Source organism: Streptosporangium sp. NPDC002607, from assembly GCF_053592655.1.
In genome coordinates this window covers 114,697-228,170 of the sequence record NZ_JBSFWD010000005.1, presented here as the reverse complement: position 1 = coordinate 228,170, position 113,474 = coordinate 114,697, and the positions used below count along the sequence as shown (strand labels likewise).

Here is a 113,474-nt window from a genome sequence, read left to right as displayed (position 1 = left end):
TCGGCCAGGCCCGGGACCTGGGCTTCGCCGAGGTCAGAGCCACCCTGCTCTCCGACAACGTGCGCATGCGCAGGCTCCTGGTCTCACTTGGCGCGACCCTGAGTTACACCGAGGACCCCGGCGTGGTGGAAGCCAGGCTGGCCGTGGGAGTGATGGCGACGGCATCCCCGAGTTGAACCCATCATTCGGCCTCCCCGTTTCGGGATCGCTCAGGGCTCCCGAAGCGGGGAGGGCCCACTCTCATGCCCTCTCACGAGGGCGGGCTCCCATGCCCTTTCACGAGGGCGGGTGCGGGCGGTTCCCTCTCTGACCCCGCCTAGCGGGCGTGTGCCCTACCCGGTTCTGCGGGAGGGTTCTCAGGGAGCCTGCTCCTTTGGTGGGCCGGGCTCGCGGGGCGCGTCAGCGGCGTCGATGGCGTCCAGCCTGCGCTCGATCCGGTCCAGGCTCTCCTGGATGCGCTCCAGTCTGGCCGAGAGTGACGCGCCCATCACCGGAAAGCCCTCCTCGGTGGTCACCACGCGGTCGGGGCCGCGCTGCCCGAGCAGCGTGATCACCTGGGCGCGTACGGCGTCCAGGTGCGCCCCCTGCCCGGCCAGTACCCGGGCGGCCACGCCCTCGCCCTCGCGGATCAGACCGAGCAGGATGTGCTCGGTGCCGATGTAGGTGTGGTGCAGGCCGAGTGCCTCCCGCAGCGACAGTTCGAGCACCTTCTTGGCGTGCGGGGTGAAGGGGATGTGACTGCCGGGGGTCTCCTCACCCCTGCCGATGATCTCCTCCACGTCGTTCCTGACCCGCTCGCCTTCGATGTCCAGGGCCCGCAGGGCGCGGCCGGCGACGCCGTCCTGCTCAAGGACCAGGCCGAGCAGGATGTGCTCGGTGCCGATGTGGTCGTGGCCGAGTCTCCGGGCCTCCTCCTGGGCCAGGACCACGACACGGCGGGCACGGTCGGTGAAGCGCTCGAACACTGGGAGCCTCCGTGAGGGGTGTCGAGGTGCTTGCCCCCACTATGCGCCAGACGTCCGGTGAGCGGGAGGAAAAGCTCCGGTGAAATTCTCGCGCCGCCCGGCATTCGCCGCCGTAATCGTACATTTTACTGTTAGATTCAGGGTAAATGACTTTTAAACCCGGGTGTGGCGTGCGTAGGGTCGCCCGCATGACGATCGACACGTTCATCGACGCCCTCCCCAAGGTCGAGCTCCACGTCCACCTGATCGGCTCCGCCTCGCCCGCCACCGTGCTGGAACTCGCCCGCCGCCACCCCGGCGGGGGCGTTCCCACGACCGAGGAGGAGTTGCTCGCCTTCTACAAATTCCGTGACTTCCCGCACTTCGCCGAGATCTACCAGGCGATCAACGCCCTGGTCCGGGAGCCCGAGGACGTGGCGACCCTGGTGCTCGGCCTGGCCGCGGACCTGGCCCGGCAGAACGGGCGCTACGTCGAGCTGACCGTCACCCCGTACGCGCACCACGTCATGGGCATGCCGATGCGGGAGGTCACCGAGGCACTCGACCTGGCCGCCCGGCGTGCCCGTGAGGAGCACGGCGTGCGGATGGCGTACGTCTTCGACATCCCCGGCGAGTACGGCGTCGAGGCGGCCCGGTTCACCCTGGACCACGCGCTCGGAGAACCTCCCCAGGAGCTGGTAGGTTTCGGGCTGGCCGGGATCGAACAGGAGCGTCCGAAATATCGCGACGCCTTCCGGGACGCCTTCCGCGCCGCCACCGCCGCCGGGCTGCGCAGCCTGCCGCACGCGGGCGAGATGAGCGGCCCGGAGACCATCTGGGAGGTCCTCGACCACCTGGGCGCCGAGCGGATCGGCCACGGCATCGCCTGCGTGCAGGACCCCCGCCTGGTCGCCCACCTGCGCGAGACACAGATCCCGCTGGAGGTCTGCCCCACCTCCAACGTCTGCACCGGCCAGGTCGCCCGCATCGAGGAGCACCCGCTGCCCCGCATGATCGAGGAGGGCCTGTTCGTCACCCTCAACAGCGACGACCCGCCCATGTTCGCCACCACCCTGAGCGGCGAGTACCGTACCGCCGCCGAACACCTGGGCCTGGACCGCGCCACCCTCGCCGCTCTGGCCCGCAACGCCGTCGAGGCCTCGTCCATGGACCCGGCGGGCAAGAAGGAGATCCTCGACGAGATCGACGCTCTCACCGCCCAGCCCTCCGGGACGGCACCCTGACCGCCCATGACGGCCATCTCGAAGATCACGATCGTCAGGTCATGTCGATTCGCGATAGGCGCGCCGTCGCCGCGCGGCCTCGCGGAGCACGGGCGCCTCGTCCGGCTCGTCGAACTGCTCGGCGGGCATCGGCGTGACGTCGGATGGTTCGGCCACCGTCCCCTCCATTCCGCAGTGTTCGTGCGGCCCCGTCGCGGACCGAGGGCCACCGTAACGGTAATCAGTGAATCGCACACCGTGACCATGATGGTCGACGCGGGCCGGACCAAGGCGAAAGCGAGGGGCCGGGCTCAGGGGGAGGAGATCCGGCCCAGGGAGGAGGGGATCTTGGAGGCGGCGGCCCGGTCCAGCAGGAAGAGGGTTCGCCGGCTGCCTCGGGCACCGGCCGCGGGGACCTGCATCGTTCCCGAGTCCGACAGTGCCAGCCGCACCGCTCTCGCCTTCTCCTCACCGGCGGCGATCACCCACACGTCGCGGGAGCCCTGGATGACCGGCATCGTCAGCGAGATGCGAGTGGGCGGCGGCTTGGGCGAGCCGTGCACCGCCACCACCGGGCGGGTGTCGTACAGGGCGGGCATGCCGGGAAAGAGCGAGGCCACATGGCCGTCCGGGCCCATGCCGAGCATCATGAGGTCGAACGACGGCGCCGGGCCGTGGTCCTCGGGGCGCGAGGCCCGGCGGAGCTCCTCGGCGTAGGCGTCGGCCGACTCCTCGGCGGTCATGCCCGAGTCGGGGCCGCGCATCACGTGCACCCGCTCGGGGTCGAGGTCTATGTGGTCCAGCAGGGCCTTGCGGGCGCCGGTCTCGTTGCGCTCGGCGTCACCGGCCGGCAGGAAACGCTCGTCGCCCCACCAGATGTCCACCTTGCGCCAGTCGACGGCGTCCCTGGCCGGGGAGGCGGCGATCTCGGCGAGGGTGGCGAGGCCGACGGTGCCGCCGGTCAGGACCAGCTGGGCCGAGCCCTTGGCCGCCTGGGCGTCGATGGCACGGATGACCACCCGGGCGGCGACGGCCTTGGCGAGCACGTCGGCGTCGCGATGGATGATCACAGTGGGAACGCTCACGGAACTTCTCTTTCAAGGAAAGGCGCCCCGCGGCAGGCCGCGGGGCGCTCACGGCTCAGGACTTGCGGGTCCGGGCGAGCCGCTGGATCGCGGCCGCGTAGATCTCGTCGGGGTCCAGCCGCCGCAGCTCCTCGGCGAGCAGGTCCGACGTCGGGCGCCGGGCCAGCGCGACCCGGCGGTCCGGCTGGCCGGGACGCGAGAGCATGGCCAGGCGGCCGTCGCCCCGGGTGATGGTGATGTCGCCGTCGCCCGAGACCAGCTTGACGGCGGTCAGGCCGGGGCCGGGAGAGTCGGAGACCTTCACCGGCGCGCCGAGGCGCTCACCGAGCCAGGCCGCCAGCAGCAGGGCGCTGGCATGGCCGGGCACGGCCTCCACGGTGCCCCGCTTGACCTTGGCCACCGGCTGGTCGAACGCGGCGGCCAGCAGGCTCCGCCACGTCGTCAGCCGGGTCCAGGCCAGGTCGGTGTCGCCGGGCACGTACCCGCGGGCCCGGCCGGCGATCGCCTTGACCGAGTCGGGTGCGGACCGCGCGTCGACGATGCGGCGCTGGGCCAGCATGCCGATCGGATCCGCGGCCGGGACCTCGGGGCAGTCGCTGGGCCACCAGGCGACCACCGGGGTGTCGGTGAGCAGCAGCGGGCTGACCACCGAGTCGGCGTGCCTGGTCAGCTCCCCGTACAGACGGAGCAGTATCACCTCGCCCGGGGTCGACTCGCCGAACCGGATCTCGGCGTCGAGCCGGTTGGGCTCGTTCGGGTCGCGAGGAATGACGACCAGTATCCGGGAGGGGTGCTCCCTGGCCGCCTCGGTCGCCGCCCGGACCGCGTCGTACTGGTCGCTCTCGCCACAGACCACCACCAGGGTCAGCACCATGCCGACGGCCGGGGTGCCCATCTGGTGGCGCAGGTGGGTGAGCTGGGAGGAGATCTTCGAGGCGGTCGTGCCGCTGAGCATGAAGCTGGTCATCTAAAGCCGCCTCCAGACGCGCCCGTCACGGGCCATCATCTCGTCGGCCGAGGCCGGCCCCCAGGTGCCCGCGGGATACTCCTCCGGCGGGCCCTGGGTGCTCCAGAAGTCCTCGATCGGGTCGAGGATCTTCCAGGACAGCTCGACCTCGCGCTGGTGCGGGAAGAGCGGCGGGTCGCCGATCAGCACGTCGAGCAGCAGCCGCTCGTAGGCCTCGGGGGAGGACTCCATGAACGACTCGCCGTAGGCGAAGTCCATCGAGACGTCCCTGACCTCCATGGCGGTGCCCGGAACCTTGGAACCGAACCGCACAGTGATGCCCTCGTCCGGCTGCACCCGGATGACCAGGGCGTTCTGCCCGAGTATCTCGGTGTCGTCCTTGCTGAACGGAAGGTGCGGCGCGCGCTGGAACACCACGGCCACCTCGGTGACCCGGCGGCTGAGCCTTTTGCCGGTGCGCAGGTAGAACGGCACCCCCGCCCAACGCCGGTTGGCGATCTCCAGCTTGATGGCGGCGTAGGTCTCGGTGATCGAGTCGGGCGGGATGCCCTCCTCCTGCGTGTAGCCGATGACCGGCTCGCCGCCCTGCCAGCCGGCCCCGTAACGGCCGCGCGCGGTGGTCAGCGACAGGTCCGACGGCAGCCGCACCGCCTTGAGGACCTTCTCCTTCTCCCTGCGCAGCGAGTCGGCTCCGAACGACGTCGGATCCTCCATGCCGACCAGGGCCAGCAGCTGCAACAGGTGGTTCTGGATCACGTCGCGCGCCGCGCCGATGCCGTCGTAGTAGCCGGCCCGGCCGCCGATGCCGATGTCCTCGGCCATCGTGATCTGCACGTGGTCGACATAACCCCGGTTCCAGATCGGCTCGAACAGGTTGTTGGCGAACCGCAGCGCCAGGATGTTCTGGACGGTCTCCTTGCCCAGGTAGTGGTCTATGCGGAACACCGAGCTCTCCGGGAAGACCGCGCTGGTGATCGCGTTGAGCTCCTGGGCGCTCCGCAGGTCGTGCCCGAACGGCTTCTCGATCACCACCCGGCGCCAGGAGCCCTTGGGACCGTCCGCCAGGTCGGTCCGCTTCAGCTGCTGGACCACGACGGGGAAGAACTTCGGCGGTACCGACAGGTAGAAGCCGTAGTTGCCGCCGGTGCCCCGGGTCTCGTCGATCTCCTTGAGCATCATCGCCAGCGCGTCGAAGGCGCCGTCGTCGGTGAACTCGCCGCGGCAGAAGAAGATGCCCTCCGACAGCTGCTTCCAGACCTCCTCGCGGAACGGCGTGCGCGCGTGTTCCTTGACGGCGTCGTGGGTCAGCTGCGCGAAGTCCTGGTCCTCCCAGTCCCGGCGGGCGAAGCCGACCAGGGAGAAGCCCGGGGGCAGCAGCCCCCGGTTCGCCAGGTCGTAGATCGCCGGTAGCAGCTTCTTGCGTGCCAGGTCGCCGGTCACGCCGAACAGCACCAGCACGCACGGCCCCGCCACGCGCGGCAGGCGCTTGTCGCGCGGGTCGCGCAGCGGGTTGGACTCGATCAGGGCATCGGTGATGCCGGCGGTCGAGGCGGCGGTGGCCGTGGTGACCGCCCCCTCGTGCGCGGTGCCCGTGGTGGTGAGCTCCTCGGCCCGAGGCCGGTCGGCCTGGGGCTGGGAGTTCTCCTTGCTCATTCGAACCTCCGGCGGCCCATCAGACCTCCCGTGAGGCGGCGAGCAGGTGCGCGACACCGGCGGCACGGTCGGTCAGGTGCAGTCGCACGGCGGGGCGCCCCCGGCTGGCCAGGGCGCCCAGGTCGCCCAGCGCCTGGGCGAGCTGGAGGCGGCCCAGGGTGTAGGGCTTGCCGGGAACCTCCAGGTCGTTCTCGACGGCCCCGGTGATCTGCAGGAACACCCCGTTCTGCGGGCCGCCCTTGTGGTACTGGCCGGTGGAGTGCAGGAAGCGGGGTCCCCACCCGAAGGTGACCGGCCGCTCGGTGCGGACCGCGAGCATCCCGCGGAGCGTGGCCGGGTCGGCCGCGCTCCACACGTCCGTCATCTCCTCGAACGAGGCGCCCTCGGGGTACGGGGCGTCGAAGGCCGCCTCCCTGTCGAGGTAGGCCATCACCGCGAGGTAGCCGTCGGAGGGGATCGCCTCCAGCAGCCCGGTGAGCACGTCGGACAGGCTCTTGGGGGCCTCCACGCCCGGCGGCAGCTCGCCGTAGACCTCCACCGGGCCGTCGACGAGGATCGGGGTGCCGACCGGCAGCTCGCTCTGGTCGAGCAGCTTGGCGGTGTTCTCCTTGGACTCGGCCACGTTCGGCTGGTTGAACGGGTCGATGCCCAGGACGCGCCCGGCGATGGCCGTGGCGTACTCCCAGATGAGGAACTGCGCGCCCAGCGGGCCGGCGACGGTCACCACGCCGTCGGTGTCGATCCCGGCGAGCAGCTCGTCGTCGGCGTCGCCGGGGTCGGCGCCCACGACGGGCAGGATGCCCTTGCCGGACTTGCCGGTGGACTCGGCGACCAGCTGCTCGATCCAGTCGGGCAGGCCGTTGATCTCCGAAAGGCCGTCCTCGATCACGAGCTTGTCGCGCCCGGCGACCGCGGCGGCACCCAGGGCGGCGCCCAGGTCGAGGCCGGGGTTGCCCGCTGAGCGCGACAGCAGCGGCAGCACCTCGGCGGCGTCGTCGAGCAGCCGCTCGACGTCGGCGCCCGCCAGCGCGCTGGGCACCAGCCCGAACGCCGTCAGGGCGCTGTAGCGGCCGCCCACGTTCGGGTCGGCCAGGACCACCCGGTAGCCCGCCTCGCGGGCACTGAGCTCCAGCGGCGAGCCCGGGTCGGTGATGACGACGATCCTTCTGGCCGGGTCGATCCCGGCGTCGCGGAAGGCCTTCTCGTAGATCCGCCGGTGGCTGTCGGTCTCGACGGTGCCGCCGCTCTTGCTGGCGACGACCAGGAGCGTGCTCTCCAGCCGGTCCTCCAGCGCGCGGCGCACCTGGCCGGGGTCGGTGGTGTCGAGGACGGTCAGCGGGACGTCGGCGGAGCCGGTGATGACCTCGGGAGCGAGGGAGGAGCCGCCCATGCCCGCCAGGACCACGTGGTCCAGGCCCTCGGCGCGGGCCCACTCCACCAGCTCGCCGATCTCACCGAGCAGTGGCCTGCTCGTCAGCGGGAGGTTGAGCCAGCCGAGGCGGACGGCCGCCTCGGGCTCGGCCTCCGGGCCCCACAGCGTGGGGTCGCCGGCGGCCAGGGACTGGGGGACCCCCTCGGAGACGAGCCGGCCGGCCGTCTCCGAGGCCTGCTCGGTGAGGTCGTCCTCGCCGAACGTTACGGACACTGACATGTGTTCCCTCATGCCTTCTTCAGCTCGGCGGTGACGGTCGCCAGCAGGTCGGTCCAGGAGGCCTCGAACTTGTCCACGCCGTCCTCCTCCAGGAACCTCACGACGTCGTCGTAGTCGATGCCGATCTCCTTGAGCGCGGCCATGGTGTTCCAGGCCTCCTCGTAGGAGGGGCGGACCGTGTCACCGGTGATCCTGCCATGGTCGGCGGCCGCCTCGAGGGTCTTCTCCGGCATCGTGTTGACGGTGCCGGAGGTGACCAGCCCGTCGACGTAGAGGGTGTCGGGGTAGTCGGGGTTCTTGGTACCGGTGGAGGCCCACAGGGGGCGCTGCGGCCGGGCTCCGGCCAGGGCCAGCGCCTGCCAGCGCGGGGAGGCGACGACCTCCTCGAAGGCGGCGAAGGCCAGCCGGGCGTTGGCGAGCGCGGCCTTGCCCTTCAGCGCCAGGGCCTCGGGGGTGCCGATCTTGTCCAGGCGCTTGTCGATCTCGCCGTCCAGCCGGCTGACGAAGAACGAGGCCACCGACTCGATGTTCGACAGGTCGAGGCCCTTGGCCTTGGCCTGCTCAAGGCCGCTCAGCCAGGCGTTCATCACGGCGCGGTAGCGTTCCAGGGAGAAGATCAGCGTGACGTTGACGCTGATGCCCTCGGAGATCGCCTGGGTGATCGCGGGCAGGCCCTCGACGGTGGCCGGGATCTTGATGAACAGGTTGGGCCGGTCGACCAGCCACCACAGCGCGCGCGCCTCGGCGATGGTCTTCTCCGTCTCCCTGGCCAGGCGCGGGTCGACCTCGATCGACACCCGGCCGTCCACGGTGCCGGTGGCGTCGTAGACGGGGCGCAGCACGTCGGCGGCCCAGCGGATGTCGTAGGTGGTGATGGAGCGCACCGCCTCCTCGACGTCGACGCCGCGGATCTTCAGATCGTGCAGCTGGGTGTCGTAGGCGTCGCCCTTGCTCAGCGCGGAGGCGAAGATCGTCGGGTTGGAGGTGACGCCGACCACCTGCCGGTCGCGGATCAGCGACTGGAGATTGCCGGTGCGCAGACGCTCGCGGCTGATGTCGTCCAGCCAGATGGAGACGCCCTGCTCGGAGAGTTTCCTCAGGATCTCACTCATGATCAGTTTCCTGTCGTCTCGCCCTTGTCGGCTCCGGTCTTGGCGAGGCTCGCCTTGGCTGCGGCGACCACGCGCTCGGCGGTCAGGCCGAACTGCTCATAGAGGGTCTTGTAGGGAGCCGAGGCACCGAAGTGCTCCAGGCTGACCACTTCCCCGTCATCTCCTACGAACTCCCGCCAGCCCAGTGAGATTCCCGCCTCCACCGCCACGCGCGCGCGGACCGAGGAGGGCAGCACCGTCTGCCGGTAGGCCGTGTCCTGGGCGTGGAACCACTCCACACACGGCATCGACACGACCCGGGTGGCGATGCCCTCCGCCTCCAGGATCTCGCGGGCCTCGACGGCCAGCTCGACCTCGGAGCCGGTGCCGATCAGGACCACCGCGGGCTGCCCGTTGGAGGCCTCTCGCAGGATGTAGCCGCCGCGGGCGACCTTCGTCGCGTCGCGGGTGCCCTCGTAGACCGGCAGGTTCTGGCGGGTCAGCGCCAGCGCGGCCGGGCGGTCGTTGTGCTCGAGCACGACCTGCCAGGCGGCGGCGGTCTCGTTGGCGTCGGCGGGGCGGACCACGTCGAGGCCGGGGATGGCGCGCAGCGCCCACAGGTGCTCGACGGGCTGGTGCGTCGGGCCGTCCTCGCCCAGGCCGATGGAGTCGTGCGTCCACACGTAGGTGACCGGCAGCTTCATCAGCGCCGCCAGCCGCACGGCCGGACGCATGTAGTCGCTGAAGACCAGGAACGTGCCACCGTAGGGGCGGGTGCCGTTGTGCAGCGCGATGCCGTTGAGGATCGCCCCCATGCCGTGCTCGCGGATGCCGAAGTGCAGCGTGCGGCCGTAGGGGTTGCCGGGGAAGTCCCTGGTCTGGAACTCCTCGGGGATGAAGGACGGCTCGCCCTTCATCGTGGTGTTGTTGGACTCGGCCAGGTCGGCCGAGCCGCCCCACAACTCGGGCAGCACCGGCGCGAGGCTGTTGAGCACCTCGCCGGAGGCCTTGCGGGTGGCGATGGAGGAGCCGGCCTCGAAGAGCGGCAGCGCCTCGCTCCAGCCGGCGGGGAGCTGCCGCACGGAGATGCGGTCGAACTCGGCGGCGCGCTCGGGGTTGGCCTCGCGCCAGCTCTGGTAGAGCTTGTCCCACTCGGCCCGCGCGGCGCGGCCGCGCTCGACGACCTCGCGGGCGTGCTCGAGGACCTCGGCGGGGACGTCGAAGCTCTTGGTCTCGTCAAGGCCCAGGATCTTCTTGGTGGCGGCGACCTCGTCGGCGCCCAGCGCCGAGCCGTGGATCTTGCCGGTGTTCTTCTTGTTGGGGGCGGGCCAGCCGATGATCGTGCGCAGCCGGATGAACGACGGCCTGCCGGTCTCGGCGCGGGCGGCCTCCAGCGCCTGGTGCAGCGCCTCGACGTCCTCGACGTAGTCGCCGGTCCGCGTCCAGTCGACGGTCTGGGTGTGCCAGCCGTACGCCTCGTAGCGCTTGACGACGTCTTCGCTCAGCGCGATCTGGGTGTCGTCCTCGATCGAGATGTGGTTGCTGTCGAAGACGACGGTCAGGTTGCCCAGCCTCTGGTGGCCCGCGAGGGCGCTGACCTCGTGGCTGATGCCCTCCTCGATGTCCCCCTCGGAGGCGATGCACCAGATGTGGTGGTCGAACGGGCTCGCGCCCTGCGCCGCGTCCGGGTCGAACAGGCCGCGCTCGCGGCGGGCGGCCATGGCCATGCCGACCGCGTTGCCCAGGCCCTGGCCCAGCGGCCCCGTGGTGGTCTCGACGCCGACGGTGTGGCCGTGCTCGGGGTGGCCGGGGGTCAGGCTCTCCCACTGGCGCAGCGCCTTGAGGTCGTCCAGGCTCAGGCCGTAGCCCGACAGGTAGAGCTGGATGTAGAGGGTCAGGCTGGTGTGACCGGCCGAAAGGACGAACCGGTCACGGCCCACCCAGGAGGGGTCTGACGGATCATGCCGCATCACCTGCTGGAACAGCAGGTACGCGGCGGGCGCCAGGCTCATCGCGGTGCCCGGGTGGCCCGAGCCCGCCTTCTCTACCGCATCCATGGCCAGGGCCCGTACGACATCGACCGCGCGGCGGTCCAGGTCGCTCCATTCAAGGGCTGGCACGAGTTCGCTGCTCAACTGCTCGGTCTCCGGATCTAATAGTGTGATGGTGGCGCCGGTCTGGTATTTCCCGCCCACATGGGACCCTAACGGTTTCGGCCGCGCTACCGTGGCGTAGGTCGACCAGGTGCGGGTCCACGGGACTCATGGGCGGTTCCCCGGCGGTTGTCGTCTCGCGCCGCTTCCGCACCCCGTGCCGGGACCGGCCCCCCCTGCAACTACAGTGAGTCCTCAAGGCTGGCTGGTGCCCGCATTCACGGATCCGCTCTAATCAGAGGTTACGCGTTGACCCCGCACGTGCTGGAAGCGCCTTAGATGGTGCTCACCGACAAGCAATCGACGGTCCCGCCCGAGGCGGGCACGGCCGCAGGCGTCGTGCCTCGCTCCTTCGGCGACGTCGTGAAGGCCTACGTCGCCCTCACGAAGCCGCGGATCATCGAGCTGCTGCTGATCACGACGCTGCCGGTGATGTTCCTGGCGGCCAAGGGCCTGCCACCGCTGTGGATCGCCGTCAACACCCTGGTGTTCGGCACCCTGTCGGCGGGCAGCGCGAACGCCCTGAACTGCTACATCGACCGTGACATCGACGCGGCCATGCGCCGTACCCGGCGCCGCCCGCTCGCCCGCGACCTGGTGCCGCCGACCAATGCGCTGATCTTCGGAGTCATTCTCGGGGTGCTGTCGACCCTTGGCCTCGGGTTGACCGTGAACTGGCTCGCCGCCGGCCTGTCGCTGGCCGCGAACCTGTTCTACGTGCTCGTCTACTCGATGATCCTCAAGCGGCGGACCTCGCAGAACGTGGTGTGGGGGGGTATCGCGGGCTGCATGCCGGTGCTGATCGGCTGGGCCGGCGTCACCGGCGGCCTCGACTGGGCCCCCGTGGTGCTCTTCGGCGTGGTGTTCTTCTGGACGCCTCCGCACACCTGGACCCTCGCCATGCGCTACAAGGAGGACTACGCCGCGGCGAAGGTCCCCATGCTCCCGGTGGTTGCCACCGAGCGCCGGGTGGTGCTGGAGAGCATCGTCTACACCTGGGCGACGGTGCTCTGCTCGCTGCTGCTGTGGCCGGTGGCCGGAACCACCCTGCTCTATCCCGCCGTCGCCGCCGTCCTCGGCGCCGCCTGCCTGTGGGAGGTTCACCGCCTCCTCGGCCGGGTCAACGCGGGCAAGACAGGGGTCGATCTGCGCCCGATGCGCTTCTTCCACTGGTCCAACGCCTACCTGGCGCTGCTGTTCCTCGCCGTCGCCATCGACTCGATGTTCGTCTGAGCCCTCTCACCGGTACGCTCTCCTGCCACCTGCCCGTTTCCGCGTCCCGTTCGAGGGGGAGACGTCTCCCGGGTGGGGAACACGTTTTCTTGGCCGGCCCGGGTCGGGCCTGGTCGTGGGGAGGGCAACTCATGGTCGTCGGAAAACCTCGGGAGCCGGATCGCCGCTCCGGTCCCGGGACCGTTCCAGCGCTCGGCATGGTTTGCGTATCCGGGGCGTGCAGGGCCGCCCGCCAGGTGCCGATCGTAGACCTTCACGATGGGATGTCCCGGTTTGATTCGTGGGGTGGAAGCCAACGGTTACGGTTACCTCATGGCCAGCCGTGACCCCCGGTGGGTGCTCAGGGACCGCCCGTCGCTCGCGCTGATCACCGGACTCGTCCTGACGGGACTGTGCGGCCTGGTGTCGCTCTCCTTCGACGTGCTGAACGGCGACCCCGTCTATTTCTTCATCGCCCTGATCCTCGCGCTGGCGCCCGTTCCCGTGCTGCTGGCCGCAGTGCTGGCGCTCGACCGGATCGAGCCCGAGCCGCGAGGCAACCTGATCTTCGCGTTCGCCTGGGGAGCGGGCGTGGCGGTCCTGGTCGCCGGGGTCGTCAACTCCCTCGGCCTCGTCTACATCGAGAACGCCGCCGGGCTCGGCTACGACTACGCGCGCAACATCGCCGCCACGTTCGGCGCCCCGGTGGTCGAGGAGACGATGAAGGGCCTGGTGCTGCTGGGCCTGCTCAGGTTCAGGCGCGCGGAGCTCGACGGGCCCACCGACGGCATCATCTACGCCAGCATGGTCGGCCTCGGCTTCGCCATGAGCGAGAACGTCAGCTACTACGTGGCCGCGCTCGACGACATGGGCGCGCAGGGCCTGGCGGTGACCGTCGTGCTGCGCGGAGTCCTCTCACCGTTCGCCCACCCGTTGTTCACCTCCATGATCGGTGTCGCGGTGGCCTACGCGGCGCAGCGCCGGGGGTCTGGCCGGATCTTCGTCATCGCCGCCGGGTGGATCGGCGCGATGCTGCTGCACGGCATCTGGAACGGCTTCGCCTCCTACGTCGGCTTCGCCGGCCTGGCCATCGCCTACCTGCTGCTGATGATCGTGCTGTTCGTGCTGATCTGGATCATCTTCCGCGACCGCAAGCGGATCATCGGGCTCATCCAGACCTACCTGCCCGCCTACTGGGCGACGGGGCTGGTCTCCTCGTACGACATCGCGATGCTCTCCTCTCTGCCGGGGCGCCGCCACGCCAGGCAGTGGGCCAGGAACAACGGCGGCAGGACGGGACTGCGGGCGATGAGCGACTACCAGCTCGCGGCCACCGAGCTGGGCCTGCTCCACGAGCGGGCCAGGGGGCACGTGATCGACGAGCGTACGTTCAACGAGGAGCAGCGGGCGCTGCTGGAGTGCATGGCCGCCTCCCGCGCCCAGTTCCCCCCGCAGCCGCCACCACCGCCACCGCAGCCCCCCGGCGGCAACGTCCCGCCGGGGTACGGGCCCGGCGCCCGGCCGCCGGGCGGCTCGCCGTATCCGTGGGGCGGTACCCCCGGGACCTCGGGGCACTCCGACGCCGCTCAGTGGCGTCCGCCCCCCGGGCGCGGCGTTCACCCCGACTGAAGCGCGGCCTCCAGGGAGGTCTCGCGCGGCCCGGGGAAGACGGGAGCGGAGTCGAGGACCACGGCGTCGAGGAGGCCCTTCGCGGAGGCGGCGAACTCGCGGGCCGCGTAGGCGTAGGTGGAGGCCCACCGCTGGGAGGAGTCGTCGCCCACGCCGAAGGTCTCCAGGCCCGCCGTACGGCACAGGGTGACGGCCCTGGGCAGGTGGAAGAGCTGGGTGACCACGGTGAGGCGGGTGGCGCCGAACACGGCGCGGGCACGCACGCACGAGTCCCAGGTGTCGAAACCGGCGTAGTCGAGGACGAGCGCCCTGGCCGGTATGCCACGGGCGAGCAGGTAGTCGCGCATCACGGTCGGCTCGTCGTACTCGATCCGCCCGTTGTCGCCCGACAGCAGGATCGCCCTGACCTTGCCGGCCCGGTACAGCTCGGCGGAGATGTCCAGCCGTCTGGCCAGCATCGGGGAAGGGGCGCCCCCGAAGGCGGCCGCCCCCAGCACCAGCGCCACCGGCGCCTCGGGAACCCCGGCGATCCAGCCGGGTGAGGAGTCCGCGATCACCCGGTGGCCGGAGCTGGCCAGCCAGACCCAGGTCAGCGGTGCGACGGCCAGGACGCTCAGCAGCACCGCGCCCTGGTAGGAGAGCCGGAGGAACCTTCGCGACAGCGGCATCCGGCCATTGTCGCGGTCAGGTGACGGCCGAGTCGAACGCGTCCGGGGGGTCAGGATCCTCCGGATCGGTTTCCACGCGGCCGTCGCGGGCCTTTCACGGCAGGAGCGGAGCCGACGGTCAGGCCGGGACCCGGTCGAGTTGGTCCGCGCTCTCGGCGGCCGTCGCGCCCGCCGGGCCGCGTGAGCGCATCGTGAACACCACCCGCAGTGCGCAGACCCAGACCAGGGTCGAGCCGAGCACGTGGAGGTTGACCAGGGCCGCGGGCACGCCCAGGAAGTACTGGACGTATCCGATTCCGCCCTGCGCCACCTCCACGCCGAGCAGCGTCCAGGCGGCCCGCCGGGCGTTCCCGGGCGCGTCGGTGATGTGCAGCGCGAACGCCAGCGCGAAGGTGAGGCCGACCACCACATAGGCGACGTCGGCGTGGATCCTCGCCACGGTCTCGATGTCGAAGTCGAACCGGGAGGCCATCACGTCCCCGGAGTGCGGCCCGGTGCCGGTCACCACCACGCCCACGACGAGCAGGACGAACACCGCGGCGGTGAGCACGAAACCGAGTGTGCGGACGTGCTGGTTGACCAGGCGTCGCGGCGGGCCCGCGCCCTCGCCGGCCCGGGCGTACAGCGCGTACGCCGCGGCGATCATGCCGACGGAGACCAGGAAGTGCACGCCCACGGTGACCGGGTTGAGCGCGGTGCGCACGACCAGGCCGCCCCAGAGTCCCTGCACGGCCACGCCGATCGGCTGCAGCCAGGCCAGCCTGACCAGATCGGGGCGGCGGGGCAGCAGCCGCAGGGCGGCGAGCAGGCAGGCCAGGCCGATGGCCAGCACCAGGAAGGTCAGCAGCCGGTTGCCGAACTCGATCGCCATGTTGATCGGTGAGATGTCGTCGTGGGCCACCGGGATGAAGCTGTCCGGCGTGCACCTGGGCCAGGTGGGGCAGCCCAGGCCGGAGCCGGTGACCCGCACCGCGGCACCCGTCACCGTGATCCCGACGTTGGCCGCCACCGACGCCAGCGCCCAGCGGCGCAGGGTGCGGAAGGTCGGCGGCCCCACGATCCAGGTCAGTTTCGCGGTCCGCAGACGGGTCTGGTCAAGGAGGTGCTTCACGGCTCACATGCTAGGCGGCGAGGAGGGCGGTCCCGCCGTGGCCCCCTGGCGCCGGGGCCGGTACGGAGGCTTTCGCCCCGGCCGGTTCACGCCTGCCGGCATCTCGGGCAGGGGCCGCTCACCTCGGACGGCGTGCCTCACGGGTCCACGGGTAGGGGTGGGCTGAGCCGGTGGCACGCCCGTGACGTCCGGTCCGGTGCATTGATCCATAAAAAGGTATGTGACATATTACTGGCGAGCCCGGGAGCGAGGTGAGTCATGCCGGACGTCGTGGTCGTCGGAGCCGGGGTCGTCGGCGCCGCCTGCGCCTACTACGCCGCCCGCGCGGGGCTGGACGTGGTGGTCGTCGACCGGGGGGCGGTGGCGGGCGGCACGACGGGCGCGGGCGAGGGCAACGTGCTGATCTCCGACAAGGAGCCGGGCCCCGAACTCGACCTGGCGCTGCTCTCCAACCGGCTCTGGCGTGACCTGGCCGCCGACGGGCCCGACGGTGGGTTCGACGGTGGGTTCGAGTTCGAGGCCAAGGGCGGCCTGGTGGTCGCCGAGACGGACGAGGTGCTTGAGGCACTCACCGGCCTGGCGGGCAGGCAGGGCGTCGAGTGCGTCGCCGTCGCCGCCGGAGAGCTCGGCGACTACGAGCCACACCTGGCGAAAGGGCTCGCCGGTGGCGTGTTCTACCCGCACGACGCCCAGGTGCAGCCGATGCTGGCGGCGGCCAGGCTCATCCGGCGGGGCGCGGAACGGTTCGGGCACGGCGCCCTGATGCTGCGCACCGGTGTCACGGTGACCGGCTTCCTCCGGGACGGCGACCGGGTCGCCGGCGTCACCACCTCCTGCGGCGACATCCTCGCCGGAGCCGTCGTCAACGCCGCGGGCACCTGGGGCGGTGAGATCGCCGCGCTGGCCGGGGTGCGCGTACCCATCCTGCCCAGGCGCGGTTTCATCCTGGTCACCGAGCCACTCGCCGGGCCGCTCATCAGGCACAAGGTCTACACCGCCGACTACGTCACCGCGGTGGCCAGCGACTCGGAGGGGCTGGAGACGTCCGCCGTCGTGGAGAGCACCCCGTCGGGGCCGGTGCTCATCGGCGCCAGCCGCGAGCGGGTCGGCTTCGACCGCACGGTCTCCGTTCCGGTGCTCGAACGCCTCGCCCGCCAGGCCGTCGAACTGTTCCCCGTCCTGGCGGCCTACCGGGTGATCCGGGCCTACTGCGGTTTCCGTCCCTACTGCCCCGACCACCTGCCGGTGATCGGCGAGGATCCCCGGGTCCCCGGCCTCTACCACGCCTGTGGCCACGAGGGCGCGGGTATCGGCCTGGCCCCGGCCACCGGCCACCTGATCGCCCGGCTCCTGGCAGGACTCCGCCCCGAGGTGGACCTCGCCCCCTTCCGTCCGGACCGTTTCCCGCTGGAGGCGTCATGACCCAGGGTGTCCGATGAGGGGGCCGTACCGCCTGGTGCGGGCGCGGCCGGAGCCGGAGTTCGAGATCAGCGTGGACGGCGCCCCCGTCGCGGTGATCCCAGGCCAGAGTGTCGGCGCCGCCATGCACGGCGCGGGCATCCGCTCGTGGCGCACCACCAGGTTCGGCGGGCGCCCGCGCGGGCTCTTCTGCGGCATCGGGGTCTGCTTCGACTGCCTGGTCACGGTGAACGGGGTCCCCTCCCTGCGTGCCTGCCTGACCGAGGCCCGCCCAGGAGACCTGGTCACCACCGGAGACGCTCCGGTGCGGGACGTTCCCGGCGCCGGAGGGGAGCGGTGAGCGGCCGATGACCCAGATCCACGACCTGGCCGTCGTCGGCGCGGGTCCCGCCGGGGTCGCGGGCGCGCTCACCGCCGCCCTGGCCGGGCTGGACGTCGTGCTGGTCGACGGGGCCGGACGACCGGGAGGCCAGTACTTCCGGCGCCCCGCCGAGGGGTTCCACGCCGCCAGGCCCGGCGCGCTCCACCACGGCCTGGACAGGTTCACCCGCCAGTGGGAGACGCTCCGCGAGCGCGCCGAGGTACTGCTGAGCACGCGGGTCTGGGCCGTCGAGCGCGCGGACGGGACGATCACCGTGCGCTGCCTGGAGGGAGACCGCGAGGAACGGCCCCGTACGGTGACCGCGCGCGGGCTGCTGGTCGCCACCGGCGCCCACGACAGGCCGCTGCCGTTCCCCGGCTGGGACCTGCCGGGCGTGCTCACCGCGGGCGGTGCGCAGGCACTGCTCAAGGGTGACCTGGTCCTCGCGGGCCGCAGGGTCGTGGTCGCGGGTACCGGCCCCTTCCTGCTCCCGGTCGCCGCGGGCCTGGCGGACGCGGGGGCCCAGGTGCTCGGCGTGCACGAGGCCAACCGCAGGTTCGGGCTCGCCAGGCATCCGCTGCTCGCCGCCGGCCGGGCGGCGGAGGCCCTCGGGTACGTGGCGCGCCTGGCCCGCCACCGGGTTCCCTACCGTGGCCGTGAGGCGGTGATCGCCGCGCACGGTGAGACCGCGCTGACCCACGTCACCGTGGCGAGCCTGGACCCCGCCTGGCGGACGCTCTCGACGAGAACCGTCGCCTGCGACACCCTCGCCTGCGGCTACGGTTTCGTCCCCCGGCTCGACCTGCCCCTCCAGCTGGACTGCGCCACCCGCCGCGACCCCGACGGCGGCCCGGTCGTCGCGGTGGACGCGGGCATGCGCACCAGCGTGCCCGGCGTCTACGCGGCGGGGGAGGCCACCGGTGTCGGCGGGGCCGCGCTCGCCGAGGTGGAGGGCCGGATCGCGGGCCGGGCCGCGGCCGCCGACCTGGGCCGCCCCACGCCGCCCGACCCCGCCCTGTCCCGGCGCAGGGACCGGCTCGCCGCCTTCGCGCGAGCCCTGCAGGGCGCCTACCCGCTACGGCCGGGCTGGCAGGACTGGCTCCGCGACGACACGCTGGTGTGCCGCTGCGAGGAGGTGCCCCTGTCGGCGGTACGCGAGGCCCAGGCCATGGGCGCCGTCGACGCGCGCTCGGTCAAGCTGCTGGCGCGCCCGGGGATGGGGTGGTGCCAGGGCCGGATGTGCGGCTACGCGGTCGCCTGCCTCGTCGGCGAGGATCCCGCGCCGCCCCGGCGCCCGATCGCCCAGCCCGTCAGGCTCGGCGACCTCGCCGCGCGGACCCCGGCCTCCCCGGACCGGCGGGGAACCCTCCCCGACCCGGACGGGCCGGAGCCCCCTGACTTCGTACCGGCTTGAACCCCCCTCGGAAGGATGAAGCATGGCGACCCGCGTGAAACCCTGGCACGGCGTGACGGTGGCCACCGCGCTGCCCCTGCGCGTGGACCTCTCGGTCGATCTGGACGGCTACGCCGAGCACTGCCGGTGGCTGGTCGCCTCCGGCTGTGACGGCGTCGTGCCGAACGGGTCGCTGGGGGAGTACCAGACGCTGACCTCCCAGGAACGGGCCTCGGTGGTGGAGACCGCGGTCGCGGCCGTCGGCGGCGACCGCGTCATGCCGGGTGTCGCGGCCTACGGCGCCCTGGAGGCCCGCCGCTGGGCCGAGCAGGCCGGTGAGGCCGGGTGCCGCGCGGTGATGCTGCTCCCGCCGAACGCCTACCGCGCCGACGACAGGACGGTGCTGGAGCACTACCGCGAGGTGGCCAGGGCCGGTCTGCCGGTGGTGGCCTACAACAACCCCTTCGACACCCGGGTGGACCTCACCCCACGCCTGCTGGCCGCCCTGCACTCCGAGGGCCTGATCGCGGGCGTCAAGGAGTTCAGCGGCGACGTCCGCCGGATCTACGAGATCGCCGAGCTGGCCCCGGGGCTGGACGTGCTGGCCGGAGCCGACGACGTGCTGCTCGAACTGGTCACCGCCGGAGCGGTCGGCTGGGTGGCCGGCTTCCCCAACGCGCTGCCCGCCTCGACGGTCGCCCTCTACCGGGCGGCCGCCGCCGGGGACACGGCCACCGCGCTGCCGCTCTACCGAGCGCTGCACCCGCTGCTCCGCTGGGACTCCAAACCGGTGTTCGTGCAGGCCATCAAGCTCTCCATGGACCTGGCCGGGCGCCACGGCGGCCCGTGCCGCCCGCCCAGGCTCGGGCTCCCCGGCGAGCAGGAGGCCGCGGTCCGCGCGGCCACCGAGAAGGCCCTGGCCGAGGGCCTGCGGTAGGCCGGTCCCGTTTTCCCTTTCTCACGAGGAGAGTCGATGAGGACGAAGAGGGTCTTTCACGCGGTGGACTCCCACACCGAGGGCATGCCCACCCGGGTGATCACCGGGGGAGTGGGGGTCATCCCCGGTGTGACCATGGCCGAGCGGCGCGAGCACTTCCTGGCCGAGATGGACCACCTGCGGACCCTGCTCATGTACGAGCCCCGCGGCCACTCGGCGATGAGCGGGGCCATCCTGCAGCCGCCCACCCGGCCCGACGCCGACTACGGCGTGCTCTACATCGAGGTGTCGGGCTGCCTGCCCATGTGCGGGCACGGCACCATCGGCGTCGCCACGGTCCTCGTCGAGACCGGGATGGTGGAGGTCGCCGAGCCGGTCACCACCATCAGGCTGGACACCCCGGCCGGGCTGGTCGTCGCCGAGGTCAGGGTCGAGGACGGGGCCGCCACCGAGGTGACCATCACCAACGTGCCCTCCTTCAGCGCGGGGCTGGACCGTGTCGTCAAGGTGCCCGGCATCGGTGAGGTCGCCTACGACCTCGCCTACGGCGGCAACTACTACGCGATCCTGCCGATCGAGTCCGTGGGCCTGCCGTTCGAGCGCTCGCACGGCCGGCGAATCCTCGACGCGGGGCTGGCCGTCATGGGGGCGATCAACGAGCAGGACGAGCCGGTGCACCCGCTGGCCCCCGGTATCAGGGGCTGCCATCACGTGCAGTTCACGGCGCCGGGCTCCGACGCCAGGCACTCGCGGCACGCGATGGCGATCCATCCCGGCTGGTTCGACCGCTCGCCCTGCGGCACCGGCACCAGTGCCAGGATGGCCCAGCTGCACGCCAGGGGCGAGCTCCCGATGGACACCGATTTCGTGAACGAGTCGTTCATCGGCACCCGGTTCGTCGGGCGGCTCGTCGGGGAGACGGAGGTGGCGGGCCTGCCCGCGGTGGTCCCCGCCATCACCGGTCGGGCGTGGGTCACCGGCACCGCCCAGTACTTCCTCGACCCCCGCGACCCGTTCCCCGAGGGTTTCCTCCTCTGACCCGCTACCCCGCCGACCTGCTGACATCTGGATTGACCGGGCCTGACCCGCCGCTCTCCGGCCGGTCGGCCCCGGTCGGCCCCCCCGGCTGGCCCGCAGTCGGTCGTACCCGGTCTGACCAGCGGAGACGTCACCGTTCCCGGCTCCGGTGGCGATCCGCGTCCCGGTGGGTCGCAGCTTGCGGAAGAAGCGGTGTCCTAACGCTAACGATCTTGTTTTGGGCCTTGACGCGTCCTTTGAAATGCACGTGCAATGTCACACATCGCCAGATGTGAGGAGCAGCACATGCGTGCCATCCCCCTGAAATCCTTCACGTCGCTGGTCGTTCTCGGCCTCCTGGTCACCGGGTGTGGCCAGGGACTGCTCGGCGGTGGTGACGGCGCCGGGCAGACCGCGGCCGGGAAGGAGGAGCCGATCGTCCTCGGCATGCTGATCCCGCAGTCGGGCAGCGAGGCCGCCATCGGTCCCTACATGAGCAACGCGGCGCAGCTCGCGATCGACGAGATCAACGCCAAGGGCGGCGTGCTCGGCCGCAAGCTGGAACTGAAGACCGCCGACGACGGCTGTGATGCCCAGTCGGCCGCCGCCGGCGCCAACAAGCTGGTCACCGAGGGAATCGACGTCTCGGTGGGCGGCTACTGCTCCGGAGCGACGCTCCCCACCCTGCCGATCTTCGGCAAGGCCGGCATTCCCATGATCATTCCGGCTGCCAACTCCCAGGAGCTGGTCGACCAGAAGCTCAAGCACGTCTTCCTGATCAACGGCACCGGCTCCCAGCAGGCCGCGGCCGCGGAGAAGTGGATCACCAAGCAGGGGTCCAAGAGCGTCGCGCTGATGCACGACAACACCAGCTACTCCAAGGACATCGCGCTGCGCACCCAAGCCCTGCTGGAGGCCCCCGGCGGGGCCGAGGCCGCGGTCACCGAGGCGGTCACCCCGAAGGAGAGCGACTACAGCGCCAACATCACCAACGTGCTGGCCAAGAAGCCCGACTTCGTCTACTGGACCGGTTACTTCCAGGAGGGCGGCCTGATCGCGCGCCAGCTCCGGCAGGCCGGGTACAAGGGGTCCATCATGGTCGGCGACGGCTCGGTCTCTCCCAAGCTGGTCGAGATCGCCGGAGCCGAGGCCGCCGAGGGCCTCTACGCCACGATGACCCAGACCCCCGACACCCTGGAGGGCGCCGAGGGCTGGATCGACGCCTACAAGAAGAAGTACGGCGCCGAGCCGGGCCCGTACTCCAACCAGGCCTACGACGCGGTACGACTGGCCGCGGAGGCGGTCACCAAGGCGGGCGGCACCGACGGAACCAAGGTCATCGCGGCGCTTGAGGCGATCGACGGCTTCCCGATGTTCTCCGGGCCGCTGAAGTTCACCCCCGAACACACCCTGGCCAACGGAGGCTTCCAGATCCTCGTCGTCAAGAGCGACAAATTCGCCCTGCAGGACTCCCTGAAGTGACGCAACTCATCTGGAACGGGCTGTTCGTCGGCTCGTTCTACGCCCTGGTGGCCCTGGGTTACAGCATGGTCTACGGGATCATCAAGCTGCTCAACTTCGCCCACGGCGACCTGTACATGCTCGGCGCGTTCGCCGGCTTCGCCATCCTCGGCGCGGTCGGCGGCGTGTCCTCCGCCATGGCCCTGCCGCTGCTGCTCGCGGTGCTCCTGGCGACCATGGTCGTCACCGGCCTGGCCGGGGTGGCGCTGGAGCGGATCGCCTACCGGCCGCTACGCCGCGCCCCGCGGCTGTCCCTGCTGATCACCGCCGTCGGCGCCTCCTTCGCCCTGGAGTACGGGATGCGCGCGGTGGCCGGGGCCGACCCCCGGGTCTACCCGGTGCGGCTGGGCGGTACCTCGCTGGAGGTCCTCGGCGCCAGGATCACCCCGCAGCAACTCGTCCTGATCGGCGTGGCGGTGCTGCTGATGGCCGGGCTCAACCTGCTGGTCACCCGGACCCGCGAGGGCAGGGCGATGCGGGCCATCGCGCTGGATCCGCGTACCAGCGCGCTGATGGGCATCGACGTCAACGCGGTGATCTCCCGCGCCTTCTTCGTCGGCTCGGCCCTGGCGGGGGCCGCGGGCGTGATGGCGGGGGCCTACTACGGGAAGATCGACTTCATGATGGGCTTCCTGATCGGCCTCAAGGCCTTCACGGCGGCGGTCATCGGCGGCATCGGCAACATCCCCGGCACCATGCTCGGCGGCCTGCTCCTCGGGCTGCTGGAGTCGTTCGGCACGTTCTGGCTGGGCGGCGAGTGGCGGGACGTGTTCGCCTTCGGGGTGCTGATCCTGTTTTTGACGGTGCGGCCCACCGGCCTGCTCGGCGAGCGTGTGACGGAGCGGGTGTGAGCGCGACCAAGGTCCGCCGTCTCGGCACGGACTCACCGCCCAGCAGGGCCTCGAAGCTGCTGCAGAACCGCCGGGCCGGGCTCGCGGGGCTGCTGGTCGCGCTGCTGGCCCCCTTCGTCGACGCCACGCCGTACGCGCTGTCGGTCATGACCAGCGCGGCCATCGCGGTGATGCTCGCCGCCGGGCTGAACATCGTGGTCGGCTACTGCGGCCTGCTCGACCTGGGCTACGTCGCCTTCTTCGCGGTCGGCGCCTACACCAGCGGGGTGCTGGCCACCCGCCTGGAGTTGCCGCTGCTCGCCACGGTGCCCGCCGTGATCGTGGTCACGGTCGTCGCCGGGATCGTCATCGGCGCGCCGACGCTGCGGCTGCGCAGTGACTACCTCGCCATCGTGACGCTCGGCTTCGGTGAGATCATCCGGATCACCGCCAACAACCTGGACGTCACCGGCGGCCCTTCGGGCATCTACGGCATCCCGCACCTGGTCGAAGGTCCGGTGGCCTTCTACTACCTCACCGTGGTCGTCGTCTCGCTGGCCGTCCTCGGCGCGGCCAGGCTGGGCCGCTCCCGCCTGGGCCGGGCCTGGCGCTTCGTCCGGGAGGACGAGGACGCGGCCGAGGCGATGGGCGTGCACACCTACCGGGTCAAGCTCGCCGCCTACGTGGCGGGGGCGGTCTGGGGCGGCCTGGCCGGGGTGCTGTTCGCCGCGCACCTGTCGGCCATCTCGCCGGGCAGCTTCACCTTCCTGTCGTCGGCGCTGGTGCTGATGGCCGTGGTCCTCGGCGGCATGGGCTCGATGCCCGGCGTCGTCGTCGGGGCCGTCGTGATCAGCATCCTGCCGGAGATCCTGCGCGACCTCGCCGACTACCGGTTCTTCCTTTTCGGCGTCCTGCTCATCGCCTTCATGCTGCTGCGCCCGCAGGGGCTCTGGCCGGCCCGTTCCAAGGAGGTCCCTTGAGCCTGTTGAGCGTGGCCGACCTGCGCCTGTCCTTCGGCGGGCTGGTGGCCATCGACGGCCTGTCGTTCTCGGTGGGCGAGGCGGAGATCGTCTCGGTGATCGGGCCCAACGGGGCGGGCAAGACGTCGGCCTTCAACTGCGTCACCGGCTTCTACCGGCCCACCTCGGGCCGGATCACCCTGCGCGGAAGGGACCTGCCCGGACTGCGGCCCTCGGCCATCGCGGGCCTGGGCGTCGCGCGGACCTTCCAGAACCTGCGCCTGTTCGGCGAGCTGTCGGTCCTGGACAACGTGCGTGCCGGATCGCACCTGTGGTTGCGCCAGAGCGTCCTGGACGCCCTGCTGCACACCCCGCGCTACCGGCGCTCCGAGCGCGAGTGCACCGAGCAGGCACACCACTGGCTGGACTTCGTCGGCCTGCGCGGCGACCGGTACGGGCAGGCCAGAGCCCTGCCCTACGGCGAGCAGCGCCGCACCGAGATCGCCCGCGCCCTGGCCCGCCGGCCCGACCTGCTGCTGCTCGACGAGCCCGCGGCCGGGCTCAACCACGGCGAGAAGGCCGAGATGCTCGACCTGATCCGGCGCATCCAGGCACTCGGCGTGGCCATCGTGCTCATCGAACACGACATGGGGCTGGTCATGGAGGTCTCCGAACGCGTGGTCGTGCTCAACTTCGGCAGGGAGATCGCCGACGGCCGCCCCGAGGACGTCCGGCGCGACCCGGCGGTCATCGAGGCATACCTCGGCGGCGATCCCGCCGCCCTGGAGGAGACCGTGCTGGGGGAAACCGTGCCGGAGAAGGACAGCGCGGGGAAGGGCGGTTCGGGGAAAGAGGACTCGGCCGGGAGCGACGCGCATGCTTGACATCGACGGGCTGGACGTCCACTACGGCGGCGTGCACGCCCTGCGCGGCCTGTCCCTCGGCGTCGCCGAGGGCGAGATCGTCGCCCTGCTGGGCAACAACGGCGCGGGCAAGACCACCACGCTGGCCGCGGTCTCGGGGCTGCTGCGCCCCAGCGGCGGCAGGGTGCTCTTCGACGGCCACGAGATCACCGGCCGGAAGCCGCACAGGATCACCGCCCGCGGCCTGGTGCACGTCCCCGAGGGCCGCAGGATCTTCAGCACGCTCAGCGTCCACGAGAATCTCCAGCTGGGCGGCTACCTGGTCCGCGACCAGGCGGAGATCCGCAGGCGGATCGAGCACGTGTACGAGCTGCTGCCCCGCCTGGCCGAGCGGCGCGCCCAGCAGGGGGGCACGCTGTCGGGCGGCGAGCAGCAGATGCTCGCCATCGGCAGGGCACTGGTCACCGGACCCCGGCTGCTGCTGCTGGACGAGCCGTCCATGGGCCTGGCACCGCTGGTCGTCGCCTCGGTCATGAAACTCATCGCGGGCATCAACGCCGAGGGCACCTCGGTGCTGCTCGTCGAGCAGAACGCCGTCGCCGCCCTCGGGATCGCGCACCGTGGTTACGTGATCGAGAACGGCGAGTGCGTCCTCGACGGACCCGCCGCCGAGCTCCGCCGGGACCCCCGGGTGGCCGAGGCCTACCTCGGCGGGGGTTAGGGGAGACGGGGCCGCCGCCGGTGCCGTGCCTTCCGGATGAGGGCACCGGGTGTTCGGGAGCACGCGCATGGCCTGGGAGGATGTGAAGGTGGCGGGCTCGGCCCACCAGGTGTGGACACGAGCGACACGAGAGGGTTGGGTATGGCTCCTAGGGCGGACGGCCGGCCCGACCTGCCGGCTGTGAGTGAGCGGCAGAGCCTGCGGGAGCAGGTGGCGCACGCGCTCAGGGCGGCACTGATCACCGGTGAGATGAGACCCGGCATGGTCTACTCCGCCCCGGCCCTCGCCGCCCAGTTCGGCGTCTCGGCGACCCCGGTGCGCGAGGCGATGCTCGACCTGGCCAAGGAGGGCCTGGTCGAGGCGGTGCGCAACAAGGGCTTCCGGGTCACCGAGCTGTCCGAGCGCGACCTGGACGAGCTGACCGAGCTCCGCAGGCTGATCGAGGTGCCCACGGTGTCGCAACTGGCCGGCAGACCGGCCGGCACCGTGGGCGCGCCGAACTTCGAGGCGCTCCGCCCGCAGGCCCAGGCGATCGTCGACGCGGCCGAGCGCGGCGACCTGCTCGGTTACGTCGACGCCGACATCCGTTTCCACCTGGACCTGCTCGCCCTGGCGGGCAACTCCCACCTCGTGGAGGTGGTCCGCGACCTGCGCAACCGGGCCCGTCTGTACGGCCTGTCCGCCCTGCACCAACGGGGGGGCCTGGTCGACTCCGCCCGCGAGCACCTCACGCTGCTCGACCTGCTCTCGGCGGGAGACGTGAGCGGTACCGAGCGGCTGATGCGCGAGCACATCCGGCACGTACGCGGCATCTGGGCCAGCCGCCCCGAGTAGCGGCGCGGGTCAGCGCGAGCCGCGGGTGGCGCCGACACTGGCGATGACCACGCAGCCGATGGCGGCCCATTCGCGTACCTGGAGCACCTCGCCCAGTACCAGCAGGCCGACCAGCGCGGCCGCCGCGGGCTCCAGGCTCATCAGGATGCCGAAGACCCGCTTGGGCATCCTGCGCAGCGCCTCCAGCTCTATCGAGTAGGGGATGACCGACGACAGCAGGCCCACCCCGACACCGATCAGCAGCAGTTCGGGCCGGAGCAGGTCGGCGCCGCCCGAGGTGATCCCGAAGGGGGCGATCAGCACGAAGGAGATGATCATCGCCAGGGAGAGGCCGGTGGCCCCGGGGAAGCGCCGGCCGACCGAGGCCGCCAGCAGGATGTAGCCGGCCCAGCAGGCCCCCGCGACCAGGGCGAAGGCGATTCCGGCCCAGCTGATCCTGGAGGCCGAGGTGCCCCACGGGGCCAGCAGCACCACGCCGGAGGCGGCGAGCACGACCCAGAGCAGGTCGAGGCGGCGGCGCGAGGCCGCCACCGCGACACCGAGCGGCCCGAGGAACTCGATCGCCACCGCGATGCCCATGGGCAGCCGGGCCAGCGCCTCGTAGAACGACAGGTTCATCAGGCCAAGCGTCAGGCCGAAGGCCGCGCCCGCCGCGAGGTCCGCCCGGGTCAGTCCCTTCAGCCGGGGCCTGGCGATCATCCCCATGATCAGCGCACCCGTCGCGATCCGCAGGAACACCACCGCGCTCGGTGGCAGCTGGGAGAACAGGTCCTTGGCGAAACCCGCGCCCACCTGCACCGACAGGATGGCCAGCAGCACCAGCCCGGAGGGCGGGATGGCGTCGGAGGCGGCCCTCAGCAGCGCTCCCGGTCTGCGGGGCTCGGCGGGCCCAGGCAGGGCTTCGGCGGTCACGACACTCCTTGTGCCAGGCGCAAAATAGTTAATGGCACCTTACTTACCGGGGGCTCCCGTTTTCAGCGACGTCCGCGATGCGAGACGGGCTCAGGAAAGAGGACGGCCGCCATGGGACGGGCCACCGTGAACCGGAGAGGTCACGTCATTCCCAGCGGAAGGTTCGCGAGGTCAGGAAGAGCGACACCGCGGCCCACGCCGCGAGGACCGCCAGCGCGGCGAGAGGCGGTCCCGCCCCCTCGCTCAGGACCGCGCGGAGCCCTCCGCTCAGCGCGGAGATCGGCAGCGACTCCAGCACCGGCCGTACCGACTCGGGGAACCTGGTCAGCGGGAAGGCGATCCCGCCGCAGGCGAGCAGGACCAGGTAGACCAGGTTCGCCGCGGCGAGCGTGGCCTCGGCGCGCAGCGTGCCGGCCATCAGCAGGCCGAGCCCGCTGAACGCGGCGGTGCCCAGCACGACCAGCAGCAGCACCGCGAGCGGCGAGCCCGCCGGACGCCAGCCCAGGGCGAGCGCCACCCCGCAGATGACCGTGACCTGGATGACCTCCACGGCGATCACCGCGAGCGTCTTGGCCAGCATCAGCCCGGTCCGCGACAGCGGGGTCGCGCCCAGCCGCTTCAGCACGCCGTAGCGGCGTTCGAAGCCCGTCGCGATGGCCTGCCCGGTGAAGGCGGTGGACATCACGGCCAGCGCGAGCACTCCGGGGGCCATGAAGTCGATGCGGGAACCGCCGCCCACGTCGATGATCGGGGCGACCGAGAGGCCGACGAGCAGCAGCACCGGGATGATCATCGTGAGCAGCAGCTGCTCGCCGTTGCGGAGCATCGCCTGGATCTCCGCGCCCGTCTGGGCCGCCACCATCCGGCGCAGCGGCGCGGCTCCGGGGGCCGGGGTGAGGTCCAGGGTGGTCAAGCGGCTCTCCTGTGGTCTGGCTCGGGCCGCGCCCGGATCCATGCGTGGTGAGGGGGGTGCCGGGAGCGTCACCGGAGCTCGCGCCCGGTCAGCTCCAGGAAGACGTCTTCCAGGGTACGCCGCTCGATGCTGAGGTCGTCGGTGCTCACGCCCTCGGCGGCGCACCAGGTCGTCACGGTGGCCAGCAGGCCGGGCACGACCTGACCCTCGATGATGTAGTGCCCCGCCGGTGACTCCTTGGCCGAGCTGCCGACGGGCAGCGCGGCGAGCAACTCGTCCAGGCAGAGCCCGGGGCGGGCACGGAAGCGCAGTTGCCGCTCGGCGCCGGTGAGGGAGGAGGGGGTGCCCTCGGCGACCACCCGGCCGCGGTCGATGATCACGATCTGGTCGGAGAGCTTCTCCGCCTCGTCCATGTGGTGGGTGGTGAGCACCACCGAAACCCCGCTCGCGCGCAGCTCGCGTACCAGCTCCCAGCAGGCGTGCCTGGCCTGCGGGTCCAGGCCCGCGGTCGGCTCGTCGAGAAAGACCAGCTCGGGACGGCCGATGACCGCTCCGGCCAGCGACACGCGCTGCTGCTGGCCGCCGGAGAGCCTCCGGTACGGGGTGCGGGCGTGCTCGGTCAGCCCCAGCCGTTCCAGCAGCGCCGCGGGATCGAGCGGGTGGGCGTGGAAGCGGGCCATCAGCCGCAGCCACTGCCCACAGCGGGTCGCCGGGGGAACGCCGCCCGCCTGGAGCATCACCCCGACCCTGGCCCGCAGCTCCGGCGTGGACGGATCGAGTCCGAGCACCTTCACCCTGCCGCCGTCGGCCCGGCGGAATCCCTCGCAGATCTCCAGCGTGGAGGTCTTGCCGGCCCCGTTGGGGCCCAGCACGGCGGTGACCGCGCCTCGGGCGGCGTTGAAGGTCAGGCCGTCGATAGCGGTCGTTCCGCCGTATCTCTTGACCAGGTCGACGATCTCGACGGCTGGGGATTCCATGGCCACGAGTTTAGGGACCGCGGCCGCCGGTCATGTTCCCGGACCACGCGTCCGGGCCGCTCCATACCGGCCAGGAGTTCCGGCCCTGAGGCGCCGGGTGCTTCCAGAGGGCTTTTGCTGGTCAGTGCTTTGAGATTCTTTCTGGGAAATTTCCTAAATCCAGGAATTCGGATGACCTGTTGATGGTTGGGACGCTTCGGCCCCTGCGGGCCCGTCGTGGCCTGCGATCAAAAGGGGAGTACGGATATGACCGCCGTCGTCGGCGAGTCGGACGTGGTGCCGGGCACGCGGCGCAGACTGTTGCTGATCATCCTGGGTGCGCTCTCCGCGATCGGTCCCCTGTCGATCGACATGTATCTGCCGGCCTTCCCGGCCATCGCCGCCGACCTGGGCACCGGGCAGGCACAGGTGCAGCTCACCCTCACCGCCTGCCTCATCGGGGTCTCCGTCGGGCAGGTCGTCGCCGGCCCGCTCAGCGACGTGCGCGGCCGCCGGGGGCCGCTGCTGCTCGGCATCCTCGCCTACGCCGTCGCCTCGCTGCTGTGCGCCTTCTCGCCCTCGGTGTACGGGCTGGTCGGGTTGCGCCTGCTCCAGGGCATCGCGGGCGGCGCCGCGCTGGTGATCGTCCGCGCGGTCGTCCGGGACCTGTACGAGGGGGCGGCCATCGCCCGCATCTTCGCCACCCTCATGCTGGTGACCGGCCTCGCGCCGATCCTGGCCCCGCTCGCGGGCGCGCAGCTGCTCAACCACACCTCCTGGCGGGGCGTCTTCGTCGCGCTGAGCGTCGCCGGCCTGCTGCTGCTGGCCGCCGCGCTGTCCGGGGTGCACGAGACGCTTCCCGCGGACCAGCGTGAGGGCGGGGGGCTGCGGCACACCCTCGTCACCTTCCGGCACCTGTTCGGCGATCGGTCCTTCATGGCCCCCGCCCTGGCCGGAGGGCTGGGCTTCGCGGGCATGTTCGCCTACATCTCCGGATCGCCCTTCGTGCTCCAGGAGGTCTACGAGACCTCGGCGCAGACCTTCTCCCTGGTGTTCGGGCTGAACGCCCTGGGGCTGACCGTCACCGCGCAGATCGGCGGGCGCCTCGCGGGGCGCCGGATCGCCCCGGCCCGGCTGATCCTGATCGGACTGTTCACGAGCGTGGCCGGAGCCGTGACGCTGCTCGCCACGGCGCTGTTCCACCTGCCCCTGCCGGTGCTGGTCGCCGCGCTGTTCGTGATCATGTGTGGTGCGGGCTTCGTCATGCCCGGCAGCGCCGCGCTCGCCCTGGCCGGCCAGCCCCCGCAGATCGCCGGGAGTGCCGCCGCGCTGACGGGTGTGCTGCAGTTCGCGCTCGGCGCGCTCGCCGCACCGCTGGTGGGCCTGGGGGGCGAGGGCTCCGCGCTGCCGATGGCCGTCGTGCTGGCCGGTTTCACCCTCGTCTCGCTCCTGGCCTTCACCGGGCTGCGAGGAGGCACGCGGAATGTTTCCGCAGGTTAGGTAAGCCTTGCCTGCGTGACAAATCGCATTTGAGGCGGCTGAACATTGGTTTGTAACTCGGGAAGCAATTACGGCACACTGATGTTGTGAAATACGTGACCGGGATGCAGGGCACCGAGGGAGCCGCCATCGTGCGGCCCTCCGCCGTGTCCGCCGAGCGCAGCACGCGAGCGCGTGTCGCCCGGCTCATCCTGGAGCACGGGCCCGTCACCGCCGCCGCTCTCGGCGAGCGGCTGGGTCTCACCCCCGCAGCGGTCCGCAGGCACCTGGACGCACTGCTGGCCGAGGGAATGGCCGAGACGCGTACCGCCAGGCCACGAGGCCAGCGCGGGCGTGGCCGGCCTGCCAAGCTGTTCGCCATAACGGACGCCGGCCGGAGCGCCTTCGAGCACGCCTACGACGGTCTCGCCGGGAGCGCGCTGCGTTTCCTGGCCGAGCGCGTGGGCGAGGAGGCCGTCGCGGAGTTCGCCCGATCACAGGTGGCCGGCCTGGTCGCCCGCCTGCGGCCGGAGATGCGCGAGGTCCCCGCCGACCAGCGGGTGCGCGTCCTGGCCGAGGCGCTGTCGGCCGACGGCTACGCCGCCTCGGCGAGCAAGGCCAGCCTCGGCGGTGAACAGCTGTGTCAGCACCACTGCCCGGTGGCGCACGTGGCCGCGGAGTTCCCGCAGCTGTGCGAGGCCGAGACGGAGGCGTTCGCGCGCATCCTCGACACTCCCGTGCAGCGGCTCGCGACCATCGCCCACGGTGACGGCGTGTGCACCACGCATGTGAGTCCCCACCGGGATTCCGGGCCGGGCGCGAGGGAGCGCGCGGCGAACGCCCCGGCATCCACGCCGGTGCGATCACCAGCAACCCACGAAACGATCGACATATCGAGCAAGGAGACCGGAAGGTGACTGTCACCGACCGCCCGGAGCTGGAAGGCCTCGGGAATTACAAGTTCGGCTGGGCCGACTCGGACGCCGCGGGAGCGACGGCCCGGCGCGGCCTGTCCGAAGAGGTCGTCCGCAATATCTCCGCGCTGAAGAACGAGCCGGAGTGGATGCTGGACCTTCGCCTGAAGGGGCTGCGCCTGTTCGGTAAGAAGCCCATGCCGAACTGGGGCTCCGACCTCAGCGGGATCGACTTCGACAACATCAAGTACTTCGTGCGCTCGACCGAGAAGCAGGCCGCCTCATGGGAGGACCTGCCCGACGACATCAAGAGCACCTACGACAAGCTCGGCATCCCCGAGGCGGAGAAGCAGCGCCTGGTCGCCGGCGTCGCCGCCCAGTACGAGTCCGAGGTGGTCTACCACAAGATCCGTGAGGACCTTGAGGAGAAGGGTGTCATCTTCGTCGACACCGACACCGCCCTCAAGGAGCACGAGGAGATCTTCAAGGAGTACTTCGGGACCGTGATCCCCGTCGGCGACAACAAGTTCGCCGCGCTGAACACGGCGACCTGGAGCGGCGGCAGCTTCATCTACGTGCCGCCGAACGTCAACGTGGAGATCCCGCTCCAGGCCTACTTCCGGATCAACACCGAGAACATGGGCCAGTTCGAGCGGACCCTGATCATCGTGGACGAGAACTCCTACGTCCACTACGTCGAGGGCTGCACCGCGCCGATCTACTCCTCGGACTCGCTGCACAGCGCGGTCGTGGAGATCGTCGTGAAGAAGGGCGCGCGCTGCCGCTACACGACCATCCAGAACTGGTCGAACAACGTCTACAACCTGGTCACCAAGCGCGCCGTGGCGTACGAGGGCGCGACCATGGAGTGGATCGACGGCAACATCGGTTCCAAGGTCACCATGAAGTACCCGGCCGTCTACCTCATGGGCGAGCACGCCAAGGGCGAGACCCTCAGCGTCGCCTTCGCCGGTGAGGGCCAGCACCAGGACGCCGGTTCCAAGATGGTGCACCTCGCACCGAACACCAGCTCCTCGGTGATCTCCAAGTCCGTCGCCAGGGGCGGCGGCCGCACCTCCTACCGCGGTCTGGTCCAGATCGAGGAGGGCGCGTACGGCAGTGCCAGCACCGTCAAGTGCGACGCGCTGCTCGTCGACCAGATCAGCCGCTCCGACACCTACCCCTACGTGGACGTGCGCGAGGACGACGTCTCCATGGGGCACGAGGCCACCGTCTCCAAGGTCTCCGACGACCAGCTCTTCTACCTGATGAGCCGCGGCATGGGCGAGGACGAGGCCATGGCGATGATCGTCCGGGGCTTCGTCGAGCCGATCGCCCGCGAGCTCCCGATGGAGTACGCCCTGGAGCTGAACCGCCTGATCGAACTGCAGATGGAAGGAGCCGTCGGCTGATGGGTCTCGACACCGCCAAACCCCTGTCGACGCTCCACGAGAAGGCCTCGTACGACGTGGCGGACTTCGCGGTCCCGACCGGCCGGGAGGAGGAGTGGCGCTTCACCCCGCTCTCCCGGCTCAAGGGCCTGCACGAGGGCGTCGCGGCCTCCGCGAACGTGGTCGTGCACGTCGACGCCGCCCCCGAGGTCACCGTGGAGACCGTCGGCCGTGACGACGCGCGGCTCGGCCGGGCCTACGTGCCCGCCGACCGGGTCAGCGCCCAGGCCTACGCCTCCTTCGAGAAGGCCACCGTGATCACGGTGGCGCGCGAGGCCGTCGCCTCCACCCCGACGGTGGTCACCCTCACCGGGTCCGGCCGGGGCGCCGCCTACGGCCACACGGTCGTGAAGCTGGAGCCGATGGCCGAGGCCGTGGTCGTCCTCGACCATCAGGGCAGCGCGCTCTACGCCGACAACGTCGAGTTCGTCGTGGGCGAGGGCGCCACGCTCAAGGTCATCAGCCTGCAGGACTGGGCGGACGACGCCGTGCACGTCTCCCACCACCACGCCCTGCTCGCCAAGGACGCGACCTTCCGCAGCTTCGTGGTCACCCTCGGAGGCGACCTGGTCCGGCTCTCCCCCTCGGTCTCCTACTCCGGGCCCGGCGGCGACGCCGAGCTGAACGGCCTCTACTTCGTCGACGCCGGCCAGCACCTGGAGCACCGCCTGCTCGTCGACCACTCCCGGCCCGGCTGCCGGAGCAACGTCGACTACCGCGGGGCGCTGCAGGGCCAGGACGCCCACGCGGTCTGGATCGGTGACGTCATCATCCGGGTCGAGGCCGAGGGCACCGACACCTACGAGCTCAACCGCAACCTGCTGCTCACCGACGGCGCCCGCGCCGACTCGGTGCCCAACCTGGAGATCCTCACCGGAGAGGTCACCGGTGCCGGCCACGCCAGCACCTCCGGCCGCCTCGACGACGAGCACCTCTTCTACCTGCAGGCCCGCGGGATCCCCTACGAGGACGCGCGTCGCCTCGTGATCAGGGGCTTCTTCGCGCAGTTGGTGGAGAAGATCGAGGTCTCCGAGCTTCGCGAGCGGGTGCTCGCCCGGGTCGAGGCGGAGCTTGAGAAGTGACGTTCGAGAAGGTCTGCAAGCTCGCCGACATCCCCGACGAGGGCGTGATCGGCATTGAGGTGGGCGAGACCCCCGTCGCCCTGGTCCGCCGGGGCGATGAGGTCTACGCGCTGCACGACGTGTGCTCCCACGCGGAGGTGAAACTCAGCGAGGGTGAGGTCTACGACGGCACCCTGGAGTGCTGGCTGCACGGTTCGTGCTTCGACCTGCGGTCGGGCAAGCCCACCGGTCCGCCCGCCAGCAAGCCCGTCCCCGTCTACCGAGTCAAGATCGACGGCGATGACGTCCTCGTCTCGCTCTCGAAGGAGTCATAAAAGTGTCTGACACGAGCCGAGTTCCCTCGGGTTCCACCCTGGAGATCCGCGACCTGCACGTCAACGTCGCCGACAAGGAGATCCTGCGCGGCGTCAACCTGACCGTGCGGGCCGGCGAGACCCACGCCATCATGGGCCCCAACGGCTCGGGCAAGTCCACGCTCGCATACGCGATCGCCGGTCACCCCAAGTACACGGTCACCGGTGGCCAGGTCCTGCTCGACGGGGTCGACCTGCTGGAGCTGACCGTCGACGAGCGCGCCCGCGCCGGGCTGTTCCTCGCCATGCAGTACCCGGTCGAGGTCCCCGGCGTCAGCGTCTCCAACTTCCTGCGCACCGCGGTCACCTCCGTCCGCGGCGAGGCCCCCAAGCTCCGCCAGTTCGCCAAGGACCTCAAGTCCGGCATGGACGCCCTGTCCATCGACGCGGCCTTCGCCCAGCGCAACGTCAACGAGGGCTTCTCCGGCGGTGAGAAGAAGCGCCACGAGATCCTCCAGCTGGAGCTGCTCAAGCCGAAGATCGCGGTGCTCGACGAGACCGACTCCGGCCTCGACGTCGACGCGCTGCGCGTGGTCTCCGAGGGGATCAACCGCTTCCGCTCGAACGGCGAGACCGGTGTGCTGCTCATCACCCACTACACCCGCATCCTGCGTTATGTGAAGCCGGACTTCGTCCACGTCTTCTCCGCGGGGCGGATCGTGGAGCAGGGCGGCCCCGAGCTCGCCGAGCGGCTTGAGAACGAGGGTTACGAGGCCTACACAAAGGCGTCGGCCTGATGGTGGACACCGGCCTTGACGTGGAGAGGATCAGGAAGGACTTCCCGGTCCTCTCCCGAGAGCTTCCCGGCGGCAGGCCGCTGATCTATCTCGACTCGGGCAACTCCGCGCAGAAGCCGACCCAGGTGGTCGAGGCGATGCGCGAGCACATGGCGATGCACTACGCCAACGTCGGCCGTGCCATGCACGCGCTGGGCGCCGAGTCCACCGAGGCGTACGAGAACGCCAGGGACAAGGTCGCCGCCTTCGTCGGCGCGCCCGACCGCGACGAGATCGTCTTCACCAAGAACGCCTCCGAGGCGCTCAACCTGGTGGCGTACGCCTTCGGTAACCCCATCGGTGAGGACCCGCGCTTCCGGCTCGGCCCCGGAGACGAGATCGTCATCTCCGAGATGGAGCACCACTCCAACATCGTGCCGTGGCAGATGCTCGCGCAGCGCACGGGTGCGACGCTGCGCTGGTTCTCCGTCACCGACTCCGGCCGCCTGGACCTGTCGAACCTCGACGAGCTCGTCACCGAGCGCACGAAGATCGTCTCGATCGTGCACCAGTCGAACGTGCTGGGCACGGTCAACCCGGTCGCCCCGGTGCTCGCCAGGGTCCGCGAGGTCGGCGCGCTGATGATGCTCGACGCCTCGCAGTCGGTGCCTCACCAGCAGGTGGACGTGGCCGCGCTGGGTGTCGACTTCCTGGCCTTCACCGGCCACAAGGTCGTCGGCCCCTCGGGGATCGGCGTGCTGTGGGCCCGCGGTGAGTTGCTTTCGGCCATGCCCCCGTTCCTGGGCGGCGGCGAGATGATCGAGGCGGTCTGGATGGACCGCTCGACCTACGCGCCCGCGCCGCACAAGTTCGAGGCGGGTACGCCGCCGATCGTCGAGGCGGTCGGCCTCGGCGCCGCGGTCGACTACCTGTCCGAGATCGGGATGGACGCCGTCGTCCGGCACGAGCACGAGCTCACCGCCTACGCGCTCGGTGCGCTGGGAGAGGTCCCGGGCCTGAAGGTGATCGGCCCGCTGGACCTCGCCGACCGCGGCGGCACCGTCTCGTTCACGCTGGAGGGGATTCACCCGCACGACGTCGGGCAGATCCTGGATGACAACTTCGGCGTGGCGGTGCGCGTGGGGCACCACTGCGCCCGTCCGCTCCATCTGCGATTCGGGATTCCCGCGACCACGCGGGCGTCCTTCTACCTGTACAACACAACGGCCGAGATCGACGCTCTGGTCCGCGGCCTCCACCACGTGCGGAAGGTGTTCGCCTAGTCATGCCCGAGCAGTCGAGCCGGCGGGCGAGCGAACGGCGGGCGCCACACGCCCACGGCACGGCGTCCGGCGACGCGCGAGCGTACGGCGCAGCGAACGAGAAGGTGAGCACGACCCTATGATCGCCGAGTCCATGTACCAGGAGCTGATCCTGGAGCACTACAAACACCCGCAGGGGAGGGGTCTTCGCGACCCGTACGACGCCGAGGTCCACCATGTGAACCCGACGTGCGGCGACGAGATCACCATGCGGGTGAAACTGGGCGACGGCGGCAAGGTCGAGGACGTCTCCTACGACGGGCAGGGCTGCTCCATCAGCCAGGCCGCGGCCTCGGTGCTGCACGAGCTGGCCACCGGCTCGACCGTCGACGACTCGCTCGGCGTCGTGGAGGAGTTCACCCGGCTCATGCAGGGCAGAGGAAAGATCGAGGCGGACGAGGACCTGCTGGGCGATGCCGTGGCCTTCGCCGGGGTCGCGAAGTTCCCCGCCCGGGTGAAGTGCGCGCTACTGGCCTGGATGGCCTACAAGGACGCGGTCGTGAGGAGCACGAAATGAGCAAGGCTGTTGAGACGCCGACCACGGCGTACGACGGGGACACCACCCATGACGAGGTCATGGAGGCCCTCAAGGATGTCGTGGACCCCGAACTCGGCATCAACGTCGTCGACCTGGGCCTGATCTACGGGCTCCACCTCGACCCCGCGGAGGGGGGCGAGGGGGACGCCCTGCCGGTCGCCACCATCGACATGACGCTGACCAGCGCGGCCTGCCCGCTGACCGACGTCATCGAGGACCAGGCGCACTCGGCCCTGGACGGCATGGTCTCCGACGTGAAGATCAACTGGGTCTGGCTCCCGCCGTGGGGCCCGGACAAGATCACCGATGAGGGCCGCGAGCAGCTCCGGATGCTCGGCTTCAACGTCTGAGACGCGGTCACCGGTACGGCTCGCACCCCCCGGGTTCGGGCCGTACCCAATTGTGTGAGAGGATCACGGAGGCCGGGAAGAAAAGCCCGGCCGGGAGTGTTGGCTCCAATCGACGGACAAGCGACCGGCTCACGCCGGACGCCCCGACCGAACTCGGCACTGCGAACGCCGGGTATGCTTGATCGTGGTTTGACTGCGTGCGGGTAAGCTAGACCCGCCCCGTGCGGTGCGCCTCGACTTGCACCGCACCACCGCCCCCATGTGGGTGTTGATCAAGCGCGGCCTCAGGCCGCGCGTTCCAGGCTCGTCCTTTCGCAGAAGTGACGTGCCCCGTTCTTCTATCGAAAGGCACGAGTCTTCGTGACCATGCTTGACGCTGTTCTGCCCGAAATCACCGAAATCACCGAAATCTCCCAGGCCCCCGCAGGCACGTCCGAGTTCACCCTTCTCGGTCTGCCGAAGCCGCTGGTGACCGGTCTCTCCCGTGCGGGCATCGACAGTCCCTTCCCCATCCAGCGGGCCACGATCCCCGACATCCTCGCCGGCCACGACGTCCTGGGCCGCGGCCAGACCGGCTCGGGCAAGACGCTCGCCTTCGGCCTGCCCATGATGACCCGCATCGCCGGGGCCAAGGCGCGTCCCGGCCACCCGCTGGCCGTCGTGCTGGTGCCGACCCGCGAGCTCGCCATGCAGGTGACCGACGCGCTGGAGCCCCTCGGCCGCGGCCTGTCGCTGCGGATGAAGACCGTCGTCGGCGGCATGTCCATGGGCCGCCAGATCGAGGCGCTGCGCCGCGGTGTCGAGGTCGTCGTGGCCACCCCCGGCCGCTTGACCGACCTCATGCAGCAGGGCGAGTGCATGCTGGACGAGGTCCAGGTGACGATCCTCGACGAGGCCGACCACATGTGCGACCTCGGCTTCTTCCCGGTCGTCAGCGCGATCCTGCAGCAGACCCCGGCCGACAGCCAGCGCCTGCTCTTCTCCGCGACCCTCGACGGTGACGTGGACAAGCTCGTCCGCCGCTTCCTCACCAACCCGGTGACCCACTCCATGGCCCCGGCCGCCTCCTCGGTCGACACCATGGAGCACCACCTGCTGGAGGTGCACCGCGACGACAAGTTCCCGGTGACCGCCGAGATCGCCAACCGTGAGGGCCGGACGATCATCTTCGTGCGCACCCAGCACGGCGTGGACCGGCTGTGCAAGCAGCTCGCCCAGGTCGGCATCAAGGCCGGCGGCCTGCACGGCGGCAAGCGCCAGAACCAGCGCACCCGCATCCTGGCCGAGTTCAAGGAAGGCACGATCAACGTCCTGGTCTGCACGGACGTCGCGGCCCGCGGCATCCACGTCGACAACATCAGCCTCGTGCTGCACGTCGACCCGCCCCAGGACCACAAGAGCTACCTGCACCGCGGCGGCCGCACCGCCCGCGCCGGGGAGAAGGGCACCGTCATGACGCTGGTGCTCCCCAACGAGCGCCGCTCCACCGACGCGATGACCCGCCGCGCGGGCATCAAGCCGTTCCGCGCCAGGGTCACCCCGGGCCACCCGCGCCTGGAGGAGGTCGCCGGTGCGCGTACCCCCAGCGGCGAGCCGATCCCGGTCTGGGAGCCCTCGGCTCCGGCCAGCAGGCAGCGCCAGGGGCGCGGCGGCTTCGGCGGCAACGGTGGCGGGCGTGGCCCGCGTCGTTTCCGCTCCGAGCGTCCCGCCCACGGTGAGGGCCAGCAGCCCCGTGAGCGTTCCTTCGGTGACGACTCCCGTGGCGGCGGCCAGTACCGTTCCGAGCGCCCGGCCGGCGGTGGTTACCGCTCCGAGCGTCCCGCGGGCGGTGGCTACCGCGCCGACCGCGGTGAGCGCCCGGCCGGTGGCGGCTTCCGCTCCGAGCGTCCCGCGGGCGGTGGCTACCGCGGCGGCGAGCGGCGCGAGCCGTTCCGCGCCGACCGTCCGGCCTCGGCCGGTGGTGGTTACCGCTCCGAGCGTCCCGCGGGCGAGCGCGAGCCCTTCCGCGGTGACCGTCAGGGCGGCGGTTTCCGCGGTGGCGAGTTCCGCGCCGACGGCCGCGGCTCCGCCCCGCGCGGCGGCAGCCGCTACGGCCGCTGATCATCTCGTAGCACCCTGAAGGGCCGGTACGGCATTCGCCGTGCCGGCCCTTCGTCTGGAGCGGCCCGACCCGCCGGGACCGCCGCCGCTCCGCGTTCCGGCCCGGCCCCCGGAAGGGCCGCCGTCACCGGACCCGCCCGGGCGGGGGAGCGGTGCTGCCCCTGGGGGTGAGGCGGGCGGCCTCGTCCTGGTAGGGGCCGGGGCTCTCGCCGGAGACGAGGGCGAGGAGATGGCGGGCGGCGTGGGCGCCGTAGGCGGAGATGTCGCGGCTCAGGGCGGTGAGCGGGGGGCGGACGACCCGGGAGAGGGGTGAGTCGTCCCAGGCGACGATGGACAGGTCGCGGGGCACGTCCAGGCACAGGTCCTGGGCGGCGGACAGCCCGGCGACGGCCATGATGTCGTTGTCGTAGACGATCGCGGTGGGCCGGGAGGGCGAGCTCAGCAGGCGCCGGGTGGCGCGGGCGCCCTCCTCACCGGTGTAGTCGGTGTGCACGGTCACGTGCTCGGCGACGCGGTCGCAGGCCTCGGCGAAGGCGTGGTCGCGCAGCGCGGTGTGGGCCAGGCGCGGCAGCCCGGCGACCCTGGCGATCCTGCGGTGGCCGAGCGCGACGAGATACTCCACGGTCTCGTGGACGGCACCGCCGTCGTCGGACCAGATGGGCAGCAGCGACCCGGCCTCCGACGGATGGCCGATCACCACGGCCGGCAGGCCGAGTGACTCGAACTCGGGGATGCGGGGGTCGCCCACGTGCAGGTCGACCAGGATGGCGCCGTCGACGCGGCCCTCACCCCACCAGCGGCGGTAGACCGCGACCTCCTGCCCGTGGTCGGAGACCACCTGCAACATGAGCGCGTACGAGCGGGCCGAGAGCTCGCCCTCGATGCCGCTGATGAGCTCCATGAAGAACGGTTCCACGCCGAGCGTGCGCGCCGGGCGGCACATGGCCAGGCCGACGGTGTGGGACCGCGCGCCGTTCAGGGCGCGGGCCGCGCTGTTGGGGCGCCAGCCGATCTCCTCGGCGATCGCCAGGATCCTGGCCCGGGTGCTCTCCGACACGCCGGGCTGCCCGTTGAGCGCGTACGAGACGGCTCCCTTGGACACCCCGGCCCGTCTGGCGACGTCCGCGATCGTCGGTCGTTTCATGATCTCCTCCGCGATTTCAGCTGAACCGGTCCAGTCGCCTATTGACAGTGCCGACACGTGGACTTTACGGTCACGATACTTATCCGGCTCAGCAAACGCATGCGGTCGCGTTTAGTTGTTTGGGAGCGCTCCCATGTTGGAGAGGGGAACATAGATGCGGATTCGACGAAGGTTCGCGATCCTCGGGGTGGCGGCCTGCATGGTCGCGGCCGGGTGCACGGGAGGGTCGACGACGCCGTCAGCTCCGAGCGAGGCGCCGCAGGGGTCGGGCGCCGCGGCCCCCTCGGCGGGGGCGGGGGCGGCGAACGCCGCGTTCCCCCGCAACGAGACCCTGTACACCAGCGGCACCCAGTGGGGCCCGCCGGCCAACTGGAATCCGCTGCGGACCTGGGACTCGGCCACCGGCACCAAGGGGCTCGTCTACGAGACGCTCTTCCTGTACGACCCCCAGACCGACAAGTTCACGCCCTGGCTGGCCGAGAGCGGCACCTGGACGGACGACAAGACCTACGACCTCAAGCTCAGGCAGGGGGTCACCTGGGCCGACGGCAAGCCCTTCACCGCCGACGACGTGGTCTTCACCGTCGAGCTCGGCAAGATGAAGACCATCCCCTACGCCAACCTGTGGGACTGGCTGGAGAAGGTCGAGGCGGTCGACCCGGGCACCGTCAGGTTCACCTTCTCCAAGGCCAACTACCAGCAGTGGGCCAACTGGGTCTACAGCAACGCGATCGTCCCCAAGCACATCTGGGAAGGTCTCTCCGAGGACGAGGTGCTGAACGGCGTCAACGAGAAGCCGGTCGGCACCGGGCCGTACGCCTACCACAGCCACGACCAGGACCGCATGGCCTGGGTCAAGCGCGACGGCTGGTGGGCCACCGCGGCGCTGGGCAAGGAGGTCAAGCCCAAGTACGTCGTCGACATCGTCAACTCCAGCAATGAGGTGGCGATGGGCCTGCTGCTGCAGAAGGGCCTGGACCTCAGCAACAACTTCCTGCCCGGCGTGGCCAACCTGGTCCAGGGCAACTTCGGTATCAAGACCTACTATCCAGAGCCGCCGTACATGCTCTCGGCCAACACGGCCTTCCTGGTGCCCAACACCGCGAAGAAGCCGCTGGACGACCCCGCCTTCCGCAAGGCGATCGCCAACTCCATCGACACCAAGAAGATCGTCGAGGGTGTCTACGGCAACCTGGTCAAGGCGGCCGGCCCCACCGGGCTGCTGCCCCAGTGGGACAAGTACGTCGACCAGGCCGTGGTGAGCGAGAAGGGCTTCTCCTTCGACACCAAGAAGGCGAAGAAGCTGCTGGCCGACGCCGGATACAAGGACGGCGACGGCGACGGGTTCGTGGAGAACAAGGACGGCTCCAAGGCCTCGCTGAAGATCATCGTTCCGGCCGGCTGGACCGACTGGATGGAGGCGAGCCGGGTCATCGCCGAGGGCGCCAAGGCGGCCGGGATCGACCTCACCCCCGAGTTCCCCGACTACAACGCGCTGGTCGACCAGCGCGGGTCCGGCAAGTTCGACCTGCTGCTCAACAACGAGCGGCAGCTGTCCAACACCCCCTGGATGTACTACGACTACATGTTCCGGCTGCCGATCAACAAGCAGCAGAACACCGTCAACTTCGGCCGCTACGAGAACAAGAAGGTCTGGGACCTGGTTCAGGATCTCGACGGCAAGAAGGCCGACGACGTCGAGGGCATGAAGCAGGTCGCCTCGGAGATCCAGAAGATCCAGCTCGACGATCTGCCGGTGATCCCGCTCTGGTACAACGGCCTGTGGGCACAGACCAGCAACGCGGTCTGGACCAACTGGCCCTCCTCCGACCCCGCGACGCCCAAGAGCCCGCCGACCATGTGGCGTAACTGGCTGGAGCTGGGCGGGGTGCTGACCCTGACCGAGCTGAAGCCCGCCGGCGGCTGATCCCCCGCGACTCTCGCCCCCTCCCCGCGCGCGGCGCGGGGAGGGGCTCATCTCGCCGATTCGGGAGGATCGCGTGCGACGCTATTTCGGCCGGAAGCTGCTCGTGTACGGGCTCACCTTCCTCGTGGCCGTCACGATCAACTGGATGATCCCGCGCTTCATGCCGGGAGACCCGGTCCAGAGCATGCTGGCCAGGGCCAACGTGTCACAGCCCGCCGCCGTTGAGGCGATGCGCGCCCACTACACGAGCCTGTTCGGGCTCGACCTGCCGCTCTGGGAGCAGTACGGCAACTTCTGGGCCGCGCTGTTCCGGGGTGATCTGGGGACCAGCATCTGGCTGTTCCCCACCCCGGTGACCGACATCATCATCCGGGCGGTGCCGTACACGCTGGCACTGCTCATCCCGTCCATCCTGCTCAGCTGGTGGGCGGGCAACAGGTTCGGCGCCTTCGCCGCCAGGCGCAAGTGGCTGGACAACACCGCGCTGCCGATCGGGTACGTGCTCACCGCGACGCCCTACATGTGGCTGGCGATCCTGCTGGCCTGGGGGCTGGGCATCGTGGCGGGGATCTTCCCCGTCTCCGGCGGCTACAGCTTCGCCATGCGGCCCAACTGGTCGTGGGAGTTCGTCGGCAACCTGGCGCTGCACTGGTTCCTGCCGTTCGTCTCGCTCTTCCTCGTCGCGTTCGGGGGCTGGGCGATCGGCATGCGCAACATGATCATCTATGAGCTGGAGGCCGACTACTCCACCTACCTGTCCTCGCTGGGGGCCTCGCGGCGGCTCATCCGGCGCTACGCCTTCAGGAACGCGGTACTGCCGCAGATCACCGGCCTGGCCCTGCAACTCGGCGTGCTCGTGGCCGGAGCCCTGGTCACCGAGATCGTCTTCTCCTATCCGGGGCTCGGCCACCTGATCCTCCAGGCGATCCAGAACCAGGACTTCTTCCTGCTGCAGGGGACCTTCCTGTTCATCGTGGTGGGCGTGCTGGTCGCCAACTTCATCATCGACATCGTCTACGTCCTGGTCGACCCGCGTACCAGGACCGGGATAGGAGGGGAGGCGGCATGACGGCCGTGCCCACCAGGCGCAACGAGGGTCTGTACTTCGCGCTGCGCAACGGGAAGCTGCTGGCCGGACTGGTCGTGCTGGTCCCGCTGCTCGTCCTGGCCGCCGCCGCCCCGCTGATCGCGGGGGGCGACCCGAACGCCTACGTCGCCACCCCGGCCTCGCCGCCCTCGGCCGAGCGCTGGTTCGGCACCACCATGTTCGGCCAGGACATCTTCGCCCAGTTCGTCTACGGCCTGCGCGTCACCTTCATCGTGGGGCTGCTCGGCGGCGGGCTGGCCGCGATCATCGGGATGGCGATCGGCTTCACCGCCGGATACCGGGGCGGCCTGGTCGACGAGGTGCTGAACATGCTCACCAACATCGTCCTGGTCCTGCCCGCGCTGGCGGTGCTGCTGATCGTCAACGCCTACCTCGGGGTCCGCAGCGTCGGCGTGCAGGCGCTCTTCATCGGGCTCACCTCCTGGCCGTGGGCGGCCAGGGCCATCAGGGCCCAGACGTTCTCGCTGCGCTCGCGCGACTTCGTGGACCTGGCCAAGCTCAGCGGCGTGCGCACCTGGAAGATCATCGCCAGGGAGATCGCGCCCAACATGAGCTCGTACCTCTTCATGACCTTCATCCTGCTGTTCGGCGGGTCCATCCTGATCGCCGCCTCGCTGGACTTCATCGGGCTCGGCCCCAGCGAGGGTGTCTCGCTCGGCCTGATGCTCAACAACGCGGCCCGCTGGAGCGCCCTGCACCTGGGCATGTGGTGGTGGTTCATCCCGCCGGGAGCTGGGATCACCGCCATCGTCGGCGCCCTGTACGTGATGAACGTCGGCCTGGACGAGGTCTTCAACCCGAAACTGCGGGAGCTGTAGATGACTCTGCGTGTGGACGACCTCAGGGTCCACTACAGGACTCTGCGCGGCGAGGTGAAGGCGCTGGACGGCGTCAGCTTCGGCGTCGGCGACGGCGAGATCCTCGGCCTGGCCGGCGAGTCCGGCTGCGGCAAGACCACCCTCGGCAAGAGCCTGATCAGGATGGACGGCCGGATGCGGCTGGCCGGGGGCACCGTCTCGCTGGACGGCGAGGAACTGCCCATCGGCGACGACCGGCGGATGAACCCCTTCCGCTTCAAGCGGGTGTCGCTCATCCCGCAGTACTCCATGAGCGCGATGAACCCCACCCGCAGGATCGGCAGGATGATCACCGAGCTGCTCGCCTCCCGGGGCGAGAGCGTGGACACAGCCGAGCTGGAGCGCCGGCTGGACCTGGTGGAGCTGCCCAGGGACATCCTGGGGCGCTACCCGATCGAGCTGTCCGGCGGGATGAAGCAGCGGATGGTGATGGTCATCTCCACGCTGCTCGACCCCTCCCTGCTCATCGCCGACGAGATCACCTCCGCGCTGGACGTGTCGACCCAGAAGGCCGTGGCCAGGACCCTCGTGGAGTTTCGGGACCGGGGCTTCGTGCGCAGCATGATCTTCGTCACCCACGACATCTCGCTGACCTACCAGATCGCCGACACGATCATGGTCATGTACGCGGGGAAGCTGGCCGAGAAGGCCCCCGCGAGCGTGATCGTCAGCGAGCCGCGCCACCCGTACACCCGGATGCTGATCTCCTCGCTGCCCGAGGTCGGGGTCCGCCACGCGGAGCGCAGGCTCTCCGGCATCCCCGGGCGGCCGCCCTCGCTGCTCGATCCGCCGCAGGGCTGCCGGTTCAGGGGCCGCTGCCCGCTGGCCTTCGACAGGTGCGCCGAGGACCCCCCGCCCATCGAGGTCGCCCCCGGCCACCACGTCGCTTGTTGGAAGGCGTAATGCTGAGTCTCGAAGGGGTCACCAAGACCTACCGGGTGGGTGCCTTCGGCACCGCGACCCTCACCGCCGTCGACGACGTGAGCCTCGACCTCGCGCCGGGGGAGGTGGTCTCCCTCATCGGCGAGAGCGGCAGCGGCAAGACGACCCTCGGCAAGACGGTCCTCGGGCTGCTCACCCCGACGCGGGGCAGGATCACCCTCGACGGAGCCCTCGCGCGGCCGGGAAAGGCGTACTACCGGCACGTGCAGGGCGTCTTCCAGGACCCGTTCAGCTGCTACAACCCGGTCTTCAAGGCCGACCGGGTAGTCAAGATGATCAAGGACGAGTACTTTCCCGGCGTCGCGGCCTCCGAGTGGGAGGGCAGGATCGAGAAGTCGCTCAAGGACGTCGGCCTCGACCCCGGGCAGGTCCTGGGCCGGTATCCGCACCAGCTCAGCGGTGGCCAGCTGCAGCGCCTGCTGATCGCCAGGGCGCTGCTGCTCGACCTCAGGTACCTCGTCGCCGACGAGATCACCAGCATGCTCGACGCCTCCACCAGGATCGACGTCCTCAACCTGCTCGCCGACCTGAAGTCGCGCGGCCTCGGGGTGCTGTTCGTCACCCACGACCTGTCGCTGGGCAACTACATCAGCGAGCGGGCCGTGGTCCTGTACCGGGGGCAGGTGGTGGAGTCCGGTCCCACCGCCGCGGTGTTCGGCAACCCCCTCCACCCGTACACGATCAAGCTGCTGTCGTCGGTGCCGAGGCTCACCGCCCGGTGGGACGGCGGCGATCCCGCCGTCCCCGCCGAGGACGTCTCGGCAGGGCCCTCCACGCTGGTGGAGGAGGAACCGGGGCACCTCGTCCGGCGGGGCGACACCACACTGACAAGGAGCGTGAGTTGACGACGGTTAGGGCACTGCACGAAGGCTGGACCCTGCGCCAGGTGGGTGGCGGGATCTCCTGCGTCCCCGCCACGGTGCCGGGGTGCGTGCACACCGATCTGCTGGCCGCCGGGCTCATCGAGGACCCGTACCTGGACGACAACGAGAACCGGCTGACCTGGATAGGCCGCTCGGACTGGGACTACGAGACGGTCTTCACCTGGAGCGCCGACTCCCACGACCGCGCCGACCTGGTCTGCGAGGGCCTGGACACCATCGCCACGGTCGAGCTCAACGGTGTGCGGGTCGCGGCCACGGCCAACCAGCACCGCTCCTACCGCTTCGCGGTGCGGGAGCTGCTGTGCGAGGGCGAGAACACGCTGCGGATCCGGTTCGCCTCCCCGCAGGCCTATGCCGAGGCGCGCCGGGCCGAGCTGGGCGATCGGCCCGGCGCCTATGCGGCGCCCTACCAGTTCATCCGCAAGATGGCCTGCAACTTCGGCTGGGACTGGGGTCCGGCCGTGGTCACCTCCGGCATCTGGCGGCCGATCGGGCTGCACTCCTGGAGCGGGGCCAGACTGGCGTCGGTGCGGCCGCTGGTGAGCGGGGACGGCCGCGTCGAGGTGCACGTCACGCTCGAGCGCGCCACAAACGTCCCGGTGACCGTGACGGCCTCGGTCGCGGGCGTCGAGCGCGAGGTGCGGCTGGCCGCCGGCGAGTGCGAGGCGGTCCTGGAGCTGCGAGTGGACAGCCCCCGGCTGTGGTGGCCGCGCGGCTACGGCGCACAGGACCGCTACGAGCTGGTCGTACGCCTCGGCGAGGAGACCTGGACGGGCCGGATCGGTTTTCGCGACGTGCGCCTGGACCGCACCGGCGAGGGGTTCACCGTCGTCGTCAACGACGTGCCGGTCTTCGTGCGCGGCGTCAACTGGATCCCCGACGACTGCTTCCCGGCCAGGGTCACCCGCGAGCGGCTGGCCGAGCGCTTCGGCCAGGCAGTCGGGGCGGGCGTCAACCTGCTGCGGGTCTGGGGCGGCGGCCTGTACGAAAGCGAGGACTTCTACGACCTGGCCGACGAGCTGGGCCTGCTCATCTGGCAGGACTTCCCGTTCGCCTGCGCCGCCTACCCCGAGGACGAGCCGTTGGCGAGCGAGGTGGAGGCCGAGGCGCGCCAGAACATCACCCGGCTGTCCTGGCGCCCCTCGCTGGTGCTGTGGTGCGGCAACAACGAGAACATCGAGGGCCAGGCCGACTGGGGCTGGCGCGAGGAGCTGGGGGAGAAAAGCTGGGGGGCGGGCTTCTACTACGACCTGCTGCCCTCGCTGCTGGCCGAACTCGACCCCACCCGCCCCTACTGGCCGGGCAGCCCGTACTCCGGTGACCCCGACCTGCCGCCCAACGACCCCGCGCGCGGTACCGTCCACATCTGGGACGTGTGGAACCGCGAGGACTACACCCGCTACGGCGACTATCGCCCCCGCTTCGTGGCCGAGTTCGGCTTCCAGGGACCGCCCGCCCACGCCACGCTGCGCGGGGCGGTCAGCGACGACCCGCTCACCCCCGCCTCGCCCGGCGTGCTGCACCACCAAAAGGCGCACGAGGGCAACGCCAAGCTGCTGCGCGGCCTCGGTGACCACCTGCCCCGGCCGCAGACCTTCGACGACTGGCACTACCTGACCCAGCTCAACCAGGCCAGGGCGGTGGCTTTTGGCATCGAGCGCTTCCGGGCGCTGGCGCCGCACTGCGCGGGCACGATCGTCTGGCAGCTCAACGACTGCTGGCCGGTCACCTCCTGGTCGGCCGTCGACGGCGCCGGGCGGCGCAAGCCCCTGTGGTACGCGCTGCGCCGTGTCTACGCCGACCGCCTGCTCACCGTCTGCGACGGCGTCGTGGCCGTGGTCAACGACGGCCCGCAGCCGTGGTCGGGTGAGCTGGAGTTGTCGCGGCTCGGCCTGGGCGGGGAGGTGTTGGCCACCGAGAGGGTCGCGGTCGAGGTGGCGGCGCGCTCGGTGGCCAGGGTCGGGCTGCCGGACTCGGTGGCCGTCCCCGGGGACCCGTGTGCCGAGCTGCTCTCGGTACGGCTGGGCGAGCACCGCGTGCTCCGCTTCTTCGTCGAGGACCCGCGGGTCGCCTTCCCGGTGGCCGCCTATGACACCGAGGTCGTGCCCGCGGCCGGCGGCCTGGATGTCACCGTCACCGCCCGTACCCTCCTGCGCGAGCTGGCCCTGTTCCCCGACCGCCTCGATCCGGCGTCCTGGGTGGACGACATGCTGCTGACCCTGCTTCCCGGTGAGAGCGTCACCCTGCACGTGACGGGCTCGCCCGATCCGGCCGCTCTCGTCACCCGCCCGGTGCTCCGCTGCGTCAACGACCGAACGTCCCCTGGGCCGCCCCCATGGGCGGCCCGGGCACGGGACGGTCAAATGGAGTGGTGACCTCCGGAGATCACCCGGCGGCTCGCGTCCGGCGAGGGTGGACCCGCACACGCCGGGGTCGGTGAGCCCGTTAGGCTTGACGCGCACATCCGACGACGCCGAGAGAGATCATGAAGACCTTCGAAGAGCTGTACGCCGAGCTGTCCGACAAGGCGCGCACCCGGCCCGCGGGCTCGGGCACCGTGGCCGCGCTGGACGCCGGAGTCCATGCCATCGGCAAGAAGGTCGTGGAGGAGGCCGCCGAGAGCTGGATGGCGGCCGAGCACGAGTCGAAGGAGCGGGCGGCCGAGGAGATCTCCCAGCTCCTCTACCACGTGCAGGTCCTCATGATCGCCAGGGGGATCGGACTGGACGAGGTCTACAAGCATCTGTGAGCCGGTGCGCCCGGCTCCCGGTCTCGTAGGCAGATCCCGTCCACACGTAAGGAACCCAGCCATGCTCCGTCTCGCCGTACCCAACAAGGGCGCCCTCACCGAGGCCGCCCAGACGATACTCAAGGAAGCCGGATACCGCGCCCGCAAGGACAGCAAGGAGCTCGTGGTCGTCGACCCGGAGAACTCCTGCGAGCTGTTCTTCCTGCGGCCCAAGGACATCGCCGTCTACGTCGGCGAGGGCACCCTGGACGCCGGGATCACCGGCCGCGACATGCTGCACGACTCCGGGGCGCAGGTCGAGGAGATCATCCCGCTCGGCTTCGGCCGCTCCACCTTCCGCTTCGCCGCGAATCCGGGGGACTTCGCCTCCGTCGCCGACCTCAAGGGCAAGCGCGTCGCCACCTCCTACGCGGGCCTGCTGGAGTCCTACCTGGCCGAACAGGGCGTCGACGCCCGGGTGATCAAGCTGGACGGCGCCGTCGAGACCGCCATCCGGCTGGGCGTGGCCGACGCCGTGGCCGACGTGGTGGAGACCGGCACCACGCTGCGCAACATCGGCCTGGAGGTGTTCGGCGAGCCGATCGCCCGCTCCGAGGGCGTGCTGATCAAGCGGACCGGCGCCGTGGAGGCCCCGGGCCTGCAGCAGCTCGTCCGCCGCCTGCAGGGCGTGCTGATGGCACGTGACTACGTGATGATGGACTACGACATCCGCGCCGAGCGGATCGAGGAGGCCATCGCCCTCACCCCCGGCATGGAGGGCCCCACGGTCTCTCCGCTGCACCGGGAGGGCTGGGTCGCGGTCCGGGCCATGGTCCCGCGCAAGGGGCACCAGCAGGTCATGGACCAGCTCTGGGAGATCGGCGCCAAGGCCATCCTGGTGACCGCCATCTTCGCCTGCCGGATCTGATCCGCCGTCCGCGCCCCTCCGCGCCACCGGTCCGGCCCGCGGCGGTGTCCGCAGATCTGACAAATGTCATCTCCAAACCCGGAGAAGCGGCACTGAGGATTCCCGCCGGGCGCTCCTAGCGTTGGGGCATGGACGCCATCGCCCTCACAGACGTGAGCAAGAGCTACGGCAACGTGCTCGCCGTCGACGGCCTGAACCTCGCCGTCGAGGCGGGCCGGACCGTCGCCCTGCTCGGCCCCAACGGGGCCGGCAAGTCAACCTCGATCAACATGATGCTCGGCCTGATCCGCCCGAGCGGGGGCCGTGTCGAGATCCTGGGAGGCTCCCCCGAGGCGGCCGTCGCCCGGGGCGAGATCGGGGCCATGCTGCAGAGCGGTGAGCTCATCGGTGAGCTCACGGTCAGGGAACTGGTCGACTTCGTCCGGCGGCTCTACCCGGAGCCACTCGGTCTCGACGAGATCCTGCGGGTGGCCGACCTCACGGAACTGGCGCGGCGGCGCGCCGACAAGCTGTCCGGCGGGCAGGCGCAGCGGGTCAGGTTCGCCCTGGCCATCGCGGGCGCGCCCAAACTGCTGGTGCTGGACGAGCCCACCGCGGCCATGGACGTGGAGTCGCGGCTGCGGTTCTGGAAGAGCATGCGCGACTACGCCGCCGAGGGCCGGACGGTCCTGTTCGCCACCCACTACCTGGAGGAGGCCGACGAGAACTCCGACCGGGTCATCGTGATCACCCGGGGCCGGGTCGTGGCCGACGGCACCGCCGCCCAGATCAAGTCGGGGATCGGCGACCATGTCGTCCGCTTCACCCTGGGCGGGCAGCCGGTCGCGGGGCTGGACGGCCTGCCGGGCGTCTCCGCCGCGGAGATCTCCCAGGGCGTCGCCACGCTGCGCACCGCCGACCCCGACGCCACCGTGGCGGCCCTGTACCGGGGCACCTCGCTGGAGATCCGCGACCTCAGGATCATCGGCGCCGACCTCGAAGACGCCTTCCTCGCCCTCACCCGGGAGTCCTGATGCCGAACTACGTCAAAATCGAGGTCCTGAGGATGCTGCGCAACAAGCGCTACATCATCTTCGTGGTGGGCTTCCCCGTGGTGTTCTACCTGATCTTCTCCGGCATCTGGGGCGCCCAGACGGATTCCGGCGGGGTACGGGCCGCCGTCGTCCTCATGGTCTCCATGGCCGCGTACGGGGCGATCGCGGCCTGTCTGATGAGCACCGCCGTGCCGTGGGCGCAGGAGCGGCAGTCCGGCTGGCTCCGTCAACTCCAGGTCACCCCGCTGCCCGGCTGGGCGATCATCGTCACCAAGCTGATCGCCTCGCTGCTGCTGGTGCTGCCGTCCATGGTGCTGGTCTGCCTGGCCGCGGTCCTCACCCAGGGCGTCCGGCTGCCGGTGGGGGAGTGGCTCGCGCTGATCCCGGCCCTGTGGATCGGCGCCGTGCCGTTCGCCGCGCTCGGCCTGCTCCTCGGTTCGCTGCTGCCCGCGGACGCCGCGCAGTCGGCCGCGATGATCAGCACATTCGGGCTGGCGATCCTGGGCGGGCTGTGGTTCCCTGTGGAGATCATGCCCGAGGCCATGAAGAGCGTCGTGCACGCGATGCCCTCCTTCTCCTACGCCGACATCGGCCAGCACCTCGTCGCCGACGGCGCGGTGCCGACGTCCGCCGTGGTGATCGTCGTGGCCTGGGCCGCGCTGCTCGGCACCGCCGCGGTGTTCGCCTACCGCAGGGCACTCGCGCGCGCATGATGCGCGTCTCCGCGCTCACCTTCGGCGGGACGGGCGAGCGCCCGTCCCGCCTCCGGCGTCTGTCGGGGATCTCCATCGGCCTGGTCTACCTGTGCTTCCCGGTCCTGGAGATCGTCACCGGCGAGGTGTCCGGGGACAGGGCCGTCTGGGGAGGCGCCGGCCTGGCCGCCTTCGTCGCCCTCTACATCGCCACGGTGCTGAGCCCGAGGAACTTCGGCGACCCGACCCGCCTGACGTACTGGCTGCTGGGGATGACCACGCTCCTGGGGGTCGGCCTGGCGGCGGCCTTCGGCGGCGGCTGGCTGACCCTGCCGATCTACCTGGCCGTGATCTACGGCATGGCGCTGCGTCCCCGGTTCTCGGTGGCCGGCGTCCTCGCGATGGGCCTCGCCGTCGCGCTGATCGGCCTGCTGAAGGAGCACGACCCCGGTACCACCCTGGTGCTCGTCTTCCAGGTCATCACGCTCGGCGTCCTGTTCATGGGGGTGCGCAACACACGGATGCTGGTGGCGAGGCTCCGCCAGGCACAGGAGGAGGTGGCGCGGCTGGCCGCGAGCGAGGAGCGGCTGCGCATCGCCAGGGACCTGCACGACCTGCTCGGCCACAGCCTGTCACTGATCGTGCTGAAGAGCGAGCTGGCCGGGCGGCTGGCGGAGAGCGGCTCGGAACGGACCGTGGCGGAGATCCGCGACATCGAGTCGGTGGCCAGGCAGGCGCTGGTCGAGGTGCGCGACGCCGTCACCGGCTACCGCCAGCGTGGCCTCTCCGGCGAGCTGGACGGTGCCCGCGCCGCTCTGGAGGCCGCCGGGACGAGGCTGACGATCCGGCTCGCGGGCACCCCGCTACCGGACGCGCTGGACGAACTGCTGGGCTGGGCGGTGCGGGAGGGCGTCACCAACGTCATCCGGCACGCGCGGGCGACCCGGTGCGAGATCGAGGTGACCATGAACGAGGAGGTCGCGGCCCTGAAGATCGTGGACGACGGGCGCGGCGCGGCCTCGTACGGGCCGGGCAGCGGGCTGACCGGGCTCACCGAGCGGGTGCGGGCGGCCGGCGGCACGGTGTCCGCCGGGCCGCGGCCGACCGGCTTCGCCCTCAGGGTCACGGTGCCGCATGCCGAGACCCTTCGCCCGCCGATGACGAGAGGGGTTCGATGATCCGGGTGCTGCTGGTGGAGGACCAGGCGATGGTGCGGGGCGCCCTGGCCTCGCTCCTCGGCCTGGAGCCCGACATCGAGGTGGTGGGAGAGGCCGCCGACGCCGGGGAGGCGCTCGCCGTGGCCCTGCGGACCCGGCCGGATGTCGCGCTGCTCGACGTCGAGATGCCCGGCGACGACGGCATCACCGCCGCCTCGCGGATCCGCGAGGCACTGCCCGGCTGCCGGATCATGATCCTGACCACCTTCGGCCGCCCCGGCTATCTGCGCAGGGCGATGGAGGTGGGCGCGATGGCCTTCCTGGTCAAGGACAGCCCGGCCAGGGAGCTGGCCGCCGCCGTCCGGCGGGTCCGCGGCGGCGAGCGCGTCATCGACCCGGGCCTGGCCGCCGCCGCGCTCAGTGCCGGCCCCAACCCGTTGTCGCCCCGCGAGCGTGACGTCCTGGTCGCCGCCTCGGGCGGTACCAGCATCGCCGACATCGCCGCGCGCCTGCACCTGTCGGAGGGTACGGTCCGCAACTACCTCTCCTCGGCCATCCGCAAGACGCACGCCCGCAACCGCATCGAGGCCGTCGAGCGCGCCCGCACCCAGGGCTGGCTCTGAGCCGGGTTCACGAGGAGAGCGCCGCGGCCTCCTCGGCCTCGATCTGCTCGTTCCACTCGCGCTTGGTGGAGCGCCAGGCCTCGTCGTCGCGGCCCAGGCGCCAGTAGCCCGAGATGGACAGCTGAGACAGCGGGATGCCGCGCTCGGCGCGCAGGTGGCGCCTGAGCTCGCGGACGAAGCCCGCCTCGCCGTGGACGAAGGCGTGCACGGCGTCGTCGGGGAAGTCCAGCTCGCGGACCGCTTGGACGAGCCGCTCACCGAACGGGCCACCCGTGCGGTGCAGCCAGACGATCTTCACGTCGCCCGGTGAGTCGAGTCGCTGCTCCTCCCCGGCGTCCTCGACCTCGATGAAGGCCCAGGCCCGCGCCCCGGCGGGGAGGCGTTCCAGGGAGGCGGCGATGGCCGGCAGCGCGCTCTCGTCCCCCGCGAACAGGTGCCAGCCGGCCTCCGGGTCGGGGGCGTAGGCCCCGCCCGGGCCGAAGAAACAGATCTCCTCACCCGGCTGGACCCGGTCGGCCCACGGCCCGGCGAGGCCGCTGTCGCCGTGGTGGACGAAGTCGATCGTCAGCTCGCCCGCGTCGGCGTCCCAGCGGCGGACGGTGTAGGTGCGGGTGGTGGGCCACTGCTCGCGGGGCAGGTCGCGGCGGATCGCCTCCAAGTCGAACGGCTGCGGGTAGCTCACCCCCGCCGGGGCGAACAGCAGCTTCACGTAGTGGTCCGTGTACTCGTCCGCGCGGAAACCGGCGAGCTCCGGGCCGCCGAGCACCACCCGGATCATGTGCGGGGTGAGCCGCTCGACCCGCTGGACCCGGCCGCTCGTCACCTTGCGTGCGGCTTTCTCGTCTGCCATATGCCACTCCGGGGGAGTCAAAGTTAGGTGAACCTAACTCGTACCATACGTCACCGAAGCGGAGTGAAGGAGGCCGCCACCCGGTCTGCCCGTTCCGGGGGCGGCGATGATCCCGTGGCCCGCCGTCGCGGAGCCGGTGGCCGCCGTTATGAATCTACACTGTAAAGGCGATGGCGCCGGTACGGAGACCCTCCGGCCTCGGGTGTCCGTGCCTCAGTGCCGCATGGACGCGACCTGGCGGATCAGGTCGGAGACCCGCACGATGCCCATGCAGCGGCCGACCTCGTCGGTGACCACCAGGTCGTCGTAGACGCGCTCGGCGTCGCGGCCCGCGACCTGCATGGCCGCGATGGCGGTGGTCGTCCTGGGGACCGCGCGGGCGGGGTCGGCCAGCCGTCCGGCGGGCTTTTTGCCGTGCAGGGCGTGGCCGAACCGGCCGGAGATCGACAGCAGGAAGCGGCTGCGGTCGAGGCTGCCCTTGGGGCGCTGGTACTCGTCGACGAGGACCACGCTGGTGATGGACGGCTCGCCGCCGAAGGCGTTGATCGCGGCTTCGGCGGTGGCCTCGTAGGGGAGGGTCACCGCGGGCAGCAGGAGCTCCTGGACGCGTGGACCGAGCGTGAAGCGGGACGGCTCCTGTTCGACGACCGGGAGTGGTACGTGCACCCGGCCGGACGGGCCGGGGGCCAGCAGCGGGCCCTGCGCGAGCCGGACCCCCCAGCCGCGGAGCGCGGAGAGCTGTGCCTCGTCGCGCACGCCGGGGGCCAGCACGTGCGCGCCGGCTTCCCGGGCGAGCCGGGCCAGACCCTCGCCGATGGCGGTGCGGCGCGGGTCGCGGGGCACCTGGGCGATCAGGTCCGGGGAGATCACCGCCAGGTACGGCGCCGCGTCGGCGAGAAGGTCCAGCGGGATGTGCCCGGTGCCCAGGTCGCCCACCGCGATGAGGTAGCCGATGGCGCGCAGGCCGTCCAGGCCGACGATCAGGGAGCGGCGCTCGAACTGGGCGAAGTCACCCCGCACGGTGAGGATCACCTCGCGGGGACGCCGCCCGGACGCGCGGAGGGCCTCGTGGAGCGGCGCGAGCGCGGCCGTGCCGCCGATCACCGCGGCCGTCGGCAGGGTCAGCACCAGTGGCAGCAGGGTCTCGCCGGCGGCGGCGTCGTGCACGGTCTGGATCGTGGTGGAGATGTTCCCCCGGCCCGCGCCTCCCGCCTGGAGCGCGATGACGCCTCCGGTGTCGAGGTCGACGACAGGCGTGAGGCCCGCGGGGGCCGCTGTGGGGTCCTGCGGGTTGACGTGCGCTCTGGTCGTCACGTTCAAAAGGATGGGGGTTCCTTTGGCGCCATAGAAGCAACGTGCGGCGATGTTCACTGACATTTCGCTATTCGTTGGATTTGTCCAGCGTGATCGTGTGTTCCGCGAGGTCAGCCGGTAGTGTCGCGTTTCATGACGTCGCGACCGGCCAAGGGGGGAGGCCGCTGGGTCTCGGTGGCGCCCGACCGCCTGAACCGCTGGATCGACGGTTTCGTCGACAGGCACGGGCCGCCGCGGGTGACGGCCTCGGCCTCCGCCGTACGCCTCGACGGCGCGGACGGCGCGGTCGCCGAGTGCCAGGTGCCGTTTCCGCCGCTCGTCCAGGCCGGGGGCGGTCCGCTGGCGCGTCTGGTCACCCACGTGCGCACCGAGCGCAGGGTCGGGGTGCTGCTGGTGCGGCTGGGGGGACACGCGGCGGGGATCTTCCAGGGAGAGGAACTGCTCTCCTCCAAGGTCGGCTCGCGGCCGGTGCACGGGCGCAGCGCGGCGGGCGGCTGGTCACAGCGGCGCTTCGCCCGGCGCAGGGAGAAGCAGGTGGACCAGGCGCACGAGGCGGCGGCCGAGGTGGCGCTGCGCGTCCTGGGGCCGCGGGTGGACGAGCTGGAGGCGGTCGTGCTCGGTGGAGACCGGCGCGCGGTCGACGCATTGCGCTCGGACCGCAGGCTCGCCCCGGTCTTCGCGCTGGAGGCCGAGCCCTTCCTGACGGTTCCCGATCCGAGGCTGGTGGTCCTGCGGGACACCCCCGCCCAGTTCCGCGCGGTCCGCATCAGGGTGAGCGATCCCACCTAATCGAGGAGAGCCGGGCCCTTGCCGCGCCGTACACTGATCGGTATGCGCACTCCCGATTGACCGTCGTCCCGATGAAGGCGAGACGGCCGAGCCGAGAGCCGGGAGACACAGGGCGCGGCGGGTTCGGCCACAGTGAAGTGAGCCTGTGTATTTCCTGCTGGGAGTGTTCTCCAACCATGATCGTAGCTTCTGACATCGAACTGCGGGCCGGGGCCCGCCTGCTCATCGAGGGCGCGTCGTTCCGGGTGAACCCCGGCGACAAGATCGGGCTCGTCGGCCGCAACGGGGCCGGGAAGACCACGCTGACCCGGGTGCTCGCGGGAGAGGGAGCGGCGGCCTCGGGCACGGTCTCCATCAGCGGGGAGGTGGGTTACCTGCCGCAGGACCCGCGCACCGGTGACCTGCACGTGCTCGCCCGCGACCGTATCCTGTCGGCTCGCGGGCTCGACGAGGTGCTGCGTGAGCTGCGCGAGGCCGAGCTGGGCATGTCCTCGGCGGACGATCGCACCAGAGACCGCGCCGTGCGCGCCTACGGGCGCCTGGAGGACCGGCTGCACGTGCTGGGCGGGTACGCCGCCGAGTCGGAGGCCGCCTCCATCGCCTCCAGCCTGGGGCTGCCGGACCGGGTGCTCGGCCAGCCGCTGGAGACGCTCTCCGGCGGGCAGCGCAGGCGGGTGGAGCTGGCTCGAATTCTCTTCAGCGGGGCAGAGACTCTCCTTCTTGACGAGCCGACAAACCACCTAGATGCTGACTCAATCGGGTGGCTTCGTGATTTTTTACGATCTCACCAGGGCGGCTTGATCATTATTAGCCACGACGTGGGGCTTCTTGAAGCGACGGTAAACCGCGTCCTGCACCTCGACGCCAACCGTGCGGTGATCGACACCTACAACGTCGGCTGGAAGGCCTATCTGGCCCAGCGGGAGACCGACGAGAAGCGCAGGAGGCGCGAGCGCGCCAACGCCGAGAAGCAGGCCTCCGCCCTGATGTCGCAGGCCGACAAGATGCGTGCCAAGGCCACCAAGGCCAAGGCCGCGCAGGACATGCAGCGCCGTGCCGAGCGCCTGCTCTCCGGCCTGGAGGTGGAGCGGCGCGGCGACAAGGTCGCCAAGCTGCGCTTCCCCCAGCCGGCTCCGTGCGGGCGTACCCCGATCATGGCGGAGGGGCTGTCGAAGTCGTACGGCTCCCTGGAGGTCTTCACGGACGTCGACGCCGCCGTGGACAGGGGCAGCAGGGTCGTGATCCTGGGTCTGAACGGCGCGGGGAAGACCACCCTGCTGCGCATTCTGGGGGGTGTCGAGGAGCCCGACACCGGGGCGGTCAAGGCCGGCCACGGGCTCAAGCTGGGCTACTACGCGCAGGAGCACGAGACGATCGACCCCGGCCGTAGCGTGCTGGAGAACATGCGCTCGGCCGGGGGAGAGCTCCCCGACGTGGAGTTGCGCAAGGTTCTGGGCTCGTTCCTGTTCACCGGCGACGACGTGGACAAGCCCGCGGGGGTGCTGTCGGGCGGGGAGAAGACGCGGCTGGCGCTGGCCACGCTGGTGCTGTCGGCGGCCAATGTCCTCCTCCTCGACGAGCCCACGAACAACCTCGATCCGGCCAGCCGGGAACAGGTTCTTTCGGCGCTAAAGTCCTATTCTGGGGCGATTGTGCTCGTCACGCATGATGAGGGTGCGGTAGAGGCTCTACGACCCGATAGGGTGATCTTGCTACCTGACGGAGTTGAAGACGCATGGAGCGACGAATTTTCCGATCTTGTGGCACTTGCCTGATCTTAATTTGAGCGGGTACGGATCTTTTCCCGTGGAGTAGGTAGCCGATCTCGCTGAAATGACTGATCATGGCGTGTGTAACGCTGCGGAAGTCTGGCACTACAGGAGGTACTCGTGGCCGAGACTCTCAAGAAGGGCACCCGGGTTACCGGGGCCGACCGTGAAAAACTGGCCTCCGATCTCAAGAAGCGCTACAGCGCGGGTGAAAGCATCCGCGCTCTGGCCGCTTCGACCGGCAGGTCGTACGGGTTCATCCACCGCATCCTGAGCGAGTCCGGTGTGACTCTGCGCGGGCGCGGTGGCGCCACCCGAGGCAAGTCCAAGCGCTGACTCCGCCTCGGAACGCGCGACCGCAGCCGCTCGTCCCCCACACGCCGAAGCCGTTCCCGCCCGAGCCTATAGAACCTCATTCTGGAGAGTCGATAGGCTCGGGCGAGGCGGAAACGGAAGGTGGGAGAACGGGCGATGGTGGAAGTGGCGTTCGGGGGGAGTGCGGAGGAGATCTCTCTGAAGGAGGTCGGTCTGCGCTACGAGGTGGACGGCGAGATCGCGACGATCACGCTGGACCGTCCGGAGAAGCGGAACGCTCAGACGTTCGCTACTTGGTCGGCTCTGGCTCATATCGGTGACAACCTGCCGCAGCAGGTGAGGGTCGTCGTGATCAGAGGTGAGGGGCCGTCCTTCTCGGCGGGGATCGATCTGAGGATGTTCACCCCGGAGGGGGTGCCAGGGCAGGGGGCGTTCACGTCCCTGGCGACACTCGACGAGACGGCTTTCGTCGACCGGGTGGCGGCGGCCCAGCGGGGTTTTCTCTGGCTGAGACGTCCCGACATCGTCTCCGTGGCGGCCGTGCAGGGCCACGCGGTCGGTGCGGGGTTCCAGCTGGCGCTCGCCTGCGACCTGCGGGTCCTGGCGGACGACGCCGAACTGTGCATGAAGGAGCCGGCTCTCGGGCTGGTTCCCGACCTGACCGGCACCAAGCCGCTGGTCGATCTGGTGGGCCTGTCCCGGGCCATCGAGATCTGCCTGACCGCCCGCGTCGTGGGGGCGCAGGAGGCGGCCAGGATCGGCCTGGCCGAACTGGTCGTCGCACCGGGGGAGTTGACGGAGGCCGTGCGCGACCTGACCGCCGCGCTGCTGGCGACCAACCGTGACGCCGCGACGGCGACCAAGCGGCTGCTTCAGGGTGCTTCGGGGCGCACGCTGGAGGAGCAGGCCGCGGCCGAGGCGCGCGAACAGGAGGCGCGTATCAAGGCGGTTTTCGGGTAGGTCATCGAGCTTTCAAACGGTCCGTCATGTTCGGCGAGGAGACCGCCGGGCAGGTGAATCGCCCCCCCGCCACGGCTCCCGGCTGCGAAACGGCCGGGGCCCGTCTCGGCAGGGGAGGCGAGAAGCCGCCCTTCTCCCGGACGAGCCACCGGTGTTCGCCTCAAGCTGACGAGGGAATGAGCGCGCCTCTCCCGGTGCTCGCATCGGGAGAGGAGGCCAGATGGCGATGATGGGTGGGGGCTTCGGCCCCCAGATGATGCGTTCGCTCCGGCGGGACAGCTCGGTGACCAAGGAGCGTCTGACGCCGGGCACGGTCCGGCGCATCGCTCGCTACGCCAGGCCCTTCTCGCGGCATATCGCCGCCTTCCTCGCGCTGGTCGTGGTCGGCTCGGTCATCGTGATCGCCAACCCGCTGCTGATGAAGGCGATCATCGACGACGGCATCGTCGCCAGGCGCCAGGGGGTGGTGATCGCCCTCGCGCTGGTCATCGCGGGCCTGGCGGTCGCGGACGCGGTGCTCACCCTGGCCCAGCGCTGGTTCTCCGCGCGGATCGGCGAGGGTCTCATCTACAACCTGCGCACCGAGGTCTTCGACCACGTCCAGCGCATGCCCGTGGCCTTCTTCACCCGCACCCAGACCGGCGCCCTGGTCTCCCGGCTCAACACCGACGTCATCGGAGCCCAGCGTGCCCTGACCAGCACGCTGTCGTCGGTCGTGGCCAACGTGGTCATGCTGGTGCTGGTTCTCGGCGCCATGCTGGTGCTCTCGTGGCAGATCACCCTCGTCGCCCTCGTGCTGCTGCCGATCTTCGTCCTCCCCGCCAAGTGGGTCGGCAGGAAGATGTCCGGGCTCACCCGTGAGCAGATGGAGCTCGACGCCGAGATGAGCTCCATGATGACCGAGCGGTTCAACGTCGCCGGCGCGATGGTCGCCAAGCTGTACGGCCGCCCGGCCGACGAGGCGGCCGCCTTCGGCGGCAAGGCGGGGCGGGTGCGCGACGTCGGCGTCACCGTGGGCATGTACGGGACGGTCTTCCGGGTCGCGCTCGGCCTGGTGGCGGCGCTGGCCACCGCCCTGGTGTACGGTCTGGGGGGCCTGCTGGCCGTCTCCGGCGTCTTCGAGCTCGGCACCCTGGTGGCCCTCGCCGCCCTCCTGATGCGCCTGTACGGCCCGCTGACGAGCCTGTCGAACGTGCACGTGGACGTGATGACCGCGCTGGTCAGTTTCGACAGGGTCTTCGAGGTGCTCGACCTGCGGCCCATGGTCGCCGAGCGGCCCGACGCCAGGCCCCTTCCCGAGGGGCCGGTCTCCGTGGAGTTCGACGACGTCCGGTTCAGGTACCCCACGGCCTCGGAGGTGTCGCTGGCCTCGCTGGAGGCGGTGGCCCGCCCCGACACCGGGCCGGGCCACGAGGTGCTGCGCGGCGTCACCTTCACCGCCCGTCCCGGCCAGATGGTCGCCCTGGTCGGCCCCTCGGGAGCGGGGAAGACCACCATCACGGGCCTAGTCTCGCGCCTCTACGACGTCAGCGAGGGCGCGGTACGGATCAACGGCCTGGACGTGCGAGACGCCACCCTGGCCTCGCTGCGCGACAGCGTGGGGGTCGTCATGCAGGACGCCCACCTGTTCCACGACACCATCGGGGCCAACCTCCGCTACGCCAGGCCCGAGGCGAGTGAGGAGGAGATCTGGGAGGCGCTGCGGGCCGCCCAGATCGCCGAGTTGGTGCTGGACCTGCCCGAGGGGCTGGAGACCGTGGTGGGCGACCGGGGGCACCGGCTGTCCGGTGGCGAGAAGCAGCGGCTGGCCCTGGCGAGGTTGCTGCTCAAGGCGCCCCGGGTGGTCGTCCTCGACGAGGCCACCGCGCATCTGGACTCCGAGTCCGAGGCCGCCGTCCAGCAGGCGCTGAAGGTCGCGCTGGCCGGGCGCACCTCGCTGGTCATCGCCCACCGGCTGTCCACGATCCGCGAGGCCGACCAGATCCTGGTGGTCCAGGACGGCCGTATCGTCGAGCGGGGCCGGCACGAGGAACTGCTGAGCAGGGGGGCGGTCTACGCCGAGCTCTACCGGACTCAGTTCAGTCAGGCGTCCTGACCGCGTCCACGGTGCCGGCGGCGCGCCTTCGAGTGGCTCTTCCAGCGCGGATGGTGTAGATCATGGGGGCGTGGAAGACCGGCTTAGACGTGATGACCTGACCGACGACGAGTGGACACGGCTGGCGCCGTTACTGCCCGATCACGCCAGGCAGGGGAACCGGTGGGCCGATCACCGCACGATCATCGACGGAGTGTTCTTCCGGACCAGGACCGGCTGCCCCTGGCGGAAGCTGCCCGAGGCCTACGGCAAGTGGAAGACGGTCTACAACCGGCATCGCCGCTGGTGCCGGGACGGCACCTGGGAGGCGATCCTGGACGCGCTGCCGAGCGCTCCCGCCCGGCGGCCGGCCCCGCCCGGGGACATCCGTCCAGGTGCGATGTTCGTGGTCGCCAACTGGTGACCGGTTGACGGAGGGGAACGCGGGCCGGCGTCAGGATGAGGGGACGTAGCCCAGGCGGGTGAGCTCCTCGCGGGCGACCTTGGCCACCAGTTCGGCGTCCTGGCCGCGCAGGCGGGTGCGCCAGACGCCGACCTTCGGCATGTTCCGGCCCAGCAGGGCGATCTTGGGGACCCGCGTCTCCAGAAAGCGGGAGAGCTCGCCCATGGCCTCGGCCGGGGAGGAGACCAGGTCCTCGTAGCGCAGGGTCAGCAACTGCTCGCGGGGCAGCTCCTGGTGGAGCGAGGCCGCGAGCCGGACCGCGCTGCGCCAGCGCAGCGCGCACTTTCCCGCCGTGGGCATCGCCTTCCAGCGTTCGCGGTGCTCGCCGGAGCTGACGCCGAGGAAGGGGTTGGGGAACTCCGTCTCGTCGCTCAGCATGGCCGGCTTGAACCAGGTCAGGGAGGCGGGGTCGGCCAGCATGTCGGCGGCCACGTCCCGGCCGTCCCTGATCAACTGGACGAAACGGGCGTCCGGAAAGGCCTGCAACAGCACCGAGGCGCTGTAGAGCAGGTCGGGGCTGGCGTCGCCGAAGCGGGCCACCGAACCCGAGGCCACGCAGGGGCCCGCTCCGGTCACGCCGCCCGCTTCCCGGCACGGGGCCGGGCACTCCTCGCAGGCGCCGGGGACGATCTGCCAGGACTCGGCCATGGCGTCGCGGAGCACGCGGGTCGCGCCCATGCCCCGCCCCGCGATCGAGGGGCGCCGGGCGAAGGCGTAGACGACGTGTGCCACCGCCGCACGTCCCATGGTGACGTGGAACCCGGGGGAGCGTTTCAGGGCACGGGCCAGCAGGTCCGCGCCAGAGTGCGGGGCGGCGAGCACGAACACCGGGTGGCGGACCTTGATGCCGTTGACCACCAGGATGTGAGGCGGAGGTCGCATATGAAAGCCCAGTGTGGCACCGTTTGGGGAGTGAACGAACCGGCCGGCATACCGGTCCCGCCCTCGCCATGCCCGGGTGACACCGTGGCGGTGGTCGCCCCGTCGGGACCTCCCGATTTCGGAAGGCTGGCGCGTGGCGTCCGCGTCCTGGAGGGGCTCGGCCTGAAGGTCGTCATCGGGGCCCACGTCCTCGACAGGGACCGCTACCTGGCGGGCTCCGACGCCGATCGCGCCCGCGACCTGCAGGACGCCTGGTGCGACCCTGCGGTGAGCGCGGTGTTCTGCGCCCGCGGCGGCTACGGTGCCACCCGGCTCCTCGGCCTGCTGGACTGGGAGGCGATGCGGGCCGCCGATCCCAAGGCGCTCGTCGGCTCCAGCGACGTCACCGCGCTGCACAGCGCGTTCGCCGTGGAGCTGGGCGTCGCCTCCTGGTTCGGGCCGATGTCGGCCTGTTCCACGATCAGCGACCCGGAAGGGCCCGAGCCGCGCACCTTCGAGAACTTCACGGCCGCCCTCGCCGGGACGCCGCCGCCGATCACCGGTGACCGGGTGATCGTTCCCGGTGCGGTCACGGCACCGGTCACCGGCGGTAACCTCAGCCTGCTGGCCGCACTCTGCGGCACGCCGTACGCGCTGTCGGCCCGGGGGCGGATCGTCCTGCTCGAGGACGTCGACGAGGCGCCGTACCGGATCGACAGGATGCTCACCCAGCTGCTGCAGGCGGGGACGCTCGACGGAGCGGCCGGGTTCGTCCTGGGCTCCTGGGTCGACTGCGGTGACCCCTACCCGGTGCTGGAGGAGTTGCTCGCGCCGCTCGGGGTACCCGTCATCGCGGGGCTGCCGGTAGGGCATGGAGCGCCACAATTTTCAGTATTGCTTGGGGCACTTGGTGCTATTGATGCAAAATCGTGCTCTCTGACCTACTCAACAGGGGGCGTCGACAAGGCACTCTAGGTGCGAACCTAGGAGGAAACCGGCAGAGGGGGCGCACGCGTGAGACTGTTCCGGCGGCACCGTGACCGGCGAACCGAGGCGCTACCGCGCCCGATCGAAGAGGTCGATCTCGACTCCTTGCTCGCCCTGGTCGCGGACAGTCTCGGTTATGCCTGCGCCTTCGACCCCGGCGGCGCCGCCCTGACGCTCACCGGCCCGCGCCGGGTCGTGGTGCGACTGGCGGGGCTGCGCGCCGAGGCGCTGAGGCGCTCCCGCGAGGACTGGCCGGTGCTCGTCTCCGAGCACCTGGCCCACGTCCTGGCCACGGCGGACGAGCCGCTCGACGCCTGCGACCTGGAGCAGGTGCGCCCGATGCTGCGGACCCGCATCCAGCTCGACGACGACCTCGACTCGGCCCGCGTGGTCGGCCGTCACCTCACCGCCGACCTGGTCGAGGTGCTCACCATCGGCTACGGCCCCGCCGGTCGCCCGGTCCGCCCCGAGGAGGTCGGCTGCTGGCCGATCACCGCCGCCCAGGCGCTCGATGTGGCCCTGGAGAACGCCCGCCAGGACGAGCGGCTCTCGGTCACGGAGGGCGACCTCGGTGGCGTGGCGGTCCGCAGGCTGACCGGACCCACCGCCGGCGCCGCCGCCCACCTGCGCAGGCTGGGCGACTACCTGCCCGTCCCCTCCGACGGGGTCCTCGTCGCGCTGCCCGACCCGGCGACGCTGATCGTCCATCCGGTCGAGGGCATCGGCGTGGTCCGCGCGATCGAGCGGCTCCGGCTGTTCGCCCAGCGGGAGTTCGATCTGCGTGCCGAGGCGCTCAGCCCGCAGGTCTACTGGTGGCACGGTGACCGCCTCTCCCTGATCAGGGCCGACCTGGTCAGCCAGGACGGACAGACCCGGCTGGTGGTCGCGCCCCCGCCGGACTTCGCGCGCGTCCTGGCGGCGATGGCCGCCCGCCCGGAGAGCCACTCCGACGGCGAGTCCGGCGCCGGCTGATCCGCCGGCCACCCGAAGCCGAGGTGGCGTGAGCACACCTCGGCACCGGGAGCCCCCCACCTTCTTCCGGTACGGGGACGATGTCGACCGCCGACCGTTCGCCATGGCGACCGCGGACGCGAGAGGATGTGTCCCGCCCCTCCACGCCCACCTCGGTGGCCGCCGCTCCCCTTCCAGGATCGGCCGGCGCCCCCGCCCGCGCCCTGGCCGTGGTCGCGAGATGGGGCATGATGAGGTCTGGATCTACGAGGAGTGGGACATGGCGCAGTGGTGCCTCGGTGTCGATCTGGGGACGAGTTTCTCCGCCGGGGTGATAGCGGCCGAAGGGCGCTTCGACGTCCTGGAGGTCGAGGGAGAGCGGCGCATCCCCTCCGCCGTCATGCTGGACGAGCGGGGGACGCTCGTGGCGGGCAGGATCGCCCAGCGGGGCATCGCGATCAGCCCCGAGCGGGTCGAGCGTAACCCCAAGCGCTACGTCGGCCGGGGCCGGATGCTGCTCGGCGGTGTCCCGGTGGACGTGGCCGACACCATGGCGGCGCTACTGGAGCTGTTCGTCAGCGAGGGACGGCGGCGCTTCGACGGCGCCGATCCCGACTGCATCGCGCTGACCCACCCGGTGGCCTGGGACGCCGACCGTAAGGCGGTGCTGCTGGCGGCGGCCAGGAAGGTCGTCAGCGGCGTGCGGATCGTGCTCATCGACGAGCCCGTCGCCTCGGCCCGCTACTTCGCCTCCGCCGGGCGGGCGGACGGCGGGTCGCGGCTGGCCGTCTACGACCTCGGCGGCGGTACGTTCGACGCCGCGGTGCTCACCGTGGACGGCGGTGACTTCGCGGTCGTCGGCGAGCCGGGCGGCAGCGACGAGATCGGCGGCGAGGGGTTCGACGAACAGGTCTTCGCGTTCCTCGGAGCCCAGATCGAGGGGCTCGACGCCGACTGGTGGCAGCAGGTGACCACCAACCCCGAGCGCCGCTACGTCAGCTACGCCGCGGACCTGCTCAAGATGGCCAGGGAGGCCAAGGAGACGCTGTCGAAGTTCGACACCTCCTCGCACTACGTGGTCGGCATCAACGAGGACGTGCACATCACCAGGGCCGACCTGGAGGATCTCATCGGCGAGGAGATCGTCAGGACGGTCGACATCCTGGACGAGACGATCCGCGGCGCGGGGGTCGAGCCCGGCGAACTGGCCGCGGTGTTCATGACCGGCGGCCCCAGCCGGATGCCGCTGGTCCAGAAGGCGGTACGCGAGCGCTTCGGCGACCGGGTGCGGACCTACGACGACCCGAAGATCGTGGTCGCCTACGGCGCCGCGCAGCTGGCCTGGAAGCTCAAGGTCGAGCACCACGAGCCCGGTGCGGGCCGCACCCCCACCGGCGGCCACCGGGTGTCCGCCGGTGCGGCGGGTGTTTCCGGCACGGGACAGGCCCCCAGTGCTCCCAGCGCTCCCAGCGCTCCCGGCGCTCCCGGCGTCGCCGGTACGGGGCAGCGGGCCTTCACCGGCCCGGTGGCGAATCCTCCGGGCCCGGTGGCGGCCGGACCGGCGGTGGGCCACCACACGCCCAGTGTGCCCGGTGCGCCGGTGGCCGTTCCCACCGGTGGACACCGGGCCTTCACCGGTCCCGAGGGCGGTGCCACCGGCGGCCACCGGGTGCTCACCGGTCCCGGCGACGGCGCCACCGGAGGGCACCGGGAGCTCGGCGGCCGGCCCGCGGGCCGAGGGGGCGCGGCGGGCGGGGACGGGCCCAGCGTCCAGGGGATCGAGAAGGTGATGGACGGCGTGCTGGAGGCGCGTATCGAGGCGGGCCAGGTCTTCGTCCACCAGGCCTTCGAGCACGGCCACCTGCTGCGCAGACTCGACGGGATCGAGGGCCGGTACGACCGGGAGCTCGGCTTCGGCAGGCTCGTGGAGTGGGCCGCCTCCAGCGAGGGCGTCGTGGCGGTGGAGCAGGTCGGGCCCGCGCAGGTGCTGGTCCGCGCCCTCACCCGCGACCTCGCCATCCGCGCCACCCACCCGCTGCAGATGTGGGGCAACCCCACCGTGATCGCCCACGGCCGTACGGCGTGGGTCTTCTTCCACTCCCGCCAGGTCGTCGGTGTCGACACCTCGATGGGCCTGCCCTGGGGGGAGACCGGCCAGCTGGCCATGATCGAGCTCGACCTGGGCAGCGGCTTCGCCTTCCAGGCCCCCCAGCCACGCGAGCTGGGCCCCTACGCCCAGTGGTTCCTGAACGAGGACAACAGGCTGCGCCGGCTGCTCGACCAGGAGGCGCCCAGCGGCACCGAGCCGTCCTCCTCGGTGGGCGCGCCGGGCTGCACCGTGGTGCTCGGGCAGTTCAGCAGCAACAAGCCGATGTTCCAGAACCGGCACCAGGACTTTCGGCCATGGCAGGTGCTGTGCCTGGTCGACCCCGGCGGCGTGGTGCGCCCGACGGTGCGCGAGCCGGGGCGCGGCTGGCTGCACCAGGTGGTCCTGCACCGGGGCAGGTGGTTCACCTCCGGCTCGGCGGGGCTGGAGGCCGACACCGCGGACGGCAGGACCAGGCTGGTCATGCCGCGTCCCCGGGGCGGCGCGCTGCGCTGGTTCTCCGCGGGCAACGAGATCTACGCGGTCGGCACCGACCAGGTGAGCCCCGTCAGGGGCTGGTCGGTCGGGATCTTCGACCAGCGTTCCCAGACGCTGGAGTTCCTGATGGGCAAGCAGTCGGCGACCCTGGCCGGCCACCTCACCTCCCGCCACCGCTGGGAGCGGCCGAGGCTGGTCGCCGACGGTGACTCGATGTGGATGACCATGCAGGACGCGGGCCGCAGCAGGCTGCTGCACATCACCCCGGGCGGAGCGCGGGAGGTGCATCGCACGCCGGGGATGTTCGAGCCGGTCGTCCGGGTCGCCACGGGCCTGCTCTGCCTGCACCGCCCCGACGACGCCACCGGCGCCACCCGCGACCGGCCCGCGACCCTGGTGCACCTGCCGCTCTGACCCGTTCTCGTCCCTGGCCTCGGCCAGGGACGAGAACGGCCGTCGTTCCGGCCATGAGGGTGCCGGACTCGGGTGACCGGCGCTGCCGCAGGGGGCGGCCGCCCGGTCAGGTTCCCGCGGGGACCGGCTGCTCGGTGCCCAGGGCGGCCACCGCGCCGGCCAGTTCCTTGCGGAGTTCGTGGCCGCGCGTGGTGAGGGTGCCGATCGCGGCGATCCGGTCCTGGCCCGACTTGCGGGCCTTGAGGCGGTCGGCGGCCGAGCGGGCGGAGGCGGACTTCAGTTCGGCGCGTCTGGTCTCCAGCTCCCTGCGCCGCCGGGCCAGGGTGTCGTCGGCGGCCTGCTCGACGCTCACCCGCCAGGTGGCCACCATCCGCTCCAGGTCGAGTGTCATCTCCCTGGTGACCACGGCGAACTGGTCGCGCAGCGCCCCTCTGATCGCCGCCTGGCTGCGCTGCACCTTCTCCATCGAGCGCCGCCCCATGAAGATGGCCGCGCCGATGGCCGGGGCGACCAGGATGAAGCCCACCGGGCCGAGCAGGGCCGTGGCGAAGCCGCCCAGGGACAGTCCGATCGAGGCCGAGGGCAGCACGTCCCGGATGAGGTCCACGCTTTCCGGGGCCTCGGCGGCCATGTCGCCCCTGACCTGGACCTGCGACAGGTTGGGCATCGCCTGCCTGTCGGCGGTCAGCTCGATCGGGTCGAGGCCGAGATCGCGGGCGAAGGCGTCCAGCGTGGTCCTGGCCAGCTTCTCCACGTCGTAGACGATCTGCGACCAGGCGGCCTCCAGGGAACGCTGGACGCTCACCGGTAGCTCCGCCATGTACTGGTCGATCTGGGCCTGCTTCTTCAGCGTGGCGATCGTGTTCTCGTACGGCTGGCGGATCTCGGCCACCCGCGCGCCCACGATGCCCCCCACCTCGCGTCCGATGAAGGTGTTGGCCACCATGCCCGCCCTGCGCCGCGCGGACAGCTCGGCCAGGCCCGCCAGGTCGGCGTCCACCTCGGCGAGCCGGGCGGTGACGTCGCCGTCGTCGTCGGAGCCCGCGGCGACGTCGTCCTTGGCGCTGGTCGCCAGCGAGCCCAGCACCGACAGGGCGGCGGCGACCACCGTGGCGCCCCGCGCCGACTCCCTGCCCTCGGCGAAGGCGCGCAGGTGCCGCTCCAGCGCGTCCATGCCGCTGCGCGCCCGCAGCGTGTTCGCCCGTTCCTCGCGCCCCTCGCGCCTTTTGGCCTCGGCGGCCTCGGCGAGCTTGGCGCTCACCGGGATCCACGGTGCCTCCAGGAGCGGGGCCAGCGTCGCGGCCCTGGCGGGGTCGGCGGCGATCGCCTCGGTGACGAACGTCCTCAGGCGGGTCCTGTTCTCCTCCTGAAGGTTTCGCCAGTTGGTCGAATCCTCCACCTTGGTCAGCACGAACACGATCGCCTGGACCCGTTCGGCGGCCTCCGCGAGGAACTCCAGCTCGTGCCTGAGCACCGGCTGGTCCTGCGCGCTGAGCGCGAACAGCAGCGCGTCGGCCCGCTGGAGCATGGCCACGGTCACCTGCCGGTGCCCCACCGTCAGGCTGTCCACGCCGGGGGTGTCGAGCAGCCGCAACCCGTCGAGCAGGGGGTTGTCGAGGGTGATGTCCACGCTCACCACGTCGCGGCGCTTGCCCGCGTCACCGCGCATCGAGGCGTAGTCGGGGATCGACTCGATGGTGATCGGTGTCTGCAGCGGCCCCGAGTCGGTGCTGCGGTGGACGACGGCGGCCAGCCGGGGGCCGCGCCGCAGCGACAGAAAGCAGTTGGTGGCGACGTCGGCGTCGACCGGGAGCAGGTCGGGGTGGCCCACCAGCGTGTTGAGCAGCCGGCTCTTGCCGCGCTTCTGTGCCCCGGCGACCACGATGTCGGTGCACTCGTCCTTCCAGCGGCCCGCGCACGCGGCCAGCACCTCCGCGAGGTCCTGCCTGCCGCACTGCCCGGCCAGCGCGTGGACCTCGTTGGCGTAGCGCAGCAGCCTGGCCACGGGGCCGGTCGGGTCGGGGGTCGTCATGATCCTTTTCTCCTGTCGGGGATGGATGGGGATGGGCCGGTGCCGCCTTCCGGCGGTGTCCCGCCTCAGGAACCGTCCGCGTGGTGCGACCAGATGGTCTCGTACGCCTCGCAGAGGGTCTCGGCCGCCCGCCGCTGCCGCAGGGGGAGTGGCCGGTGGGTGAGGGTGCGGAACCGGGCGCTCAGGGCGGCGGCGTAACCGGCGATCTCGGCGCGCGGGGTCCCGGGTGGCGCCCCGAGCTGGGTGGCCAGCTCGGCCCCGGAGAGCAGCAGCTCCAGCGCCCGCCGGTCGTCGGCCGGGACCATGGGGGAGGCCCGCAGCGTCTCGATCGCGGCGGGGTCCACGCGGACCGGCGGGAGCTTCTCGCCGCCCCCGCCGCCGGGGGGTGCCTGCTCCTCCAACGCCGCCGAGACGAGGTCCTCCAGGACGGTCAGCACGTCCCTGGCCCGGTGCCCGCCGGCACGTCCCTCGCTCATCATGGCGAGCGTGCGCCAGCGCATCGACGCCGCGGTGGCGGCGGCGGCGATCTGCTCGGAGGAGGCCTCCGCGGGCAGGCCGAGCTGCTCGGCGGGCTCGTCGTGGCGGGCCAGGCGCAGCAGCTCGGCGGTCATCTCCTCGTTCAGGACCAGCGTTCCGCGGCCGAGCGCCTCGGCGGCGGTGAAGATTCGCAGGCCGCCCAGGGAGGTCGCGATCGGCCGGTTCTCGTCGAGCTGGGCCGCCAGCGCGTCCAGGGTGGCGCGGTCGGCCCCCATCGCCGGCGTCCTGGCGAGTGCGCGGAGCCGGGTCAGCGCGTCGAGTGCCTTCAGCTGGTCGGCGCGGCGGGCGAAGTGGGCGATGCCCGCGGCCACGGAGCCGGTCGCGGCCCGCCCGGCGGAGGAGTAGCCGGAGCGTTCCAGCAGGTGGGAGGTGAGCGCCTCGGGGGAGACGGTGCCGGCCGCGCGCACCGCCTCGACCGCGCTGGTGATGCCGTAGCGGTGCAGCCGCTCCACCAGCCGGTGGCGCACCTCGGCCGGCACGGGTATCTCGGGCGCGGAGCGGAAGTCGTCCAGGTCCAGGAGGTAGTCCTCCAGGTCGTCCTCGTCGAGCCCGGCCAGTGTCTCCAGGGCCGCCACCTCCTCGCCGCCCAGCGGGAGGGCCCGCGCGGTCTCGGCCAGCAGGCCGATCACCGGGACCACGTCGAAGACGGAGGTGCGCAGGTCCTGGTACCCCTTGGCGGCCAGCCGCCTGGCGGTCGGCCACGGGTCGCCCTCGTCGCCGCGCCGGTCGACCTGGCCGAGCACGGCGAGGGTGTTGACGCAGCTCATTCCGCAGGCGTCGGTCAGCCCGCGAAACTCCGCGAGGGTGGTGTCGTCGAATTTCTGGACGTAGCGCAGCACGTAGATCATCGCTTGTGCGCGGTCGTCCTCCTCACCGGAGCCGAACAGCATGCTCCTGGCCGCCCGCTCGTTGGCGGCCGTCACCGTGTTCATGCCGGGGGTGTCGATGATGGTGACGGTGCGCAGCGACGGCAGGTCCAGGGAGACCCGCAGGCGCCGGATCCGGGCCACGTCGACGCCGAGCTCCGAGGGGAGCCGGTGGCCGGGCAACAGCCGGGAGTGGGCCACGCCGCCGTCAAGGAGCTCGATCGTGATGCGGCCGTCGTCCTCGCCGTACTCGTACTGGGTGACGACAAAGGTGCACTCACCGGCGTCCACCGGAGCGACGGGCAGTCCGAGCAGCGCGTTCACCAGCGTCGACTTGCCGCTGCTGACCGCGCCCGCCACGGCGACCCGCAGCGGCGCGTCGAGGCCGGCGCGCACCTGCGCCACCCGCTCGCGCAGCTCCGCGCCGGAAAGCCTGGCCGAGGTGGTGTCGCACAGGTGGCGCAGCAGATCCGCGGGTCCGGTGCTCACGCGTCACCGCCCTGGCCGTCCGGTGCGTTCTCGCGGCCTGCCGCGCGGGCCGGGAGAGGCCGCGGGCCCGCCTGAAGGGCCGGGGTGAACCGGGTGCCCGTCGCGAGGTGCGGCACGCTGCTCTCGCGGGGCGCCGAGCCGCTCACCGCTCCGCCCCGGAGCCCGGTGAGACGTGGCGGTAGACGACGACCTGCGGTACGCGGATCACGTGCCCGCCGTCGGCGTACCCTCGCCTGACGGTCTCGGCGACGATGTCGTGCAGTTCGGGGCTGCCGGCCGGCGCGGTGCCGAACGCCTCGTGCAGGCGCGGGTCGAAGCGCTGCCCGTCCGCGACGATCTCCTGGACGCCGGCCCGGTTCAGCGCCTCCAGCAGTGTCCCGGCCAGCCGGGGGTGGCGTTCCGCGAGCTGGTCCCGGTAGCCCACGCAGGCCCCGACCAGGGCCTCACGGCCGGGGTGGCCCTCGGAGAAGAGCCTCTCCACCTGCTGGGTGAGCGCCGGGCTGATCCCGCTCCCGGAGACCTGGGCCAGTGCCTCGGACAGCGGGTCGTCCGACGGGCCGGCGGGTGGGTCGGCGGGTGGGTCGGTGGTGGGTCGGTCCGGCACCGGGCCCGCCTGGCCCGCGGGGAACGGCGGCGTCCCCTGCGGCTGCGTCCCCTGCCACGGTGTCTCGTACGAGGCCGCCTGCCAGGTGCCCGGCACGGGTGCCTGGGCGGGGCGGCGGTTGCGGTGCCACAGATACAGGCCCGCGGCCGCCGCGGCCAGGGTGCCCGCCGCAACCGCGAGCACCAGGGGCAGCGGGAGGAACCCGATCGGCGTTCCCACCGTGACGGATCCCGCCTCTCCGGGGCGCAGGGAGCCGACACCGTCGCCTCGCAGGGATGCCGCGGGCGTGCCGACGGTCTCCCCTCGGAGTCCCGCCACCGCGCCGCAGCCGGTCAGTGCCGGCCAGGCCAGCAACAGCAGGGGAAGGAACACACGTCGGTTCCTCATCGATCGCCTTTCTCGTCGGCGGCCCTCGTGACCCGGATCCGAGTCCCCCTCCCGGTGAGGTCACGCGGGCTCACGCCGGTTCTTTCCGTCAGGCGGTCGGGAAGGGACCCGAGTACTCGGTGTAGTCGGCGACCCCGTCGCCGTTCAGGTCGACCCGGGTCTCGTCGATGTAGCCGTCGCCGTCGTGGTCGATGTAGACGACATCGGTGACGCCGTCGCCGTCGGTGTCGTAGCGCTCCTCGTCGGCGATGCCGTCACCGTCGGTGTCGATCAGCTGGGCGTCGGTTCCCCCGTCGCCGTCGTAGTCGACCAGGTCCGTGGTGGTCACGTCGAAATCGCTCATTGGTTCGTTCCTTTCCGGTGGTGTTACAGCGGATGAGAGTCACGCTCGCACCGGATTGTTGCAGCCGAATCCCAGATTTCTTGATGATTTTTAAGAAATCTGTCGGCTTGGCCGCTCTATAGGGATTAAAGGGCATAAAACGGTCAGCCGGGTGCCGCCGCCTCAGCTGAGCGCGCGGGCGGTGTGGATCAGCGGCACGTGGCTGAAGGCCTGTGGGAAGTTGCCGACCATCCGGCCGTAGCGGGGGTCGTACTCCTCGGCGAGCAGGCCGACGTCGTTGCGGAGCGACAGTAGGTGCTCGAACAGCTCGACCGCCTCGTCCTTGCGGCCGATCATCGCCAGGACCTCGGCCAGCCAGAAGCTGCACGCCAGGAACGCCCCCTCGCCGCCGGGCAGGCCGTCCACCTCGTTGTCGGCCGAGACCGGGTAGCGCAGCACGAAGCCGTCGACCATCAGCTCGCGCTGGATCGCCTCCACCGTCCCGATCACACGCGGGTCCTCCGGCGGCAGGAAGCCGACGATCGGGATCAGCAGCAGGGCCGCGTCCAGCTCGTTCGAGCCGTAGGACTGGGTGAAGGTGCCGCGTACCGGATCGAAGCCCTTGTCGCAGACCTCGGCGTGGACGCGGTCGCGCAGTTCCCTCCAGCGCGCCAGCGGGCCGGGCTTGCCGAAGGTCTCCATGTGCTTGACGGCCCGGTCGAGTGCGACCCAGCACATGACCTTGGAGTGCACGAAGTGCCGGCGTGGGCCGCGGACCTCCCACAGCCCCTCGTCCGGCTCGTCCCAGTGCTCCTCGACATAGGAGATCAGCTCGAACTGGATGGTCCAGGCCCGATGGTCGGACTCCAGGCCCGAGACGCGAGACAGGTACAGGGAGTTCAGGACCTCGCCGTAGACGTCCAGCTGGAGCTGGTCGACCGCGCCGTTGCCGATCCTGACCGGCCGGGAGTCCTCGTAGCCGGGCAGCCAGTCGAGCTCAAGCTCGGTGAGCCGGCGCTCCCCGGCGACGCCGTACATGATCTGCAGGTCCTGACCGCGGCCCGCGATGGCCCGCAGCAGCCAGGACCGCCACGCGCGGGCCTCGTCCAGGTAGCCGGAGCCGATGAGGGCGTCCAGGGTCATGGTGGCGTCGCGCAGCCAGCAGTAGCGGTAGTCCCAGTTGCGCACGCCGCCGAGGTCCTCGGGCAGTGAGGTGGTGGGGGCGGCGACGATGCCGCCGGTGGGGGCGTAGGTGAGCGCCTTGAGCGTGATGAGCGAGCGGACCACGGCCTCGCGCCACGGGCCCTGGTAGCCGCACCGCTCGACCCACTCGGCCCACAGCTCCTCGGTCGCGGTCAGCTGCTCGTACGGGTCGATCTCCTCGGGCCTGGGCTCGTGCGAGGGGTGCCAGGTGAAGATGAACGCCATGCTGTCGCCCTCGGAGACCTCGAACCTCGCCTTGTGGGCGTAGTCACCGCCCTGGAGCGGGACGGGGGAGTGCAGCCACACGGAGTCGGGTCCGCCGACGGCCTGCAGCAGGCCGTCGCTGCGGCGCACCCAGGGCACGATCCGGCCGTAGTCGAAGCGGATGCGGATCTCGGTGGCCATCTCCACCGTCCCCGACACGCCCTCCACGATCCTCACCAGGTCGGGGTTGGTGTGCCGGGTGGGCATGTAGTCGGTCACCCGGACCGTGCCGCCGGGGGTGTCCCACTCGCTCTCCAGGATGAGGGTCTCGCCCCGGTAGCGGCGCCGGGTGGCGTGGGGCCGCCCGGCGTCCGCGGGGCCGATCCACCACTGGCCGTTCCCGGCGTTGCCGAGCAGTGCCGCGAAGCACGAGGGCGAGTCGAAGCGCGGCAGGCAGAGCCAGTCGATGGAGCCGTCCCTGCCGATCAGGGCCGCTGACTGCATGTCGCCGATGAGAGCGTAGTCCTCGATCCACATGCCTTGAAGCTAACGCTTCGGCGCGCTCCCCGGGGGGCTGGAGCGCAACCGCGCTCCCGGACGGGTCCGCGGCATGAAGAACTGGGTCAGCGGCCCGATGGCGAGGGCGAACACCAGCGTTCCCACCCCCACGGTCCCGCCGAGCAGCCAGCCCGCGGCCAGTACGGTGACCTCGATGACGGTGCGGGCCGAGCGGATGGACAGGCCCAGGCGGTTCAGGCCGGTCATCAGGCCGTCGCGCGGTCCGGGGCCGAGACCGGCGCCGATGTAGAGGCCGGTGGCCGCGGCGGTGGCGACGACGCCGAGCAGCAGGTACGCCCAGCGCGCGGCGAGCGCGTCCGGGGTCGGGGCCAGCCATATGACCGCGTCGGCGAACAGTCCGAGCAGGACGACGTTGCTGAGGGTGCCCAGCCCCGGCTTCTGCCGCAGCGGGATCCACAGCAGCATGACCAGGGCGCCCACGATGATGATCCAGGTGCCGACCGACAGGCCCAGGTGGATGGAGAGCCCCTGGTGGAACACGTCCCAGGGGCTGTTGCCCAGCTGGGACTCGATCTGCAGGCCGACGCCGACGCCGTAGAGAGCCAGGCCCGCGTACAGGCGGGTGAGCCGGTTGGGAAGGGAGCCGGGGGTGGGCAGGGAGAGTTCGCTCATGATGGCCCAAATCGTTCAGGCCGCCGCCTCCGGATAAAAGGGCCAATCATGAAAAGTGGCCTTATGGTGGTCGGTGTGGACCGGTATCTCAGTGGCCCCCAGCTCGCCCGTCTCCTGGCGATCGCCCCCGGCGCCAGGCCGTACTACCGGGTGCTGGCCCAGGGCGTGCGGTCGCTGGTCCTCGACGGGCGGCTGCCGGTGCGGGTACGGATGCCCGCCGAGCGCCATCTCGCCGAGGCGCTGGGCGTCAGCCGCACCACCGTGACCGCGGCCTACGACCTCCTTCGCGAGCAGGGGTACCTGGAGAGCAGGCAGGGGGCGGGGAGCTGGACGGCGCTGCCCGACGCGGGCTCGCTGGGCGCGGACAACCCGTGGATCGCCGCCGAGGACGACGGGCTGCTGCCGATGCACACCGCGGCCCCGAGCGCGATCTCGACACTGCCCGAGGCGATCGCCGCCGTCACCGGCCAGTATCCCCGCTACACGCTCGGGACGGGCTACGACCCGCTCGGGATCGCCCCGCTGCGCCAGGCGATCGCCGCCCGCTACAGCGCGCGGGGGGTGGCCACCCGGCCGGAGCAGATCCTGGTGACCACCGGAGCCCAGCAGGCCATCCACCTGGTGACCACGATGCTGCTCTCGCGCGGGGACCCGGTGCTGCTGGAGTCGCCCACCTACCCGCACGCCATCGACCTGGCCAGGATGCGCGGTGCCAGGATCGTCGGAGTCGGCATCCCCGACGAGGGCTGGCGCCACCTGGACCTGCTGACCTGCGCGATGCGCCAGTCGGCCGCCCGCCTCGCGTACGTGATCCCCGACTTCCAGAACCCGACGGGACACCTGATGGACGACGCGGCGCGAGCGGCCCTGGCCGACGCGGCGCGGCGCTACGGCACGGTTCTGGTGGTCGACGAGAGCTGGTGTGAGCTGGCGCTCGACGAGGAGGCCCGGGCCGCGCCGCTGGCCGCCTTCGACACCGACGGGAGGGTGATCACCATCGGCTCGGCGTCCAAGCTGTGGTGGGGCGGGCTGCGCATCGGCTGGGTCCGCACCACCGCCGCCACGGTCCGCCGTCTTGCCGTGCTCCGCGCCTCCATCGACATCGCCAGCCCGCTCTTCGAACAGCTGGTGGTGGCCAGGTTGTTCGAGGACATCGAGGGGGCCAGGGCCGAGCGCGGCCGCCTCCTCGGCGCCTCCAGGGACGCCCTGGTGGCCGAGCTGGCGGCGCGGATGCCCGACTGGAGCTTCGTTCCGCCCAGGGGCGGCGGCTCGCTCTGGGTGCGGTTGCCGGAACCTTCGGCCACCCCGCTGGCCGACGCCGCGGCCTGCCAGGGGGTCCGGCTGGCCCCCGGGCAGTGGTTCGGCGTGGACGGCACGCTGGAGGGGCGGCTGCGGCTGCCCTTCACCCAGCCGCCCCGGGTCCTCGTCGAGGCGGTGCGGCGCATCGCAGAGGCCAGGCTCAGGGGGGCGTACGGCACCCGGCCCGCCGAGCCGCTCACCCCCGCCCTCTGAGCCCGCCCCGGGAGGGCTTACTCGGAGGTGACGCCCCTGGCCAGCGGGGCCCGCAGTTTCAGCCGCATGGCCACGATGCGCAGCCCGAAGGCCAGCAGGGCGGCGGACAGCGTGGCCGGCCAGCCGTGCAGGTTCAGGGTGTAGAGCAGTGCCATGACCGCCGAGCCGAGCGTGGCGGGCACCGCGTACAACTGGCGGTCGTACAGCAGGGTGGGGATCTGCCCGGCGAGGACGTCACGCAGGATGCCGCCGCCGACCGCGGTGATGATCCCGAGCAGGGCCGCGTGCAGGGGGGTGAGGCCGAAGTACATCGCCTTCTCGGTGCCGACCGCGCAGAACAGCCCGAGGCCCGCGGCGTCCAGCACGTTCACCGCGGGCATCACCCGCTCCACCTGCGGGTGCCAGAAGAACACGATCACCGTGGCCAGCACCGGCACGACCACGTAGCCGATGCTGGAGAAGGCGGCGGGCCGCACGTTCAGGATCAGGTCGCGGGCGATTCCGCCGCCCAGCGCGGTCATCTCGGCCAGCACGGCCATGCCCACCACGTCGAGCCGCCTGCGCACGCCCACCAGGGCGCCGGAGAGAGCGAAGACGAAGATCCCGACGAGATCGAGCACATTGTTCACCGACAAATCATCCCATGACCGGATATATGGGATTTCCGTCAGGGGGGCGGGGCGGTGCTCGGCAGCCGGTGCTCGCGCATCATCGCATGGAGCCTGCCGGCGAACGCGAGCAGCACCAGCGACGCCACGACGGCGATCAGTGCGAGGGTCAGGAAGTACGCGGGCTCCGACATGTGGTTCTTCAGCCGCCCCGTCTGCCCGCCCACGGCATCGCCCACCGAGATGGAGATGAACCACAGTCCCAGTATCTGGCTCTTGAACGCCTCGGGGGCGAGCTTGGTGGTGACCGAGAGGCCGACCGGGCTCAGCGACAACTCACCGAAGACCTGGACAAGATAGACCAGCACCAGCCACCAGACCGAGATCCTTCCGCTCTCGGCCAGCTTGGCGGCCAGGGCCATGATCATGAAGCTCAGGCCGTTGATGAACAGTCCCGCCGAGAACTTGTGCGGAGCGGTCACCCGGTTGCCCAGCCTGACCCAGAGCGCCGCGAAGACCGGTACGAAGATCATGATGAACAGCGGGTTGAACGCCTGCGTGGTGGCCGGGGTGATCCGGATGCCGAACAGTGACAGGTCCGTCTTGTTCTGGGCGAAGAACAGCAGCACGGTCGGCGCCAGGTCGTAGATCATCCAGAAGATGGCGGCGGCGATGAACAGCCAGATGTAGGCCTTCATCCGGGAGTGCTCGTCATCGGTCAGGTTGTGGCTGCCCAGCAGGATGTAGCCGAAGTAGAACACCGGCACGGCCACGATGAACAGCGTCACCACGAGTGCGAAGGTGTCGAGGTCGAAGGTGCCCGACGCCGTCCAGACGGCCAGGCCGCCGCAGGCCACGAGTGCGGCGACGGCCGCCACGAGGCCGAAGTGCCTGCGCTCGCGCGGGGTCAGCCGGTGCCCCGGCCGCTCGCCCACGCCCTTCAGGTGCCGCCTGCCCAGCACGTACTGGGCAAGGCCCAGGGCCATGCCGACCGCCGCCGCGCCGAAGCCCAGGTGCCAGCGGTTGCCCGAGGCGAGCCAGCCGACGACGAGGGGGGCGATGAAGGCGCCTATGTTGATGCTCATGTAGAAGATCGAGAACCCCGCGTCCCTGCGTGCGTCGTCGTCTTGCGGGTAGAGCTTGCCGACCATCGTGGAGATGTTCGGCTTCATCAGCCCGGTCCCGGCGATGATGAGGAGCAGTCCGAGCGCGACGAAGGCGCCGGTCTCGACGGGGATGGCCATGCTGATGTGGCCGCACATGATGATGGAGGCGCCCCACAGCACCGCCCTGCGGGCACCGAGCACCCGGTCGGAGATCCAGCCGCCGGGCAGGGCGACGAGATAGATGAGCGCGCCGTAGATGCCGACGACCGCCTGGGCGGTCTGCTGGCTCAGGCCCAGGCCGCCGATGGCGGGGGAGGCCGCCATGAAGGTGGCGAGGATGGCCCGCAGGCCGTACCAGCTGAAGCGCTCCCATATCTCGGTGCCGAACAGTGTCGCCAGGCCGCGCGGGTGCCCGAAGAAGGTCTTCTCGCGGGCACGTCTCCCCGATGGCATGCGCCCCCCAGAATGTCACAGCGTGATCAAGTGACAACTCTACGTGCGCATCCTGTCGGGATGCCGAAGGCAGCCGTGCATTGTGATGTTTCTTCTCCCTTTCAGGGTCTTGTCCGGGAGGAACGGCGTGTGGTGCGATGCATGCCACTCGTGCAAGTAAGCACTTTCAGGAGGCTCTGTATGACCGGTGTCCTTGAGGAGCGGGCGGCCATCGAGAGGGAGATCGCGGGCCGGACGGTCTGCGATCAGCTGAGGGAGGCGGCCGAGAGTGACCCCGACGCCCCGGCGTACTCCGACCCGGTCGAGGGGGGCTGGTCCACCCTGACCTACTCCGAGGCCCGGCAGCGAGTTCTGGAGATCGCCGCCGGGTTCGCCGCCCTCGGGCTGGAGCCCGGCGAGGCGGTCGCGCTCATGATGGTGAACCGCAGTGAGCACGTGCTGGCGGACCTGGGCGCGGTGCACGCCGGCGCGGTGTCGTGCTCGGTCTACTCGACCTTCACCCCCGAGCAGGTGGCCTTCGTCGTCGGCGACGTCAAGGCGAAGATCGCGGTGCTCGGCGGACCGGCGGAACTGGCCAGGTGGGAGCCGGTCCTTGACGACCTTCCCGAGTTGCACAAGGTGATCGTGCTGGAGGGTGCCCCGGCCGGTGACCGGTTCGTCTCCTGGGACGACTTCCTGGCCCTCGGCCGCGACCGGCTCGCGGCCGACCCCGCCGCCGTCGACGCCCGCTGGCAGGCGGTGACCGCCGACGACGTTCTCACGGTCCTGTACACCTCGGGCACCACCGGCAACCCCAAGGGTGTGCCGCTGACCCACTCCAACGTGTTCTTCGAGGTCGTGGCCACCGACAGGATGGCCGACCTGCCCAGCAAGGGCACCCAGATCTCCTACCTCACCTACGCGCACATCGCCGAGCGGGTGCTCAGCCTCTACCTGCCGCTCTTCAAGCTCTCCCACACCCACTTCTGCACCGACCTCGCCCAGCTCGGCGCGACCCTCGGCCAGGTCAAGCCGGTGCTGTTCTTCGGCGTCCCGCGCGTGTGGGAGAAGATGATGGCCCGCCTGCAGGCACTGCTGGCCACCCAGCCCGAGGAGCAGCAGGAGGGCGTGCGCAACGCCATGGCCGCCGGGCTCGCCTACATCGAGGCCAACCAGTACGGGCGTACCCCCTCGCCCGAGGTCCTGGCCGCCTACGAGCAGGCCGACGCGGCGCTGCTGTCGATCATCCGGTCGATGATCGGCTTCGACAACGCGGGCTGGCTCGCCACCGCGGCCGCGCCCATGCCGCTGGAGGTCCAGCGCTTCTTCGCCGGTCTCGGCCTGCGGGTCCTGGACGTGTACGGGATGACCGAGACGACCGGTGCCTTCACCGCCAACGCCCCCAACAGCTTCAAGCTCGGCACCGTCGGTCAGGCGGGTCCCGGCGTCGAGGTCCGCATCGCCGAGGACGGTGAGATCATCACCCGCAGCCCGGCCAACACCCGCGGCTACCTGGGACGGTCGGAGGCCACCGCCGAGCTGATCGACGCCGACGGCTGGCTGCACACCGGTGACGTGGGCTCCATCGACGCCGACGGCTTCGTCAGCATCCTCGACCGCAAGAAGGAGCTCATCATCACCGCGGGAGGCGAGAACATCTCCCCGGCCAACATCGAGAACTACCTCAAGGAGCACCCGCTCATCGGTCAGGCCCTCGCCTACGGCGACCGCAGGCCCTACCCGGTGGCGATCCTCACCCTCGACGGCGAGGTGGCCCCCGGCTGGGCGCAGGCCAACGGCATCACGTTCACCACCCTGGCGGACCTCGCCGATCACCCCGACGTCCTCAAGGCCGTCGAGGGCGCCATCGCCGTCGCCAACGAGAAACTGGCCCGGGTCCAGCAGGTCAAGCGCTGGAGCCTGCTGCCGGTGGAGTGGACCGCCGAGACCGCGGAGCTCACCCCGAGCCTGAAGCTCAAGCGTCGTATCATCCACGCCAAGTACGCCGAGATCATCGACGGCATGTACGAGGACTGACCGCCGCCCGCCGCCCGCCGGCTCCGGATTCGGACTTCGGTCTCCGGCGCCGGCGGCCGGGCGCCGCTTTGCCCAACGGGGCGTGTGTCCTCTACCTGCCTGTTACCGGCGGACTCCTAGCCTCCTGGTCATGACGTTGAGAGTCCTTCTCGCATCCCTGGCGGCCGGGGCCGTGGCCCTGCCGGTACCGGCAGGAGCTCCGGCGGCCGCGGCCGAGGACCTGACGATCCGCTCGGTGACCCTGCGTCCCGCGAATCCCGTGGTCGGGCCCGCCGACACGGTGCGCATGGTGATAGAGGTGGTGGCCCGAGGCGTCATCGGCCCCGAGGGGGTGACGATCAAGGTCGAGCCGGGTGCGACCCCCGCTTCGAAGGGAACGTCCTTCCCCGTCACCGCGTCCCGCCCGGGCGGCGGTCCCGGCAGGGGCCCCGCCCTCGCGCCCGGTCCCGTACCCGGCCCGACCGTGTCCGCCCGCCTCGCCCCGGGCCCGGCGGGGATGACCGGGTTCCGTCCGTGGGAGGGGTGGGAGACCTGGCGGTTCGCGCCGGAGAAGAGCCTGAGCCGCTGGTATCCGGCCGGGCCCTGGACCGTCTCCGTGACCGCGAGGGGCGCGGACGGCACCGAGGTCACCGGACATACGGGCTTCCTGCTGAAGCGTCTGACCAGGTTCGGCGGAGTCCAGGTGGCCCCAGGAGGCTCGGGGGTGCGCGTGACGGGCGCGCTGAACCGGGTCGACCCTCAGGGGCACCTCGACTACGCCCCCTTCCCCGGCCAGCCCGTCGAGATCATGCACCGGGCCGGTAAGGACGCCGACTGGACGAAGGCGGCCGGTGCCACGACCGACTCCCACGGACGCTTCACCAGGATGGTGGCGGGGCGTACCGGCGGTGAGTGGCGGCTCAGGTTCGAGGGCACGACGCACTACGCCCCCAGGCTGGGGGTCATCCACAAGGTCTCGCCACGCTGATGTGAGGTCACCTGCCGCCCCGGGACGCCGGAGGTGCTGGGAGCCGCCCCGACGGCCGCGCGTCCGTGACCTCCGTCCGTGACCTCCGTCCGTGACCTCCGTCCGGGAACGGAGCGGTGCGGAGCCCGGTGGCCGGGTCAGGCCAGGGCATGCACCGCCGCGCCGAACAGGGCGGGCAGCCGCCGGGCGGCCGGGACGATCAGCCGCCCCGCCGCCCGGTAACGGCGGCTGCCCACCAGCGCCCCGGTGAGCAGCCGGTGCCGTCGCGACAGCCGCAGCCAGGCGGCCTCGTACGCCCCGGGGACACCGGCCCTCAGGCAGTCGACCAGCAACCGCGCGGACGTCAGCGCGAGCGACACCCCCTCCCCGGTGAGCGCGTCGACGTAGCCGGCCGCGTCGCCGACCAGCAGCACTCGCCCCGCCACCCGGGCGCGGACCCGCTGGCGCAGTGGCCCCGCCCCGCGCACCGGGGTGGCGGCCGGTCCCTCCAGCCGCTCCAGGAGCGAGGGGAAGTCCGTCAGGTGCTCCGGATAGCCGCGCCGTCGAGAGCTCAGCACGGCGACGCCCACCAGGTTCTCGCCCACCGGCGTCACGTACGCCTCGCCGTCCGCCGCCCAGTGGACCTCGACGAAGTCCGTCCACGGCGCGACCGGGTAGTGCCGTCGAAGCCCGTACCTGCGCGGCCCGCGGCAGGGCAGTTCCAGTCCGAGCAGGGCGCGCAGCGGGGAGTGCAGGCCGTCCGCGGCCACCAGCCAGCGGGCTCGCAGTCCCGCCGCCTCGACGAGACGGCAGTCCTGCCGCACGCCGTCCACCTTGCCGGGAACGACCCGCACGCCCAGTTCCCGCGCCCGCAGGGACAGTGCGGTGTGCAGCGTGGTCCGCCGTACGCCCAGGCCAGACCCGTCGCGGAACGCCGCCTCCGCCTCGTGACGGCCGTCCAGGTAGCGGATGCCGCGCAGCGGCCTGCCCTCGACCCGCACCCCCAGCGACCGCAGGGCCGCGACCCCGGTGGGCATCAGCCCCTCGCCGCACGCCTTGTCCACCGGTACGGCCCTGGGCTCGACGACGACGGCCTCCATCCCGGCCAGGGCGGCGTGAATGGCGGTGGCCAGCCCGGCCGGCCCCCCGCCCGCGATCAGGACGTCGATCATGCCGGCGCCCGCCCGGTGGCGGGCGGTGCGCCGTCCGGTGTCGCCGTGGTGAGCGAGGCCAGAGCGTCCTCCTCACAGCGGATCCGCACCCTCATCAGCGCGGCGTTGAGCACCGTGAACGTCAGCGCGGTGACCCACGCGCCGTACACCAGCGGCAACGCCGCCCCCTCGACGGCCACCGCCACGTAGTTGGGGTGGCGGAGCAGGCGCAGCCGGTAGGGCCCCCGCTCCACCAGCGGCAGGCCCGGCACCACAATCACCTGGGTGTTCCACTGAGGGCCCAGCGAGATCACGCACCACCAGCGCAGACCCTGCGCGGCGACCACCAGGGCGAGCATCGGCCAGCCGAGCGCGGGCACGAAGGGCCGGCCGGCCAGACCCGCCTCCAGCAGGCATCCGGCCAGCAGAGCGGTGTGCAGGGCGACCATCCACGGGTAGTGGCCCCGCCCGTACGTCACCCCGCCGCGCGCCGTGCTCCATCGCGCGTTACGGCGGGCGACGATCAGTTCGGCGATCCGCTCAAGGCCGACGAGCAGCACAAGGAGCAGGTACCAGGACGACAGATGCCAGGACATCGGGCTCCTACCAGCGCAGCAGTACGAGTTCGGAGCAGAAGCCCGGCCCCATCGCCAGGAGCATCCCCGGAGTGCCGGGCGGCGGTGGCCGCAGGGCGAGCGTGTCCCGCAGGACGTGCAGGACCGAGGAGGAGGAGAGGTTTCCGATCGCGGCGAGCGAGCGCCAGGTGAGGTCCAGCGCGTCCTCGGGAAGCCGCAGCGTCTCGGCCACCGCCTCCAGGACCTTGGGGCCGCCCGGGTGGCAGACCCACGCCGTCACCTCCTCGCTGCTCAGGTCGTGGTCGGCGAGGAAGTCGTGCACGTCGTCGGCCAGGTAGGTGCGCACCACCTCGGGGACACTCGCGTCGAGCAGCACGCGGAAGCCGGTGTCGCCGACGTGCCAGCCCATCACGTGCTCGGAGCCGGGATACAGATGGCTGCGCGAGGCCACCACCGCCGGAGCCGCCCGTCCGCAGGGCCGGTGGGAGGCCGGCTCGCCGGTGGAGGGGGAGGAGCCCGCGGGGCCCGCGGGCCAGGCGGCCGCGGGAGCGCCCGCCGCCGGAGAGGACCCCGCGGGTCCCGCGGGCCGCGTCGTCGCGGACGCGCCACTCACCGCACCGGCCCGGGAGGTCGCGGGCGAGCCGGTACGCCGGGGGCGCCACTCGTCACCGCAGGCCACCACGGCCGTCGCCCCGTCGCCGAACAGGGCGCTCGCCACCATGTTGGCGACGGAGGCGTCACCGCGCTGCAGGGTGAGGGAGCACAGCTCGACCGAGAGCAGCACCGCCAGCTGCTCGGGCCAGCCGTGCAGGTAGTCGTGGAGCCGGGCGATTCCGGCCGCCCCCGCGACGCAGCCCAGTCCGAAGATGGGGATCCGCTTGACGTCCGGGCGCAGCCCGAGCCGCCCGGCCACCCTGGCGTCCACCGAGGGGGCCGCGACGCCGGTCACCGAGGTGAAGAGGATCATGTCCACGTCCTCGGGGAGGACCCCGGCCTCCTCCAGCGCGCCGCCCAGCGCCTCGGTGCCCAGCTCCACGGCCGTCTCCACGAAGGCGTCGTTGGCCGCACCGAAGCCGTCCAGCTTGGCGTACTGCTCGAGCGGTAACGTCAGGTGCCGTGACTCCACCCGCGCGGAGGTGTGCAGCCGGTCGAGCAGCCGGCGGCTGGCACCTTCGGGCAGGCACGCCCGTGCGAACGCCTCGGTGATCTCTGCCTGGGAGTGCCGGTTCGGTGGGAGCGCGCCGCGGACAGCGATGATTCGCGTCATCTAAATCCCTTCAGCGTGGAGACCCCCGCCTTTAGGCGTGGGAAGGAAACGCGGTACGGCGCCGCATGGTCAACATGTTCGAACGGTGGCGACGACCAAGCCGCCGCACGCATGACCTGCACCACCCTCGCCGCCGGGCGGGCGGAGAGGAAAAACGCCTGTGGAGCCGGGGTAAGACCTCAAAGGGGAATCCTCCTGCGGGCGACTGGTGGTGAAGCAGGAAATCCGACCTGTGCGGGTTGGAATCCCCCGGCTTCAGCCGTGGGGAGGAGGTCAAAGGACAGACCCCCGGCTCGTGAACAGCGGACATCTGCTTTTTGCCCAGCTGGATCTGCGGCATGCGTCGCGACAGCCTCGCTGTCCGTTCCTCGGGGCATTTCACCTCGCAACGCTGTCTGTTTCTTGTAGCGATGTCCGCTTTTTTGAGATGTTCGGTACCCGCTTTCCTGGGCGCCTCGGCCTACGATCGATCAGTGACGACGAGCCGGCCGATGTGCCCGGGGACAGGGCCGGTGCTCAGGGCCGCGCGGGGGCTGCTGCTGGCCTGCCACCCCGGGCCGAGCGCGGCGGTCACCGTCCTGGTGACCGCGCTGGCCGCGCTGAGCGGGCGCGACGCGGCCGGGTGCGTCCTGGTGGCCGCGGCGATGCTGACCGGGCAACTCTCGATCGGCTGGTGCAACGACGCGGTGGACGCGGCGCGGGACGCCGCCGCGGGCCGCACCGGCAAGCCCGTCGCCGGTGGCGCGGTGAACGTCCGCACGGTGTGGGTCGCCGCGATCGCGGCCCTGGCGCTCTGCGTGCCGCTCTCCCTGGCCTCGGGGCCGGCGGCAGGTGCGGTCCACCTCGTCGGCGTCGCCGCGGCCTGGGCCTACGACCTCGGACTCAAGGCGACCGCGCTCTCCTGGCTGCCGTACGTGGTGGGCTTCGGCTCGCTTCCCGGGTTCGTGACCCTGGGCCTGCCGGGACATCCGTGGCCCGCCTGGTGGGCGGTCCTGGCCGCGGCGCTGCTCGGCTGCGGGGCGCACCTGGCCAACGTGCTCCCCGACATCCCCGCGGACCTCGCCGGTGGGGTCCGGGGCTGGCCGCAGCGGCTCGGTGTCGCCCGCGTCCGCGTCCTGATCCCGCTGCCGCTGCTGGCCGCGACCGCCCTGCTCGTCTTCGGCCCCACGGGGTCGCCGGGCGCGGGGGGCTGGGCGGCGCTGGCGGTGGCCGGAGCCTTCACCGCCTGCGGGGTGGCGCTGGGCCGAACCTCGCCGCGCGTTCCCTTCGCCGTGGCGGTCGCCGTCGCCGCGGTCGCCGTCCTGCTGCTCCTCGCGCGCGGCACCGCCATCACCGCATCCTGACCCCGCAGGCCGGGTGCCTCTCAGCCGGAGGTCGCGGAGGCCGGCTCGTTCCAGGAGATCCGGTAGTCGTACATCCAGGCCAGCGCGTTCCTCCTGTCCACCTGCCGCATGATCATCGGTAGTGTGAGATCGCGGAAGAAGGCGCCGACGGCTCCCTGCGCCTTGCCGCTCCCGTTGAGTCTGCCGTGCTCCACGATCCGCTCCACCCGCTTGCGCCGCACCGCCTCGAAGGTGGCGAACGCGTCGCGGGTGCCGGGGACGTCCCGCAGGCACTTGGCCAGCACCACGGCGTCCTCGATCGCCATGGACGCCCCCTGGCCGGAGGAGGGCGAGGTCGCGTGCGCGGCGTCGCCCAGGATCACCATGCGCTCGTTGAACCACTTCGGCACGGTCGGGAAGTCGTAGGTGTTCCAGCCGGCCATGATGTGGTCGGTCGCGCCGATGATGTCGAGCATCGGCCCGCTGTCATCGCCGAACAGTTCTGTCAGCCTGGTGCGCCACTGCGCCGGGGTGATCGCCGCGAGTTCCTCCGGAGTCGGCTCCCCGGGGCTCGGCGGGTTGGCGAACCACCACACCGCTCCGTCCGGATGGATCAGGTAGCCGAAAAAGCATCTTCTGCCGAAGATGAAGTGGCTCGTTCCCGGCTCGCCGGGCACCTTGACGCCGTGCGCGAAACCGCCGGTGTTCAGCAGACCGACGTGCCGGGCGCGAGGCGCACCGGCGTCGATGATCGTGCGGGTCCGCGAGTGGAGCCCGTCGGCGCCGATCAGCAGCTCGCCTTCGGCCGCGCTGCCGTCGGCGAAGACCGCGCGCACCCCGCCCGCGGTGATCGAGGCGTCGGTGAGGCGCCTGCCGTAGTGGATCCGCACGCCGCGCCGTACGGCCTCGTCGCGCAGCACCCGATAGAGATCGGCGCGCTTCAGCGTCCGGCTGGGCTGCCAGACGGAGGCGAGTGGCCTGCCGCGCCCGTTGAACATCAGCATCCGCGAGGAGTCCATGCCCAGGTCGCTGACGAGATCGTGCAGGTCGAGGGGGCGTAGCGCCTCCAGCCCGTTGACCGCGAGCGTGAGGAAGGCGCCCACGCCATCGGAACCTTGGTCGTACGCCTCGAAAACCTCGCTGTCGATGCCGGCGCGCCGCAGGGCCATCGCTGTCACCGGGCCGGCGATGCCCCCGCCGACTATCAGGGCTTTTTTAGTCATAAGATGACTATACATAGAATAACTACTATTTGGTAGGCCGTTACGATGTGCACCATGTCTACGAGGCGATCCCCCCTGGCCATGGCGCTGCTCTCGCTGGTCTGTGAGGCGCCGATGCACGCGTACCAGATGCAGCGGATGATCAAGGAGCGGCACAAGGACGACGTCGTCAACGTCGCGCAGCGCAACAGCGTCTACCAGAGCATCGACAGGCTGCTCCGCGACGGGCTCATCGCGGTCCGTGAGACCTCGCGCGAGGAGAACCGGCCCGAGCGGACCGTCTACGAGCCCACCGACGCGGGCCGTGACACGCTGCGGCAGTGGATGCGGACGATGCTCTCCGCGCGGGCCCGCGAGTTCCCGGAGTTCCCCGCCGCACTCGCCTTCATGCCCGTGCTGCCGCCCGATGAGGTCCGTGCGGCGCTCGACGAGCGCCTGATCTCCCTGGAGGCGCGACTGTCGGAGTTGGGCCGCGACCTGACCGAGGGGGCGAAGTTCCTCCCGCGCCTCTTCCTGGTGGAGACCGAGTACCAGCGGGCCGTGCTCAAGGCCGAACTCGACTATGTCCGAGGCCTCGCCGACGACCTGCGCGCGGGCCTGATCGACTGGGACTTCCGCCTCTAGCACCGGGTCCGGTGAACGCCGAGGGGCGCCCGCGCGATGCGGGAGGAGTTCGCGGGGACGGTGCCACGACCGCCAGGAAGGTTCCGGGTGGCGGCTCCTCGCCGAGATCCGGTCTTCATCCGGCCGGCCGACCCAGGACGGTGCGCAGCCCCTGAACGCGGGGCTGCGCGATTTCCAGCCAAGCCGCCGTTCTACGAGTTCGAAAGCACCTCGTGAAGTTTCGCGGCGAACGCCACGGGCCGGGCGCCGAAGCCGCCGTGGTCGCCGGGAAACACCACGTGCCCGATTCCCAGCTGTTCGGCCACGGCGAGGGCGCCCCGGTACGGGGGCTCGCCTTCCGACGCCTCGCCCACCGCCGCCACCACCCGCACCGAGGACGCCAGGAGTGCGGCGACGTCGGGGACGTACGTGGCGAACGGCGGCACCTCGTAGCCGATGAAGAACTCCATGTTCCTCGCCAGGCGCGCCATCATCTCCAGCATCTCCGGCTCGGGTTCCCCCTGCGGCCCCTGTCCGCCCCCCGGAACGCGCTGCTGCTCGTCGGCGGCCGCGTCGTCCCGCGCCGGCCCGCTGTTCATCTCGAATCCGGCGGTGAGGACCTGCCCCGCGGCCTCGGCCCCCTCCTTGGCGAAGGTGTCCCGCACGTTCCGGATGACGTCGCGCCAGTGGTCGCGGTCGGGCAGCATCTCGAAGAGCGGCGGCTCGTGGGCGACCAGGGCGCGCACCTGCCCGGGGTGGCGGGCGGCCAGCTCCAGGCCGATCATCGCGCCGGAGCTGTTGCCGAACACGTAGGCGGGCTCGTCCGCCGCGACGCCCACCGCCGCCAGCACCCGGTGCGCGTCGTCGCCGTGCACCTCGATGCTCTGCTGCTCCGGCGGCCCGTCCAGGGGGCTGCGCGAGTTGCCGCGCCGGTCATAGCTCACCACCGTGTACCGGTCGGCGAGCTGCCCGGCCAGGGCCGCGTATCCGGCGGCGTCGTAGACCCCGCCGCAGATCAGCAGCAGGACGGGGCCCGCGCCGCGGACCTCGTAGTGCAGGGTCGCGCCCGGCACCTTCAGGGCATCCGTCTTCATGGCTTCCACGTTCGGGTCTCCTTGAGAATCGTGGTCGGTGTGCACAGCGCAGTCGGCGCCGCGGGCGCGTTCTCGACATGCCGCCGGAAAGGCTTCGGAAGAGATCTCACCCTGCCAGCTCGGCCGGGGACTTCTCGTCGGCGACCACACCCTCCCGTGCCGCCGCGCTCGGAGCCTGGGCGCCGTCCTTCCGGCGCAGGGCGGTGGCGAGGAGGACGGCGAGAGCGGCGAAGACGACGGCGCCGATTCCGGCGGCCACGTTCATCGCGCCGGTGAAGGCCTCACCGGCGGCGTCGAGCAGGTCCCCGCCGGCTCCGGCCGGCAGTCGATCGGCCACGGCGATGGCGGTGGCCACGTTCTCCCCGGCACTGTCGACGGCTTCGGCCGGGATTCCCTCGAGAGCGCTATCGGCCATCAGGCGGCGGTAGACCAGGGCTCCGACGCTACCCAGCATGGCCAGGCCGAACGTGGAGCCGAGCACGTTGCCGGCCTCCGACAACGACGCCGCCGACCCGGCCTTCTCCGGCGGGGCGGAGCCGACGACCATGCCGGTGCCGAGCACGAACAGCGGTCCCACCCCGAAGGCGGTGACCGCGATGGCCACCACCACGGGGACCAGCCAGCCGGAGCTGTCCGCCTGGGTGATCACGGCGAGTGCGATCGACGAGAGCACCAGCCCGGCCGTCATGGTGGTGACCGGCCTCAGCCGGCGCAGCGCCAGCGGAGCCAGCAGGGTGCCCGCCGCGATGCCCAGCCCCGTGGGAGCCTGCCACAGCCCCGCCTCACCGGGAGAGAGCCCGACCACGCTCTGTACGTACTGGGTGGTCAGCATGCTGGTCCCGGCCAGAGCACCGGCGGAGACCAGCAGGGCCGGCAGAGCGGCGCGGACGGAGGGCAGCGCGAACAGGGAAAGATTCAACAGCGGATCCTCCAGCCGGAACTGCCGGCGAACGAACACCGCTCCGAAGACCACGCCGACCGTGATGGCGCCGACGGCCACCGCCGGTGTGTCGGTGTCGCCGGCGATCAACTCCTTGAAGCCGTAGACGACGGGCAGGACGGCGCCCAGCGAGAGAGCGACGCTGGGCAGGTCGAGCCGGCCGGTGTCCGGGTTGCGATACTCGGGCAGCAGGATCGGCCCGACCGCCAGCAGCAGGCACATGACCGGCACGCCGAGCAGGAACACCGACCCCCACCAGAAGTGTTCCAGCATCAACCCCCCGACGACCGGGCCGAGGGCGGCACCGCCGAACTGGCTGGTCGCCCAGAGGGAGATGGCCACGCTCCGCTGACGCTCGTCACGAAACAGGTTGCTGATCAACGCCAGCGTCGAGGGCGACAACGTGGCGCCCGCGACGCCGAGCAGGGCCCGGGAGGCGACCAGCATCTCGGCGCTGGTCGAGTAGGCGATCAGTATGGAGGCGGCACCGAAGGCGGCCGCTCCGATCAGCAGCAGCCTGCGCCGGCCGACGCGGTCGCCCAGGGTACCCATCGTGATCAGGGAGCCGGCGAGCATGAACCCGTAGATATCCATGATCCACAGCTGCTCGGTACCGGTCGCCCCCAGTTCGGCGCTCAGCTGCGGCAGTGCCAGGAACAGCACGCCGATGTCCAGAGCCACCAGCAGGGTGGGCAGAATCAGCACAGCCAGCCCGGTCCACTCCCGCCACCCCGCCCGAAGGCCGGGCCCGGCCGACGTCACCTCTCGCATGAAGATCCCTCCTCGGTCCTACCCGTGTCCAGGCGCCCGTAGGGCACCTCTCACAGCCGGGTCGGAACGGACGCCGGGATCTCGACATCCGAACCGCGGCCGATTGACCGTCGATCCACGGTGACCACCCGGCGGGGCCACCCTCGCGAGAGGCGGCCGGGCCGGATGCCGCTCGGCGGTCGCCACTGACCGCGCCGGGGCAGAGCGGGCCTCCTACCGGGTGGAGAGTCGAGTGCGCCTGGTCGGCGGGTCTCGCGATGGCCCATCCGCTATGCGGCCGACAAACCAGGCGAGGATCCCGAGTTCGATGCGCCTCAGCGCTTTGAGAGAAGAGATACGTCCAGTCGAAAGAGGATCCGGACGAGTACATCTTTGAGGGGGTCTTCGACGTCGAACGCTCTGATGATGGATGATCGAGCGGTTCAGCTGTTACACAGGTTGAATTCGTAGAGTCGGTCATGGGTTTGCCGGAGTGTCGAGGGTGAGTCCGGTCTCGGCTGGACTCTCCCACTGTGGGAGGCCTCATGCTACTCCCAGCGGTCCCCAGTAGTTGATCATGAAGGCATCAGGGATGGGGACGGCGTGACCGTTCGCCGCGTCAGCATGAGGAGAGCGACGCATGACCATCGTGAAGGACATCGAGGCCCGTGGCATGCACCACTGCGAGACGACGGCGCTGGGGGTGCTGTTACGGCATGAGGGACTTGAACTGTCCGAGCCCATGCTGTTCGGGCTGGGTTCGGGCCTGTCCTTCATCTATTGGGACAGCAAGGGCATGGCGTTCCCCTTTCTCGGAGGCCGCGTCAAGCCTTTCGACCTCACCAGGAACCTGGCCGCCAGGCTGAGGCTGACGTTAACGGCCGAGGAGACCACCTCACCGCGCAAGGCGTGGGAGAACGTGGCCGCCCCCATCGACGCCGGTCGGCCGGTCGGCCTCCAGCTCGACTGCTACCACCTGGACTATTTCCGCTCCAAGGTGCACTTCGGCGGTCATGTCGTCGCCATGTACGGCTACGACGAGCACGACGTCTACCTTGTGGACACCGACCAGCAGGGAGGAGCGGTGCGCACCAGCCGGGCCGGCCTCGCCATGGCGCGGGCCGAACGCGGCCCGATGACCGCCAGGAACCGATCCTTCACCATCACCCTGCCGGCTCACCCGCTTTCCTGGCAGGACCAGATCATCCCCGCCATCAAAGACTGCGCCGACGCCTTCCTCGCCGCTCCCATCGCGAACCTGGGCCACCGCGGCATCGAGAAGGCCGGCAAACAGGTGCCCAGATGGCTGCTACGCGCCGGCGAGCCGCAGCAGGACCTGCCGCAGGCCGCCCTCCTGATGGAGAAGGGCGGCACCGGCGGTGCCCTGTTTCGCGCCCTCTATCGCGACTTCCTCGACGAGTGCACCCGGCTGATCGACAACGGCAACCTCCGCGCCGGTCACAGGCTGTACGCCGATGCCGCCGTCCTGTGGACGGACGTGTCTACCTTGATCGCGAAGGCTGGAGAGAGCGGCGACGTGGGGTACCTCGAGCAGGCCGGCGTCATCCTCCACGATCTTTCGCGCATCGAGAAGGACGCCATGCAGGTGCTGCGTCAGTTGTAGCGCAAAGGGAAAGCCGAACCGCCCCGGCTTTGCCGGAGACCTTGACGTGCCCCGAGCGCCGGCTGAGAAGTCGGTAAACGCAGCGCCCCGCCACCTGTGATCGGCGACGGGGCGCAGAAGGTGCAGGTTCAGCCCTTGTAATTGAACACCTGACGCAGCGTGTGCTGGATCGCGACCAGGTCCTTCTGGTCTGCCATCACCTGGTCGATCGATTTGTACGCCTGCGGGTGCTCGTCCACCAGAGCGGCGGCGCGGTTCGCGTTCCAGGTGCGGCCGCGCATCGCCTCGGTCAGGGACGCGGCCGTCAGCTCACGCTTCGCCCGGGTGCGCGACATCCTGCGGCCGGCTCCGTGGGAGCAGGAGTTGTACGACATCGGGTTACCGAGCCCGCGCACGATGTATGAGCGCGTCCCCATCGAGCCTGGGATCACGCCCTCGTCGCCGGTGTCGGCCTTGATGGCTCCCTTACGGGTGATCCACAGGTCCTTGCCGTCGTGCGTCTCCTGCTGCGTGAAGTTGTGATGGCAATTGATCGTCCGGAGCCGCTGGCCCTTACCGACGACCCGGAACAGGGCGTTGCTCAGCACCTTGTCCATCCGGGCACGTGAGGCCATGGCGTAGTGCTGCGACCACAGCATGTCCTCGATGTAGGCGGTGAACTCCGGCGTGTTCTGCACCAGGTAGGCCAGGTCCGGGTCCTCCAGGCCGATCGCCTGCTTCTTCATCGTCTTCTTGGCGTCGACGATGTGCTTGGTCGCGAGCAGGTTGCCGATGCCGCGCGAGCCCGAGTGCAGCACCGTCCAGACCCGGTCACGCTCGTCGAGGCAGACCTCGACGAAGTGGTTGCCGGATCCGAGGGTGCCGAACTGCAGGGACACCTTCTTCTCCTGCTGAGGAGTCAGGTCGGTGTGCGGACGGCCGAGATCGCTCAGTGCGCGGTCCATGGACGGGTCGTCGTGGCCCTTGCCGACGCCGGCGGGGATCCGCTTCTCCACCAGCGGCATCAGGGCCTCAAGGGTGTCCGGGAGGTCGGCGGCGGTGAGCGTCGTCTCGGTCGCGACCATGCCACAGCCGATGTCGACGCCGACGGCGGCCGGGATGATGGCCCCTTCGGTGGGGATCACCGATCCGACCGTCGCGCCGATACCGATGTGCGCGTCGGGCATGAGAGCGACGTGTCCGGAGACGATTGGCAGGCGGGCGGCGCGTGCGGCCTGCATGATCGTACCCTCGTCGATCTCGCTGGCCCACGACACCAGGTTAGGTGCGGGCTGGTTCGGCATGGTGATCTCCTTCGTTGCGAGATCCAGCTTGCCCATGTCCAACGTGATATCCCACTGGTTTTCGGGCGGATGACCCGGAACAAGGTGAAGAAGACCTTCACCCTGGAGGACTTCAAGGCGCAGACCGCCGGCGTCGAGTGCCGCAAGGACACCGGGGTGATCGACGAGATCCCCGGCGCGTACAAGGACATCCAGTCGGTCATGGCCGCGCAGACCGACCTGGTCGAGGTGGTCGCGCACCTGCGGCAGCCGGTCTGCGTCAAGGGCTGAGCGATCGGTCTGCGACCAGGGCGTGCGGGGCCGTTTCGAGGGACATGAGGACGCAGGGATCTCAGGGACCGGATCGTCCGGACAGATCTGGCGATCTCCCAAGGAATCAACCATCTCGTGATGATGTTGAAGTGGTCGAGGCCTGTTTGGGGCCAAGTGGGGGGCCGGCCATAGGCTGGCCCCCTGCTTAATAGGTGACCGACTGGGAGGTGGCGCCCCGTGTTGCAGGATTTGTTCGGTCGTGTGGCGACCGATCTGCGGGTGTCCCTCACGGACCGCTGTAACCTGCGCTGTTCCTACTGCATGCCGCCCGAGGGCCTGGAATGGTTGCCCAAACCCGAACTGCTGACCGTCGACGAGATCGTCCGGTTGGTCACCATCGGGGTGGAGCGGCTGGGCATCACCGAGGTCCGCTACACCGGGGGCGAGCCCCTGCTCCGCCGCGAACTGGTCGACATCGTGACCCGCACCACCGCGCTCGGCCCCACCCCGCAGGTCTCGCTGACCACCAACGGGATCGGGCTGGGCCGGATGGCCGCCGCCCTGGCCGCCGCCGGCCTGCACCGGGTCAACGTCTCCCTCGACACCCTCGACCGCGAGACCTTCAAGAAGCTCGCCCACCGTGACCGGCTGGCCGACGTTCTTGAGGGCCTGGAGGCGGCCCACGCCTCCGGCCTGCGTCCCGTCAAGGTCAACACCGTGCTGATGCGCGGGATCAACGACCACGAGGCCGTGCCGCTGCTGCGCTACTGCCTGGAACGGGGGTACGAGCTGCGGTTCATCGAGCAGATGCCGCTGGACGCCCAGCACGGCTGGCGCCGGGAGAACATGATCACGGCCGACGAGATCCTCGCCCGGCTCCAGGCCGCCTTCGACCTGACCGACGCCGACCCGGTGGAACGCGGTAGCGCTCCTGCGGAACTGTTCCTCGTCGAGGGCGGCCCGGCCAGGGTCGGCGTCATCGGCTCGGTCACCCGCCCGTTCTGCGGTGCGTGCGATCGGGTGCGGCTCACCGCCGACGGCCAGATCCGCAACTGCCTGTTCGCCACCGACGAGTCCGACCTGAGGAGCGCGATGCGCTCGGGGGCGAGCGACGACGAGATCGTCGAGCGCTGGCGGTCCGCGGTCCGGATCAAGAAGGCCGGTCACGGCATCGACGACCCGACCTTCCTGCAGCCGTCCCGCCCGATGTCCGCCATCGGCGGATGACCGCCCGCCACGACGCCTGCGTCCTGGCGGGCGGTCTCGCGAGACGGCTCGGCGGCCGGGACAAGCCCGCCCTGCACGTCTCGGGCCGCCCGCTGGTCGAGTCGGTGGCCGCCGCCGTGCCCGGCGCCGGCAGGCTGGTCGTCGTCGGGCCGCCCCGCCCCGGGCTGCCAGGCGCGATCTTCCGCCGTGAGGATCCACCCGGAGGCGGCCCCGTTCCGGCGCTGCGGGCGGGGCTGGCCGAGGTGACCGCGCCGTGGGTGGTGCTGCTCGCCGCCGACCTTCCGTTCCTGACCGCCGAGCACGTGTCCGCGCTGCTGGACGCGGCAGGCGCAGGCGCGGGGACGGTGGCGTACGCGGAGGGGGCACGGGCGGGAGCGGTGCTCGTCGACGACGGTGGCCGCGAGCAGTGGCTCGCCGGGGTCTGGCATACGGCGAGCCTGACGTGGGCGCTCGCCCGCTACGAGGGACGGTCGCTGCACGGGCTGCTGGCCCCGCTCGACCCGGTCACGCTTCATCTCGCCGGGCGGCCGTGGTTCGATTGCGACACCATGGACGATCTACAGCGGGCGCGGGCCCAGGCGGGCGCTACCGCTGAGAAGGAGTGAGAGTTGAACGTGCTGACGGAGTGGACCGCGCTGGTCTGCCGGGAGTTGGGCATCGATCCCGCGACAGTCGATCGTGACGAGGTGCTCGACCTGACAAAGGAGGTCGCGCACGGGGTGGCCCGGCCGGCCGCGCCGCTGACGGCCTATCTGCTCGGCGTGGCGCTGGGGGCGGGCACGGCGCCGCCGGATGTCGTGGAAAGGCTGACCGCGCTGGCGCGTAACTGGGAGCAGACAACCGATACACAGGGTGAGAAATAACATCAGAGAAAAGGCGAGAACAAGTAAAAGTCATAAGAAAAGGGCGACGCCGGGTGGTTACGGGGGCAAACCACCCGGCGTCGCTTCATCGGCGTTCCGACGGGGGCCCGGAACGCCGGCACCAGTGCCCCGACGGGGGACCAGGGCACTTGGCTAAAGCGTACACCTACAACCCTTAGAGTGCGTCAAGACTTAGTCACGACCCGATCTCGCGTCGGTGGCGTGGAATCTCGCTCTGTCCGGAATCTTCCACGTCAGGGGCTCCCGTCACCCCACGTGGCGGCGCGTTGGCCCCGATCACGGCAATGTATGGTAAAAAGATCGCACCGGCGAAGAGCAGTAGTCGGACGGGTAGCGGAGCGGGCACGGTGAAGGCGAGGATCAGGCAGATCAGCCGGATCCCCATCTTGATGAAGTAGCTCTTCTCGCGCTTGCCGATGTCGGCACTCAGGGAGGGCTGGGCATCCGTCACCTGATGAACCACCGGGCGCTTGTGCCATCCCTTCACGATTCCCAATCTAGGCCTCATATCGGCTGGTGGCGAACGGTCATGTAATCATCGCTTTCCGGGAAGAAGCATGAGATGACAGATCGAACGTACCGGGTGACCGAGATAGTCGGCACTTCGGGGGAGAGCATCGAGGCGGCCGTGCGTAACGGAGTCCGCCGCGCCTCCCGGACCCTGCGTCACCTCGACTGGTTCGAGGTGACCGAGATCAGAGGGCACATCGAGGAGGGGGAGGTCGGGCACTTCCAGGTCGGGATGAAGGTCGGATTCCGGCTGGAGGACGACTGAGCCCGCCCGTGGCGGGCCCCCGGTGGAGGCCCCCTCCTCGCCACGGCACGGTCTGCCAGACAGGGCCTAGCTGGCCTGGCTGACCGTCGACATGTTGAAATCGGGCACCCGGATCGCCGGCATGATCGCGCGGTTGAAGTAGTCGCTCCACTCGCGCGGCAGGGTCTGCTCGGAGGCGCCGACCTCGGTGAGGCGGCGGAGCAGGTCCACCGGGCTCTCGTTGAAGCGGAAGTTGTTCACCTCGCCCACGACCTCGCCGTTCTCCACCAGGTAGACGCCGTCGCGGGTCAGGCCGGTCAGCAGCAGCGTCTGCGGGTCGACCTCGCGGATGTACCACAGGCAGGTGAGCAGCAGGCCGCGCTCGGTGGAGGCGATCATCTCCTCCAGCGACCGGCCGCCCCCGGGGCCTCGCATGATCAGGTTGTCGATGGCCGGGGTCACCGGCAGGCCGGTCAGTTCGGCGGAGTGCCGGGTCTGCAGCAGGTTGGCCAGTCTGCCGTCGGAGATCCAGTCGGTGGCCGCCAGCGGCAGCCCGTTGTCGAACACCGAGCTCTCCCGGCTGGAGGCGTGCGCCACCACGAACGGCGGGCACTCGATGTCCGGCTCGGCGGGGTCACCGTACAGGCGGATCGGCGACTCGGAGAGGACCTCGCCGACGCGGGTGCCGCCGCCGGGTCTGGAGAAGACGGTGCGTCCCTCCAGGGCGTCGCGGGCTCCGGCCGTCCAGTACAGGTAGATCATCAGGTCGGCCACGGCCGTCGGCGGCAGCAGCGTCTCGTACCGGCCCGCGGGCAGGTCGACACGGTTCTTCGCCCACTCGAGCCGCCGGGCCAGCGTGGCGTCCAGAGCCGCCACGTCGACGTCGGAGAAGTCGCGGGTGGACACGCCCGTCCATGCCGAGCGCTTCATGTCCAAGGACTTGGCGTTGAGCTCCAGGCGGCCGGTGGGCTGGGTGTGCCGCAGCCTGGTGCCCGTGGAGGTGCCCACGAAGGTCGTCGTGACCGTGTGCTCGGCGAACCCGTACAGCCTGCGCCCGCTCGCCTCGGCCGCGGTGAAGGCCTCGCCCAGGGCGGGGGCGAAGGCGCCGAACACCCCTATCGAGGTCGGCTCGGCCGGGTCGTCCCAGCCATCGGATCGGGTGCCCTCCAGCAGCGGCCGGGCGTCCTCGGACGGCTGGGCGTCCTCCGCGGCGTGGTCGGCGGCCGCCACGACGTCGTCGAGCTGGTCGGGGCGGACCGCCGCCCGTGACACCACGCCCACACCCCGCCCCACGATCGAGATCACGGTGAGCTGCGCGGAGCGGGACACGCCGTTGGTGGTGAGGGTGTTGCCCGCGAAGCGCAGGTTGGCGCTCGACCCCTCGTCCACGATCACAACGACCTCGTCGGCCGTGGAGAGCTCAAGAGCCTTCTCGATCATCTCCTGGGGGCTCATCCCGCTCCTCTCCTGCCGGCTCGCCCGGCCGCCACCTTCATCCGCCCGCTCGCCGTACGCGCTCAACTGCCACTCTCCTGGGCGGTGTTGAGGACGCGCACGCCTCGGAAGAGCGCCGACGGGCAACCGTGGCTGACCGGGGCGACCTGGCCCGGTTGCCCCTTGCCGCAGTTGAACGCCCCGCCGAGCACGTACGTCTGCGGCCCGCCGACCGCCGCCATCGACCGCCAGAAGTCGGTGGTCGTGGCCTGGTAGGCGACGTCGCGCAACTGCCCGGCGAGCCTGCCGTTCTTGATCAGATAAAACCGCTGACCGGTGAACTGGAAATTGTAACGCTGCATGTCGATGGACCAGCTCTTGTCGCCCACCACGTAGATGCCCCGGTCGACGCCGGAGATCAGCTCCTCGGTGGTGGGACCGTCGGGCGCCGGTCGCAGCGACACGTTCGCCATGCGCTGGATCGGGGTGTTGCCGGGGGAGTCGGCGAAGGCGCAGCCGTTGGAAGCGCCCAGGCCCTTCAGCAGCGCCATCCGCCGGTCGAGCTGGTAGCCGACCAGTACGCCGCCGGAGACGATGTCGAACTCCCTGGTCGCCACGCCCTCGTCGTCGTAGCCGATCGTGGCCAGGCCGTGCTCGACGGTGCGGTCGCCGACCACGTTCATCACCTGCGAGCCGTACACCAGCTTGCCGAGCTGGTCGAAGGTGGCGAAGCTCGTCCCGGCGTACGCCGCCTCGTAGCCGAGGGCGCGGTCGAGTTCGGTGGCGTGCCCGACCGACTCGTGGATCGTCAGCCACAGGTTCGACGGGTCGATCACCAGGTCGTAGGGGCCGGCCTCGACGGAGGGGGCCTTGAGCTTCTCATCAAGGAGTTCGGGAATGCGCGCCAGCTCGCCGGGGAAGTCCCAGCCGGTGCCGGTGAGGTACTCGTACCCCCGGCCCGCGGGCGGGGCGAGCGTCCGCATCGAGTCGAAGCGGCCGTCCAGCACCCTCATCGCCTCCAGCTGGGGGTGGACGCGCACCCGCTGCTGCGTGGTGGAGGTCCCCGCCGTGTCGGCGTAGAACTTCTGCTCCTTGACCTGCATCAGCGACGCCTGGACGTGGTCCACCCCGGGATCTGTCAGCAGGCCGCGCGACCAGCCGGCGAGCAACTCCGCCTTGTCGCGCATCGGCACCTCGAACGGGTCGAGTTCGTAGGAGGAGACCCAGGTGACGTCGGAGTGAACCGGCTCGGGCGCCAGCTCGACGGGCTCGCGGTTGATCGCCGCCGAGACGAGCGCCACCTCCACCGCCTGCTCGGCGACGCGGACGGCCGCCTCGGGGGTGAGCTCGATGCCTCCGGCGAAGCCCCAGGTGCCGTTCTTGACGACCCGCACGGCATAGCCGAGGGTGTCGGCGTCGATGGAGCCCTCAAGTGCGGCGTCGGACAGGCGTACGGTCTCTCCGCGGATGCGTTCCAGCCGGAAGTCGGCGTGCTCGGCGCCCAGGTCCCGAGCGCGTTGCAGGGCCGCGTCCGCCAGCCGCCGCAGCGGCAGGGCGAGAAAGTCGGAGTCGATCTGGCGCATGTCAACGATCCTAACCCCGTGATCTTGTCCTTCCCGGACAAGAGGGTTACCCCCAAGTAGCCGATACCGTCTGACCATGGCTCGATCTGTTCTCGTAACCGGCGGCAATCGCGGCATCGGCCTCGCGATCGCCCGCGAACTCGCCCAGGCCGGCGACGCCGTCGCCGTGACCTACCGTTCCGGACAGCCCCCCGAGGGGCTGTTCGGCGTGCGCTGCGACGTGACCAGCACGGCCGACGTGGACGCCGCGTTCGCGAAGGTCGAGGCCGAGTACGGCCCGGTCGAGGTGCTCGTCGCCAACGCGGGCATCGCCAAGGACACGCTGCTGCCGATGATGAAGGAGGAGACCTTCACCGATGTCATCGACGCCAACCTGACCGGCGCCTACCGGGTCGCCAAGCGCGCCACCCGCGGCATGCTGCGGCTCAAGCGCGGGCGGATCGTGCTGATCTCCTCGGTGGTGGCCATGCTCGGCTCCGCGGGGCAGAGCAACTACGCCGCTTCCAAGGCCGGGATGATCGGTTTCGCCCGGTCGGCGGCCAGGGAGCTGGGCTCGCGCAACATCACGGTCAACGTGGTCGCCCCCGGTTTCGTGGAGACCGACATGACGGCCGAGCTCGACGAGTCCTACCAAGAGCAGATCAGGAAGAACATCCCCCTGGGCCGCTATGCCAGCCCTGAGGAGATCGCACGCGTGGTCAGATTCCTGGCCGGCGAGGACGCCGCCTACATCACGGGGGCTGTCATCCCCGTTGACGGTGGCCTTGGAATGGGGCACTGACGTGGGAATTCTCGAAGGCAAGCGGCTTCTCGTCACCGGGGTGCTCACCGACTCCTCCATCGCCTTCTCGGTGGCCAAACTGGCCCAGCAGGAGGGCGCCCAGATCGTGCTCACCGGCTTCGGCCGGCTCAGCCTGGTCGAGCGCATCGCCAAGCGCCTGCCGGAGCCGCCGCCGGTGCTGGAACTCGACGTCACCAGCACCGAGCACCTCGACTCCCTGGCCGACCGGGTCGGCGAACACCTCGGCGGCCTGGACGGCGTGGTGCACGCCATCGGGTTCGCCCCCCAGACCGCCCTGGGCGGCAACTTCCTGAACACCTCGTGGGAGGACGTGGCGACCGCCGTCCAGGTCTCCACCTACTCGTTCAAGTCGCTCGCGGTGGCCGCGCTCCCGCTCATGAAGGAGGGCGGCGCGATCGTCGGCCTCGACTTCGACGCCACCAAGGCCTGGCCGGTGTACGACTGGATGGGGGTGGCCAAGGCCGGCCTGGAGTCCTGCTCCCGCTACCTGGCCCGCGATCTGGGCAAGCACGGCATCCGGGTCAACCTTGTCGCGGCGGGTCCGCTCCGGACCATGGCCGCCAAGAGCATCCCCGGCTTCGGCGAGTTCGAGGACAGCTGGCCCGCCAAGGCCCCGATCGGCTGGGACATCAACGACCCGATTCCGGCGGCCAAGGCGTGTGTCGCCCTGCTGTCGGACTGGTTCCCCGCCACGACCGGTGAGATCGTCCATGTCGACGGCGGCGTGCACGCCATCGGAGCCTAGATCCTGTCCCGCGGGTCAGGTGGCGCCCGTGACCGAGGTGGGCAAAAGATCCAGAGAGCAGGGGGCTAGGCCACCCGGTGATGGCCCGGTGGCACCGGCTCGAAGGGGATCGACTCCTTGACCTTCCGCCTGCTGTACAGCAGGCGGACCGCGAGGATGGCCAGAATGAGCACCGCGGTGGTGAGCACGGTGCCCGCCGTGTCGGATGACCGGCTGGGCGTCACCGGCCGTTCGTTTGACATCTGCCGCTGCAACTCCTGCATCAGCGGGGCCGGCCAGAGCAGTTCCACCCGGGGTGCCTCGGCGTCGACCACGGGTGACGGCTCGGAGGTCACCGGCGCGTCCACGTCGATCGTGGGTGTGTCGGCCTCCGGATACGGCGACCGTGAGGGCTGTCGCGTCCGGCCGGTCGGCACCGGCACCGGTTCCTTCCGCGCGGGCCGGTGGCCGTGGTCGCGCGAGGGGCTCGGCGACGGCTTGGGCCGGGCCGCCTCCTGAGAGAGGGGACTCTCCGACGGGTCCGGGCATTTGGGGGAGGCTGCCGTGGGCCGGCAGGTGCCGGTGGGATCATCGGGGCGCGGCCCGTTGCCGGAGGGGGTCTCCTTGCCCCCTGCGGGCCGGGTTTCGGCGGCCGAGGTGGCCGGTGCCTCCTCCCCGATGGGGGACGTCTTCTCGGCAGCGGGCGTCTGAGCCGTGGTGCCGGCGGTGTCGTCACCGGCGGGCGAGGACGAGAGCGGGGCCAGCAGGGGTGCGAGCGGGGAGGTGTCGCCCGTGATGCCGCTCACCACGTTGTCCACGGTCCGGCAGATCCCGCCCGTCACGGTGCCCAGCAGCCCTCCGTGATCGCAGTCGTCCACCTGCGTGACGGTGTCCTCCCGGGCGGTGTCCACCGACGAGACCGCCGGGATCCCGCTGCCCAGCACCAGCGCCAGTGCGCCTGCCGACATCGCGGTTCGCACTCGTCTCCCTTCCCCCGGGTCGGATATCGGCCGTGATGTGCTGCCGACATCCGGGTGCCCCCGCCACCTGTTCGACAGTCTTGTGGGGGGGGCCCGGTTTTTTCACGGAAAGTTGCTATTCGGTATCGACTAGTGATACGCGAGGCGAATTCTCGTTCGGTTTCCGTCCTGGGCGTCTCAGTCGGCCGACACGTCGTCGAGTGCTTCCCTTATCTCCACGGGCAACGCCAGGTCCTCGGCCTGGAGCACCCCGGACAGCTGCGCGTGGGTGCGGGCGCCGACGATGGCGGAGGCCACCCCCGGCTGGTCGCGTACCCACGACAGGGCCACCGACAGCGGCGAGACGCCAAGCCCTTCGGCGGCGGTCGTCACCGACTCCACGACCCGGCGGCACCGCTCGTCGAGGTAGGGCGTGACGAAATCGGCGAAGTGCGGGGTGGCGGCCCGAGAGTCGGCGGGGATGCCCGTGCGGTACTTGCCGGTGAGGACCCCGCGCCCGAGCGGTGACCAGGCGAGCACCCCGGCGCCGACATGCTCGGCGGCGGGGATCAGCTCGCGCTCGGCCTCTCTGGCCAGGAGCGAGTACTCGACCTGGGCCGCGACGATCGGCACCCGCCCTGGAACCGCCCGTTGCCCCACGGCGGCGGTCGCCAGCTGCCAGCCCGCGTAGTCGCACACCCCGGCGTACGCGGCCCGCCCGGAGGACACGATCGCGTCCACGGCGGCCAGGGTCTCCTCCAGCGGGACGTCGGGATCAAAGGCGTGCAGCTGCCACAGGTCGACCTCGTTGACGCCCAGGCGGGTCAGGGAGGCGTCGATCGCGGCGACCAGGTGCTTCCTTGAGGCGTCGCGGGGTCTGCGCCCGGCGGGGGTGAGCACGGCCTTGGTGGACAGCACCAGCTCCGAACGCGGCACCGAGTCGCGCAGCAGCCGCCCGAGCAGCCGTTCGGCGTCGCCGCCCGTGTAGACGTCGGCGGTGTCGATGAGCGTGCCGCCGGCCTCGGCGAACATGCGGAGCTGCGCCGCGGCCTCCTCGGCGCCGGTGTCACGCCCCCACGTCATCGTCCCCAGTCCCAGGCGGGACACCGACAAGCCGCTCCGGCCCACATAGCGCTGCTCCATGATCCGGCCAGATTACCGCTCGGCCACTTAAAAGTAGTGGAGTGAGGGCTGCAAGACTTGCCCGCGTGACGACCTTGTTGCTGGCCAGACACGGCCTTACCCACCTCACCGGTCCGGTCCTCGCGGGATGGACCCCGGATGTTCACCTCAGCGACGCGGGACAGGCCCAGGCGAAGGCCCTCGCCACCCGGCTGACCTCGCTGGAACTCGACGCGATCGTCTCCAGCCCGCTGGAACGCTGTCAGGAGACCGCGCAGGCGGTCGCCGAGGGGCGACAGAGGGCGGAGGTACTGACCGATGAGCGCTTCGGCGAGTGCCGTTACGGTGACTGGACGGGCCGCCCGATCGCCGAACTCGTCAAGGACCCCCTCTGGCCGGTGGTGCAGGCCCATCCGAGCGCGGTGACGTTCCCCGGGGGAGAATCCCTGCCGGCCGTCCAGTACCGCGCCGTGGCGGCGGTCAGGGAATGGAACGAGCGTCTCGGCCCGAAGGCGGTCTACCTCGTCTGTAGCCACGGAGACGTGATCAAGGCCATCGTGGCCGACGCCATGGGGCTGCATCTGGACCAGTTCCAACGGATAACCGCTGATCCGGCCTCGCTCACCGTCATTCGCTACACCCCCTTGCGCCCCTTCGTGCTCAGGCTCAACGACACGGGTGGGGATATGGCTGGATTGCGCCTCGCGGAGGGTTCGGAAGGCGAGGACGGGGGAGAAAATCCCACCGGGAGTGATGCCGCAGTCGGCGGCGGATCCGGGACCACGTAAGGTCGGGCTATGCCGGTCTTCGACTACGATCCACCCGAGAGATTCGTGGCCGGTGCCGTGGGGCAACCGGGTTCACGAACCTTCTTCCTGCAGGCGCGGGGACAGGGCAGGCTGACCACCGTGGCGCTGGAGAAGTTCCAGGTGGCCGCGCTGGCCGACCGCCTCGACCAGCTGCTCGACGAGGTGTTGCGGCGCGGCGAGGCCGGTGTCCCGGTGCCCGCCGTCGCTCCGGCCGCGCTGGCCGACAACGCCCCTCTCGACGTGCCGATCAGTGAGGACTTCCGCGTCGGCACCATGGCCCTGGCCTGGGACCCCGAGGCCGACCAGGTGGTCATCGAGGCCCAGGAGGCCGGGGTCGAGGAGGAGTTCGAGCCGTCCTCGCCCGCCGATCTCACGGTGCTGCGCGTGCACATCAGCCCAAGCACCGCCAGGGCCTTCACCAAGCGGGCCATGGCACTCGTCGCCGCCGGGCGTCCGCCCTGCCCGCTCTGCGCCCAGCCTCTCGATGCCGAAGGGCATATTTGTGTGCGGCTCAACGGTTACCGGGGTAGTAGCGCTTCATCTGGTGGAGGAGGCGAATGAGCGCTGAGAGCGAGCCGACGCTGAGTACGGCGCCGGCCGCGGGGCTGGATGACGAGACCGCGATGCGTCTGCTCCGTGACGGACGGCTGGATGTGGCGGGTCGCCTGGTCGAGGCGACCAACATGACGCTTTACTGCTCGGTCCGGCTCGGCGGGCTCGCGGCGGCCTGTGTGTACAAGCCGGTACGGGGGGAGCGCCCGCTCTGGGACTTCCCCGACGGGACCCTGGCCGCCCGCGAGGTCGCCGCCTACGAGGTCTCCGCGGCGATCGGCTGGCGGATCGTGCCGCCCACCGTCTACCGGGACGGCCCGTTCGGCCCGGGAATGTGCCAGCTCTGGATCGACACCGACCCCGAGATCGACCTGATGGTGCTGATCCGCAGTCGCCAGCCCTCGCTGCGGCGGATGGCCGTCTTCGACGCCGTCGTCAACAACGCCGACCGCAAGGGTGGCCACCTGCTGCCGCTCGCCGACGGCCATGTCTACGGGGTCGATCACGGGGTCTCCTTCTCCGCCGAGGACAAGCTCCGCACCGTGCTCTGGCAGTGGCGCGGCAAGCCCCTGTCCCGCGAGGCCATGAACGTCCTGACCCGCCTCGAACGCGACCTGGAGCAGGGGCGGCTCGGCCGCCGCCTCCGAGAACTCCTCACCCTCCCCGAGGTCGAGGCGACCTGGTCGCGGGTCCGCAGGCTTCTCGACACCGGCCTGCACCCCCTCCCCTCCAAGGAGTGGCCGGCGATCCCGTGGCCGCCGATCTGAGCCCCCGGATGGCAGGTGCCGTGACCTCGGACTCCTTGCCGGCGAAGGACCCCGCTCCGCGCCCGCTCGTGGCGGAGGCGTAGCCTCCGGGCATGTGCACGGTTGTCGTCAGCATCGATCCGAGCGCCGAGATCCCCCTGATCGTGGTCGGGGTGCGTGATGAGTTCACCGGCCGTCCCTGGGTTCCGCCGGCGGGACACTGGCACAAGGACCGGCCCGGCCTGATCGGCGGTCGAGACCTTCAGGGCGGCGGCACCTGGCTGGCCGTCGACCCCCGGGCCAGGAGGGTCGGGGCCCTTCTCAACGGGCACGGCGTGCTCGCCCCGGAGGAGACGCGCCGCTCACGCGGTGACCTCCCGCTCCTGGCGGCCGCCGGAGGCCGGCCGGTGGAGAGCGACCTTGACCGCTATGACCCCTTCCACCTGCTGCGCGCCGATCCCACCGGGGCCTGCCTGTGGCACTGGGATGGGACCGCGCTGGAGCGAGACGTCCTTCCTCCGGGAACCCACATGATCGTCAACAGCGGCTGGGAACGCGGTGAGGAGAACGAGCGCGTCGCGTTCTTCCGCCCCCTGTTCGCAAAGGCCGGCCGTCCCACGGAGCTCGACGGCCCCTGGGAGGAGTGGCGGGAACTCGCCACCGGGGCGGGGATTCCCCCCGAGGACCTCCGGTCCATGATCATTCATCATGAGCTGCCCGACGGGCGGATCTTCGGCTCTCTCTCCGTCACCCTGCTCGCCCTGGCGCCGGGCGGCGTCCGCTACGACTTCACCGCCGCCCCCCGTGATCCGGGTGCCTTCCGCGAAGTCCGCACGGAATGATCTGGGTGCCTCGCGGAGTTGAGACGAATGCCTCTGTATCCGCCACCCCGAGCTGATCGGGGTGGTCTGTCTGCTCGATAGGCTCACTTTATGAGATCGTGGTCTGCGCCGAAGGTTCCTCGGCTTCCCGGTGCCGGTGTCCCGCTGCGGCTTTTCGACACCGCCGTGCGAGATGTCGTCCCGACAAAGCCGGATCCCATGGCACGGATGTACGTCTGCGGCATCACGCCCTACGACGCCACCCATCTGGGCCACGCCAACACCTACCTCGCCTTCGACCTGGTCAACCGGACCTGGCGAGATGCCGGGCACGAGGTGCACTTCACCCAGAACGCCACGGATGTCGACGACCCCCTGCTGGAACGCGCGGAGCAGACCGGCATCGACTGGCGTGACCTCGCCGAGCGCGAGATCGAGCTGTTCCGGTCGGACATGGAGGCGCTGCGCATCCTCCCGCCGCGCGACTACGTCGCCGTGACCGAGGTGATCGACCAGGTCGCGGCCCTGATCGAGCTGTTGCGTGACAAGGGCGCCACCTACGACCTGGAGGGTGACGTCTACTTCGACGTGGCCGCGGCCCCCAAGTTCGGTGCCGTCTCCGGTTACCCGGAGGAGCAGATGCTCGCCCTGTTCGGCGAGCGCGGAGGGGACCCGGACCGCCCAGGCAAGAAGCACCCGCTCGACTGGCTGCTCTGGCGTGCGGAGCGCCCGGGGGAGCCGTCCTGGCCCTCGCCGTTCGGTCAGGGAAGGCCCGGCTGGCACATCGAGTGCACCGCGATCGCTCTGGCGAACCTGTCCAGTGGTTTCGACGTCGCCGGTGGGGGCTCCGACCTGATCTTCCCGCACCACGAGTGCGGCGCCCACGAGGGCCACGTGGCGTGTGGCGAGTGGCCTTTCGCCAAGGCCTACGTGCACGCGGGCATGGTCGCTCTGGATGGCGAGAAGATGTCCAAGTCGAAGGGCAACCTGGTCTTCGTCTCCCGCCTGCGCGGGGAGACCGATCCGATGGCCATCCGGCTGGCCCTGCTGGCGCATCACTACCGCTCCGACTGGGAGTGGACCTCCGACCAGCTTGCCTTGGCGGAGGTGCGGCTGGCGCGCTGGCGCTCGGCGGCGGGCCTGCAGACCGGCCCCGACGCCGGTGTCGTGCTCGACAGGGTCCGTGCCCGGATGGCCGACGACCTGGATGCTCCCGGCGCCCTCGCGGTCATCGACGACTGGGCCGAGCGTGCCCTGTCGGAGGGCGGCAGCGACCCGGGCGCGCCGCTCCTTGTCGGGCGGATCGCGGACGCGCTGCTCGGAGTCGCGCTCTGAAGGCGGGGCGTCCGGCCCTCTCTGGCGCTGCCCGGGGCTCTCGGCGGCGTTGAGAGCCGCGTTGAGAGCCGCCCTGCCCGCTCTGAGGTCAGTGCTCTTCGGGCGGCCGCCTGGAGGGCACTCCCCGGCGGGGGAGCAGGGGCCGGAAAATGACTGAGCCCGCACCGCTTGCGCGGTGCGGGCTCAGCCCGAAGCCTTTGAGGTCAAACCAGGTCAGATGAGCTCGACCTTGTCGGCCTGCGGGCCCTTCTGGCCCTGCGTGGTGACGAAGCTGACACGCTGGTTCTCCTCCAGGCTGCGGTAGCCGCTGGAGTTGATAGCCGAGTAGTGCACGAAGACATCGGCGGTGCCGTCATCCGGTGCGATGAATCCGAAGCCCTTTTCGGCGTTGAACCACTTAACGGTGCCCTCAGACAAAACTACTTCTCCTCATTGGGAGCCTCACCGAACCACCAGGTCGGCGGCACGGGGCTGCGTTGCGGACCCTACCATGCACCCGCGGAAACCATCCGGAGAAACTGTAACGTCCGCTGTCGGCGGACTTCTCATAAGCACTTGAGATGATAAGGCTAAGCTGAGAACTACGACTGCAACTGCAACACTCTATCGGACAGTTGTGGGGTGTGCAAGTCAAGAGATCGAGGCGAGGAAGCGTTCCCGCTCCTCCTCGGGGAGGCGGTCGATGAAGAGGGTGCCGTCGAGGTGATCGGCCTCGTGCTGGAGAACGCGGGCCAGCATGCCCAGGGCCCGGACGGTGACGGGTTTGCCGAACATGTCACGACCGCGGGCCGTGACCATGTAGGAGCGTTCCAGTGGCCACCAGTGGCCGGGGGCGGACAGGCACGCCTCGTCGGCCACGATCCTCCGCTCGGACAGTTCCAGGCGCGGGTTGACCAGGTGGCCGGACTTGCCGTCCAACTCGTAGACGACGACCCTGAGCGGGACGCCGATCTGCGGGGCGGCGAGTCCCGCGCGGCCCGTGCCGGCACGCATCGTGGCCTGGAGCGACTTCACCAGGACGCGCAACGCGCGGTCGAAGGTGGTCACGGGCTCGGCCACCGTGCGCAGCACGGGATCGTCGAACAGTCGGATTGGCTGGACGGCCACGCGCACTCCCCGAGGCGGATGAATCGGCACCGGTGACGGTTCCCGTTGTCGCGCCGGCTCAACCATTGCCGTTACTTGTGAGTGTGCTTCGGTAGGCGCGCTCCGACCGGCCCACGCCTTACGGCATGAGCGTTCTCTCGCTTCAGGCCACATCGGCTCCACGAGCGTTCGGCCTCTCCCCGCATCTCTGGGCGGCGTGAGCGTGAGCGCGATCACACTCCAGGAGCCGGCCGCGCCGCTACCCTGGGGGCGCGGGATCGTGACAGAGCGTGTTCGTGACCGAACGGTCGCCGGCTTCCCGCCCCCTGGGTTTCCGGAGTGTTGCGAGTGTGCGGCGTGTGCATTGCGTATTTCCAGGGTTAGTTACGTGTAACCGGTGCACCATCACAGACAGTGAATGTGCGTAACGCCGCCCTCCTAGTTTCGGAGATCGAAGCCCCCCGAAACCACAGGAGGACAGACGATGAGGCCCTGGATCAGCGACTGGCGGCCCGACGATCCGGATTTCTGGCAGGAGCACGGCCGGAAGGTGGCCAGGCGGAACCTGGTCTTCTCCATCTTCGCCGAGCACCTCGGGTTCACGCTGTGGACCGTCTGGAGCATCGTGGCCGTGCAACTCGGCTCCTACGACTTCTCCACCGACCAGCTCTTCTGGATCGTCGCCCTGCCCAACCTGGTCGGCTCGGCGCTGCGCATCCCGTACACCTTCGCCCCGGCCAGGTTCGGCGGCCGGAACTTCACGGTGGTCAGCGCCCTGCTCCTGCTCGTGCCCGCGGTGCTGCTGGCCGTCGCGGTCGGCGACCCCGGCACCCCCTACTGGGTGTTCCTCGCCATCGCGGCCACGGCGGGGCTGGGCGGCGGCAACTTCGCCTCCAGCATGGCCAACATCACCCACTTCTATCCCCGGGACAGGCAGGGGGCCGCGCTCGGGCTCAACGCGGCCGGCGGCAACATCGGGGTCAGTTCCGTCCAACTTCTCATGCCGTTGGTGATCGGGGCGTTCGGGCTGGCCGCCGCGGGGCTGTTCTGGATTCCCTTCATCCTGGCCGCCGCGGTGGGCGCCTACTTCTTCATGGACAACCTGACCTCGGCCAAGGCCAGTCCCGCGGACCAGTTGAAGGTCGTCGGCCGGGTCCAGACCTGGATCATGTCAGTCCTGTACATCGGTACGTTCGGCTCCTTCATCGGCTACTCCACCGCGTTCCCACTGCTCATCAAGAGCCAGTTTCCCGAGCAGGCCTCGCTGGTCTGGCTGGCCTTCCTCGGCCCGCTGCTCGGCTCCCTGGTCCGCCCGGCGGGCGGCTGGCTGTCGGACCGGCTCGGCGGGGCGCGGGTGACGTTCGTCAACTTCGCCGCGATGGCGGGCGCGGCGGTGCTGGTCTGGCAGGGGCTGTCCCAGCGCGGCTTCGCGCTGTTCTTCTGTGCCTACATGCTCCTGGTCGCCACCACCGGTATCGGCAACGGCTCCACCTACCGGATGATTCCGGCGATCTTCCGGGCCAAGGCGGTCGCGGGCGTCACCCCGGGCACGGCCGCTCACGACGCCGCCGTGGCCGTCGGGAAGCGGGACGCCTCCGCGGCCATCGGAATCATCTCCGCGATCGGTGCCTTCGGCGGGTTCTTCATCAACCGCGGATTCGGCAGCTCCATCGCTGCGACCGGCGGGGCGGGGGCCGCACTGGCCTCCTTCGCCTCCTTCTACCTGGTGTGCGCGGTCATCACCTGGGCCTGTTACCTGCGTGCCGCAGGCAGTGTGCCGAGCCTGGCGGCGGCCCGGGTGTGAGCGCCGGCCAGGCCCGGCACCCGCCGTGCTCACATCCGGCACCGGCCTGGCCGACGGATAACTCACATCCACCTCATTGCGAATGTGAACACGGTTAGTGGCTTGTAGCACATCGGTAACAGGGGAGACCTCACGGTGAAACCGCCTGAAAGCACCATCGGACCCATGCCGGTCTCACTTCCCCCCCAGACACCTGTGAAGGGTGGGACGGCGACGCACTGCCCCTACTGCGCTCTGCAGTGCGGCATGAACGTCGCGGTGGACGAGACCGTCACGATCACTCCGCGTCACGACGTCCCGGCCAATGCGGGAGGACTGTGCCAGAAGGGCTGGACCGCCGGTGAGCTCCTCACCGGCGAGCGGCTGACCACCCCGCTGTTGCACGGCGAGGAGGTCGGCTGGGACGAGGCGCTCGGCTTTGTCGCCGACCGGATACGTGCCGTCCAGGCCGAACACGGCCCCGACGGCGTGGCCGTGTTCGGCGGCGGCGGCCTCACCAACGAGAAGGCGTACCTGCTCGGCAAGTTCGCCCGGGTGGTGTTGCGGACCAGCCAGATCGACTACAACGGCCGGTTCTGCATGTCCTCGGCCGCCGCGGCCACCAACCGAGCCTTCGGGATGGACCGTGGTCTGCCCTTCCCGATCACCGACCTCGCCCGTGCCGACGCGGTCCTGATCGCGGGCGGAAACGTGGCCGAGACCATGCCGCCGTTCGTCCGTCACCTCACCGCGATGCGCGCGGCGGGCGGCCGGCTGATCGTCATCGACCCGCGGGTCACCGCGACCGCCCGGCAGGCCGACCTGCACCTGCAGCCGACCCCCGGCACCGACCTGGCGCTGGCCCTGGGCCTGCTGCACATCGTGGTCGCCGAAGGTGATGTCGACGAGGCGTACGTGGCCGCCAGGACGAGCGGGTTCGACGCGGTCCGCACCTCGGTCGCGGCCTGGTGGCCCGAGCGGGTGGAACGGATCACCGGTGTTCCGGTCGCCCGGATGCGCGACGCGGTCGCGATCCTCGCGGGCGCGAGCCGGGCGGCGATCCTCACCGGGCGCGGCGCCGAGCAGCACGCCAAGGGCACCGACACCGTCAGCGCGTTCGTCAACCTCGCGCTCGCCCTCGGGCTGCCGGGGCGCGAGGGGTCGGGTTACGGCTGCGTCACCGGGCAGGGCAACGGGCAGGGAGGCCGCGAGCACGGGCAGAAGGCCGACCAACTCCCCGGCTACCGCAGGATCGATGATCCGGCGGCCCGCGCCCACGTCGCCGCCGTGTGGGGCGTCGACCCCGGTGACCTGCCGGGACCCGGCCGCTCCGCCTACGAACTGCTGGACGCGCTCGGCGCCGGCGGCGGCCCCCGGGCGCTGCTGCTGTTCGGCTCCAACCCGCTGGTCTCCGCGCCGCGTGCCGGGCACGTCGCCGAGCGGCTCGGCTCACTGGACCTGCTCGTGGTCTCGGACCTGGTCCTGTCGGAGACCGCCGCGACGGCCGACGTCGTGCTGCCCACCACCCAGTGGGCCGAGGAGAGCGGCACCATGACGAATCTGGAAGGCCGGGTGCTGCTCCGCCGCCAGGCGGCCGCCCCGCCGTCAGGGGTGCGGAGCGACCTTGAGATTCTCCGGGGGCTCGCCACGAGACTTCGCGGGACAGCCGGAGCCGAGGGTTTCCCCACCGATCCGCGCGAGGTCTTTGATGAGCTCCGCCGGGCCTCGGCAGGTGGGATCGCCGACTACGCCGGCATCACCTATGAGCGGATCGCCGCCGAGACCGGGGTGTTCTGGCCCTGCCCGGCCGAGGATCACCCGGGTACTCCCCGGCCTTTCCTGGACGGCTTCGCCACGCCCGACGGGCGCGCCCGGTTCGTACCGGTCGAGCACCGTCCGCCCGAGGAGGACGTCGACCCGGAGTATCCGCTCCATCTCACGACGGGACGGGTGCTCGCGCACTACCAGAGCGGTGCGCAGACCCGGCGGATCGCCACACTGAACATGGCGGCACCCGAGGCGTTCGTGGAACTCCACCCCGACCTCGCCGAGCACCTGGACGTGGCCCCGGGGGAGATGCTGCGGGTGGTCAGCCGGCGCGGCGCGACCGAGGCGCCGGCCAGGGTCAATCCGGCGATCCGGCAGGACACCGTGTTCATGCCGTTCCACTGGCCGGGCGTCAACCTGCTCACCAACCCCGCGCTGGACCCGGTGTCGAGGATGCCGGAGTTCAAGGTCTGCGCGGTCAGAGTGGAGCGTGCCGGATGACCCGGATCGTGGTCGTGGGCAACGGGATGGCGGGCGCCCGTCTGGTGAGCGAGATCCGTGCCCGTGACCGGCACGTCGGGCTGACCGTGTTCGGGGCCGAGGAGTCGCAGCCCTACAACCGCGTGCTGCTGTCGAACGTCGTGGCCGGGACGATGCCGCCCGACCAGGTGCGATTACTCGACCCGGCCTGGTACGCCGATCATTCGGTGACGGCGCTGTCCGGGGTCGAGGTGACCGCCGTGGACCGGGAGAACCGGGCCGTGCTCACCGCCACGGGCAGGCGCGAGCCGTACGACGTCCTCGTGCTGGCGACAGGCAGCGCGGCGGTCGTGCCGCCGGTAC

The 113,474-nt window shown here is 70.9% G+C and carries 103 protein-coding genes and 2 pseudogenes (2 of these 105 only partly in view); 67 read left to right on the top strand and 38 right to left on the bottom strand.

Going from position 1 to position 113,474, the window contains the following annotated elements:
• A protein-coding gene (locus ACWD3H_RS08265) for a GNAT family N-acetyltransferase (protein ID WP_355625370.1) crosses the window boundary here: on the top strand, nt 1–176 show its 3' end. 856 nt of this gene lie to the left of the window's left edge; 176 of the gene's 1,032 nt are visible here — the last part of the coding sequence; its start codon lies off the left edge, out of view; its stop codon occupies nt 174–176.
• 333 nt (nt 177–509) lie between these two features.
• Here the strand turns inward: ACWD3H_RS08265 and ACWD3H_RS08260 are convergent.
• Nucleotides 510–965 (bottom strand): annotated as a pseudogene (locus tag ACWD3H_RS08260) (Clp protease N-terminal domain-containing protein); the annotation flags it as partial.
• Between the two features lie 188 nt (nt 966–1,153).
• Here ACWD3H_RS08260 and add point away from each other — a divergent pair.
• Nucleotides 1,154–2,188 carry an adenosine deaminase gene (gene add, locus ACWD3H_RS08255; RefSeq protein ID WP_355553212.1) on the top strand — a complete coding sequence of 345 codons (1,035 nt, stop codon included), beginning with the start codon at nt 1,154–1,156 and terminating at the stop codon, nt 2,186–2,188.
• A gap of 290 nt (nt 2,189–2,478) precedes the next feature.
• On the opposite strand, the gene pgl is transcribed toward add, so the two are convergent.
• Genes pgl through tkt form a run of 6 tightly spaced genes read right to left on the bottom strand, consistent with a single transcriptional unit; the run spans nt 2,479 to nt 10,734 of the window.
• Complete coding sequence (pgl, locus tag ACWD3H_RS08250; protein WP_451954487.1) at nt 2,479–3,252, bottom strand: 6-phosphogluconolactonase; 774 nt, start codon at nt 3,250–3,252, stop codon at nt 2,479–2,481.
• A 55-nt stretch (nt 3,253–3,307) separates the two neighbouring features.
• Nucleotides 3,308–4,219: a glucose-6-phosphate dehydrogenase assembly protein OpcA gene (locus ACWD3H_RS08245; protein WP_355553218.1), complete on the bottom strand. Its 912-nt coding sequence runs from the start codon at nt 4,217–4,219 to the stop codon at nt 3,308–3,310.
• Nucleotides 4,220–5,872, bottom strand: coding sequence for a glucose-6-phosphate dehydrogenase (gene zwf, locus ACWD3H_RS08240; RefSeq protein WP_451954486.1), 1,653 nt, complete (start codon nt 5,870–5,872; stop codon nt 4,220–4,222).
• A 19-nt stretch (nt 5,873–5,891) separates the two neighbouring features.
• The gene (locus ACWD3H_RS08235) at nt 5,892–7,523 is read right to left on the bottom strand and encodes a glucose-6-phosphate isomerase (protein WP_451954485.1); all 1,632 of its coding nucleotides are present in this window, start codon (nt 7,521–7,523) and stop codon (nt 5,892–5,894) included.
• Nucleotides 7,524–7,531: 8 nt separating this feature from the next.
• Entirely contained in the window at nt 7,532–8,635 is a 1,104-nt protein-coding gene (gene tal, locus ACWD3H_RS08230; RefSeq protein ID WP_451954484.1) for a transaldolase, read from the bottom strand.
• Nucleotides 8,636–8,637: 2 nt separating this feature from the next.
• On the bottom strand, nt 8,638–10,734 hold the full coding sequence (tkt, locus tag ACWD3H_RS08225) for a transketolase (RefSeq protein WP_355553230.1): 2,097 nt from the start codon (nt 10,732–10,734) through the stop codon (nt 8,638–8,640).
• A gap of 312 nt (nt 10,735–11,046) precedes the next feature.
• On the opposite strand from tkt, the gene ACWD3H_RS08220 reads away from it, so the two are divergent.
• Nucleotides 11,047–12,000, top strand: coding sequence for a heme o synthase (locus ACWD3H_RS08220; protein WP_355553233.1), 954 nt, complete (start codon nt 11,047–11,049; stop codon nt 11,998–12,000).
• Between the two features lie 312 nt (nt 12,001–12,312).
• Complete coding sequence (locus ACWD3H_RS08215) at nt 12,313–13,608, top strand: PrsW family intramembrane metalloprotease (protein ID WP_451954483.1); 1,296 nt, start codon at nt 12,313–12,315, stop codon at nt 13,606–13,608.
• Here the strand turns inward: ACWD3H_RS08215 and ACWD3H_RS08210 are convergent.
• Together ACWD3H_RS08210 and ACWD3H_RS08205 are read right to left on the bottom strand one after the other, a co-directional pair.
• Nucleotides 13,596–14,276, bottom strand: coding sequence for a SanA/YdcF family protein (locus ACWD3H_RS08210; protein WP_451954482.1), 681 nt, complete (start codon nt 14,274–14,276; stop codon nt 13,596–13,598). The two genes, ACWD3H_RS08215 and ACWD3H_RS08210, sit on opposite strands and share 13 nt — an antisense overlap.
• Before the next feature lie 118 nt (nt 14,277–14,394).
• Entirely contained in the window at nt 14,395–15,387 is a 993-nt protein-coding gene (locus ACWD3H_RS08205) for a COX15/CtaA family protein (protein ID WP_451954481.1), read from the bottom strand.
• A gap of 258 nt (nt 15,388–15,645) precedes the next feature.
• Between ACWD3H_RS08205 and ACWD3H_RS08200 the strand changes: the two genes are divergently transcribed.
• From ACWD3H_RS08200 to ACWD3H_RS08150, 11 genes are all read left to right on the top strand, one after another.
• Nucleotides 15,646–16,809 (top strand): NAD(P)/FAD-dependent oxidoreductase, encoded by a 1,164-nt coding sequence (locus tag ACWD3H_RS08200; protein ID WP_451954480.1) that lies wholly within the window; start codon nt 15,646–15,648, stop codon nt 16,807–16,809.
• A 13-nt stretch (nt 16,810–16,822) separates the two neighbouring features.
• The gene (locus ACWD3H_RS08195) at nt 16,823–17,146 is read left to right on the top strand and encodes a (2Fe-2S)-binding protein (RefSeq protein ID WP_350918931.1); all 324 of its coding nucleotides are present in this window, start codon (nt 16,823–16,825) and stop codon (nt 17,144–17,146) included.
• Between the two features lie 7 nt (nt 17,147–17,153).
• Nucleotides 17,154–18,581, top strand: a complete 1,428-nt coding sequence (locus ACWD3H_RS08190; protein ID WP_451954479.1) for an FAD-dependent oxidoreductase — start codon at nt 17,154–17,156, stop codon at nt 18,579–18,581.
• 22 nt (nt 18,582–18,603) lie between these two features.
• A complete protein-coding gene (locus tag ACWD3H_RS08185; protein ID WP_350918937.1) occupies nt 18,604–19,497 on the top strand; it encodes a dihydrodipicolinate synthase family protein in 894 nt (297 codons plus the stop codon).
• Between the two features lie 36 nt (nt 19,498–19,533).
• On the top strand, nt 19,534–20,535 hold the full coding sequence (locus tag ACWD3H_RS08180) for a proline racemase family protein (protein WP_350954498.1): 1,002 nt from the start codon (nt 19,534–19,536) through the stop codon (nt 20,533–20,535).
• 285 nt (nt 20,536–20,820) lie between these two features.
• Nucleotides 20,821–21,996, top strand: a complete 1,176-nt coding sequence (locus tag ACWD3H_RS08175) for a branched-chain amino acid ABC transporter substrate-binding protein (RefSeq protein ID WP_451954478.1) — start codon at nt 20,821–20,823, stop codon at nt 21,994–21,996.
• The gene (locus tag ACWD3H_RS08170; protein WP_350918946.1) at nt 21,993–22,886 is read left to right on the top strand and encodes a branched-chain amino acid ABC transporter permease; all 894 of its coding nucleotides are present in this window, start codon (nt 21,993–21,995) and stop codon (nt 22,884–22,886) included. The genes ACWD3H_RS08175 and ACWD3H_RS08170 overlap by 4 nt, the downstream gene beginning before the upstream one ends.
• Nucleotides 22,883–23,845, top strand: coding sequence for a branched-chain amino acid ABC transporter permease (locus ACWD3H_RS08165; RefSeq protein ID WP_350918949.1), 963 nt, complete (start codon nt 22,883–22,885; stop codon nt 23,843–23,845). Before ACWD3H_RS08170 ends, ACWD3H_RS08165 begins: the two co-directional genes overlap by 4 nt.
• A complete protein-coding gene (locus ACWD3H_RS08160; RefSeq protein ID WP_451954477.1) occupies nt 23,842–24,708 on the top strand; it encodes an ABC transporter ATP-binding protein in 867 nt (288 codons plus the stop codon). Before ACWD3H_RS08165 ends, ACWD3H_RS08160 begins: the two co-directional genes overlap by 4 nt.
• Nucleotides 24,701–25,408, top strand: coding sequence for an ABC transporter ATP-binding protein (locus ACWD3H_RS08155; RefSeq protein ID WP_350918955.1), 708 nt, complete (start codon nt 24,701–24,703; stop codon nt 25,406–25,408). The genes ACWD3H_RS08160 and ACWD3H_RS08155 overlap by 8 nt, the downstream gene beginning before the upstream one ends.
• A 180-nt stretch (nt 25,409–25,588) precedes the next feature.
• Nucleotides 25,589–26,242: a GntR family transcriptional regulator gene (locus ACWD3H_RS08150; protein ID WP_355553269.1), complete on the top strand. Its 654-nt coding sequence runs from the start codon at nt 25,589–25,591 to the stop codon at nt 26,240–26,242.
• Between the two features lie 9 nt (nt 26,243–26,251).
• Here the strand turns inward: ACWD3H_RS08150 and ACWD3H_RS08145 are convergent, their stop codons facing one another.
• The 3 genes from ACWD3H_RS08145 to ACWD3H_RS08135 form a co-directional block, all read right to left on the bottom strand.
• Nucleotides 26,252–27,154, bottom strand: coding sequence for an EamA family transporter (locus tag ACWD3H_RS08145; protein WP_355553272.1), 903 nt, complete (start codon nt 27,152–27,154; stop codon nt 26,252–26,254).
• 145 nt (nt 27,155–27,299) lie between these two features.
• A complete protein-coding gene (locus ACWD3H_RS08140) occupies nt 27,300–28,109 on the bottom strand; it encodes an ABC transporter permease (RefSeq protein WP_355623516.1) in 810 nt (269 codons plus the stop codon).
• A 26-nt stretch (nt 28,110–28,135) separates the two neighbouring features.
• On the bottom strand, nt 28,136–29,044 hold the full coding sequence (locus tag ACWD3H_RS08135; RefSeq protein WP_451954476.1) for an ABC transporter ATP-binding protein: 909 nt from the start codon (nt 29,042–29,044) through the stop codon (nt 28,136–28,138).
• 246 nt (nt 29,045–29,290) lie between these two features.
• Between ACWD3H_RS08135 and ACWD3H_RS08130 the strand changes: the two genes are divergently transcribed.
• From ACWD3H_RS08130 to ACWD3H_RS08085, 10 genes are all read left to right on the top strand, one after another.
• Complete coding sequence (locus ACWD3H_RS08130; protein ID WP_451954475.1) at nt 29,291–30,523, top strand: multidrug effflux MFS transporter; 1,233 nt, start codon at nt 29,291–29,293, stop codon at nt 30,521–30,523.
• 104 nt (nt 30,524–30,627) lie between these two features.
• Complete coding sequence (locus tag ACWD3H_RS08125) at nt 30,628–31,419, top strand: helix-turn-helix transcriptional regulator (protein WP_355553362.1); 792 nt, start codon at nt 30,628–30,630, stop codon at nt 31,417–31,419.
• A complete protein-coding gene (gene sufB, locus ACWD3H_RS08120) occupies nt 31,416–32,828 on the top strand; it encodes a Fe-S cluster assembly protein SufB (protein ID WP_343981594.1) in 1,413 nt (470 codons plus the stop codon). Before ACWD3H_RS08125 ends, sufB begins: the two co-directional genes overlap by 4 nt.
• Nucleotides 32,828–33,949 (top strand): Fe-S cluster assembly protein SufD, encoded by a 1,122-nt coding sequence (sufD, locus tag ACWD3H_RS08115; RefSeq protein WP_350918973.1) that lies wholly within the window; start codon nt 32,828–32,830, stop codon nt 33,947–33,949. Before sufB ends, sufD begins: the two co-directional genes overlap by 1 nt.
• Nucleotides 33,946–34,263, top strand: a complete 318-nt coding sequence (locus ACWD3H_RS08110) for a Rieske (2Fe-2S) protein (protein ID WP_350918976.1) — start codon at nt 33,946–33,948, stop codon at nt 34,261–34,263. The genes sufD and ACWD3H_RS08110 overlap by 4 nt, the downstream gene beginning before the upstream one ends.
• A 2-nt stretch (nt 34,264–34,265) precedes the next feature.
• On the top strand, nt 34,266–35,039 hold the full coding sequence (gene sufC, locus ACWD3H_RS08105; RefSeq protein WP_030904847.1) for a Fe-S cluster assembly ATPase SufC: 774 nt from the start codon (nt 34,266–34,268) through the stop codon (nt 35,037–35,039).
• The gene (locus tag ACWD3H_RS08100; RefSeq protein WP_350918979.1) at nt 35,039–36,301 is read left to right on the top strand and encodes a cysteine desulfurase; all 1,263 of its coding nucleotides are present in this window, start codon (nt 35,039–35,041) and stop codon (nt 36,299–36,301) included. Before sufC ends, ACWD3H_RS08100 begins: the two co-directional genes overlap by 1 nt.
• A 118-nt stretch (nt 36,302–36,419) precedes the next feature.
• On the top strand, nt 36,420–36,857 hold the full coding sequence (gene sufU / locus ACWD3H_RS08095; protein ID WP_350918982.1) for a Fe-S cluster assembly sulfur transfer protein SufU: 438 nt from the start codon (nt 36,420–36,422) through the stop codon (nt 36,855–36,857).
• A complete protein-coding gene (locus tag ACWD3H_RS08090) occupies nt 36,854–37,228 on the top strand; it encodes a metal-sulfur cluster assembly factor (protein ID WP_355553292.1) in 375 nt (124 codons plus the stop codon). The genes sufU and ACWD3H_RS08090 overlap by 4 nt, the downstream gene beginning before the upstream one ends.
• Before the next feature lie 366 nt (nt 37,229–37,594).
• On the top strand, nt 37,595–39,328 hold the full coding sequence (locus tag ACWD3H_RS08085; RefSeq protein WP_355553295.1) for a DEAD/DEAH box helicase: 1,734 nt from the start codon (nt 37,595–37,597) through the stop codon (nt 39,326–39,328).
• 124 nt (nt 39,329–39,452) lie between these two features.
• Here the strand turns inward: ACWD3H_RS08085 and ACWD3H_RS08080 are convergent, their stop codons facing one another.
• Nucleotides 39,453–40,472, bottom strand: coding sequence for a LacI family DNA-binding transcriptional regulator (locus ACWD3H_RS08080; RefSeq protein ID WP_451954474.1), 1,020 nt, complete (start codon nt 40,470–40,472; stop codon nt 39,453–39,455).
• Between the two features lie 154 nt (nt 40,473–40,626).
• Between ACWD3H_RS08080 and ACWD3H_RS08075 the strand changes: the two genes are divergently transcribed.
• The 12 genes from ACWD3H_RS08075 to ACWD3H_RS08020 all read left to right on the top strand — a co-directional run bounded on the left by ACWD3H_RS08075 (nt 40,627) and on the right by ACWD3H_RS08020 (nt 53,352).
• The gene (locus ACWD3H_RS08075) at nt 40,627–42,399 is read left to right on the top strand and encodes an ABC transporter substrate-binding protein (protein WP_451954473.1); all 1,773 of its coding nucleotides are present in this window, start codon (nt 40,627–40,629) and stop codon (nt 42,397–42,399) included.
• Between the two features lie 73 nt (nt 42,400–42,472).
• Nucleotides 42,473–43,468 carry an ABC transporter permease gene (locus ACWD3H_RS08070; protein ID WP_355553304.1) on the top strand — a complete coding sequence of 332 codons (996 nt, stop codon included), beginning with the start codon at nt 42,473–42,475 and terminating at the stop codon, nt 43,466–43,468.
• The gene (locus ACWD3H_RS08065) at nt 43,465–44,325 is read left to right on the top strand and encodes an ABC transporter permease (protein WP_355553307.1); all 861 of its coding nucleotides are present in this window, start codon (nt 43,465–43,467) and stop codon (nt 44,323–44,325) included. Before ACWD3H_RS08070 ends, ACWD3H_RS08065 begins: the two co-directional genes overlap by 4 nt.
• Entirely contained in the window at nt 44,326–45,267 is a 942-nt protein-coding gene (locus tag ACWD3H_RS08060) for an ABC transporter ATP-binding protein (RefSeq protein WP_451954472.1), read from the top strand.
• Complete coding sequence (locus ACWD3H_RS08055) at nt 45,267–46,151, top strand: ATP-binding cassette domain-containing protein (RefSeq protein ID WP_451954471.1); 885 nt, start codon at nt 45,267–45,269, stop codon at nt 46,149–46,151. The genes ACWD3H_RS08060 and ACWD3H_RS08055 overlap by 1 nt, the downstream gene beginning before the upstream one ends.
• Nucleotides 46,148–48,565: a glycoside hydrolase family 2 protein gene (locus ACWD3H_RS08050; RefSeq protein WP_451954470.1), complete on the top strand. Its 2,418-nt coding sequence runs from the start codon at nt 46,148–46,150 to the stop codon at nt 48,563–48,565. Before ACWD3H_RS08055 ends, ACWD3H_RS08050 begins: the two co-directional genes overlap by 4 nt.
• Nucleotides 48,566–48,675: 110 nt before the next feature.
• Complete coding sequence (locus ACWD3H_RS08045) at nt 48,676–48,939, top strand: phosphoribosyl-ATP diphosphatase (RefSeq protein ID WP_030904803.1); 264 nt, start codon at nt 48,676–48,678, stop codon at nt 48,937–48,939.
• 61 nt (nt 48,940–49,000) lie between these two features.
• On the top strand, nt 49,001–49,846 hold the full coding sequence (gene hisG / locus ACWD3H_RS08040) for an ATP phosphoribosyltransferase (protein WP_355553319.1): 846 nt from the start codon (nt 49,001–49,003) through the stop codon (nt 49,844–49,846).
• Nucleotides 49,847–49,974: 128 nt separating this feature from the next.
• Nucleotides 49,975–50,859, top strand: a complete 885-nt coding sequence (locus ACWD3H_RS08035) for an ABC transporter ATP-binding protein (protein ID WP_350954464.1) — start codon at nt 49,975–49,977, stop codon at nt 50,857–50,859.
• A complete protein-coding gene (locus ACWD3H_RS08030) occupies nt 50,859–51,593 on the top strand; it encodes an ABC transporter permease (RefSeq protein WP_350954461.1) in 735 nt (244 codons plus the stop codon). The genes ACWD3H_RS08035 and ACWD3H_RS08030 overlap by 1 nt, the downstream gene beginning before the upstream one ends.
• Nucleotides 51,590–52,750 (top strand): sensor histidine kinase, encoded by a 1,161-nt coding sequence (locus ACWD3H_RS08025; protein WP_451954469.1) that lies wholly within the window; start codon nt 51,590–51,592, stop codon nt 52,748–52,750. Before ACWD3H_RS08030 ends, ACWD3H_RS08025 begins: the two co-directional genes overlap by 4 nt.
• Nucleotides 52,747–53,352: a response regulator transcription factor gene (locus tag ACWD3H_RS08020; RefSeq protein ID WP_350919024.1), complete on the top strand. Its 606-nt coding sequence runs from the start codon at nt 52,747–52,749 to the stop codon at nt 53,350–53,352. Before ACWD3H_RS08025 ends, ACWD3H_RS08020 begins: the two co-directional genes overlap by 4 nt.
• Before the next feature lie 7 nt (nt 53,353–53,359).
• On the opposite strand, the gene ACWD3H_RS08015 is transcribed toward ACWD3H_RS08020, so the two are convergent.
• Both ACWD3H_RS08015 and ACWD3H_RS08010 read right to left on the bottom strand, forming a co-directional pair.
• On the bottom strand, nt 53,360–54,202 hold the full coding sequence (locus tag ACWD3H_RS08015; RefSeq protein ID WP_355553331.1) for a siderophore-interacting protein: 843 nt from the start codon (nt 54,200–54,202) through the stop codon (nt 53,360–53,362).
• Nucleotides 54,203–54,415: 213 nt separating this feature from the next.
• A complete protein-coding gene (locus tag ACWD3H_RS08010) occupies nt 54,416–55,516 on the bottom strand; it encodes an EAL domain-containing protein (RefSeq protein ID WP_451954468.1) in 1,101 nt (366 codons plus the stop codon).
• Nucleotides 55,517–55,648: 132 nt separating this feature from the next.
• On the opposite strand from ACWD3H_RS08010, the gene ACWD3H_RS08005 reads away from it, so the two are divergent.
• The 6 genes from ACWD3H_RS08005 (at nt 55,649) to ACWD3H_RS07980 (ending at nt 61,847) form a co-directional block, all read left to right on the top strand.
• On the top strand, nt 55,649–56,305 hold the full coding sequence (locus ACWD3H_RS08005) for an acVLRF1 family peptidyl-tRNA hydrolase (protein WP_350919033.1): 657 nt from the start codon (nt 55,649–55,651) through the stop codon (nt 56,303–56,305).
• A gap of 176 nt (nt 56,306–56,481) precedes the next feature.
• On the top strand, nt 56,482–58,080 hold the full coding sequence (locus ACWD3H_RS08000; RefSeq protein ID WP_343972296.1) for an ABC-F family ATP-binding cassette domain-containing protein: 1,599 nt from the start codon (nt 56,482–56,484) through the stop codon (nt 58,078–58,080).
• A gap of 114 nt (nt 58,081–58,194) precedes the next feature.
• A complete protein-coding gene (locus ACWD3H_RS07995; RefSeq protein ID WP_030904785.1) occupies nt 58,195–58,410 on the top strand; it encodes a helix-turn-helix domain-containing protein in 216 nt (71 codons plus the stop codon).
• Nucleotides 58,411–58,545: 135 nt separating this feature from the next.
• Nucleotides 58,546–59,349: an enoyl-CoA hydratase/isomerase family protein gene (locus ACWD3H_RS07990; protein WP_355553341.1), complete on the top strand. Its 804-nt coding sequence runs from the start codon at nt 58,546–58,548 to the stop codon at nt 59,347–59,349.
• Between the two features lie 220 nt (nt 59,350–59,569).
• On the top strand, nt 59,570–61,444 hold the full coding sequence (locus tag ACWD3H_RS07985) for an ABC transporter ATP-binding protein (RefSeq protein ID WP_451954467.1): 1,875 nt from the start codon (nt 59,570–59,572) through the stop codon (nt 61,442–61,444).
• A 70-nt stretch (nt 61,445–61,514) separates the two neighbouring features.
• Nucleotides 61,515–61,847: a transposase gene (locus ACWD3H_RS07980; RefSeq protein ID WP_355553347.1), complete on the top strand. Its 333-nt coding sequence runs from the start codon at nt 61,515–61,517 to the stop codon at nt 61,845–61,847.
• 30 nt (nt 61,848–61,877) lie between these two features.
• Here ACWD3H_RS07980 and ACWD3H_RS07975 read toward each other — a convergent pair whose 3' ends face one another.
• Nucleotides 61,878–62,768 carry a sulfotransferase family protein gene (locus tag ACWD3H_RS07975; RefSeq protein WP_355553350.1) on the bottom strand — a complete coding sequence of 297 codons (891 nt, stop codon included), beginning with the start codon at nt 62,766–62,768 and terminating at the stop codon, nt 61,878–61,880.
• Nucleotides 62,769–62,798: 30 nt separating this feature from the next.
• On the opposite strand from ACWD3H_RS07975, the gene ACWD3H_RS07970 reads away from it, so the two are divergent.
• From ACWD3H_RS07970 to ACWD3H_RS07960, 3 genes are all read left to right on the top strand, one after another.
• Complete coding sequence (locus ACWD3H_RS07970; RefSeq protein WP_451954466.1) at nt 62,799–63,722, top strand: S66 peptidase family protein; 924 nt, start codon at nt 62,799–62,801, stop codon at nt 63,720–63,722.
• A gap of 39 nt (nt 63,723–63,761) precedes the next feature.
• On the top strand, nt 63,762–64,706 hold the full coding sequence (locus ACWD3H_RS07965) for a hypothetical protein (protein ID WP_451954465.1): 945 nt from the start codon (nt 63,762–63,764) through the stop codon (nt 64,704–64,706).
• A 220-nt stretch (nt 64,707–64,926) separates the two neighbouring features.
• Entirely contained in the window at nt 64,927–67,683 is a 2,757-nt protein-coding gene (locus ACWD3H_RS07960; RefSeq protein ID WP_451954464.1) for an Hsp70 family protein, read from the top strand.
• A 106-nt stretch (nt 67,684–67,789) separates the two neighbouring features.
• Here ACWD3H_RS07960 and ACWD3H_RS07955 read toward each other — a convergent pair whose 3' ends face one another.
• The 6 genes from ACWD3H_RS07955 to yczE form a co-directional block, all read right to left on the bottom strand.
• Complete coding sequence (locus ACWD3H_RS07955; protein WP_355622799.1) at nt 67,790–69,715, bottom strand: dynamin family protein; 1,926 nt, start codon at nt 69,713–69,715, stop codon at nt 67,790–67,792.
• Nucleotides 69,716–69,780: 65 nt separating this feature from the next.
• Nucleotides 69,781–71,607 (bottom strand): dynamin family protein, encoded by a 1,827-nt coding sequence (locus tag ACWD3H_RS07950; RefSeq protein WP_451954463.1) that lies wholly within the window; start codon nt 71,605–71,607, stop codon nt 69,781–69,783.
• A gap of 142 nt (nt 71,608–71,749) precedes the next feature.
• Nucleotides 71,750–72,583, bottom strand: coding sequence for a nucleotide exchange factor GrpE (locus tag ACWD3H_RS07945; RefSeq protein WP_451954462.1), 834 nt, complete (start codon nt 72,581–72,583; stop codon nt 71,750–71,752).
• 103 nt (nt 72,584–72,686) lie between these two features.
• Complete coding sequence (locus ACWD3H_RS07940) at nt 72,687–72,941, bottom strand: hypothetical protein (protein WP_451954461.1); 255 nt, start codon at nt 72,939–72,941, stop codon at nt 72,687–72,689.
• A gap of 162 nt (nt 72,942–73,103) precedes the next feature.
• Nucleotides 73,104–74,864: a glycoside hydrolase family 15 protein gene (locus ACWD3H_RS07935; RefSeq protein ID WP_451954460.1), complete on the bottom strand. Its 1,761-nt coding sequence runs from the start codon at nt 74,862–74,864 to the stop codon at nt 73,104–73,106.
• A gap of 9 nt (nt 74,865–74,873) precedes the next feature.
• On the bottom strand, nt 74,874–75,518 hold the full coding sequence (gene yczE, locus ACWD3H_RS07930; RefSeq protein ID WP_355554067.1) for a membrane protein YczE: 645 nt from the start codon (nt 75,516–75,518) through the stop codon (nt 74,874–74,876).
• A 48-nt stretch (nt 75,519–75,566) separates the two neighbouring features.
• On the opposite strand from yczE, the gene yczR reads away from it, so the two are divergent.
• A complete protein-coding gene (yczR, locus tag ACWD3H_RS07925) occupies nt 75,567–77,030 on the top strand; it encodes a MocR-like transcription factor YczR (RefSeq protein WP_451954459.1) in 1,464 nt (487 codons plus the stop codon).
• A 17-nt stretch (nt 77,031–77,047) separates the two neighbouring features.
• On the opposite strand, the gene ACWD3H_RS07920 is transcribed toward yczR, so the two are convergent.
• Both ACWD3H_RS07920 and ACWD3H_RS07915 read right to left on the bottom strand, forming a co-directional pair.
• The gene (locus ACWD3H_RS07920; protein ID WP_355554061.1) at nt 77,048–77,659 is read right to left on the bottom strand and encodes a trimeric intracellular cation channel family protein; all 612 of its coding nucleotides are present in this window, start codon (nt 77,657–77,659) and stop codon (nt 77,048–77,050) included.
• A gap of 38 nt (nt 77,660–77,697) precedes the next feature.
• On the bottom strand, nt 77,698–79,197 hold the full coding sequence (locus tag ACWD3H_RS07915) for a peptide MFS transporter (protein WP_451954458.1): 1,500 nt from the start codon (nt 79,195–79,197) through the stop codon (nt 77,698–77,700).
• A 180-nt stretch (nt 79,198–79,377) separates the two neighbouring features.
• On the opposite strand from ACWD3H_RS07915, the gene ACWD3H_RS07910 reads away from it, so the two are divergent.
• Entirely contained in the window at nt 79,378–81,213 is a 1,836-nt protein-coding gene (locus ACWD3H_RS07910; RefSeq protein WP_451954457.1) for an AMP-dependent synthetase/ligase, read from the top strand.
• A gap of 130 nt (nt 81,214–81,343) precedes the next feature.
• Nucleotides 81,344–82,180, top strand: coding sequence for a hypothetical protein (locus tag ACWD3H_RS07905; protein WP_451954456.1), 837 nt, complete (start codon nt 81,344–81,346; stop codon nt 82,178–82,180).
• A 137-nt stretch (nt 82,181–82,317) separates the two neighbouring features.
• Here ACWD3H_RS07905 and ACWD3H_RS07900 read toward each other — a convergent pair whose 3' ends face one another.
• The 3 genes from ACWD3H_RS07900 to ACWD3H_RS07890 are packed head-to-tail and all read right to left on the bottom strand — an operon-like array spanning nt 82,318 to nt 85,152.
• Entirely contained in the window at nt 82,318–83,331 is a 1,014-nt protein-coding gene (locus ACWD3H_RS07900) for an NAD(P)/FAD-dependent oxidoreductase (RefSeq protein WP_451954455.1), read from the bottom strand.
• Nucleotides 83,328–83,906, bottom strand: a complete 579-nt coding sequence (locus ACWD3H_RS07895) for an isoprenylcysteine carboxyl methyltransferase family protein (RefSeq protein WP_451954454.1) — start codon at nt 83,904–83,906, stop codon at nt 83,328–83,330. Before ACWD3H_RS07895 ends, ACWD3H_RS07900 begins: the two co-directional genes overlap by 4 nt.
• Nucleotides 83,907–83,913: 7 nt before the next feature.
• A complete protein-coding gene (locus ACWD3H_RS07890; protein ID WP_355554043.1) occupies nt 83,914–85,152 on the bottom strand; it encodes a type III polyketide synthase in 1,239 nt (412 codons plus the stop codon).
• Between the two features lie 473 nt (nt 85,153–85,625).
• Here ACWD3H_RS07890 and ACWD3H_RS07885 point away from each other — a divergent pair, with 473 nt between their 5' ends.
• On the top strand, nt 85,626–86,495 hold the full coding sequence (locus tag ACWD3H_RS07885; RefSeq protein ID WP_451954453.1) for a UbiA family prenyltransferase: 870 nt from the start codon (nt 85,626–85,628) through the stop codon (nt 86,493–86,495).
• Nucleotides 86,496–86,515: 20 nt separating this feature from the next.
• On the opposite strand, the gene ACWD3H_RS07880 is transcribed toward ACWD3H_RS07885, so the two are convergent.
• Nucleotides 86,516–87,697, bottom strand: a complete 1,182-nt coding sequence (locus tag ACWD3H_RS07880; RefSeq protein WP_451954452.1) for an FAD-dependent oxidoreductase — start codon at nt 87,695–87,697, stop codon at nt 86,516–86,518.
• A gap of 54 nt (nt 87,698–87,751) precedes the next feature.
• Here ACWD3H_RS07880 and ACWD3H_RS07875 point away from each other — a divergent pair, with 54 nt between their 5' ends.
• Nucleotides 87,752–88,321: a PadR family transcriptional regulator gene (locus ACWD3H_RS07875; protein ID WP_451954451.1), complete on the top strand. Its 570-nt coding sequence runs from the start codon at nt 87,752–87,754 to the stop codon at nt 88,319–88,321.
• A 191-nt stretch (nt 88,322–88,512) separates the two neighbouring features.
• On the opposite strand, the gene ACWD3H_RS07870 is transcribed toward ACWD3H_RS07875, so the two are convergent.
• A complete protein-coding gene (locus tag ACWD3H_RS07870) occupies nt 88,513–89,394 on the bottom strand; it encodes an alpha/beta fold hydrolase (RefSeq protein ID WP_451954537.1) in 882 nt (293 codons plus the stop codon).
• Nucleotides 89,395–89,500: 106 nt separating this feature from the next.
• Nucleotides 89,501–91,105 (bottom strand): MFS transporter, encoded by a 1,605-nt coding sequence (locus ACWD3H_RS07865; RefSeq protein WP_451954450.1) that lies wholly within the window; start codon nt 91,103–91,105, stop codon nt 89,501–89,503.
• A 619-nt stretch (nt 91,106–91,724) separates the two neighbouring features.
• On the opposite strand from ACWD3H_RS07865, the gene ACWD3H_RS07860 reads away from it, so the two are divergent.
• The gene (locus ACWD3H_RS07860; RefSeq protein ID WP_451954449.1) at nt 91,725–92,708 is read left to right on the top strand and encodes a BtrH N-terminal domain-containing protein; all 984 of its coding nucleotides are present in this window, start codon (nt 91,725–91,727) and stop codon (nt 92,706–92,708) included.
• 128 nt (nt 92,709–92,836) lie between these two features.
• On the opposite strand, the gene ACWD3H_RS07855 is transcribed toward ACWD3H_RS07860, so the two are convergent.
• Nucleotides 92,837–94,027: an RtcB family protein gene (locus tag ACWD3H_RS07855; RefSeq protein ID WP_355554025.1), complete on the bottom strand. Its 1,191-nt coding sequence runs from the start codon at nt 94,025–94,027 to the stop codon at nt 92,837–92,839.
• A gap of 30 nt (nt 94,028–94,057) precedes the next feature.
• Between ACWD3H_RS07855 and ACWD3H_RS07850 the strand changes: the two are divergent.
• From ACWD3H_RS07850 to ACWD3H_RS07835, 4 genes and pseudogenes are all read left to right on the top strand, one after another.
• Nucleotides 94,058–94,261: pseudogene (locus ACWD3H_RS07850) on the top strand (RtcB family protein); the annotation flags it as partial.
• 219 nt (nt 94,262–94,480) lie between these two features.
• Entirely contained in the window at nt 94,481–95,470 is a 990-nt protein-coding gene (gene moaA, locus ACWD3H_RS07845) for a GTP 3',8-cyclase MoaA (RefSeq protein WP_451954448.1), read from the top strand.
• Nucleotides 95,467–96,075, top strand: a complete 609-nt coding sequence (gene mobA / locus ACWD3H_RS07840; RefSeq protein ID WP_451954447.1) for a molybdenum cofactor guanylyltransferase — start codon at nt 95,467–95,469, stop codon at nt 96,073–96,075. Before moaA ends, mobA begins: the two co-directional genes overlap by 4 nt.
• Nucleotides 96,076–96,084: 9 nt before the next feature.
• Nucleotides 96,085–96,333, top strand: a complete 249-nt coding sequence (locus ACWD3H_RS07835) for a DUF6457 domain-containing protein (protein ID WP_350919434.1) — start codon at nt 96,085–96,087, stop codon at nt 96,331–96,333.
• A 196-nt stretch (nt 96,334–96,529) separates the two neighbouring features.
• On the opposite strand, the gene ACWD3H_RS07830 is transcribed toward ACWD3H_RS07835, so the two are convergent.
• Nucleotides 96,530–96,841, bottom strand: a complete 312-nt coding sequence (locus ACWD3H_RS07830) for a DUF3099 domain-containing protein (RefSeq protein ID WP_350919120.1) — start codon at nt 96,839–96,841, stop codon at nt 96,530–96,532.
• A 75-nt stretch (nt 96,842–96,916) separates the two neighbouring features.
• Here ACWD3H_RS07830 and ACWD3H_RS07825 point away from each other — a divergent pair, with 75 nt between their 5' ends.
• Nucleotides 96,917–97,129, top strand: a complete 213-nt coding sequence (locus ACWD3H_RS07825) for a dodecin (RefSeq protein ID WP_030904659.1) — start codon at nt 96,917–96,919, stop codon at nt 97,127–97,129.
• A 66-nt stretch (nt 97,130–97,195) separates the two neighbouring features.
• Here ACWD3H_RS07825 and ACWD3H_RS07820 read toward each other — a convergent pair whose 3' ends face one another.
• Nucleotides 97,196–98,563 carry a metallopeptidase TldD-related protein gene (locus ACWD3H_RS07820; protein ID WP_451954446.1) on the bottom strand — a complete coding sequence of 456 codons (1,368 nt, stop codon included), beginning with the start codon at nt 98,561–98,563 and terminating at the stop codon, nt 97,196–97,198.
• 62 nt (nt 98,564–98,625) lie between these two features.
• Entirely contained in the window at nt 98,626–100,125 is a 1,500-nt protein-coding gene (locus ACWD3H_RS07815; RefSeq protein ID WP_451954445.1) for a TldD/PmbA family protein, read from the bottom strand.
• 76 nt (nt 100,126–100,201) lie between these two features.
• Between ACWD3H_RS07815 and ACWD3H_RS07810 the strand changes: the two genes are divergently transcribed.
• Nucleotides 100,202–100,906 carry a beta-ketoacyl-ACP reductase gene (locus ACWD3H_RS07810; RefSeq protein ID WP_350919126.1) on the top strand — a complete coding sequence of 235 codons (705 nt, stop codon included), beginning with the start codon at nt 100,202–100,204 and terminating at the stop codon, nt 100,904–100,906.
• A 1-nt stretch (nt 100,907) separates the two neighbouring features.
• The gene (gene fabI, locus ACWD3H_RS07805) at nt 100,908–101,672 is read left to right on the top strand and encodes an enoyl-ACP reductase FabI (protein ID WP_343961094.1); all 765 of its coding nucleotides are present in this window, start codon (nt 100,908–100,910) and stop codon (nt 101,670–101,672) included.
• Nucleotides 101,673–101,737: 65 nt separating this feature from the next.
• On the opposite strand, the gene ACWD3H_RS07800 is transcribed toward fabI, so the two are convergent.
• Nucleotides 101,738–102,631 (bottom strand): hypothetical protein, encoded by an 894-nt coding sequence (locus ACWD3H_RS07800; protein WP_451954444.1) that lies wholly within the window; start codon nt 102,629–102,631, stop codon nt 101,738–101,740.
• A 177-nt stretch (nt 102,632–102,808) separates the two neighbouring features.
• Complete coding sequence (locus tag ACWD3H_RS07795) at nt 102,809–103,753, bottom strand: aldo/keto reductase (protein WP_350919132.1); 945 nt, start codon at nt 103,751–103,753, stop codon at nt 102,809–102,811.
• A gap of 65 nt (nt 103,754–103,818) precedes the next feature.
• On the opposite strand from ACWD3H_RS07795, the gene ACWD3H_RS07790 reads away from it, so the two are divergent.
• From ACWD3H_RS07790 to mshC, 5 genes are all read left to right on the top strand, one after another.
• Complete coding sequence (locus ACWD3H_RS07790; RefSeq protein WP_451954443.1) at nt 103,819–104,520, top strand: histidine phosphatase family protein; 702 nt, start codon at nt 103,819–103,821, stop codon at nt 104,518–104,520.
• 9 nt (nt 104,521–104,529) lie between these two features.
• Nucleotides 104,530–105,102, top strand: coding sequence for a DUF3090 domain-containing protein (locus tag ACWD3H_RS07785; RefSeq protein ID WP_451954442.1), 573 nt, complete (start codon nt 104,530–104,532; stop codon nt 105,100–105,102).
• Complete coding sequence (locus ACWD3H_RS07780; protein WP_355553994.1) at nt 105,099–105,860, top strand: SCO1664 family protein; 762 nt, start codon at nt 105,099–105,101, stop codon at nt 105,858–105,860. The genes ACWD3H_RS07785 and ACWD3H_RS07780 overlap by 4 nt, the downstream gene beginning before the upstream one ends.
• 92 nt (nt 105,861–105,952) lie before the next feature.
• The gene (locus ACWD3H_RS07775) at nt 105,953–106,681 is read left to right on the top strand and encodes an NRDE family protein (RefSeq protein WP_451954441.1); all 729 of its coding nucleotides are present in this window, start codon (nt 105,953–105,955) and stop codon (nt 106,679–106,681) included.
• A 90-nt stretch (nt 106,682–106,771) separates the two neighbouring features.
• Nucleotides 106,772–107,995 (top strand): cysteine--1-D-myo-inosityl 2-amino-2-deoxy-alpha-D-glucopyranoside ligase, encoded by a 1,224-nt coding sequence (mshC, locus tag ACWD3H_RS07770; RefSeq protein WP_451954440.1) that lies wholly within the window; start codon nt 106,772–106,774, stop codon nt 107,993–107,995.
• 213 nt (nt 107,996–108,208) lie between these two features.
• Here the strand turns inward: mshC and ACWD3H_RS07765 are convergent, their stop codons facing one another.
• Nucleotides 108,209–108,412: a cold-shock protein gene (locus ACWD3H_RS07765; protein ID WP_030904638.1), complete on the bottom strand. Its 204-nt coding sequence runs from the start codon at nt 108,410–108,412 to the stop codon at nt 108,209–108,211.
• A 213-nt stretch (nt 108,413–108,625) separates the two neighbouring features.
• Nucleotides 108,626–109,102: a peptide deformylase gene (gene def, locus ACWD3H_RS07760; protein WP_343961111.1), complete on the bottom strand. Its 477-nt coding sequence runs from the start codon at nt 109,100–109,102 to the stop codon at nt 108,626–108,628.
• A 463-nt stretch (nt 109,103–109,565) separates the two neighbouring features.
• Here def and ACWD3H_RS07755 point away from each other — a divergent pair, with 463 nt between their 5' ends.
• The 3 genes from ACWD3H_RS07755 to ACWD3H_RS07745 form a co-directional block, all read left to right on the top strand.
• Entirely contained in the window at nt 109,566–110,885 is a 1,320-nt protein-coding gene (locus tag ACWD3H_RS07755) for an MFS transporter (protein WP_451954439.1), read from the top strand.
• A gap of 165 nt (nt 110,886–111,050) precedes the next feature.
• Nucleotides 111,051–113,132 carry a molybdopterin oxidoreductase family protein gene (locus ACWD3H_RS07750; RefSeq protein ID WP_451954438.1) on the top strand — a complete coding sequence of 694 codons (2,082 nt, stop codon included), beginning with the start codon at nt 111,051–111,053 and terminating at the stop codon, nt 113,130–113,132.
• A protein-coding gene (locus ACWD3H_RS07745) for an FAD-dependent oxidoreductase (RefSeq protein ID WP_355553976.1) crosses the window boundary here: on the top strand, nt 113,129–113,474 show its start. The gene runs 1,061 nt beyond the window's last position; the window shows 346 of its 1,407 coding nt (coding positions 1–346); the start codon lies at nt 113,129–113,131; its stop codon lies beyond the right edge, outside the window. Before ACWD3H_RS07750 ends, ACWD3H_RS07745 begins: the two co-directional genes overlap by 4 nt.

Coding starts and splice junctions, on each gene's coding strand:
- ACWD3H_RS08045 (WP_030904803.1), top strand. CDS start 48,676: ATGAAGACCTTCGAAGAGCTGTACGCCGAGCTGTCCGACAAGGCGCGC.
- sufD (WP_350918973.1), top strand. CDS start 32,828: ATGGGTCTCGACACCGCCAAACCCCTGTCGACGCTCCACGAGAAGGCC.
- ACWD3H_RS07860 (WP_451954449.1), top strand. CDS start 91,725: ATGACCATCGTGAAGGACATCGAGGCCCGTGGCATGCACCACTGCGAG.
- yczE (WP_355554067.1), bottom strand. CDS start 75,518: ATGAGCGAACTCTCCCTGCCCACCCCCGGCTCCCTTCCCAACCGGCTC.
- ACWD3H_RS07940 (WP_451954461.1), bottom strand. CDS start 72,941: ATGAGCGATTTCGACGTGACCACCACGGACCTGGTCGACTACGACGGC.
- ACWD3H_RS07910 (WP_451954457.1), top strand. CDS start 79,378: ATGACCGGTGTCCTTGAGGAGCGGGCGGCCATCGAGAGGGAGATCGCG.
- ACWD3H_RS07855 (WP_355554025.1), bottom strand. CDS start 94,027: ATGGGCAAGCTGGATCTCGCAACGAAGGAGATCACCATGCCGAACCAG.
- yczR (WP_451954459.1), top strand. CDS start 75,567: ATGAAAAGTGGCCTTATGGTGGTCGGTGTGGACCGGTATCTCAGTGGC.
- zwf (WP_451954486.1), bottom strand. CDS start 5,872: ATGAGCAAGGAGAACTCCCAGCCCCAGGCCGACCGGCCTCGGGCCGAG.
- ACWD3H_RS08005 (WP_350919033.1), top strand. CDS start 55,649: ATGACGTCGCGACCGGCCAAGGGGGGAGGCCGCTGGGTCTCGGTGGCG.
- sufU (WP_350918982.1), top strand. CDS start 36,420: ATGATCGCCGAGTCCATGTACCAGGAGCTGATCCTGGAGCACTACAAA.
- ACWD3H_RS08190 (WP_451954479.1), top strand. CDS start 17,154: ATGACCCAGATCCACGACCTGGCCGTCGTCGGCGCGGGTCCCGCCGGG.
- ACWD3H_RS08075 (WP_451954473.1), top strand. CDS start 40,627: ATGCGGATTCGACGAAGGTTCGCGATCCTCGGGGTGGCGGCCTGCATG.
- ACWD3H_RS08035 (WP_350954464.1), top strand. CDS start 49,975: ATGGACGCCATCGCCCTCACAGACGTGAGCAAGAGCTACGGCAACGTG.
- mobA (WP_451954447.1), top strand. CDS start 95,467: ATGACCGCCCGCCACGACGCCTGCGTCCTGGCGGGCGGTCTCGCGAGA.
- ACWD3H_RS07870 (WP_451954537.1), bottom strand. CDS start 89,394: ATGAAGACGGATGCCCTGAAGGTGCCGGGCGCGACCCTGCACTACGAG.
- ACWD3H_RS07755 (WP_451954439.1), top strand. CDS start 109,566: ATGAGGCCCTGGATCAGCGACTGGCGGCCCGACGATCCGGATTTCTGG.
- ACWD3H_RS07905 (WP_451954456.1), top strand. CDS start 81,344: ATGACGTTGAGAGTCCTTCTCGCATCCCTGGCGGCCGGGGCCGTGGCC.
- ACWD3H_RS08135 (WP_451954476.1), bottom strand. CDS start 29,044: ATGGAATCCCCAGCCGTCGAGATCGTCGACCTGGTCAAGAGATACGGC.
- ACWD3H_RS07985 (WP_451954467.1), top strand. CDS start 59,570: ATGGCGATGATGGGTGGGGGCTTCGGCCCCCAGATGATGCGTTCGCTC.
- ACWD3H_RS08085 (WP_355553295.1), top strand. CDS start 37,595: ATGCTTGACGCTGTTCTGCCCGAAATCACCGAAATCACCGAAATCTCC.
- hisG (WP_355553319.1), top strand. CDS start 49,001: ATGCTCCGTCTCGCCGTACCCAACAAGGGCGCCCTCACCGAGGCCGCC.
- ACWD3H_RS08060 (WP_451954472.1), top strand. CDS start 44,326: ATGACTCTGCGTGTGGACGACCTCAGGGTCCACTACAGGACTCTGCGC.
- ACWD3H_RS08030 (WP_350954461.1), top strand. CDS start 50,859: ATGCCGAACTACGTCAAAATCGAGGTCCTGAGGATGCTGCGCAACAAG.
- ACWD3H_RS08185 (WP_350918937.1), top strand. CDS start 18,604: ATGGCGACCCGCGTGAAACCCTGGCACGGCGTGACGGTGGCCACCGCG.
- ACWD3H_RS07975 (WP_355553350.1), bottom strand. CDS start 62,768: ATGCGACCTCCGCCTCACATCCTGGTGGTCAACGGCATCAAGGTCCGC.
- ACWD3H_RS07750 (WP_451954438.1), top strand. CDS start 111,051: ATGCCGGTCTCACTTCCCCCCCAGACACCTGTGAAGGGTGGGACGGCG.
- ACWD3H_RS08200 (WP_451954480.1), top strand. CDS start 15,646: ATGCCGGACGTCGTGGTCGTCGGAGCCGGGGTCGTCGGCGCCGCCTGC.
- ACWD3H_RS07890 (WP_355554043.1), bottom strand. CDS start 85,152: ATGACGCGAATCATCGCTGTCCGCGGCGCGCTCCCACCGAACCGGCAC.
- ACWD3H_RS07815 (WP_451954445.1), bottom strand. CDS start 100,125: ATGCGCCAGATCGACTCCGACTTTCTCGCCCTGCCGCTGCGGCGGCTG.
- ACWD3H_RS07895 (WP_451954454.1), bottom strand. CDS start 83,906: ATGTCCTGGCATCTGTCGTCCTGGTACCTGCTCCTTGTGCTGCTCGTC.
- ACWD3H_RS08210 (WP_451954482.1), bottom strand. CDS start 14,276: ATGCCGCTGTCGCGAAGGTTCCTCCGGCTCTCCTACCAGGGCGCGGTG.
- ACWD3H_RS07865 (WP_451954450.1), bottom strand. CDS start 91,105: ATGCGAGAGGTGACGTCGGCCGGGCCCGGCCTTCGGGCGGGGTGGCGG.
- ACWD3H_RS08180 (WP_350954498.1), top strand. CDS start 19,534: ATGAGGACGAAGAGGGTCTTTCACGCGGTGGACTCCCACACCGAGGGC.
- ACWD3H_RS07820 (WP_451954446.1), bottom strand. CDS start 98,563: ATGAGCCCCCAGGAGATGATCGAGAAGGCTCTTGAGCTCTCCACGGCC.
- tal (WP_451954484.1), bottom strand. CDS start 8,635: ATGAGTGAGATCCTGAGGAAACTCTCCGAGCAGGGCGTCTCCATCTGG.
- ACWD3H_RS08025 (WP_451954469.1), top strand. CDS start 51,590: ATGATGCGCGTCTCCGCGCTCACCTTCGGCGGGACGGGCGAGCGCCCG.
- ACWD3H_RS07955 (WP_355622799.1), bottom strand. CDS start 69,715: ATGACGACCCCCGACCCGACCGGCCCCGTGGCCAGGCTGCTGCGCTAC.
- ACWD3H_RS08020 (WP_350919024.1), top strand. CDS start 52,747: ATGATCCGGGTGCTGCTGGTGGAGGACCAGGCGATGGTGCGGGGCGCC.
- ACWD3H_RS08175 (WP_451954478.1), top strand. CDS start 20,821: ATGCGTGCCATCCCCCTGAAATCCTTCACGTCGCTGGTCGTTCTCGGC.
- ACWD3H_RS07775 (WP_451954441.1), top strand. CDS start 105,953: ATGTGCACGGTTGTCGTCAGCATCGATCCGAGCGCCGAGATCCCCCTG.
- ACWD3H_RS07780 (WP_355553994.1), top strand. CDS start 105,099: ATGAGCGCTGAGAGCGAGCCGACGCTGAGTACGGCGCCGGCCGCGGGG.
- ACWD3H_RS08080 (WP_451954474.1), bottom strand. CDS start 40,472: ATGAAACGACCGACGATCGCGGACGTCGCCAGACGGGCCGGGGTGTCC.
- ACWD3H_RS08090 (WP_355553292.1), top strand. CDS start 36,854: ATGAGCAAGGCTGTTGAGACGCCGACCACGGCGTACGACGGGGACACC.
- ACWD3H_RS07795 (WP_350919132.1), bottom strand. CDS start 103,753: ATGGAGCAGCGCTATGTGGGCCGGAGCGGCTTGTCGGTGTCCCGCCTG.
- add (WP_355553212.1), top strand. CDS start 1,154: ATGACGATCGACACGTTCATCGACGCCCTCCCCAAGGTCGAGCTCCAC.
- ACWD3H_RS08155 (WP_350918955.1), top strand. CDS start 24,701: ATGCTTGACATCGACGGGCTGGACGTCCACTACGGCGGCGTGCACGCC.
- ACWD3H_RS08000 (WP_343972296.1), top strand. CDS start 56,482: ATGATCGTAGCTTCTGACATCGAACTGCGGGCCGGGGCCCGCCTGCTC.
- ACWD3H_RS07990 (WP_355553341.1), top strand. CDS start 58,546: ATGGTGGAAGTGGCGTTCGGGGGGAGTGCGGAGGAGATCTCTCTGAAG.
- mshC (WP_451954440.1), top strand. CDS start 106,772: ATGAGATCGTGGTCTGCGCCGAAGGTTCCTCGGCTTCCCGGTGCCGGT.
- ACWD3H_RS08195 (WP_350918931.1), top strand. CDS start 16,823: ATGAGGGGGCCGTACCGCCTGGTGCGGGCGCGGCCGGAGCCGGAGTTC.
- ACWD3H_RS07785 (WP_451954442.1), top strand. CDS start 104,530: ATGCCGGTCTTCGACTACGATCCACCCGAGAGATTCGTGGCCGGTGCC.
- ACWD3H_RS08100 (WP_350918979.1), top strand. CDS start 35,039: ATGGTGGACACCGGCCTTGACGTGGAGAGGATCAGGAAGGACTTCCCG.
- ACWD3H_RS07935 (WP_451954460.1), bottom strand. CDS start 74,864: ATGTGGATCGAGGACTACGCTCTCATCGGCGACATGCAGTCAGCGGCC.
- ACWD3H_RS07810 (WP_350919126.1), top strand. CDS start 100,202: ATGGCTCGATCTGTTCTCGTAACCGGCGGCAATCGCGGCATCGGCCTC.
- ACWD3H_RS08130 (WP_451954475.1), top strand. CDS start 29,291: ATGACCGCCGTCGTCGGCGAGTCGGACGTGGTGCCGGGCACGCGGCGC.
- ACWD3H_RS08125 (WP_355553362.1), top strand. CDS start 30,628: ATGCAGGGCACCGAGGGAGCCGCCATCGTGCGGCCCTCCGCCGTGTCC.
- ACWD3H_RS07960 (WP_451954464.1), top strand. CDS start 64,927: ATGGGGCATGATGAGGTCTGGATCTACGAGGAGTGGGACATGGCGCAG.
- ACWD3H_RS08015 (WP_355553331.1), bottom strand. CDS start 54,202: ATGGCAGACGAGAAAGCCGCACGCAAGGTGACGAGCGGCCGGGTCCAG.
- ACWD3H_RS07825 (WP_030904659.1), top strand. CDS start 96,917: ATGACAGATCGAACGTACCGGGTGACCGAGATAGTCGGCACTTCGGGG.
- ACWD3H_RS07880 (WP_451954452.1), bottom strand. CDS start 87,697: ATGACTAAAAAAGCCCTGATAGTCGGCGGGGGCATCGCCGGCCCGGTG.
- ACWD3H_RS08215 (WP_451954483.1), top strand. CDS start 12,313: ATGGCCAGCCGTGACCCCCGGTGGGTGCTCAGGGACCGCCCGTCGCTC.
- ACWD3H_RS07875 (WP_451954451.1), top strand. CDS start 87,752: ATGTCTACGAGGCGATCCCCCCTGGCCATGGCGCTGCTCTCGCTGGTC.
- ACWD3H_RS08065 (WP_355553307.1), top strand. CDS start 43,465: ATGACGGCCGTGCCCACCAGGCGCAACGAGGGTCTGTACTTCGCGCTG.
- ACWD3H_RS08220 (WP_355553233.1), top strand. CDS start 11,047: ATGGTGCTCACCGACAAGCAATCGACGGTCCCGCCCGAGGCGGGCACG.
- ACWD3H_RS08245 (WP_355553218.1), bottom strand. CDS start 4,219: ATGACCAGCTTCATGCTCAGCGGCACGACCGCCTCGAAGATCTCCTCC.
- ACWD3H_RS07900 (WP_451954455.1), bottom strand. CDS start 83,331: ATGATCGACGTCCTGATCGCGGGCGGGGGGCCGGCCGGGCTGGCCACC.
- ACWD3H_RS07915 (WP_451954458.1), bottom strand. CDS start 79,197: ATGCCATCGGGGAGACGTGCCCGCGAGAAGACCTTCTTCGGGCACCCG.
- ACWD3H_RS08055 (WP_451954471.1), top strand. CDS start 45,267: ATGCTGAGTCTCGAAGGGGTCACCAAGACCTACCGGGTGGGTGCCTTC.
- ACWD3H_RS08140 (WP_355623516.1), bottom strand. CDS start 28,109: ATGGATCCGGGCGCGGCCCGAGCCAGACCACAGGAGAGCCGCTTGACC.
- ACWD3H_RS08235 (WP_451954485.1), bottom strand. CDS start 7,523: ATGTCAGTGTCCGTAACGTTCGGCGAGGACGACCTCACCGAGCAGGCC.